Below are 112,790 nucleotides of genomic sequence, written 5' to 3'. Positions count from 1 at the left end.
CGCCACCGCGGTGGAGGCCGCTGCTTAGGTAGACCAGCCGATCGGGACGCTGGATGAGCGCCGTCAGCATATAGGGCGCCAGCGTGTTCACCGCGACCAGCGTCGCATGGCCTTCCGGCGTCGTGCCGCGCTCGGCCTCGGTATATAAGCCGGCGTTGTGGATCACGGCATCCATGCGGCCGATCGCATTCACCTGATCCGCGATGCCACGCACGTCGTCGGCGCGGGACAGGTCGCCGATGACGACGCCGCTCGCCTGCTCGCACACGGCACCCAGGTCGGCGGCCCGCCGCTCGGAACGAGCGTGCAGGACGACCGCGTGACCGTCGGCCAGCAGCGATCGTGCCGCCGCAAGGCCCAGGCCGTCGCTACTGCCGGTGATGAAAACCCGCGCCATGATCCATTCTCCTGCTAGGGCGACCGGCCGCCGTCGATGACCGTCGCCGCACCGGTGACGAAGCCGCCGATGCGCGACGCCCCCGAACAACCACCGCTATCGATGCCGGCCATCAACGACGATCCGACACGTTCGGTCCCATCGTCGCCCTCCTCACCCTTCGGTGCTCGTCGCGAGCGGCGCCTCGCGACCCACCATCGCCATCTGCTGCGGCGCATAGCGATCCCCTGCGGCTTCCAGCCCGCCGGCGCTCTCGTCGATCGCAGCGAGATCGGCCGGGGTCAGCGTGATCGCCGCCGCGCCGACGTTTTCCTCCAGCCGGTGCAGCTTGGTCGTGCCGGGGATCGGCACCACATAGGGCCGCTGCGTCAGCAACCAGGCGAGCGCCACCTGTGCGGGACTGGCGCCCTTGTCGGCGGCGACGCGGGTCAGCAGATCGACGAAGGCCTGGTTCTTCGCCATCGCTTGCGGAGCGAAGCGCGGCGTCGACGCGCGGAAGTCGCCCTGCGGCAAGGGCGCATCCTTACCGATCGCACCGGTCAGGAATCCCTTGCCGAGCGGACTGTACGGCACGAACCCGATGCCGAGTTCGTCACAGGCCGCCAGGGTGCCATTCGTCTCCGGCGCGCGCCACCACAGGGAATATTCGTTCTGGACCGCCGTCACCGGTTGCACCGCATGGGCACGCCGCAGCGTCTGAACGCCGGGCTCCGACAGGCCGAAATGCTTCACCTTTCCCTCGGCGATGAGGTCGCGGACGGTACCCGCGACGTCCTCGATCGGCACCTCGGGGTCGACACGGTGCTGATAGAGCAGGTCGATCGATTCGACCCCCAGCCGCTTCAGCGAACCCTCCACCGCACGCCGGATGCGGTCGGGATGGCTGGAGAGGCCGCCACGATTCTCGCCGGTGTCGGGATCGATGTCGAAGCCGAACTTGGTGGCGACGACCACCCGGTCGCGGATGCCCCGCAATGCTTCGCCGACCAGTTCCTCGTTGACGAACGGGCCATAGACTTCGGCGGTGTCAAGGAAGGTCACGCCCCGCTCGAGCGCGGCATGGATCAGCGCGACGCCCTCCTGTTTCGACACGGTGCTGGCATAGCCGAAGCCCATCCCCATGCAGCCGAGGCCGATGGCGGAGACGTGAAGGCCGCTGCGGCCGAGTTCGCGCGTCTGCATGATCGTATGTCCTTTATTGATCGTCGGTGGCATCGGCGTCGGCGAACACCTGCCGCAGGATGCCGATGGCGGTGCTGGCGGTCGGCCAGCCCGAATAGAAGGCGAGGTGGGTCACCGCTTCGACCAGTTCGTCGCGCGTGACGCCGTTCTCCAGCGCGGTCTTGCAATGGAACGGCAACTCGTTGACGCGGTACAACGCCACCAGGCTGGCGACGGTGACGAGGCTGCGATCGCGCGGCGAAAGGCCCGGCCGCCGCCATATGTCGTCGAACAGCACCTGATCGGTGATCTCGGTCAGGCGAGGCGGGATATCGCCCCATGGCGCACGCATAGTTCGATCGGACATGGCAGGCGGCTCCTTCGTGATCCGAACACGAAGATAGGTGTTCAGGGATTGCCGCATTAGGACCTGGAAAGCGCATGTGCTTGTGAGGCAGGCTCAACAAATATCGTGTAGCCGTTTCGCGCCCGCGCGGCCGCTATCCACGGCATCCCGTTCTTTTCAGGCTTTTAAATGATGTTCGTGCCGTAGCGACACGACAGGCCGACAAGCGACTGAGCGTCACTCCTCCGGCCGAACAAACAGACCGCGCCGAACCTCCGTATATATCCTGATGCGACATTTCTTGCGGAACTGGGTCGCTGATTTCAGGGTTATGTCGGAAAAGGTCAGGAGAGGTGTGTCGGATGTCGCAGAACGTCGCCGAATATGTCTGGGCGCGCCTTCACGAATGGGGATTGACGCGGGTCTTCGGTTATCCGGGCGACGGGGTCGGCGGCCTCGACGTGGCGCTCGAGAAAGCGCGCGATGTCATGCACTATACGCAGGTTCGCCATGAGGAGATGGCGGCGTTCATGGCGTCCGCGCATGCCAAGTTCACCGGCCAGCCGGGGCTGTGCTACGCCACCTCGGGTCCCGGTGCGATACACCTGCTGACCGGCTTGTACGATGCCAAGATGGATCACATGCCCGTCGTGGCGATCGTCGGCCAGCAAGCGCGCAGCGCGCTGGGTGCCAATTACCAGCAGGAGGTGGACCTCCAGCATCTGTTCGCCGACGTCAGCGAATATGTCGTGACCGCGGTGGTGCCGGAACAGGTGCGGACCTGCATCGACCGCGCCGTCCGCATCGCACAGGCCAAGCGCGCCGTTACGACCGTCATCATACCCAACGATTTGCAGGAGGCGACGTACCGCGAGCCGCCGATGGCCCATGGTGCGACGCATACCGGGGTCGGCTATCCGGGCACCGCAAAGATCCCGGACCAGGGCGACCTTGAGCGTGCCGCCGCCATCCTGAACGAGGGCAAGCGGGTCGCCATACTTGTCGGCGCCGGAGCGCTGCATGCGACCGACGAGGTGATCGCGGTGGCCGATCGGCTGGGCGCCGGCTGCGCCAAGGCGCTGCTCGGCAAGGCGGCGCTGCCCGATGACCTGCCGTGGGTGACGGGGCAGATCGGCCTGCTCGGCACCAAGCCGAGCTGGGACCTGATGAAGCAATGCGACACGTTGCTGATGGTCGGCTCCGCGTTTCCCTATAGCGAGTTCCTGCCGGAACCCGGCGCCGCACGGGGGGTGCAGATCGACATCGACGGGGCGAACCTGTCGCTGCGCTATCCCATGGAATATAATCTCGTCGGCGACAGTCGCGAGACGCTCAAGGCCCTGCTGCCGCTGCTGCACGAGAAGACGGATCGTTCATGGCGCGACGGCATCGAGCAGGGTGTCGCGGATTGGTGGAAGGTGGTCGAGGAGCGGGCGATGATGCCTGCCGAACCGCTCAATCCGCAGCGCATCTTCCACGAACTGTCGCCGCTGCTGCCTGACGGCGTGATCCTGACGGCGGACTCGGGCACCGTCGCCGACTGGTATGCGCGCGATATCCGGATGCGGCGCGGCATGATGGGGTCGCTGTCCGGCGGGCTCGCCTCGCTGGGTGCGGCGACGCCTTATGCGATCGGTGCCAAATTCGCCTTTCCGCACCGTCCGGTGATCGGCTTCATCGGCGATGGAGCGATGCAGATGAACGGGCTGAACGAGATGATTACCGTCGGGAAATATTGGCGGGAGTGGGAGGACCCACGCTTCATCCTGATGGTTCTCAACAATCAGGATCTGAACCAGGTGACGTGGGAAGAGCGCGTGCAGCTCGGCGAGGGCAAAACGCCGTCGACCCAGACCATCCCGGATTTTCCATACCACCGTTATGCCGAGCTGATCGGCCTCAAGGGCATCTATTGCGACGATCCGGACCGTGTCGCGGATGCGTGGCGTGAGGCGCTGACCGCTGATCGGCCTGTCATCATCGAGTTCCGCGCCGATCCCAACGTGCCGCCATTGCCGCCGCATATCGGCATCAAGGACGCGAAGAACTTCATGACGATGATGCGGGACGAACCGGAATTGGGTTCGGTGCTGAAGGAAAGTGCGCGACAGCTGTTCGCGCGGCTCCTGCCCGGCGACAAGTGACATGGCACGCAGCAAGAGGGCGTCGGGCGATCGGCACGTCGCGGTCCCCCGCGCCGCCGCGCGATCCGAGGTCGCGCAGCGCAAGGTCGTGATCGGCGCGGCGCGGCAACTCAACCGGGCGGCCGGCATGATCGCCACATCGGTACTGATCGACAGCGCGATGGAGCATTATCGCGGCAACTTCCACGATCGCGCGATGTGGACGCCGATCGTGGTGGCCACGATGTCGCTCGGCGTCAGCGTGCATGGCGTGGCCGATCAGCGCAACGAGGCCCATGACGTTCGCGATGGCAGCTATGCGGCGGCGGCACTCACCGGCGTGATCGGCACCGGCTTCCACATCTACAACGTCACGCGCGAGGTCGGCGGCTTCAGCTGGCAGAACCTGTTCTATCGCGCGCCGTTGGGGGCACCGGCGGCACTGACGCTCTCAGGCATCGTCGGTGTCCTTGCAGAGCGCGTGCGCGATAATCCGCCCGGCCAGCCGGAGATGGTGTTCGGCCGGCCGGCCGGGCAGGTGATCGCCCTCGGCACCGCTGCCTCGCTGCTCGCGACGACGGCAGAGGTAGGCCTGCTCCACTTCCGCGGCGCGTTCCACAATCCGGCGATGCTGCTGCCGGTGACGATGCCGCCGATCGGCGCGGTATTGCTCGCCGCTGCCGTGGCGACCGAGGCACCCGCGGTACGGCGCGTCGCGGGTGCCTGGATGGTGGCGACGGCGGTGATGGGCGTCGCGGGCGTCGGCTTCCATGCCTATGGCGTGTCGCGCAACATGGGCGGGTTCCGCAATTGGCGGCAGACGATGTTCGCAGGGCCGCCGCTGCCGGCACCGCCGTCGTTTACCGGGCTGGCGCTCGCCGGGCTGGCCGCGCTCGCCCTGATGGGGAGGCGCCGCGATGCATGAGCCGCCGCGCTTCCCCGGATACAGCACGCTGGCGAAAGCGGATACGCCCTCATGGAACGCGCGCACCCGCGCGGTTATCGAGGAGCGGCTGGCCACCCCGGCGCAGCCGCGCTTCTTCACGGCAGACGAGTGGGGAATCGCCGATGCGCTGTGCCAGTCGGTCATCCCCGGCGAGATCACACCACCCCTGGTCGCGCTGCTCGACGCGCATCTGCTCGCCGCGGGAGACGAGGGCACCCGTGACGAGGATATGCCCTGGCCCGGCGAGGCATGGCGGCAGGGACTGTGCGCGCTGGATGCACAGGCGAAGGCCAGCGCGGGGTGCGGTTTCGTCGCCCTGTCGGCCGCGGATCGCGATGCGATGGTCGCCGCCATGGCCACCGGCCGATTGAACTGGCATGAGGTCGACGCCCGCCGCTTCTTCGAACGGCGCGTGCTCGCCGATGTGCCGCCGCTATTCTACGGCCTGCCGCAGGCCTGGGACGAGACCGGCTTCGGCGGCCCTGCCAGCCCGCGTGGCTATGTCCGCCTGGATGGCGATCGGCGCGATCCATGGGAGGCGGCGGAATGGCGCCGCGACGACGATGGCGCGGCGGAGCGGGAGAATCGTCATGTGGTCTGATCCGCGTAAGGGACCACGGGCGACCGGCGGCCGCGCGCCCGATATCTTCACCCCTGGCGGCTGGACGCCGATGCGCGAATATCGCGAGGACGAGGCGGTCGATTTCGTCATCGTTGGCACCGGGGCAGGCGGCGGCACGCTGGCGGCCTTGCTGGCGGAACAGGGCTTCTCCGTCGTCGCCTTCGACGCCGGCGGCTATTTCCGCCCGCTCGACGATTTCGCCTCGGACGAAACGGCGCAGGAACAGCTCTATTGGAACGACCGCCGCGTCGTCGCCGGTGCCGATCCGGTGAAGATGGGCGGCAACAATTCGGGCAAGGCCGTGGGGGGATCGACCGTCGACTACGCCATGGTCGCACTGCGGTTTCGGCCCGAATGGTTCAAATCGCGCAGCCTGCTCGGTTATGGCGCCGATTGGCCGATCGGCTGGGAAGAGATGTGGCATTGGTATGCCGAGGCCGAACGCCAATTGAGCATCGCCGGCCCGATCTCCTATCCATGGGGCCCGAAGCGGCCCCGGTATCCCTATCGCGCGCACGAGCTCAACGGCGCCGGCAAGCTCTTGGCCCGTGGAGCGAAGGCGACCGGGATCGAATGGACCGAAACGCCGCTCGCGACGCTATCGGCGCCACACTCTTTTGGGCCGGGGATGAGCCCGCCCTGCGTCTATCGCGGCTTCTGCCGGTTCGGGTGTTCCACCAATGCCAAACGATCGGCGCTGACGGTGTTCCTGCCGCGTGCGCTGGCCGCCGGCGCGGAGATCCGCGATCTCGCCATGGTCGGACGGATCGAGACGGGACCCGACGGCAAGGCGACGGGCGTCCACTATCACCGCGACGGGGCGTGGCGTTTCCAGAAGGCTTGCAACGTCATCGTCGCAGGCTATGCGGTGGAAACGCCGCGGCTGCTGCTGAACTCGGCGGACGACGGGCTGGGCAATTCGTCGGGGCTGGTCGGCAAGAACTTCATGACCCAGTCCAACGCCGCAGTGTGGGGGCGGATGGACGAGCCGGTGCGCTGGTACAAGGGGCCGCCCAGCCTCGCGATCACCGAACATTGGAATTACAACGACGACAAGGATTTCCACGGCGGCTATCTGTGGCTGGGGCAGGGACCGCTGCCGATCGAATGGACCTCGGTGCTCACCGGCGCGCGCGGCCTCTGGGGCCAGCCGCTGCGTGACGCGATGCGCGACTATAACCACATGATCGGCGTGAAGATGGTCGGCGAATGCCTGCCGGACGAGCGCAACACGGTGACGCTCGCCGACGATGTCGACCAATATGGCCTGCGCGTCGCCAAGGTGACGTTCGGCTGGGGCGACAACGACAAGGCGATGATCGACCATGCGCTGGGCCGGATGCGCGCATCGATCGACGCGATCGGGGCCCACGACATCTTCGAGCAGCCCGAGGATACCAACCACCTCGGCGGCACGGTGCGGATGGGGGACGATCCGGCGAAAAGCGTGGTCGACGCCGATGGCCGCAGCTGGGACGTCCCGAACCTGTGGGTGTGCGACGGTTCGGTGTTCCCGACGGTCGGCGGCGTCAATCCGTCGCTGACGATCTACGCGCTGGCCATCCGCATGGCGCATCGCATCGGCGTGCTGAACGCGCGCGGCGATCTGTAGGCCGACCCCCGGATGACGTGACCAGTAACCGCGCGTGCCGAGCCTGTGGCAGCACAGGTGATACTCATGCCTTGTACGGTGTCGCTCAGGGGCAGGCTTCGACAGGCTCCGGGCGGACGGGGTTCGCGGGAGCAATGCCACGTCATCCGCACCCTTGGTCAGCGCACGATGTACGGCCGCGCGATCCCCCGTTCGCCCGGCACCAGCCGCAGCAGCGCGCCGGCATGCGGCTCGGCCTGTTTCTCGGCGGCGGTCATGCCGTCCGAAGCGCTGGTGACGTAGAGCGTCGCCATCTCGTCCCCCGCGAAGCAGGGCATTGTTGGTTGGCGCGCCGGCATGGCGATATCGCGATCCATGGTGCCGTTGGCGTGGAATCGGCGTAATTTGCCGCCGCCGTGCAGGGCGGTCCAATAGCCGCCGTCGCGATCGATCGCCGCGCCGTCGGGGATGCCGTCGGCCGCATCCACCGTCGCGAAGACGCGGCGGTTGGACAGGCGGCCGCCGTCCGCGTCATAGTCGAAGGCGATGATCTCTCCCCGATAGCTGTGCGAGAGGAAGAAGGTGCCGCCGTCCGCGCTCCACGCCATACCGTTGTGCAGCGTCGCCGCGTCGGGTTCCTCGCGAAGGCCGCCTGCCAGCGTGAAGCTGTAGAGCGAATCGGGCCGGCATGCCGCGTCGCCGGCGATGGGATCGAACATCACGCCGATCCAGAAGCGGCCGGTAGCGTCGCACGCCCCTTCGTTGAAGCGGAACAGCGCCGGGTCGAAGGGTGGCGGAGCAAGCAGCGCGAGATCGCCGCTGGCGAGGTCGAGCCGATGCACGCCATGCCGCAGCGCCACGACCGCGCCGCCGTCTTCGGTCAATGCGAAGCCACCGACATCGCTGGTCAGGGGCCATGTCCGCTGCGCCCCGTCGCCGAGCGCGAAGCGATGGAGCGCGGGTGCCTTCACATCGATCCAGTAGACCGCGTTTTCCGCCGCGACCCAGGTCGCCGATTCACCGATCGTCGCGCCGGCTTCCAAAGCGATCTCGATGGACATGACGAGCCTCTCCCTGCTGTACCCGTCTCAACCCGGACCGTCGATGGCGCGTTCCCCGATAAACATCGCGGCGCGATATTTCCAGTCAGCCCCGCCCGGCCGGCCGCGGGTCACCCCTCCGCCGCGGCCCAGCGGATTTCGCGCACGGTGCGGACATTGTTCGTCCGATCGAGTTGCACGAACACATCCACCACCTTGCGGACATAGGCGGCGACATCGGCACGGGAGAGGCGAATGCCCGCCTCCAGCACCAGCAATGCGAGCTGTTCGATCGCCAGGTCCGGGCTGTCGGCATGGATGGTGGTGATCGAGCCGGGATGACCGGTGTTGACCGCGCGCAGGAAGGTGAAGGCTTCCGCCCCGCGCAATTCGCCAAGCAGGATGCGGCTCGGTCGCATGCGCAGCGAGGCTTGCAGCAACTGTTCGGCGGACACGTCGCTTTCGCCCTGCGTGCCGCGCACCGCCACCAGGCCGAGGACGTTGGGCGCATCGAGGATCAGCTCCGGCGTGTCCTCGATCGCGATCAGCCGTTCGTCGGCCGGGATCTCGCGGATCAGCGCGTTGGCGAAGGTCGTCTTGCCGCTGGCAGTGCCGCCGGCGATCAGGATCGTCTTGCGCGCGCGCACCGCGGCGCCGAGGAAGCTTGCGTAATCGCCCGCGGCGTAGAGGGCGCGCAATGCTGCATCTGCGGGCGGCGCATGACAGCGCGTGGCGGCAAAGGCATCGGAGCGGCGATAGTCGGCAAGGGTCAGCGGCGCGACGGCGGGTTTGCGGATGGCGATGGCGATGCCGCCGCGGGTTGCCGGCGCTGCGATCACCTGCACCCGCTCGCCGCCGGGCAGGCTCGCTGCCATCAGCGGGTGTGCACGGCTGATCCCCTGATGCGTGGTGCGGGCGATCTGCCGCACGAGGCTCCACAGCGCATCCTCGGTCAGTTCGGGAACGGCGTGGCGGCGGCTCGCATTGCCGAGCCGGTCGATCCACACCTCGCCCGGCCGGTTGACGTACAGGTCGGTAACGTCGGGCGCATCGAGCAGCGGCCTCAGCCGCGCGAGGAAGGCGTCGAGATAATCGGGCGGCGGCGGCACGACGGCGGTCGGTGCGAGGGCGGTCATCGCCACCCCGGCACGCCGGAGAAGTCGAGATCGCGGGCGACGAACACCGACACCGGCTGCCCGGCCTTCACCAGGATGCTGCGGCGGGGTTCGGGGGCGGGCAGCACCTGCGTCATCGCACCGCCGGCGGGGCCGATGATGACCGTGCTGCCGTTGCTGCGCGAGGCGAGATTGACGCCGACGTTCAGCGCCGACTGGAGCACGGCGGTGGCGAAGCGTTGCAGGAAGTTGGTTTCGACCCGGCCGGGAATGCCGCTGCCGCCGAGCCGGTCGGCCGCCGGCGAGTCGATGCGCACCGCCACGCCATCCGGCCGCACCAGCCGGGACCAGGTGGCGAGCACCCGCCGCTGGCCGCTCTGCACGTCGGCACGATATTCGCCGGTCAGGCGCGATCCGCGCGGGATGAGAACGCGCTTGCCGTCGAAGCCACGCACATCCTCGCCCACCACGGCGCGGATCAGGCCGGGGCGGGTCGAATCGATCGGCGTTTCCAGCGTTGCGGCGACCATCGTGCCCTCCGGCACCAGGCTGGCGCGGTTGGCGATCAGCGTCGCGCGGATCGGGCGGGACGTGTCGGCCGTCGGACCCGTCGCCGCCCCATCGCGCGGCGCGGCGCCGTCGCGATCGATATCGATAACCAGCGGCGTATCCGCGGGGCGGTCGCCACCCGCCTGCGCCGCGACGCTGCGGAACGGCTGGCCCGGCACATAGGGCGGCGGCATGGTCGCAGGAGCGGACGCACCCGTCATCGGATAGCGCGTCGGCGCTGCCAACGGCGGGAGTCCCGCGGAGGCCGGCGGTTGCGCGGCATAGTGCGGGCGTACTGCCATCGGGTTCGTCGCCCGCCATGCGCCGCCCGGCCGCGAACGATCGTCCGTCACCGCCGGGGCAGGTCCGGACGACGGCAAAGACGCCAGCCGCAGCGGCGGCGCGGAGGCGAAGGTGGCGGTGCCGCTGGTGGCGAGCAGCGACCGTTCGCCCGCGCCCCGCCGCAGATCGAGCGTCAGGAACAGCAACGCCGCTCCGATCGCGGCCAGCCCGACGATCGCACCGGTCGGCAGGCCGCGCGCCGGCATGGCGACCACCGGCGTTCCGTCATCGGGCCGATCGATCGCCGCCGGTTCGGTGAGCGGGCGCGTCATCGACCTTTGCCCGCGACGATACGGCGGGCGGTCGCCGCGGCGGAACCGGCGACGAAGCGATAGCCGGGCCAGATCGCGTCGATCACCGAACACTCGCTTTCCGTCCGGCTGTTGACCAACCGCTCCTTGTCCGAGGCGTCGCGGGCGAAGATCGCAGGGATGGCATCGCGCACGGGCCAGCAGATGCGCGTCACCCGGCCATCGTCGGACATCGCGGTCGGCCGCAGCCGCCGCGCACCCGACAGGCGATAAAGGCCGGGCGCCTCCGCCACCGCCACGACGGGCGAGGGGCGAGACGCCGCCGGGCCACCCGGCCCGTAATCGAAGCGTAGCGAGAACACCGTATCGGGATCGCCCGCTCCGCCCGCGGTCAGCAGGAAGCCGTAGTGGCGCTGATCGGTCACCACCTCCAGATTGGTGGTGCCGCCGTCCTGCAGGGCGCGGATGAACAGATGGTCGCCGCGCTTGTTGGCGGTGACCTGCCAGCCGGCGGGATTGCCGACCGCGACATTCTCGATCCGCTCGTCGGGCGCGAACGCCACCGTCGCGACGAAGCCGGGGGCGATGCGCAGCGGCACGATCCGGCCCGCGTCATAGGGTGCCGACTGGATGTGCGGGTCGGGCGCGGCGACCTGCGCGCTCGCCATGCCTGCCACGGCGGCGAGCAGGGATGCGGCCAGCATGCGGGTCACATCACGTCTCCCTGATCACGCGGAGCCAGCGTCTCGGCATCGCGGCGGTAGGAGGTGACCTGGAAGCCGAGCGGATTGACCAGCTGATCCGCAGCCGTCATCCGCCCGTCGGCGAAGCGGAAGCCGATCACCGCGGCCCAGGATCGTGCGCCGATCGCGCCCCCGTCGCGCGCTTCGGTCACCGTTTCGAAGCGCACCATCGCGGTGCGCGGCGACAGCAGCGATACGCTCTTGATGTGCACCGCCACCGTCTGCCCCTGCGGCAGCCGCAGCGCCGGGCTGTCGGGATTGCGCGGGTCGATCGCGGCGATGTAGCTCGCCCGCGCCTGTCCCGATGACCACAGGGTCACCTTGCGATAGTTCTGGGCCAGGGTGGCACGGTCATATGCCTCGCGCCCCTCGACATATTGGGCGAGCAGCGAATCGAGCAGCGCGCGATCGGCGCGGATGCGGCGCGGGGCGGCGGGATCGACCACCTGCGTGTAGCCGGTGGTGCGGTCGACCAGCATCGCGACCGTCGCCGTCGTCTTGAGCGGCATCAGCAGGACGAGCGCGATCCCCTCCAGCAAGGCGATGGCGGCGATGCCGCCGACCGCATACCAGGCGAGGCGCCGCGACCGCCGCAGCGCGTCCTCGCGATCGTGCGCCCATGCCCCGGCGCTTCGATAATAGTCTGCGGCATCGGTCATCGTGTGATCCTGTCGGAAGGCCGAAGGTTCGGCAGCCCGCGGCGCGCAGCGTCGGGCGCGATCGGCGCGGCATGCGCCATGGTGGTCGGATGGCGGGAGAGGACGGCGGAGCGCGGCGCCCCGCGGTCATGCTCGATCGTCGTCACGCGTGCCGGGTCGCTGCGCCGGGCCGCCTGGCTGAGCGCGTCCGCGACCGAGGCGGCGTGCGAACGCTGGGGCGGTGGCGGCGCAGCCGGAAGCGTGACGGCGCCGGCGAACGCCTCAGCGCCACCGGGCGGGGACCATGACGGCGCGTGCTCGCCGGCGAACGGCGGGGCGGAGAGGTGCTGGCGGACCCAGTGGCGCGCCGGCAGCATCACGAGCGCGGTAACGCGATGCGCGGCGCACAGGATGGCGATCGACACCAGCGCGAAGACACCGATGACCGCGATCATCGCGGTATAATCGGGCGTGCCCGTGCCGGCACTGGCGGCGATCGGCTCCAGCGCCTCCAGTTGCAGCGGCAGGACGATGGCAATACCGGCGAGGCCCAGACCCAGACCGGCAACGGCACGCAGCCAATTGACGAACGCCCCGGTCGTCGCCTGGAACAGCAGCGTCAGCGCCGCGAACGGCCCGATCGCCAGCAGCAGCGCCAACGCCATCCGCAGCGCGATCCAGGGGCCGACCGTCGCCACCACGAACAGGGTGGCGGCGCTGCGCTGGCCTGAATCGCTGGTCGCCTGCGCAGGCATGGCGGCGCGGGGCGGTCCGCCCCTTGCCAGCCGCCCGCGCGTTTCGGGATCGAGCCGGATGACCGTGTAGAGCCGATCGAGCCGCGCCGGCAGATCGCCGCCGGCGATCCCCGCAGCCTCGGTGAGGCGGCCGGACAGTTCGAACGGCCCTTCGGTCGCGACGCGGTAGACGAGCGTGCCATAGGCGCCGACGCTGCCCGTCAGGGTGATGGCGAGGGCGAGCCGCACGACTTGCCCCAGAACGTGGCCGAGGTCCGGCGTCCGCCCCGCCAGCAGGCGATAGCCCTGGATCGCGACGGCGATCGTCAGCGTCGCGGTCAGGATGGTGGCGAACCAGTCGCCCTGCCCGATCGCCTGATACCCCGCCCAGCCGAGCGCATCCGCGCGGCAGTCGGCCCAGCCGAGCAGGTCGGCGATCGGCCGCTCGCCGCCCGACGGGGGCGTGCAGGCGCCCGGCGTCATGGCTGCATCGCCAGCAACCGCGGCATCCAGGCGGTGGGATCGTCGCCGACCTCGGCCCGCAGCGTGTCGAGCTGCCGCACCGAGCGTTCGCGGCCCGACAGGATGGTCAGCATCTCGGCCTCGCCCGACAGGTCGAGGCGGGCGACGACGCTGTGCTTGCCGTGGCGGATCAGGAAGGCGTGCGCGCCGGGCGGCATCGCGCGCACCAGCTCATGTTCATGCGCGGTGAGGCCGAAGCCGCCGCAATAATCCTCCGCCCGCGCCTTGGGATTGGGCATGAAGATCTGGGTCGCCGCCTGCTCGACGATCGCCGCGGCGATGCGGCTTTCCAGCGCGTCCTCGGCGCTCTGCGTCGCGAAGCCGACGATGCCGTTGCGCTTGCGGATCGTCTTTTCCCAGTCGCGGATCCGGGCGACGAAGGCGTCGTCGTCCAGCGCCTTCCATCCTTCGTCGACGACGATGATCGTCGGCGTGCCGTCCAGCCGCTCCTCGACCCGGTGGAACAGGTACATCATCGCCGGCGTCCGGGTGATCGGATCGTCGAGGATATGCGTCATGTCGAAGCCGATGACCGGCGCGTCGATCGACACGTGATCCTCGACATTGTCGAACAGCCAGGCGTGCTGCCCCGCGCCCCACCAGGGCTGCAACCGGCTGAACAGGTCGTCGGCATGCGGCCGCCGCGCGCCGCGCAGCAGCTGCGCGAACGAGCCGAGGCGGCGGTATTCGCGCGGCGCGGCCATGTTGATCGCGATCCCCTCGCGCAGCGTCGCCACCTCGTCAGCCGACAGCGCGCGGTCGGCGGCGAGCAGGCGCGACAGCCAGTCGAGCAGGAACAGGCGGTTGGCGGGAGTATCGGGCAGCAGCAGCGGGTTGAGCCCGGCGGGGCTTCCCGGCCGCAGCACGTCGTAATGGCCGCCGATCGCGCGCAGGAACAGTTCGGAGCCGCGATCCTTGTCGAAATAGGCGATGCGCGGGCGGTGGCGGCGCGCCTGGGCGAGCAGGAAGTTGAGCACCACCGTCTTGCCCGATCCGCTGGGGCCGATGATGGTGAAATTGCCGAGGTCGCCTTCGTGGAAGTTGAAATGGTACGGCCCGGCGGCGGTCGTCTCCAGGATCGCCACCGCCGGCCCCCAATGATTGTGCGCGGCGCGTCCGACCGGGAAGTTGTGCCAGCTCGCAAGACTGGCGAAATTGCGGGTGGAGATGAGGGCGCGGCGGGCGATGAAGGCGAAATTGCCGGGGAACTGACCCCAGAATGTCGCCTCCAGGCCGATATCCTCGCGCACCGCGATGATGCCGAGGTCGGCGAGCGCGGCCTGCACCTCGGCGGTGCCGGCGTCGACCTCCTGCTGCGTCGCGCCGTGGACTGCGACGGTCAGGTGATGCTCGCCGAAGCCTGCGCGGCCGGAGGCGACCGCATCGCGCGCCTGCTCCAGCTCGCCGCGCAGCCCCAGCGCTTCGTCGTCGGCGGCGCGCATCCGCCGCACCGACAGGTTGATCCGGCCGAGCGCGGCGCCGCGCTCGACGAAGGCGAAGCTCTGCGTCACCGTCATCTCGAACGGCAGCCGCATCAGGCCGTCGAACATGCCGGGCGCGGTGCGCGCGGGGTAATCCTTGATCGAGACGATGCCGACGAAGCGCCGGTCGAAACCGGCGGCGGGCGCGAGTTCGGCGGTGCGCGCGCCGAAGCTGACCCGGCGATAGGGCAGATATTCGCCCACGTCGCCGGCCGGCAGCCGCACCGGCTGCTCCTCGCCATTGTAGAGCGCGGCGAGATATTCGAGCGGCTCCGAAAACAGCGCGCCGTCGCGACCGTAGGTGGACAGCAGGCGCGGGCCATAGGCGGAGAGTGCGGCGACCAGCGCCTCGCGCGCGGCGTTCAGCGCCTGCAGTTCGGCCGCGCGGGTCGCCGCCTGCCGCTCGCGGCGCTGGCCGAGCAGCGGCGCGCCGGACCGCGGCCGCCACGCGCTCGCCGGTGGCCGGCGGAGGATCGCGACATACAAAGCGTTGCCGTACAATCGCCGCGTCGCCAGCCGTTCGCTCCAGCGTTCGTCGACGAATTCGCTGAACACGTCGTCGAACCGGCCGGGCAGCGTGGAGGGCAGGCGGCGGCGCAGGATGTGGTGATAGAGCGCGAACCGCGACGAGCCGACGGCTTGCAGCATCGCGTCGCGCAAGCCCTTGCGATAGTCGATTTCGCTGCTGTCGGCGGTTTCGAACAGGAAGCCGTCCAGCCGCAGCACCTGCATCAGCCGCCCGTCGCGCAGCAGCACGGTATGATCGTCGATCTGCGCGCGATAGGGCAGGCGGCTGCCCGCCGAGGTTTCGCGCGCCGCAGCACCGGGCGGCAGCATCGACGCCGCGGCAGGCGATGATCGGGAGGCGAGCGCGCTCACGGCCGGTACGAATTGCAGCGCCACAGCGCGAAATTGCGGTTGCGCGGCGTGCGGCGGATGCGGACCAGCCAGATGTCGATCAGCCGCGGCTCACGCAGGCAGGCGAGCCAGCCCGCCGCATGCACGCCAACGCCGACCAGCAGCGCCCAGAACGATCCCGTCACCAGAAACAGCTCGGCGACGAAGATGCCGTTGCCGATCAGGAAACCATAAGGGACGCCGAGCAGCATCTGCGGCCGCGTCAGGCCCTTGAACACGACATCGCTGCCGACCCCGTCCATCGCCGTCTCCCCCGCGCCGCGCGCTCAGAGGCCGCTCTGGGCAGCGGACTGGATGCCGCCGACGATGCTCGCCGCGCCGAACAGGATGAAGCAGCCGACGACGACGGTGACGCCATAACGCCAGTTCAGCCGGCCGGTCAGCATCAGCAGCCCGACCGTCGCCACCGCGATCACCGCGACGGTGGTGGCCACCGTGCCGAGCAACGTCCCCTGCAACCAGTTCACCGCACCGACGATCGCACCCGACCCTTGCGGATCGGCGCCGTAATCCTGCGCGCCGACGGGGCTGGCGATGCCCAGCAGGGCGGCGATGGTGGCGGCGGCGAGGGTGACTGGGCGGCGGATGATCGGCTGCATGACGCTCAAGGCTCTTTTCCTGACGATGGTGCCGGACCCGAGCTAATCGACGATGGTAGCCATATCGTTAAGCGCGTCCAAAATGGTCATATGTCCGGTTCATCCGCGCAGCAGCGCCGGATATTGTGCCAGCATCTCCAGATCTTGGCCGAGGCGCGCCCGATCGAGCGGCAAGGCCCGATAGCGGCGCACCACCCGGCCGCCGACGCCGAGCAGCATGACGTCCGTGCTGTGCATGGCCGTATCGAATCGGCCGTTCACCGCGCCGGCGCCCTGATAGGCACGCACCAGCCGCAGCATCGCGTCCCGATTGCCGGTCAGGAACGCCCAGTTCGCGGCGGGCGCACCAAAGGTCGTCGCATAGCCGGCGAGCGCCGCGGGGGTATCGTTCTGCGGATCGACGGTGACCGAAACGATGCGCAGGTCGCGCCGCAGCCGCGGCGGCAGGCCCTTAAGCACCGTGGCGAGTTCGGCGGTCTGCCGCGGGCAGGTGGTGCCGCATCCGGCAAAGATGAAGTTCAGCAGCACCGGCCGGCCCGCCAGCCGGGCGGGGTCGAACCGCCGCCCGGACTGGTCGAGGAAGCCGGCGAACGGCGTCGCTTCGCGGGGTGGCGCACCTGCCGCCAGCAAGCCGGCCGCCAGCACCAGGGCGAGGAGCGGCCGGGCGAGGCGGCGTGCGCCGGTCACTTGCGCACCACCACGGTGCGCGCCGTGTCCGGCCGGATGCCCCAGATCGACCCGTTCGGCCCGAGTGCGATGGCATTGAGCGTGGTCGACGCGGCCTGCCAGTCTGCAGCGTCGCTGTCGCTCTGCTTGATCCAGACCGAGTTGTCCCAGCTGTTGGCAATGGCGACCTTGCCGTTGGCGGCGGAGATCGATTTCGCCGCCAGCCCGACCGGGACCCAGCGATTATCGCGCAAGCGATAGATGCTGAGGTTGGGCGAGACGCCGTAGATGCTGTTCGCGTTCAGCACCGTCACCTCGTCGAGCACCATGTCGCCGGGCAGCGGCGCCCATTTGTAGTCGCTGAGATAGATCCAGCCGCGCCCTTCCTTGGAGATGACGACGGCGGTGCCGTCTGCCCCGACGGCGATCCGCTTGGCGTAGGAGCCGGCATAGTTCCAGGTCTTGCCGTCCCAGCGCCGGACGTCGCCGGCAGCGTCGATCGCGAACATCCGGTTGGCGTTCTGCACCGCCATGTCGGTGAAACCGGTGGCGATCCGCGTCCAGTTATAGGGCGTGTTGTAGCGCCACAATTCCCGGGCTGGATTGACCACGACCGCGGTGCCGTCCTGCCCCACGGAGATGCGCGAGGCGTTGTCGGCAAGCGCGGACCACGTGCCGCCCGTGGTCGGCGGAGTCGGCGTCGGCGTCGGCGGGGGCATGGGCGTCGGCGTCGGCGGGGGCGTGGGCGTCGGAGGCGGCGTCGGGGCCGGAACGCGGGTCACGACGGGGTTGAGCGAGGCGAGAACCTGGCAGCTCTTGGGCCGGCCACGCGCCGGATCGCCGAAGTTCGCGATCGTGCAGGGCAACGACCCCTGCATCGTGCGGATCGACCAGCGATCACCGGTGCCGTAGCGGATCGCCGTTCCCGTGGGATCGTTGCAGGTGTCGCCATCCCTGGCGCAGGGACGCCATTCGTAGCTCGGCCCCGACATGCTGGTGCCGGCCCCGGTCTGCGCGGCATTGGCAGCGGTGGAGACCGCCCCGACCGGCGTCGACGGTGCGACCGGCGGGGCGGCGATGGCCGCGCCCAGCGCGACGATGACCGACGGGGACGGCACGCCGTCGGCATCGACCGCGGTCAGCAGGTAATAGCCCGGCGGCGCCGCGGCGGCGGAGGCCGGCGTGCGCACCGTCAGGATGGTCCCGGCCTGGCTGTGGGTGAGCGGGATGTAGCGCTGGCCGGCGTCGAAACTGTGGGTGCTGCCGCCGACGCGGACCAGCGCGACCGAGCGGATCGCGTTGGCGTTCGCCATCTCGACGCGCAGGGTCTGACCATGGTTTAGCTTGGTCGTATCGAGGCTGAGCACCTGCGGCCGCGGCGCGAGCTGCATCCTGCCGCCGACGCGCTGGAACAGATACGGGGGGTAATAGACCTCGGCGTTCAGGTTGACGACCGGCCCCGGCACGCCGCCGCCAGCGGTCAGCACGGTGCCGTTGGGCATCAGCAGCGCCGACGAGTGATAGCCGCGATAGACACCGGCCGATGCGCCGAGCGTCCAGGTGTTGCTGGTCTTGTCCCACAGTTCGGCGGGACGCACGTCGCTCCAGCCGGCCTCGTCGGCATAGAGCGATCCGCCCTCCACCAGGACGGTGCCGGTCGGCAGTGCGACCGCATTGGCCCATTGCCGGCCGAAGATCATCGGTGCCGCCTCGCGCAGCACCGGCGTCGCGCCGTTGATGTCGACGATGGTCGCGGCCGAGCTCGAATAGGTGGCATCGGCGTTCTGCTGGCCGTTGCCGCCCATCTGGATGATCCGGCCGACGTCGTACATCACCGCCGTGGACGTGGGGCCGACATTGGGCAGCAGCTGGTTGGCCAGCCGGTCGTAGCTTTCCTTCGACTTGAGGATGCCGGCGCTCTGGAACGCGCCGTTGCCCGCGGTGTCCATCCACCACATCTGTTCGGCGGAGATGCCGAAGACGCGGCCGGTCGGCCCCTGCCAGGCGCGCGGATACCAGAAGCGGCCCAGTTCGCGCGAAAAGGCGGTGGCATCGGCGGCGCCGAACAGGCTGCGCCAGCCGGTCGCCTCGTCATACACCTCGGGCACGAAATTGTTGACGTCGCCATAGGGATAGGAGCCGCCGAGGATCAGCGGTCGCCCGTCGCTCTGCGTCAGCATGGTCGCATAATAGCGATCGTAGGCGAGATTGCGGCCGAGGCCGCGCACCGCGGAGCCGGTGGGATTGACGACGACGCTGCCCTTGTCGTTGCCGCCGGCGAAGATGCCGCCCGCGATCAGCGTCGAGCCATCGTTGAGGAATACGGCGGCGGAGCAGAAGCTGTCGACATCGGCGACGCCGTTGAGGGTGATGTGGCTGGCGCCGCCGAAGCCCTTTGCCGGATCCCAGATGTCGTAGACGCGGCCGGCCTGCACGCCCTGGCCGTTGGGCGAGCCATAGGTCACGACCTTGCCGTTGGGCAGCAGCGTCGAATGGATGCCGATCAGCGGCCAGTTCTGCACGCCGGACCACATGCCGTGGACGTCGGCGCCGTCGGGAATCTGGAGGTTCTGCATCGCCGGATCGGCCGTCTGGGTGACGCGGGTGGCGAGCTGCTGCGCGGTCGCTACGCCGGGCAGGGCGGCGGCGAGCAGGATGGCGGAGGCGAGGATGGTGCTGCCGCGCGCGCGGCGGCGGATGGAGGACTTGGCATTGAGCATGGCGAGGACCTTCAGGGTTGGGCGGAAAGGGTGGCGGGCGCGGCGCAGCCCGCCGCCGACGGCTGGCGGGGCAGCGTGTCGATGACGGCGATCTCCCGCGCCAGGCGATCGCGGTCGAGCGGCGCGCCTGCGTAGCGCTGGCGCAGGCGCCCATCGGCGTCGAACACCGCGACGACGGCGGAGGGCTCGGCGTCGCTCATCGGTGCGACGTCGAAGCTGCGGCGGGCGGCGGCGACGCTCGCGGCGGGCCCGCGCAGCATCGTCCAGCGCCGGCTATCGAGCCGCCACGTGCGATCGAGGCGCCGCAGGTCGGCGGCGGAACGTCCGCCGGTGTCGATGGCGATCATCGCAACGCGTCCGGCCAGCGCCGGCGGCATCGCGCGCGCGATCCGGTCGAGGTCGATCATCCGCATCGCGCAGGTCGCGTCGCAATTGCGCTGGAGCAGGGTCACCACGGTCATGCGGCCGGCGACGCGGTCCGCGCTCATCGCCCGTCCTGCGCGGTCGCGAAGGTCGCCGACGGCGGACAGCGCAGCCGGCAGGCATTGGGCGGCGCGATAGCTTTCTGCGGTAGTTGCTGAGGCAAGCGCCAGCGTGAGTCCCGCAGCCGTCAGGCGCACGACGGCTAACGGATGAAGCGGTCTGCTCCTCCCCATGATGTAGAATGTCCCTGAACGTTTATGTCTATAATGGACGTCTTATGACGGTTGCTGAACGGCCGCAGCAGCAAACTTGGCCGGTCCGGTCCCAATAATGGACAATGGAATGTTAACGGCCCGGGGAGCAGCGGGGGAGCGCGGGTCTGCGCCCGCTCGGCCAACCCGGTGGAGGTCGGCTGCCTCAGCGTTCGCCGGTGCCGTCGGTCGGCCGACCGCGGCGGGTGGAAAGCACGATATCCTGCTTGTCGCCGCCGACCGTGACGCCGAGCGCGACCGCCGCCGCGCGGGCGAAGCCTTCGGGATCGTCGAGGCGGAAGATCCCGTGCAGCCGGCGCGCGCCGATCGACGCGTCGCCCAGCGTGACCTTGCGCGTGTTGTAGCGGTTCATCTCCGCCACGGCGCTGGCGAGCGTGTCGCCGGCAAGGTCGAGCTCGCCGGTCCGCCACGCCAGACGCCGTTCCACCCCGGTGGGGGCGGTGGCGATGATGCCGACGCGCGCGTTGTTGCCCACGAACACCCCGGCGCCGGCGTGGATCAGGCGCGCGCGATCCGCGGCTCCGTCGGTCCACACCCGCACCGTGCCTTCGGTGACGAGCACGTCCGCGCCCGTGCTGCGCCGCCTGACCGAGAAGGAGGTGCCGACCGCCTCGACATGGACCGCCCCGGCGGTGACGACGAAGGGGCGCGCCCGGTCGTGCGCGACGCGGAACCAGGCCTCGCCCTCGTCCATCGTCACCGCGCGCCGGTGGGCGGACAGCGCGACCTCTACCCGGCTGTCGGAATTGATCGCGACGCTGCTGTCGTCGGCCAGCCGCACCTGGCGGATCTCGCCCGTGCGCGTCCGGAAATCCTTGGTGTCCGGATGGTGGAGGAACAGCACGGCCAGCGATGCCGCGATCGCCGCTCCCGCGCCGCCGATCGCCCAGCGCCGCACGGGCACGCGGCGTGCCGGCGCTTCGTGCATCGCCGCATCGTCCAGCATGTCGAGTGTCGCCCAGGATGCCTCGAGCGGCAGCAGCACGCCTTCACGCCGCGGATCCTCGGCGAGCCACGCGTCGAGCGCGGCGCGGAACGCCGGCGTATCGCCCTCGCGGTCGCGCCGCAGCACCCAGCGGGCGGCCTCCTCCTCGATCGCCTTCCGGTTCATCGCCGCAGCCTCCGCGGTAGCAATTGGTCGGCGCCCTTCACGCGGCGCAGCGCCTTGGCGATCAGCAGCAGCCCCTTCACGCCATCATTCTCGACGATATTCTCACTGATGCCCAATCGGTCGGCGATCTCGCGCTGCGACAGCCCCTCGATCTTGCGCAGGCGAAAGATCGCCTGGCAGCGCGCCGGCAGCGACGCGACGATGCCCATCACCCGGTCCAGCTCGCGCCGATCGCCGGCGATCCGCTCGGGATCGAGGTCGTCGCGGTCGCCCGGCAGGTCGGCGGCATCGCCGATCGCATCAATCGGCACGACGCGACGGTGCCGGATGCGATCGAACAACAGGTTGCGCACGATCGTCGCGAAATAGCGGTCCGGATGCTCGATTGCCTCGAATGCGTCGATCGCGGCGATGCGGACATAGGCATCCTGGATCAGGTCGTCGGCCTCGTCGGGGGTGGTGCCGCGGCGCCTCAGCCAGCCGCGGACCTGCGGCTCGTGGGGCAGGATATGCTGCGCGACCCACAGCGCGCGCCGCGTCCGGATATCTCCACCGCCGCCACTCAACAGTTGATCCGTCGCTCCGCCTGCACCGGCGCCGAACACGGCCCCGGCGCGAGCATAGCGGCGCCCGGCCCCGCTGCAAGCGTGGCGCACCGTCGATTTGCGCTCAGTCCGCGGCATCGGGCGTCGCCGCGACAACCGTGAGCGGCAGCCCCGCGTCCGCCAGCTGCGGCCGGATCGCGCCCGCATCGCCGACGATGACTACCAGTTCGTGCTGCGGCCGCAGCGTGCGCCGCATGGCGTCGCGCGCATCGTCGAGCGTCACGGCGGCGAACCGCCGCGCCAGCCCGACATAATAATCCTTCGGCCGCCCCAGCCGCACCAGCCGCTGCATGCCGCCGAACACCCCGTCAGCACTGGCGAAGCGGCTCGGCAGTGCGTCGAGGCTTGCCTGCCGAGCGCCGGTGAACTCCGCCTCGGTCATCGGCCGCGCGCCGACATATCCGGCCATCAGGCGGCGAAGCTCGGCGAGGGCAGGGCCGGTCTTGTCGGTCTGCACCGCGGTTTCGGCGACATAGGGGCCGGCATCGCGCCCCAGCAGGAAACCGCCGTTCGCGCCATAGGTCCAGTGCTTGTCCTCCCGCAGCACCATGTTCATCCGTGCGGTGAAGCCATCGCCCAGTCCCCGGTTGCCGACCTCCGCCGCCTCGATCGGGTCGGCGCCGGTCAGGTCGTTGGGCATGCCGATCAAGATCTCCGCCTGCGGCGCGTTCGGCCGGTCGACCAGCACGATGCGCGGGGTGGACGGGGCGAGCGGCGGCAGCGGCGCCTTGCCCGGTGCGCCCTCGCCATGCCAGCCGGCGAAGGCGCCGTCGATCGCGGCGCGTACCTCGTCCAGCGGCCGGTCGCTGAGCACGACGAACACCGCCTTGTCCGGGCGGATCCACTGCCGCCAGTAGCGCGCCAGATCGCCGCGATCGATCGCCGCGATCTCCGCCGGCGTGCCCAGCCCCTCGACGCGGGCATAGGGGTGGTCGGCGCCGTAGAGCAGCGGTGCCAGCGTCCGCATCGCGATCGCATCGGCACTGGCGGCCTGCTGCGCGATCACCGACTGCACGCGGTCACGCGCGGTGGCGATGGCGTCGGCACTGTCCAGCGCGGGATCGCGAACCGTTTCCGCCAGAAGCCCGAGCGAGGGCGCGAGGTTCGCGCTCGGCGTGTCGAGCTGGACGTTGGCGCGATCCTCGTTGCTGTTGATGTCGATGCTGGCGCCCAGCTGCTCCATGGCGATCGCGAACGCGGCGGCATCGCGACGCGCGGTGCGCAGCGTCATCATCGTCAGCGCCATCGCGCCGGTGCCGACGCGGCCGGCGGGATCGGCGCCATAGCCGGCATCGAACGAGATCGCGACGCGCGTAACCGGCGAGGCGGTGCGTCGCGCGTAGAGCAGGGTGGCGCCGCTGGCCAGCGTCGCGCGCTCGATCTTCGGGAATGCCAGGGTCGGCGAGGGGAGGACAGGCGGTGGCGTGCGCGTCGGCCGACTGCGTTCGGCGGCATCGGTGGCGGGCTGCGGCGCGGCGGCAGGCGCTGCGGCCGCCGCCTCGGCGGGGCGGGCGCCCGGCGTCACCACCAGCGTGAACGACGGACGTGTCAGCCAGCGCCGGCTCGCCGCCAGTACCGCCTCGGGGGTCAGCGCCGCATAGCGACCGACTTCGGCGAGGTGGAAGCCCGGCTCATCGTGCTGCACCGCGCCCTCGGCCAGCATCATGCCGCGCAGCTTCAGGTCGTCCAGCGTCTGCAGCATATCCGTGCTGGCACCGATCTGCTTGCGCCGCAGCGCTGCGGCGTCCGGTGGCGCCTGAAGGAACGTCGCGATCAGCGTGTCGAGCCGTGCCGACACCTGGGCGGGCGTGACGCCTTCGCGCGGGACGACGGTGATCGAAAAGATGCCGCCTTCCGCGTTGGCGGTATAGGCCGCGGACGCGCTGACCGCGAGCCGATCGCGATCGACGAGAGCACGGGAGAGCAGGCTGTTGTCGCCACCGCCGAGCAGCGCGGCGGCGGCGGTGAGGGCGGTGGCATCGGGTGCGCCGTTGCCCGGCACCGGCCAGCTGCGGGTCAGCTGCGCCTCCGACACGGCATCGGTGATCGTCTCGGTACGCGACGCGGGCAGGCGCGGCACCGCGGGGGTCGCCCGCTGCAACGCCGGGCCGCGCGGGATCGCACCGAAGGTGCGCGTCACCAGTCGCTTCGCGGTCGCGACGTCCACATCGCCGGCCAGCACCAGCACGGCGTTATCGGGGCCGTAATGGTCGCGGAACCATTGCCGGACTTGCGCCAGCGTCGCCGCGTCTAGATCGGCCATCGAGCCGATCGGCGCATGTCCCAGCGGATGGTCGCGCGGATAGAGGCCGGCGATCGTGATGTCGTCGGCAAGGCCATAAGGCTTGTTGTCGCCCTCGCGCTTTTCGTTCTGCACCACGCCGCGCTGCGCATCGAGGCGGTTCTGTCCGACGGCGCCGAGCAGATGGCCCATCCGGTCGGATTCGATGAACAAGGCGCGCTCCAGCGCGCCCACCGGCACCGTCTCGAAATAGGCGGTATAGTCGAAGGTCGTCTGGGCGTTGGCCCCGGTCGCGCCGATCGCCTCCATCGCCTGCGTCACGTCGCCGGTCACATTCTCGCTGCCCGAGAACATCAGGTGTTCGAACAGATGGGCAAGGCCGGTTTGTCCGGCCGGTTCGTCGACCGACCCGACGTCATAGGCAAGGGTGATCGCCACCAGCGGCGCGCTGCGATCGGTATGGACGATCACCCGCAAGCCATTGGGCAGTGTGAAGCTGTCGTAGGGCAGGCGCAGCGAGCCGGCGAGCTTCGCCGGCGAGGCCGCCACGGGCCGCGGCGTTCCTGCCGTTTGCGCGCCCGCTGCCGCAGAGGCAAGGAGAGCAGAAGTGGCGAGGCCCGCCGCCAGGCGGGCGAGCAGGGGCTTGGGGCGCAGCGGCATCATCGGGCACTCGGGAAAGGATGGACGGGCAGATCGATCGCCTTCAGCTGCGGCCGGATGGCGGCGATGTCGCCGGACAGCGTCCAGAAAAAGGCGTCGGGCCGCAGCAGCGCGCGCAAGGCCGCCTCCACCTGCGGCTGCGTCACCGCACGATACCGTGCGGCGCGCGACGCGACGTCCGGCTTCGCCTCGCCGTTACCGGCGCGGGACGCCAGCGCATCGAGCACGCCGTCCGGCAAGGTGACTCCGGCCGCCGCCTCGCGCGACAGCTGGTCCGCTGCGGCGCGTACTTCGGCTTCGGTCACCGGCCGCTTGCCGACGATGTCGGCCAGTTCGCGCCGGATTTCCACGAGCGCGTCGCCGGCATGGGCGGTCTCTGCCGCGGTTTCGATCGTCAGGGTATTATGACCAAGGCGATGGGTGAGTATCGCTCCAGCATCATACACCCATTGATGGCGGATGCGCAGATTGGTGCTGATCCGGCCGTAGGTACCGCCGAGGATCATCATGCCGACGCTGGTCGCCGCGTCCTCCGTATCGACGTCCGCCGGCACGTTCTGCATGCCTTGGATGCCCACCATCGACGGGTTGGACCGATCGTCGTGCAGGTAGATACCGGGCGTTGCCGCGGCCCCCGCGATCGGGACCGGCCGGCGACCGGCAGGACCTGCGTTCGTCCAATGGCCCAGCCCGTTCTCCAGCGCGGTGCGGACGGCGTCGAACGGCAGGCTGCTGACGACGAAGACGGCCGCCCTGTCCGGCCGGATCCAGCGCGCCGCCGCCGCCGCCAGCGCGGCGGGATCGAGCGCAGCGATGCCATCGCTCTGCGCCGCCGCGACCGAACGGCCATAGGGGGACGCCGGATCCGCCATGGCGGTCCGGATCAGCGTCGTCGCATCCGGCGCCGACGAACTGCCCGCCTGGACGGTGCGAGCGGCCTCCGCGTCGGCGGCAGTCCAGCGCGTATTGCGCACGATGTCGGCCAGCAATGTCGCGCCGGTGCCGAGTTCAACGCTCGGCACGGCGAGGGTGAAGCCGGAGCGGTCGTCGCTCACCTGGGTGGTCAGCGTCGCCCCGATCTCCCCCATTTGCGCATCGACGGCGGGTGTCTGGTAGAGCGCCATGAGCACCTGCTGGAGCCCGATCGCACCGTCCGGATCGCTGGTCGTCCCCGCATCGAACGACAGCCGCACCGTGGTGAACACGCCGGCCGGGTCATGGACATAGGCGACGGGTATGCCGTTCGACAGCGTCGCACGCCGGACCGCCGGGAAGACGGCATCGACGGTGGCACCGACCGCCGGCATCGCCAGCGGCCGGCTTCGCATCGGTGCGGCGGGTTCAGCGGTAGCCGCGGGTTCAGCGGTAATCGCCGGCTCGGCCATCATCGCCGGCTCGGCCACGGCCTGTTCGGCGAGGGCATCTGCCGGTGGCGCCGCCTTCGCCTCACCCGGCAGGATGGTCAGCGCATAGACCGGTCGCTGCGTCCAGCGTGCCAGCGTCGCACGGACCGATGCGGGGGTCTGTGCAAGGATCGCGCGCACACGCTTGAGGTCATCGTCGGGATCGTCAGCCATGGACATGCCCTGCGCGAGCATGGCCGCCCGTCCGTCCGGCTGGCGCAGCAACTGGAGGTTGGCGGCGAGTTCACCCGTCTTCACAGCATCGATAGCCGCCGGGGAGGGGCCTTGCGCGAAGGCCTGCGCCAGCACGGCATCGAGGCGGCGGCTCGCCAGCGCCGGGGCGACGCCCTCGCGCGGCGTTGCGATCACGCCCAGTTCGGATCCGAACCGGTGACGGTCGAGGGTCACCGCAACGTCTGTGAACAGTTTTTCATCGTCGACCAGCACACGCTGCAACAGGCCATCGGGCAGCGACAGCGCGCGTGTGCCGACGATCAGCGCGGCGATGTCCGGACTGTCTCCACCCGGCACCGCCCAATAGCGGCGCAGTTCGGGATGGCCGATCGGCTGTGTCACCGTGTCGTCGATACGCGCAGGCAGCGTCGGGATGGTGTGCGGAATGGGCGCGGGTGCCGGGTGATTGGGGATGTCGCCAAAATAGCGCGTCACCAGCCGCTTGGCGGTGGGCACGTCGATATCGCCGACGAGGACGATCGTCGCGTCGCGGGGATTGTAATGGTCCCGATACCAGGCGCGCGCGGTGGCGACGGTCGCCGCGTCCAGGTCGGCGGTCGATCCGAGCCCGGAATGGCCATAGCCGTGATCGTCGCCCCAGATCGCCGCATTCGCCCGGTCCACGATCTCGACCGCCGGGCCGGTGCCCTTCAGGCGCTTCTCGTTCTGGACGATGCGGCGTTCCTGATCGAGCTTGGCCGGGGTGATCGCGCGTTCCAGCCACCCCATGCGGTCGCTTTCCAGGAACATCGCCCGTTCCAGCCCCGCGACCGGCGTCTGCACGAAATAGCGTGTCAGGTCGCTGTCGGTCACCGCGCCCGTATCCGCGCCCATCGGCCCGGTATAGGTCATGAACGCCGCGGGCGCATTCTCGCTGCCGTTGAACATCAGATGTTCGAACAGGTGCGCGAACCCGGTCTTGCCGGGCGGTTCGTCGACATAACCGACGCGGTAGATCGTCTGCATGCGCACCACCGGCTGGCTGCGATCGGTATGCACCACGACGCGCAGTCCGTTGGGCAGGGTGAAGCGCTGCCAGTCGATCCGCAGCGCCGATTGCAGCCGCTCGCGATGCTTGGAGCGCTCGCCGGCCGGTTCCGCGGCGGTCGCAGCCTTGCGCGGCTCCTGCGCCGATGCCCCCATTGCCGGCGAGGCCGTCGCCAGCAGGATCGCGATCGTCGCAGCGCGGGGGCGGTACGCCATGGCTCAGAACGCCTTGACCAGCGTGAACGCGTAGATCGCGCCGCGGGGATCGCCATATTGGCTGTACGGCGCGCTCGGCGACGTGGTGTCGATCGCCGGCCACGTGTCGAACACGTTGGTCACCGACAGGCGCAGCGTCGCGCCATGGCCCAGCACGTAGCTGCCGGTCAGGTCGTGGAACACCTGCCGGCGGACGCGTGCGCTGCCCTGCGACGCGATCACCTCATGGTCGACGTTGAGGTAATAGCCGCTGAAGAAGCGGGTCTGCCAGCCGAGGCTCAACCGGTCGTCGGACCAGCGGACATGCCCGACCCCGCGCCAGCGCGGGGCGCCGAGCGGCTGTCCCCCGGTGATGAAGCCGCGGCTGACCACGCCGGCATATTCGGTCGGCCGATCGGTCGGCAGTTCCTGCGCCGCCAGCTTGGCGACATAGGTCGCGCGCCCGCCGATCGAGAGCGTGCCCGACCCGATGTCGCGGGTATAGTCGCCGACGAAGTCGATCGCCTCGCTGGTCAACCCGGCAAGGTTGGTCAGCGACAGGTCGAGCGACCGGATCGGCCCGACGGAAAAGCCGTCCGAGGCCGGTCCGCGTGGAAACCGCTCCGGATTGCGCGCCAGGAAATCAAGGAACGCCTGACGCAGCGTGGGGCTGCCATCCGAATAGGCGAGCAGTTCGATATTGGTGTAGTTGTTGCGCTGCACCGTCCGGGTCCAGTCCGCCGACAGGCGCAGTCCGCGCAGGAAGCCGGGCTCCAGCACCACGCCCGCGCTCCACGACCGCGACGTCTGGGGCTTGATGTCCGGATTGCCGCCGACGAAGCCCGGCAGCACGTTGATGCCTTGCGAACCCGGCTGGCCGATCGGCTCGCCGCCGCGCTGCGGATCGAGCGCGTCGGTGAAGACGAAGGGGACGGCGATACGGGTCAGTTGGTCCAGCCGCGGCGGTACGTAGCCGGTGGCATAGGACCCGCGCAGCATGACGCCCGGCACGGTGACCCAGCGCGCGCTGATCGACGGATTGGTGCTGGTGTTGCGGGTCGTGCCCACCGGATTGCGGCCGCCGGCCGGCGGGCATTGCCCGACCAGATCGTCCGAGGGCAGGGGGCCGGCATCGAAAAAGCATTCCAGCTGCTTCGAGCCGCGACCGACGTAGCGTTCGGCGCGCGCGGCGAGCGTCAGCGACAGTTCCTGCACCAGCGGCAGCGTCTTGCCGTTCCCCAGGATCGGGATCGCGAGCTCGCCGTAGAGCGCATCGATCCGCTGCGAGCGCGGCCCGATGTAGGTGATGGCGGAATCGGAGGCGGTGTTGACCACCGACAGCGTGCCGTCGAGCTTGTCGACGTTGCGCTCCGCGCTGACCGTCGCCTTGATCGCGCCGCCGGGCAGCCTGAGCGGTAGCGGTCCCGCCAGCCGGAACGTCAGCGTCCGCTGCCGGGTGATGCCGGCGGAATTGAAGGTGCCGTAGCGGCTGTCGATGAACTGGTAGGCGGGCGGTGCCTGCACGAAGTCGCGCAGCACGTCGATGCCGCCGTCACCCAGCGCGGAGAGGAACGCGCCGCTCAGCCCCGGGCCGCTCGGCTGTCCGCTGTTCTCGCTGCGCCCGAACGTCAGGTCCAGCACGGCCTGCCAGTCGTGGGGCAGCTTCGCGATGGCACCGACCAGCCCGCGATACTGGGCATTGAGGGTGCGGAACGACCGGTCCGCGCCGGGAAACGGGGTGGTGACCACCACGTCCTCGGTGAAGGGATTGTTGGGCGCATCGGCAGACAGGGTGACGACCTCTGGCCCCCGCGCCTCCATGCCGGTCGTTGTGGTGCGATTGCCGTTCAACTCGACATAGGCCTGCAGCCACGACGTCATGTCGCGCCGTACCGCGACCATCCCGGACCATTGCCGCGCACCCGCGGTCATCTGGCTCAATCCTCCGGCGGCGGTTGGCGCCAAGCCCAGGTCGTAGGTGCCGGCGTTGGCGATCAGCGGCGCGATGCCGTCGATCGCCAGCCCGCGATAGCCGATCGGCGCATGGGTATAGGAACTCGCCAGCGTAGTACCGCCATAGTCCGGCTTCAGCATCAGCAGGTCGCCCGACGCCGAGCGCAGGTTGGCGACGCGACCGAGCGGCGGGAACGTGACGAAATAATCGGGATCGTTGGTGATCGCGCGGTCGCGCGCGTGGATCAGCAACGCGTCGCGGTCGCGTGCCAGCACCGGATCGAGCACCCGGAAGGTGCCGGATGCGGACAGCTTGGTCCGCCCTCCCTCCAGCGCGATGGAGCCGCTCGCATCGATCCGGCGCTCCAGCCCGCCGCCGTCGTAGGTCCCGCCGATCGTCGCGGACACTTCGCCGCCGCGATAGTCGCGGCGCAGCACGATGTTGACGACGCCGCCGGTCGCGCCGGCGCCGTAGATCCCGGATGCGGACGACGCCAGCACCTCGACGCGTTCGATCGCGGCAAGCGGGATGCCGATGATCGACGGCTGCTCGATCGCGCCCGATCCGTCGTTGGCGCCGGGCAGGCGGCGGCCGTCGACCAGGATCAGCGTCTGTCCGTCGCCCAGCCCGCGCAGGTTGACCGATCCGCGCCCGACTTTCGCCGTGCCGGTCTGGATGCTCGATCCTGCCGCCGTGTTGACGTTCAACTGGTCGCGCAGCAGCGCCTCCAGCGTCTGTGCGCCCGACTTCACGATCGCATCGCGGTCCAGCACGATGAAGGGCTGGCTGTCGTTCTGGCTGCGCTGGATGCCGGTGTTGAGCGACCATTCGCGCTGGCCGCGGACCAGGATCTCGGGAATGTTGGTGTCTTCGCGCGCGATGCTCGTCTGCGCGACCACGACATAGGTGCCGGTATCGGTCCGCGTCCAGGCAAGGCCGCTATTCGCCAGCAACTGGCCGAGCGCGTCGACCACGGTGTAGTTGCCGTTGACCGCATTCGTCCGGTGTCCGCGGGCAACGTCCTCGGCAATCAGGATTTGCACGCCCGCCTGCCGGCCCAGCTCGACCACGCCCGCGGCCGCGTCGGCCGCCGCCACCGCGAACGATCGCTTCGGCATCGCCCGTTCGGTCTGCGCCGCGGCGGGCGTCATGCCCACGCCCGCCGCCGTTGCCATCAACACCGCGCCCGCGGCAGCCAGTCGACGCCCCCTCATGATACATCCTCCCCGGCAACGTGTCGTCGTTCCCTGTCCGTCAAGACGGACCGGATCGGCACTTCCTTCGAAAAAATTTTTCCGTCGTTCGATTTTCGCCGCGGCCTACCGCTCGCCGCGATCGCAGCGGCGGGTCAGGTCAGCGCCGTCGGGAACGGCGATGGCCGAATCGCCCGGCCGCAGGGGTCGGGTGCCGGCTTCGCAATACCGCAGGCGCCCGAACGCACGCTGCCGGCGACCGTGAACGGCTCACGCCGGTCGGCGCATCGTCACGTCCACCGCCACGCCGGCCGGCATCGTCACCTCGATCGCGCCGGAGCCGGTCCGCGCCGGGATTGGGCGCCCGTGTCGTGACACGGCCGCGATCACATGGCCGGCGGGCGCACGGACGGTCAGGGTGCGGCGTCCGGCCGAGGTCAGGCGGGCGCGCACCGTATCGTCCCAGGCGATGTCCGCCGTCACGCCGCCGCGGGCGCGCAGGCCGGTCACGCTGCCCCGTGCCCAGTCGGTCGGCAGCGCGGGCAGGATGGCGAGGGTGCCGTCATGGCTTTGCAGCAGCATCTCCGCGATGGCCGCGGTGATGCCGAAATTGCCGTCGATCTGGAACACCGCATGGCCGGGCGCCGGATGCGTGTCGAGCAGGTTGCCGATCGTGCTCGCCTTCAGGAACAGCGCCACCGACCGGCCGGCATGCGCTCCATCGCCCAGCCGTGCCCAGATCGCACTCGCCCAGGCGCGGCTCCACCCGGTAGCAGCGCCGCCGTGATCCTCGCGCCGCTGCATCGACACCCGCACCGCCTCCGCCCAGCGCGGCGTCTGCCGCGGGGTGAACGCCGTGCCGGGATAGAGCGGGTAGAGGTGCGAGATGTGGCGGTGCCCCGGATCCTGCTCGGCGAAATCCTGCGGCCATTCCAGCAACTGGCCGTAGCGGCCGATGCGATAGGGCTCGAGCGGCGGCAGCAGCGCGGCGAGCCGGCGGGCGAAGGCGGCGTCCACCCCCAGCAGCCGGGTGGCGGCGATGCAATTGGCGAACAATTCACGGATCAGCGCGAGGTCCATGGTACAGCCCGCGGCGACCGCGGCCGGCTTGCCGTCCGGCGCGATGAACAGGTTCTCGGGCGAGATCGAGGGCGCCGTGGTCAGCCGCCCGTCGTTGGGGTTGCGCACCAGCCAGGCGGCGCAGAACTCCGCCGCACCGCGCATCAACGGCCAGGCGCGCGTGCGCAGATAGGCAAGGTCGCCGCCGAACGCGTAATGATCCCACAGATGCTGCGCCAGCCACGGCGCGCCCATCGGCCAATTGGCCCAATTGGGGCCGCCCGTGCCGTCACCGACCGGATTGGTCATCGCCCAGATGTCGGTATTGTGGTGCAGGCACCAGCCCGGCATCCCGTAATAGGCGCGCGCGGTGATTGCGCCGGTCGTCGCCAGCTTCTCGATCAGGTCGATCAGCGGCAGGTGGCATTCGGCGAGGTTGCACGTCTCCGCCGGCCAATAGTTCATCTCGACGTTGATGTTGGTGGTGTAGTTGCAGCTCCACGGCGGGCGCAGCTCGTGGCTCCAGATGCCTTGCAGATTGGCAGGCTGCGTGCCGGGCCGCGAACTGGCGATCAGCAGGTAGCGGCCGAAGTGGAACAGCAGCGCCGCCAGCGCCGGATCGGGCGCCGCGAAGTCCGCCGCCCGCCGCTGGTCGGTCGGTGCAGCGCTGCGCGCCGACCCCAGGTCCAGCCGGGTGCGGCGATACAGCGCCCGGTGATCGGCGACATGGGCGTCGCGCAGCGTGGCGAACGAGACGCTGCGCGCCGCGTCGAGCGCCGCTGCCGCCTTGGCCTCGACCGCCGGGGCCGACAGGTCGGGCGCCGTGGCGAAGCCGCGAAACCCGGTCGCCGCGGCGATGCGCAGTTCGATGCTGCCGGCGCCGGCGATCCGCAGCGCCTCGCCGTCGGGCGTGACGGTGCCGTCGGTGCGCACCTCCAGCACCGTCGCGAAGCGCATGCCCCGGCCAGGCTGGTCCGAATAGACGATCGGATCGGGCACCTTGTGGTAATTGGGGGAGGAATAGGTCGGTGCCTTGCCCGCCAGCACCAGCCGCCCCCCGGCCACCACCCGCACGCTCGATCGCAGCAGGCTGGCGAGTGCCACCCGGCAGGCGAGCGCGCCCGGCCGGTCGGCGGTCAGCCGCAGCACGATCAGCTGCCCGGAGTGCGACACGAACGCTTCGCGCGCGAAGCGGATGCCGTCGACCTGATAGGATACCGACGCGATCGCGCTGTCGAGGTCGAGCGTGCGCCGATACCCGCTGGCCGGCGCGCCATGCACCATGTCGAGCGTCAGGTCGGCGAGCGGCTGATAGGCCTGGCTGTACGGTCCCTGCATCGCATGCGCGAGCGTGTCGGCGGCATGGTAATCGCCCGCGAATATCAGCTCGCGCATCCGGCCGAGCAGCGTCGCCGCCTTCGTATCGGGCGGCGGCGCGGGTTGCCCGGACCACAAAGTGTCCTCGTTCAGCGACAGCCGCTCTTGCTCCACGCCGCCGCGCACCATCGCGCCGAGCCGGCCGTTGCCGATCGGCAGCGCATCGATCCATTCCGCGGCCGGCGCATCGAAGCGCAGCCCATGCGCATCCCCCGGCGCTTCCCCGATCCCGGCCGCCGCACCGCCCCGCGTTGCCTGCGAGGCGAGCAGAAGCCCGGTCCACCCCAGCATCGCACGCCGGTCCATCGGCCAAAGGGTCATGCCGTCATCCATGTATCGCAGCCTTTTTTCGATCGAGGACCGGCAGAACAGGCGGTTTCGGGTCACGATGCACCGATGCGGCCATCGAAGCTGATGCCGCCCGACACTCATGTTGAGACACGAAGGGTAACGTCCTTTCGCGTCCATGCACAAGCTTCGATCGGGTGTACTTCCTCAGTTGCAGGTAAAGTCCAGCATCATCAGAAGGATAGTCGTTCGTAAGGATTTGTGTCGGGCTACGATAGCAGCGCAAGCGTGTTGCCTGATGCTTTGATCGCGTTTGCAGAGCGATCGTCAGCAGGCCTGATCTTGCATGGCGTCGGGGGGCGGCGAGGCGCCGCGGGCTGCGCGCGCGATGGGCCGCCGCCCCATGCGGGTCGCCACCAGCGAGTTGGCTGTGAAAAGCGTGTGGGGCAGGGCAGATGGTGCTGGCGGAGGGACTCGAACCCCCGATGTCTTTCGAGACGGCTTACAAAACCGTTGGAATCGCCACTATCCGACGCCAGCGCGGCGGGGCTTTTAGGGCAACATCACCCCCGGTGTCGAGCGCTGCTGCATCGGCGGGTCAGCCCTGCCGCTCGCGGCGCAGCCGGTCCCAATGCGCCAGCCGCTCCTGCAGCCGCGCTTCGAAGCCGCGGCCGCTCGGTTCGTAGAAGCTTTGCGGCGGAAGCTCGTCGGGCCAGTAATTGGCCCCGGAAAAGGCGTCTTCGGCGTCGTGATCGTAGGCGTAATCCTTGCCGTAGCCGATCTGCTTCATCAACTTGGTCGGCGCATTCAGGATGTTGGCGGGCGGCATCAGCGATCCCGTCTCGCGCGCGCTGCGCCACGCCTTCTTCTGCGCCATATAGGCCGCGTTCGATTTGGGCGCGCTGGCGAGATACAGGCACGCCTGCGCGATCGCCAATTCGCCCTCGGGCGAGCCCAGAAAGTCGTACGTGTCCTTGGCGGCGATACATTGCACCAGCGCCTGCGGATCGGCGAGGCCGATATCCTCCACCGCCGCGCGGGTCAGGCGGCGGAGCAGGTACAGCGGCTCCTCGCCCGCGGTCAGCATCCGCGCGAGGTAATAGAGCGCCGCCTGCGGGTCCGATCCGCGGATCGATTTGTGCAGCGCGCTGATCAGGTTGTAATGCCCCTCGCGATCCTTGTCGTAGACGGCGACGCGGCGCTGGAGGAAGGCGGACAGGCCGGCCGGATCGAGCGGCGCGTCGAGCTTGACCGAAAACAGCGTCTCGGCCTGGTTGAGCAGGAAGCGCCCGTCGCCGTCGGCGCTGGCGATCAGCGCATCGCGAGCGGGCGGGGTCAGCGGCAGCGGCCGGTCCTCCAGCGCTTCCGCGCGATCGATCAGCCGCTCCAGCGCGGCACGGCCGAGCCGTTCGAGGATCAGCACCTGCGCGCGGCTGAGCACCGCGGCGTTGAGTTCGAACGACGGATTTTCGGTGGTCGCGCCGACGAGCGTCACCGTGCCGTCCTCGACATACGGCAGGAAGCCGTCCTGCTGCGCGCGGTTGAAGCGGTGGATCTCGTCCACGAACAGCAGCGTGCGGCGGCCGAGCCGGGCATGATCACGCGCCTCGGCGAACGCCTTCTTGAGGTCGGCGACGCCCGAAAACACCGCCGAGATCGCGACGAAGCGCAGGCCGACCGCGCCGGCGAGCAGCCGCGCGATCGTCGTCTTGCCGGTGCCCGGCGGCCCCCACAGGATCATCGACGACAGCCGCCCCGCCGCGACCATCCGGCCGATCGCGCCGTCCGGGCCGGTCAGATGCTCTTGTCCCACGACTTCGCCGAGGTCGCGCGGGCGCAGGCGGTCGGCGAGCGGCGCGGTGTCGCTCGGCACGTCGGGAAGGGGATCGGGCTCGAGGCCGGTGAGCAGGTCTGCCATCCCGCAGGAGATAGGACGCGCGGGGGAAGCCGTCACCCTGCCTTCGCCGCATCCTGTGTCACGCTTGCAAAAATATATCTTGAGCACTCTTGCGCACCGCGACCAAAGATATATCTTGTGCGCATCATGATAGAAGGAACGATGATGTTTGGACATCCACATGGGCGCGGCTGCGGGCCGCGCGGCGGCAGGGCGCCGTGGGACCGGTTCGCCGCCGAATTCGCCTCGCGCCTAGACGAGGCGCAGCGTGGCGGCGGCGGCCGTCGGCGCATGTTCGACGGCGGCGAGCTGCGGCTGGTGCTGCTGCGGATGATCGCCGACGAGCCGCGCCACGGCTATGAGCTCATCAAGGCGATCGAGGACCTGACCGGCGGCGCCTATGCGCCGAGCCCTGGCATGGTCTATCCGGCGCTGACGATGCTCGCCGAGATGGAGCTGATCGCCGAGCAGCAGTCGGACAGCACGCGCAAGCGCTTTGCGATCACCGACGGCGGCCGGCAGCATCTCGCCGAGCATGCCGACCAGGTCGCCGGCCTGATGGCACGGCTGGCGGAGGTCGGCGCGCATCGCGCCCGCAGCGACCGCGCGCCGATCCGGCGGGCGATGCGCAACCTGCGCACCGTGCTGCAGAACCGGCTGGAGGCCGACGACCTGTCGGAAGCGGCGGCGCACGATGTCGCCGAACTGATCGATGAGGTCGTCCGCAAGATCGAGAGGCTGAAATGAGCCAGTCCGTCGCCCGCGTGCCGACCGCCTCGGCCAGCCGCTACCTCCAGCAGCTCGCCAAGCACTGGAGCCACAAGATGGAGGTGAGCTTCACCGCAGAGGAGGGGCGCATCGTCTTCCCCAACGGATCGGTGCTGGAGATGCGCGCCGACAGCGACACGCTGGACGTGGTGCTGACCGTGCCGGATGGCGAGGACGCCGAACGGATGCGCGGTGTGGTGGCGAGCCACCTCGACCGCTTCGCCTTCCGCGAGGCGCCGCTGACCTTCGACTGGCGCGAGCAAGAGTGACATGACTGTATTCCTCTCCTGCTTTCGCAGGGGAGGAATTTAGCGGTGTAGTTCCAGATACGTATCCAGCACCGCCTGGTTCGCGGTATCCCAGCGATACGCGCCCGCGCGCGCATGGCCCGCTTCGCCCATCGCCCGCTTCAGCATGGGGTCGGCGACGATCCGCGCGATCGCGTCGGCATAGCCGGCGATGTCGGCCGGATCGACCAGGAAGCCGGTGACGCCATCCCCGACCAGATCAACCGCACCGGTCGCGCGCGCCGCGACGACGGGAACGCCGGCCGCCATCGCCTCGGTGGTGACGTTGCCGAAGGTTTCGGTGATCGAGGGGTTGAAGAACACGTCCATCGACGCGACCGCGCGGCCGAGGTCGTCGCCCGACTGGAAGCCGGCAAAGATCGCGCCCGGCGCCTGCGCCGCGAACCAGTCCTGCGCCGGCCCCTTGCCGACCACCAGCACCTTGTGCGGCACGCCGCGGCGGGTCAGCGCCTTCACCACCTTGGCGAAGACGTCGAGCCCCTTTTCCTTCACCAGCCGCCCGAGGAAGCCGACCGCGATCTCGTCGTCGCCGATGCCGAGGCTGCGCCGCCAGTCGAGGTCGCGCCGCTCGGGCCGGAAGCGATCATGGTCGATGCCGCGCGACCAGATGGTGATCGGCGTCGTCACCCCCCATTCGCGCAAGGCCGCGCCCATGCTGGGGCTGGGTGGCATGACCCGATCGACCCGGTTGTAAAAACGGGTCATGATCGCCTTGATCGCCGGTTCGACGAAGCCGATCCGGTAATAGCGGAAATAGGTTTCGAACCGCGTGTGGAACGAGGCGACGGAGGGCACGCCATGGCGCCGCGCCCAGGTGACCGCGCCGTGGTTGAGGAAATCGGGCGCCGAGACGTGGACGATGTTGGGCGCGAACGCCTCCAGGTCGGCGCGCGTCGCGCGCGGCAGGTAGCGGCCCAGCCGGTATTCCGCGCGGCCGCCCGGCATCGCGATGGCGGGAACGGACACCAGGTCGCCGGTCGGCGCAAAGGCGGGCGGATCGATCGTCGGCGAATAGACGCGCACGGCGACGCCGGCATCGAGCAGGTGGCGGACGAGAAGGTTCAGCGCCTGGTTGGCGCCATCGCGCGTGTAATTGTAATTGCCGCTGAACAGCGCGACACGAAGGTCCGACGGTTGCATGATGCGGGCGGCCATAGCGCCCGGATTGCGGCGTGACTATGTCGGCGCGGTCGATGGCAAGAAGGACAGATAGCGTGACCGACCTTTCCGCTTTTCCGATCCACCAGCGCTGGCCCGCGCAGCATCCCGATCGGCTCCAGCTCTATTCGCTGCCGACGCCCAACGGCGTCAAGGTGTCGATCATGCTGGAGGAGACCGGCCTGCCGTACGAGGTCCACAAGATCGATTTCGCGAAAGACGACCAGAAGTCGCCCGCCTTCCTGTCGCTCAACCCCAATGGCAAGATCCCGGCGATCGTCGATCCCGACGGGCCCGGCGGCCAGCCCTTCGGCCTGTTCGAAAGCGGCGCGATCCTGCTCTACCTCGCCGACAAGACCGGCCAATTCGTGCCGGTCGATCCCGCCGGGCGGTGGCAGGCGATCCAGTGGCTGATGTTCCAGATGGGCGGGGTCGGCCCGATGTTCGGGCAGGTCGGCTTCTTCCACAAGTTTGCCGGCAAGGACTATGAGGACAAGCGCCCGCGCGACCGCTACGTCGCCGAGGCGACGCGCCTGCTCGGCGTGATGGACACCGCGCTGGCCGGCAAGACGTGGTTCCTCGGCGACGATTATTCGATCGCCGACATATCCATGCTCGGCTGGGTCAACGGCCTCGTCGGCTTCTACGGCGCCGGCGACCTCGTCGGCTTCGACCGCTTCGCCAACGTGAAAGCATGGCTCGACCGCGGCCTTGCCCGACCCGCGGTGCAACGCGGCCTCAAGATCCCGGCGTAGAAGATCCTCCCCGCCACGGGGAGGTGGCGCCGCGCAGCGGCGACGGAGGGGGGCTTCCCCACGCGACACACTCGCGGAAAGTCCCCTCCACCAGCTTCGCTGGTCATCCTCCCCGTACCGGGGTGGATTTTTGTTCCCTAATCGTTCCAATTGTGCTACGGCGTGGCGCATGGCGAAGCCCCAGAAGCGTTACGTGTGTCAGGCCTGCGGATCGGTGTCGCACCGCTGGGCGGGGCAATGCGGCGACTGCGCCGAATGGAACACGCTGGTCGAGGAAGCAGGCGCCGTCGTCACGCCGTTCCAGGCGAAGCACAATCTGCAAAGCGGCGGCCGGTCGGTGCAGCTGGTCGGCCTCGACGCCGATATCGCGCTGCCCGAACGGATGGCGACGGGGATCGCCGAGCTCGACCGGGCGTTGGGCGGCGGTTTCGTGGAAGGATCGGCGACGCTGATCGGCGGCGATCCGGGCATCGGCAAATCGACGCTGCTGCTCCAGGCGGCGGCAAAGCTGGCGCTGGCGGGCAGGGGCGTCGCCTATGTTTCGGGCGAAGAGGCGGCCGATCAGGTGCGGCTGCGCGCCCGCCGCCTGGGGCTGGGCAATGCGCCGGTGCAGCTTGCCGCGGCGACCTCCACCCGCGACATCCTCACCACCTTGTCGATGGGGCCGCCGCCGGCGCTGCTGGTGATCGATTCGATCCAGACCATGCATTCCGACCTGATCGAGGGCGCGCCCGGTACCGTCAGCCAGGTGCGTGCCTCGGCGCAGGAGCTGATCCGCTTCGCCAAGGAACGCGGCACCGCGCTGGTGCTGGTCGGCCATGTCACCAAGGATGGCTCGATCGCCGGCCCGCGCGTGCTCGAACATATGGTCGACACCGTGCTGGCGTTCGAGGGCGAGCGCAGCCATCAGTATCGTATCCTGCGCAGCATCAAGAACCGGTTCGGCGGCACCGACGAGATCGGCGTCTTCGCGATGCAGAGCGAAGGGCTGGCGGAGGTGTCCAACCCTTCCGCGCTGTTCCTCACCCAGCGCGACGAGGGCGTCACCGGCACAACCGTGTTCCCGGCGCTGGAGGGCACGCGGCCGGTGCTGGTCGAAATCCAGGCACTGGTCGTCCGCCTCGCCAGCGGCGCGACGCCGCGGCGGGCGGTGGTGGGCTGGGACAGCGGCCGGCTGGCGATGATCCTGGCGGTGCTGGAGGCGCGCTGCGGGTTGAGCTTCTCCAGCGCCGAAGTCTATCTCAACATCGCCGGCGGCTACCGGGTGCAGGATCCGGCGGCGGATCTGGCGGTGGCGGCGGCGCTCGTCTCCGCGCTGTCGGAGCGGCCGGTGCCGGTCGACGCGGTGGCGTTCGGCGAGGTCGCGCTGTCGGGAGAGCTGCGCCCCGTCGCGCACGGCGCGCTGCGCCTCAAGGAGGCGGGCAAGCTCGGCTTCGAACGCGCGCTGGTGCCGACCGCGGTGACGAAGGACGACAGCCCGCTGCGGCTGACCGGGTTCCGCACGTTGGGCCAGTTCGTCGACCACCTGCTGGGGCGGGGGTGATGTCCGCCACCCCGTCGCGACACCCGCGGGGGTGAGACTTTTGTGACTTTCCGTCGATGACCGCACGGCCGGTCGAGCGGAGCGGCGGGGGCTAGCCCAATCCCCTTCGCCGCCTTATTCCGCACCCCATGGCGCTGACCGCACTCGATATCATCGTCCTCGTCGCCGTGCTGGGCGCGGCCCTGCTCGGATTGAAGCGGGGCTTCGTCACCGAAGTGCTGTCGCTGTTCGCCTGGGTGGCGATCGTCGCGATGCTGAAGCTGTTCCACGTCGCGCTCGCCGCCAAGCTGTCGAGCGTCGTCGGCACGCCCTCGGGCGCAGCGGTGGCGGCCTTCGTGGTGATCGCCGGCGCGACCTATGCGGGCGGCAAGCTCGTCGCCAGCGCGATCGGCAAGCGGACGCGCCAGTCGATCCTGGGGCCGGTCGACCGCGCCCTCGGATTCGGCTTCGGCGCGTTGAAGGGGCTCATCATCGCCAGCCTCGGCTTCCTCGTCGCGGCGCTGCTGGTCGATACCGCGCGCGGCGGCGCGGCGCACCGGCCCGAATGGATGACCACATCGCGCACCTATCCGCTGCTCAACGCCACCAGCGCCGGCATCGCCGATTTCGTCGATCGCCGCCGCCGCGGCCTGCCCGTCTTCGGATCGCGCCAGAGCCTGGAGACCGCCGACAATATGAGTGACGCGCGATGACCGTCTTCGCCCCCCCGCCGGAGATCATCCGGCTGGCGACGCAAAACCCCTGGCCCGCCCGCCTCGAAGGGGCACGCGGCACCGCCGAACGCCGCTCGCCGCTGTGCGGCAGCAAGGTGATCGTCGACGTCGATCTGGATGACGCGGGCCGCATCGCGGCGATCGGCACAAGGGTCAGCGCCTGCGCCTTCGGGCAGGCGGCATCGACGCTGATGGCCCGCCACGCGCTCGGCCGCAGCGTCGCCGACGTGGTCGCGATGCGCGACCAGCTCGCCGCCTGGATCGCCGGGCAGGGCGATGCGCCCGCCTGGCCCGAGATCGACCACCTGCGGCCCGACCGGCTGAACCTCACCCGGCAGGGATCGGTGCAGCTCGCCTTCCAGGCCCTCGCCGAGGCAGCGCTCGCCGCGCAGGAGGCCCATAGCCATGCATGAGGCGGCCGAAGGCGTATCGATGCTGCGCGACGGCATGATCCTGCTCGGCTTCGGCCTTGCCTTCGTGCTGCTGTTCCGCAAGCTCGGGCTCGGTGCGACGCTGGGCTTCCTCGTCGCCGGCGCCGTGGTCGGGCCGCACCTGCTCGGCCTCGTCGGCGATGCCGAATCGAAGATGGGCATCGCCGAGCTCGGCATCACCCTGCTGCTGTTCGTCGTCGGGCTGGAGCTCAATCCGACGCGGCTGTGGCGGATGAAGCAGGAGATCTTCGGCGTCGGCCTGATCCAGGTCGTCGCCTGCGGGCTGGCGATCACCGCCGTCGTCTGGGCGTTCGCGCATTTCTCGCTGCCCGCCGCCTTCGCGCTCGGCCTGCCGCTGGCGCTGTCGTCGACGGCGCAGGTGCTGCCGATGCTGCAATCCTCCGGCCGGCTGCGCACGCCGTTCGGCGAGCGTGCCTTTTCGATCCTGCTGTTCCAGGATCTGTCGATCGTGCCGCTCATCACGATCGTCGCGGCGATGAGCCGCAACCCCGCCGATGCCAACGGCCCGCCGGGCTGGCTGCTCGCGCTCTACACCGTGGCCGCGGTGGTCGGGCTGGTGCTCGCCGGCCGCTTCCTGCTGCGGCCGCTGTTCCGCCTGATCGGCAACTTGGGCGAGCGCGAGATGTTCGTCTTCGCCGCGCTCTTCACCGTCATCGCCAGTGCAGCCGTGATGGAGGCACTCGGCCTGTCCACCGCATTGGGCGCGTTCATCGCCGGCGTGATGCTGGCCGACAGCCCGTACCGTCACGAACTGGAGGCGGACGTCGAGCCGTTCCGCTCGATCCTGCTCGGCCTGTTCTTCCTCGCGGTCGGCATGCTGCTCAACCTGCAGGCGATCGCCGAACGGCCGCTGTTCGTCGCGCTGATGGCGCTGGCGCTGATCGCCACCAAGACGGGGGTCATCACGCTGATCGGCCTCGCCTTCCGGATGACGTGGCGCAACGCGCTGGCGCTGGGGCTGCTGCTCAGCCAGGGCGGCGAATTCGGCTTCGTGCTGTTCGCGCAGGCGCAGGCGGGCTATCTGATCGCGCCGGAGGCGGCGAGCCTGTTCGGCGCGATCATCACCGTGTCGATGGCGACGACGCCGTTCCTGATGGGCGCCACCCGCCGCTTCCGCGAGGAACCCGTCGCCGCCGGGCAGACGCGTGACGGTCCCAAGGCCGACGGCGCCAATGCGATCATCGTCGGCTATGGCCGCTTCGGGCAGACGGTCGGGCAGATGCTGCTCGCGCAGAACATCCCCGTCACGCTGATCGACACGGATATCGAGATGATCGACATCGCCGGCGAGTTCGGCGCCAAGGTCTATTACGGCGACGGCACCCGGCTCGACCTGTTGCGCCAGGCCGGGGCCGCCGAGGCGGAGCTGATCCTGTTCTGCATGGACGGCGACCAGATCCAGCCCGACACGCTGGAGGGCGTGCACGAGGCCTTCCCCGATGCCGCCATCTATGTCCGCGCGTTCGACCGGCGCGCGCTGGTCAAGCTGAAACAGGCGTCCAGCGTGTTCGTGGTGCGCGAGGTGCTCGAATCGGCGGTGAAGATGGCGCGCGTCGCGATGCGCGACCTCGGCATCGCCGGCGCCGACATCGACCGGGCGGAGGAGAACTACCGCGCGCGCGACAAGGAACGGCTGCGCATCCAGATCGAGGCCGGCGACCTGCGCGCCGCCCGCGCCCTGGTGGCGGAGCAGCAACCCTGGGGGAACGATCGATGATCCTCGCCATCCTTGCGGCACTGTCCGGCGCGATCGCGGTCGGCGCCGGGGCGTTTGGCGCCCATGGCGCGCAGGGCGACGCGGTGGAATGGCTCAAGACCGGCGGCCATTACCAGCTGATCCACGCGGTGGCGGCGCTGGTGGCGCTGCGCTGCGAGGCGCGCGGCCCGGCATGGCTGTTCGTCATCGGCGGCGCGATCTTCGCCGGCACGCTCTACCTGATGGCGCTGGGCACCCCCCGCTGGCTCGGCGCGGTGACGCCGATCGGCGGCATCCTGCTGATCGCAGGCTGGCTGTGGCTGGCCTGGTCGCTGCGGGGGGCGTAGGCCGTATCGGCGATGCGTTCCGGCTTTCGTCGCCCCCGGCGCATCGAGCGGTAAGCCCGCCTCACCCCGTCCCCGTTCGCCCTGAGCCTGTCGAAGGGCAGGCTGCCACGGGGAGCATATGCGTGTGGCACGGTGCCCTTCGACACGCTCAGGGCAAACGGATGAGCTCCGAGGCTCGGAGCCCGCGAACGGGCGAGTGAGGCGACCTTACCGCTTCTTCCGGCAGGCATCCGAGCAATAAACCACATTCTCCCAATCCCGCGCCCATTTCTTGCGCCACGCGAACGGCCGCTCGCACGCCGGGCACACCTTGGTCGGGAGGTCGCGCTTGGCGATGCCGTTGGGCATCAGCGCGGCTGGGCGTCGAGGAACGCCTCGACGTCGGCAAGGTCGACCGTCTTGTCGAGATAGGTCCGGCCGACCCCGCGGGCGAGGAGGAAGGGCAGGGTACCGGCCGCCATCTTCTTGTCGTGCCGCATATGGTCGACCAGCCGCGCGCCACTCGCCGCGATCCCTGCGGCGGCAAGGCCGTCGGGCAGGCCGACGCTGCGCCAATGCGCCGCGACCCGTGCCGCATCGTCCGGATCGCACAAGCCCTGCGTCGCGGAAAAGCCGAAGGCGAGCGCACACCCGGCGGCGACGCCCTCGCCATGGATCAGCGCCTGCGAGAAACCCGCTTCCGCCTCCAGCGCATGGCCGAAGGTATGGCCGAGGTTGAGCAGCGCGCGCGTGCCGTTGGTCTCATGCTCGTCCGCCGCGACGATCCGCGCCTTGGCGGCGACGGCATGGCCGATGGCGTACAGGCGCGCATCCGCATCGCCCGCCAGCAGCGCCGCACCATGCGCCTCGCACCAGGCGAAGAAGGCGGGATCGTCGATCAGCCCGTATTTCACCACCTCGGCATAGCCCGCACGCACCTCGCGGGCCGGCAGCGTGTCGAGCACCGACGGGTCGATCAGCACCAGCGCCGGCTGGTGAAAGGCGCCGATCAGGTTCTTGCCGGCGCGGGTGTTGATCGCCGTCTTGCCGCCGACCGAACTGTCGACCTGGGCGAGCAGCGTCGTCGGCACCTGTACGAAGCCGCAGCCGCGCTTCAGGATCGCACAGGCGAAGCCGACGAGGTCGCCGATCACCCCGCCGCCCAGCGCCACGACATGGTCACCACGCTCGATGCCGAGGTCGAGCAACCGGTCGCACAGTTCGGCAAGGTGCTTCCAGCTCTTCGTGCCCTCGCCCGGCGGCAGCACGATCGCCTCGCTGCGCACGCCCGCCGCGGACAGCGCGGCCTGCAGCGTCGCGAGGTGCGGCGACAGGTTCGTGTCGGTGACGATCGCCATCGTCCGCCCGCGGGCGAGCGGCGCCAGATGCTCGGCCGCCCCGCCGAGCAGCCCCGCCTCGATCAGGATCGGATAGCTGCGCGCGCCGAGCGATACGGTGACGGTGGTGCTCATGCCCGCCCGATCGCCTTCAGGATGGCGTTGACGGTGGTTTCGTGCGGCGACTTGTTGCTGGTGATATGGATATGCGCCTCGGCGTAGATCGGGTTGCGGACGGTGGCGAGTTCGGCGAGCACGTGCCGGGGGTTGCGGCCGCGCAGCAGTGGCCGTGTGTCGCGCCGGCCGACGCGCTCGGCCAGCACCTCGGGATGCGCGTTGAGCCAGATGGCGGTCGATTCGGCGAGGATCAGCGCGCGGGTGTCGGCGTTGATGAAGGCGCCGCCCCCGGTTGCGATCACCTTGGGCGTGCCGTCCATCAGCCGGGCGATGACGCGGCGTTCGCCGTCGCGGAAATAGGGCTCGCCGAAGCGTTCGAAGATCTCGGCGATGGTCATGCCGGCGGCCTCCTCGATCGCGTGGTCGGCATCGACGAAGGGCAGGCGCAGCCGGGCGGCGAGGCGGCGACCGACGGTGGACTTGCCGACGCCCATCAGCCCGACCAGCACGATCGGCCGTGGCGAGCCGGGGGCGGGGGACGCGGCGTCCGGGGGATGAGCGCTTTGCAACATGGGCGGGAGCGCTATACAGCGGGTCCCGACGGGGCAAAAGCTCCTCTCCGGTTTACGTGTCCTAAGGTACGGTATGTCGCGCTTGCTCCTCTCCGTCATCGTCCTCCTCGTGGTGGTGGTCGGCGGCCTGTTCCTGCTCGCCGGCCGGGCGTCCGAGCGGCCGCAGACCCATGTCGAGAAGGCCGTGACGCTTGCCAACCTCAGCTAGGGCGCGTGCCTTGCGCGGGGTGAGCCGCACGCGCGCCTTGTTGCGCGGCGCCGGCGCGATCGGCATCGCCGCCGCGGCGGTCGCCGCCTATGCGCAGGAACGCCCCGAATCGATCCTGCCGCCGGGGTTCGGCCAGCCGGCGGCGCAGCCGACCGCCCAGGCATCGCCGCGTGCGGGCGCGACCGGCACCGCCGCGCGTCCCATCACGCCGGCGGCGACGCCGACGCCCGGCGCGATCGGTTTCGTTCAGCCGCTGCCCGTCGCCACGCCGACACCGCTCGCCAGTGCGACGCCGACGGCGACCCCGACGATCGACGCGACAACGCTGGCGGAATATGAACTGCCCGCCTTCGCCCGCCGTTCGCTCGACCGGGTCGGGCCTGCCGGCCCGCGCGAAGGCGGTCTGCCGGCGGATGCGTTCCGCGGCGCCGACGGCCATTATGTCGAGGCGCTGATGCGCCGCGTCGCTGCGCCGCTGCCGTCGCGCTGGCTGTCCATCCTGTTGCGCCGGACGCTGGCGGCACAGCTCGATACGCCGACGGACGTGAACGGCGCCGATTTCGCCGCCGAGCGCGCCTGGCTGCTGCTGCGCATGGGTGAGGCGGTGGCGGCGCGCGCCGTGGTCCAGAGCGTCGACAACGCGCACTACACGCCGAAGCTCTACCAGGTCGCGATGAACACCGCGCTCGCCACCGGCGATCCAGCGGAGCTATGCCCGATCGCCGACGCCGGCTTTGCCGCGACGCGCGAGCGCGGCTGGACGCTGGCGCAGGCGATGTGCGCAGGCCTCGCCGCCGAGCCGGCGCGGGCCAAGGCGCTCATCACCGCCGCGCGCCGCCGCAACATCGCCACCGGCATCGACCTGCAACTGGCGCAGAAGGTGGTCGGCGCCGGTCCCGGCGGCGGGCAGGCGGTGACGATCGAATGGGCGGGCGTCGATGCGCTGACCGCCTGGCGGTTCGGCCTCGCCACCGCGACGGGCGTCACCATTCCCGATCCCCTGTTCGCATCGACCGGCGCGCAGGCGCGCTATTGGTACGCCCTGTCGCCCGGCATCCCGCTCGCCGACCGGCTCGCGTCGGCGGAAGCCGCGGCGGGGCAGGGCGTGCTGTCGTCCGCGGCGCTGGTCGATCTCTACGGCGCGGTGGACGCCGCCAACGACATGCCCGGCGCGGCGAGCGCGACCGCCAACGATCTGCGCGCCGCCTATGTCGGCAACGACCTCGGCACGCGGCTGTCCGCGATCAAGCAGCTGTGGGGCATCGCCGATGCGAAGCCGGGTACGGAGCCGGCGTATGCGCGGCTGGTGCTGACCGCGCGGGCGGCGGCGCGCGTGCCGGTGCGGCTCGGCGTCGGCGATACGCGCCTGCTCGTCGCCTCGATGCTGACCGCCGGCCTCGATCGCAGCGCCGCTTTGTGGCGCAACGCGGTGGAGGAGGGCAGCGACACCTGGGCGATGATCGCGCTCGCCGATCCCGATGCCGGCGGCCGCCTCAGCTATCGGCAATTGTCGTCCTACTCGGGCAGCGGCGATGCCGCGCTGAAGCAGCGGCTGCTGTTCGCCGGCCTTGCCGGCTTGGGCCGTCTCGCCCCCGACGATATCGAACGTGCCGCCGAGGCGCTCGACGTGCGCATCGGCGCCGAGAACAGCTGGACCCGCGCGATCGACCGTGCCGCCGCCGATGGCCAGCAGGGCACGGTGGTGGTGCTCGCCGCCATCGGCATGCAGACGCCCGCGTGGCGCGGCGTGCCGCCGGCCATGCTCTACCGCATCGTCGGCGCGTTGCGCTCGGTAGGTCTGGAAGGCGAGGCGCGGATGATCGCGGCAGAGGCGATCGCCCGCGCGTGACCGGCGACACCGCGCTGATCGAGCGGTTCCTCGAGATGCTGAGCGCCGAAGCGGGCGCAGCGGCGAACACCCTCACCGCCTACCGCAGCGACCTGACGCTGGCCTCCGCCGCCGTGGAGGGCGGCATCGTCGCCGCGGGTGAGCCGCAGTTGCAGGCGCTGGCCGAATCGTGGCGCAGCCTCGCCAGCAGCACGGTGGCACGGAAGGCGGCGGCGCTGCGGCGCTTCTACGCCTTTCTCGCCGACGAGGGGCATCGCGCGGATGACCCCTCCCGCGCCCTGCCGCGTCCGGGCGCTGGGCGGGCGCTGCCCAAGGTGCTGAGCCATGCCGATGTCGACCGGCTGTTCGCCGTCATCGGGACACGCTGCGCGACGGAGCGGCCGCTGCCCGGCGACCTGCGCCTCGCCGCGCTGGTCGAACTGCTCTACGGATCGGGGCTGCGCGCGAGCGAACTGGTCGGCCTGCCGCGCAACGCGGTGCATCCCGACCGCCCGTTCCTGATCCTGAAGGGCAAGGGCGGGCGCGAGCGGCTGGTGCCGATCTCCGATCGCGCCCGTGCCGCGGTTGCGGCGTGGCGGGCGCATGTGGCGGCGGATCGCGCCTGGCTGTTCCCGTCGGGCAAGGGCCATCTCACCCGCATCCGGCTCTACCAGCTGGTGAAGGCGCTGGCGGCGGACGCGGGTATCCCGCCCGATCGGGTCAGTCCCCACGTCCTGCGCCATGCCTTCGCCACGCATCTGCTGGCCGGCGGCGCCGACCTGCGCGCGCTGCAATCCATGCTCGGCCACGCCGATATCGCGACCACGGAGATCTATACGCATGTCGATGCGGCGCGGCTGGTCGAGCTGGTCAACACCCGCCACCCCCTTGCCGATGCGCGCTTGCGTTGACGCAACGCCCTGTCGCCCGTAACCGCGGGCGAATGGCGAGCTTTCTCGAATTTGAAAAACCGATTGCCGAGTTGCAGGGGCGCATCGACGAACTGCGCGCGACCGCATCCGACGGCACGATCGACATCGCGGCCGACCTCGCGCGGCTGCAGGCCAAGTCGGACAAGCTGCTGCGCGACACCTTCGCCAAGCTGACCCCGTGGCAGAAGACGCAGGTGGCGCGGCATCCCGAACGCCCGCACTTCAAGGATTACGTCGCCGGCCTGTTCGAGGAATTCGTGCCGCTGGCGGGCGATCGCGCCTATGCCGACGATCAGGCGATCATGGGCGGCTTCGCGACCTTCCGCGGTCGGCGCGTGATGGTGCTGGGCCACGAAAAGGGGGCGGACACCGCGACGCGGCTGCGCCACAATTTCGGCATGGGCAAGCCCGAGGGCTATCGCAAGGCGATCCGCCTGGTCGAACTGGCCGACCGCTTCGGCCTGCCGGTCGTGACGCTGGTCGACACGATGGGCGCCTTTCCCGGCATCGAGGCGGAGGAGCGCGGCCAGGCCGAGGCGATCGCCCGCTCGACCGAAGCCTGCCTGGCGGCCGGCGTGCCCGTCGTCGCGGCGATCGTCGGCGAAGGCGGGTCGGGCGGCGCGGTGGCGCTGGCGGCCGGCAATCGCGTGCTGATGTTCGAACACGCCATCTATTCGGTCATCAGCCCGGAAGGCTGCGCCTCGATCCTGTGGCGGACGGCCGACAAGGCGGCGGATGCGGCCGAGGCGATGCGCGTCACCGCGCAGGACCTCAAGACCTTCGGCGTGATCGACACGATCGTCGCGGAGCCGGTCGGCGGCGCCCATCGCGATGCGGCGGGTGCGATCCTGGCGCTCGGCGATGCCATCGCGGCGGCCCTCGATTCGCTCGACGGGCGCGATGCGGCGACGCTGCGGCGCGAACGGCGCGACAAGTTCCTCGCCATGGGCCGGCTGTAGGTCATGCGAAAAGGGCGGCGGAACCGTGGTCCCGCCGCCCTTCGGCAATTTCGAACGTAGGACGGTCTTACGTGGCCGACATGTTCGACGAAACGTTGGTGAAGGTGGTCTTGAGCTTGTTGCCCAGACCCTGCATGGCAGCGATAGCGGCAACGGCGATCAGCGCGGCGATCAGGCCGTACTCGATGGCGGTCGCGCCCTTGCTGTTCTTGATGAACTTGCGGATATTCTGCATTCCGGTCTCCATGTTCGATACTTCAGTCACCCGGCTGAACCGGAAAACCGGAGCAGCATGGGGAGAATTAGCGGGGCAAGGTTGCTAAAGATTTAAGGTCGCGGCGGAATTCCGGGGACCCGGTCAGCCCGCCCGCGTGACCTTGTCGCTGACGTTGCGCCACATGTCGGTATTGACGTTGGCGACTTGCTTCAGTGCCGCGACCATGGCGATCACGATCAGCGCGACGATCAGGCCATATTCGACGGCGGTGGCGCCGCGCGAATCGCGGATCGCGGGCGTCAGTCGGCCGATCAGGCGACGAAGGGTCGAGCGCAGCGTCATGGGTTTGGGGCGTAACAAGAAAGGCTTAACGAATGGCTGACGCTGATCGGGCAGGGGGATTGCTGCCGGTGGTCGCCGCCGCGCTGATCGACGAGAAAGGCCGCGTGCTGCTCCAGCGCCGGCCGCCGGGCAAGCAGATGGCGAACCTGTGGGAATTTCCCGGCGGCAAGATCGAGCCGGGCGAAGCGCCCGAGGCGGCACTGGCGCGCGAGCTGACGGAGGAGCTGGGGATCACCGTCGATCCCGCGGCGATGGAGCCGTTGACCTTCGCCAGCGCGGCGCTCGGCACCCGCCACCTCTTGCTGCTGCTCTACGCGGTGCGGACATGGCAGGGCGAACCGCAGGCGCTGGAGGCCAGCGCGCTCGCCTGGTGCCGCCCGGCCGCCATGCACCGCCTGCCGATGCCGCCTGCCGACGTGCCGCTGGTCGCGATGCTGGAACGGCTATTGTAGCCGCTGCGGTGCGGGCGAGGCGATAATGCGGTTGACGGGTTCGCCAAAACCGATCATCTGCCGCCCTCCCGCTTCGAGGCCCGATGGCGGAGTGGTTACGCAGAGGACTGCAAATCCTTGCACGCCGGTTCGATTCCGGCTCGGGCCTCCACTTATTCCTTGCTGCCGGTATCGTCCTTCACCCGCGCCGCGTCGCGGGACAGCAGCATCGGGCGCAGGCGAATGCCCAGGCAGATCACCGTCGGCCAGAACAGCGTGTTGAGGATGTCGGACGTGGTATCCTCCCAGCGCCACGACCCGAAGTTCAGCCGGTCCATGATCTCGTTGAAGGCTTCGGCGACGACGACCACCGACAGCGGCACGAAGCTGCCGAGCGAACGCCCGGTCAGCAGCCGCGCGATCATCAGCACGGCGAGCCCGGCGTGGATGTGCAGGATGGTGTCGGGCAGGCCGGTGCCGTCGCCGATCCAGTCGATGAACCTGTGATAGAGGCTGGGGATCATCGGCCGGCCATAGGGGTTCGGCGCAAGCCTGGCCACCTGTCGCTTGGCGCGGACGCACGCGCGCGATACAAGCCGGACTGTCACGAAGTGTATTGCGCAGCTAATACGGTTGTGCGAGAGGGGTTATCATGAACATCACCTTGGATAACAACGGTCTGCACGGCGGCGCATCGGCGGCGATGCGGCACGCCATGGTGGCGAGCCAGCTGCGCACCAACGCTGTGAGCGACCAGCGCGTGCTGGTGGCGATGAATACGCTGCCACGCGAGGCGTTCGTCCCCGCGGAATCGCGCGACATCGCCTATCGCGATACCGCGCTGCCGGTCGCCGGCGGTCGCGCGATCAACCTGCCGATGGTGACCGGCCGTCTATTGACCGAGGCCTATCTGGAACGGGGCGACCGTGTGCTGCTGATCGGCGCTGCGGGCGGCTATGCCGCCGCGATCCTGGCGCAGATCGTGACGCATGTCGTCGCGGTCGAGGAGGATGCGGCGCTGGCCGCCCTTGCGCGCGAGGCACTGGCGGGCGTCGCCAACGTCGAACTGGTCGAGGCGCCGCTGGCCGGCGGTCATGCCGAGGGCGGGCCGTACGACGTGCTGATCGTCGATGGCGCGATCGAGCATGTTCCCGACGCGCTGGTCGGACAGGTGAAGGCCGGCGGCCGTGTCGTCACCGGCCTGGTCGAAAAGGGCGTCATCCGGCTGGCCAGCGGCCGCAAGAGCGACGGCGGCTTCGGCCTGTCGCCGTTCATGGACAGCGACTGCGTCGTGCTGCCCGGCTTTGCGGTGCCGCAGGGCTTTCGATTCTAGACGATGCTGAGCGGGGGGACGATGCGGGGATTGTCGCGGGGGCGGGGATTGTTGCTGGGGGGCGCGGCGCTGATCGGGCTGGCGATGCCGGCCGGGGCGGAGACGCTGCGCGAGGCGCTGGCCAAGGCCTATGCGTCCAACCCCACGCTGACGGGGCAGCGCGCCGCCCAGCGCGCGATCGACGAGAATGTGCCGATCGCGCGGGCCAGCGGCCTGCCGGGGGTCAACGCGACCGGCGCGGTGACCGACAACTTCCTGCAAGCCAATAACAACTTCCTCAATCCCGAACGCGTCGCCCAAGGTGCGGTGAACCTGTCGGTGCCGCTGTTCCAGGGCGGCGCGGTGAAGAATGCGGTGCGGGCTGCGGAAACCCGCGTCGATGCCGGTCGCGCCACCCTGCGCGGGACGGAGGCGAACACCTTCACCAACGTCGTCGCCGCTTACATGAACGTGATTCGCGACGAGGCGATCACCTCGCTGAACCAGCAGAACGTGCGCGTGCTGGAGGTGAACCTGCGCGCCAGCCGCGATCGCTTTCAGGTCGGCGATCTGACCCGTACCGACGTGGCCCAATCCGAGGCTCGGCTGGCATTGGCGCGTGCGCAATTGCAGCAGGCGGAAGCGCAGCTGATCTCCAGCCGCGAAAACTATATTCAGGTCGTCGGCGCGCCGCCGGTCGCGCTGGAGCAGCCGCCCGTCCTTCCCAACCTGCCCAACTCGCCCGCAACGGCGGTCAGCGTGGCGCTGGAGAACAATCCCAATCTGGTCGCGGCGCGGCGCCAGGCGGACGCGACCCGCTACGACATCAACGTCGCGCGTGCGAACCGTCTGCCGCGCGTGTCCGCGGTCGCGGGGCCGAACTACTTCAACTACCTCGGTTCGCTGCCCAATCAGAGCGTCGCGCCCAATTCCGGCACCGCCGCCTCCGCCGGCCTGCAACTCACGCTGCCGCTGTTCCAGGGCGGGCGACCCGCCGCGCAGGTGCGCCAGGCGGAGGCGCAACGCGGACAGGCGCTGGAGACGGTGACCGCCACGGAGCGCGCGGTGATCGCGCAGGCGCGTTCCGCCTATGCGGTCTGGCAATCCTCTTTGCAGGTGATCGCGTCGTCGGAAACCGCGGTCAACGCCAACAAGCTGAGCCTGGAGGGCGTGAGGGCCGAGAACAGCGTCGGCACGCGCACCATCCTCGACATCCTCAACGCCGAACAGGAACTGCTCAACAGCCAGGTGACGCTGGTGACGGCGCGGCGCGATGCGTATGTCGCCGGCTTCGCGCTGCTCGCCGCGATGGGCAATGCCGAGGCGCGCGACCTGGGGCTCGACGGCGGCGCACTGTACGATCCGACGATCAACTACCGGCGCGTGCGCAATCGCATCAACGACTTCGGTGGCGATGGCGAACCCGTGCCGGTTGCGGTCAGCACGGCGCAAACGCCGGCCCAGACGGCCGCGGTCAGCAAGCCGCTCGACCCGATGCTCGATACGCCGGTTGACAGAAGCCCCGCCTTAACCACAGGTGCGTCTTCGCCGAACCGTCAGTGATGGCGGCGAACAGGCACGGCGACGAAAAGGGCAGGGACGTCATCACAATGGGGGATATGAGCGTCGAACCGTCGATGGAGGAGATCCTCTCGTCGATCAAACGGATCATCGCGGAGGAAGGCGACGGCACGCAGGCACGCGGGCGCCGCGGTCGCACGCCGCCGCCGCCGATCGAGCCGGAGCCCGAGGAGGTGCTGGAGCTGAGCGATCCCATGCCCGCACCTTTGCCCGCGCCCGACCCCGAGCCGGCCCCGCCCGTGCAGCAGGCCAAGCCCGCGCCGCAGCCGGCGCCGTTGCCGCAGGCCGCCCCGGCTCCCCAACCTCAACCGGCTCAGGCCGCGCCGCAACCCGCGCGCGCCGCGCCCGTTCAACCCGCCATGGCCGAAGAACCCATCCTGTCGCATCGCGCCGCCGCCGCGAGTCTCGGTTCGCTCGAAACGCTGAGCAAGCTGCTGGTCAAACCCGAACCCGACAGCGACGGTACGCTGGAGGGGTTGGTGCGCGAGATGCTGCGCCCGATGCTGCGCGAATGGCTCGACGCGCATCTGCCCGAGATGGTCGAGACGATGGTCGCCAAGGAAATCGCCAAGATCACCGCGCAGATGCGCTGAAGCGCCGGCGGGACGTGACCGGAGCGACGGCGGCCACGGCGTGACGCCGGCCGTTGCTCCGGCACCGCGATCCGCTTACGCTTCGGCCATGAAGACCATCTTTGCCGCGAGCCTGCTCGCCACCGCTGCGGCCGTTGCCGCTCCCGCCGCTGCCCGCCAGCTCACCATCGACGATGTGACCACGCTCAGCCGGATCGGTGCGCCGACCGTCTCGGCGGACGGCCGCTGGCTCGTCTGGGCGCAGCGCGAAACCGATCTGGCCGCGAATCGGGGGCGCTACGACCTGTGGCGGCTCGATCTGACGCGCAAGGGCGCGAAGCCCGAGCCGCTGCTCGCCGAACCCGACGTCAACGAGAACGATCCGCAGATTGTCGGCTCCACCGTCTACTTCACCTCCGACAAGGGTGGCGACGATGCGATCTGGTCAATGCCCGTGGCAGGCGGCGCGGCGCGCAAGCTGACCGGTTTCCAGGGCGGTTTCGGCGGCTTCAAGGTCGCGCCGACCGCCGATCGGATCCTCGTCTGGGCCGACCGCAAGCCCAATGCTCCGACCCTGGCGCCCGCGTTGGACAAGAAGGACCCGAACGCCGGCGAGGGCCGAGTCTACGACAAGTTGTTCGTGCGCCACTGGGATCGCTGGGTCGACGGCACCCATTCGCAGCTGTTCGTGCTGCCGCTGACCGCGGCGGGTGCGCCGGGCGACGGCGTCGCGATCGAACACGGCCTGGACGGCGACGCGCCTTCGCGCCCGTTCGGCGGCGGGGAAGAGGTGTCGTGGAGCGCCGATGGCAAGACCGTCTATTTCGCGTTGCGCGTCGTCGGCACCACCGAGCCGCTGTCGACCAACCTCGACATCTGGTCCGCGCCCGCCGACGGATCGGCCGCGCCGGTCAACCTGACGCCTGCCAACAAGGCGACGGACAATCTGCCGACTGTGTCGCCCGATGGCCGCAGCCTCGCCTGGTTCGCGATGAAGCGGCCGGGCTTCGAGGCCGACCGGCAGGTGCTGATGCTGCGCGATCTCGCCACCGGGCAGGTGCGGGCATTGACCGAAGGCTGGGATCGGTCGGTCGGCTCGATCGCTTGGTCGCCCGATTCGAAGCGCATCTACGTCACCGCGCAGGATACCCAGGAAAACCCGCTGTTCGGCGTCGATCCGGCGACCGGCAAGGTCACCCGCCTGACGCAGGCCGGGCACGTCTCCGCCGTGGCGCCGACGCCGAAGGGCGCGGTGGTCGCGATCAACAGCCTCACCGCGCCCGACGATTATTACGCGGTGGCCGCGACCGGCAAGGGCAAGCCCGTGCGCCTGACCGCGGTCAACGCGACCAAGCTCGCCGGCATCGACATGCCGACCGTCACGCGGTTCAACTTCACCGGCGCCAACAACGACACCGTCTGGGGCTATGCGGTGAAACCCTATGGCAGCACGGGCAAGGTGCCGATCGCCTTCATGGTCCACGGCGGCCCGCAGGGGTCGAGCGACAACAGCTGGTCCTATCGCTGGAACCCGGCCGTATTTGCAGGCGCGGGCTATGGCCTCGTCGCGGTCGATTTCCACGGCTCCACCGGCTACGGCCAGGCCTTTACCGACGCGATCAGCAACAATTGGGGCGGCTGGCCGCTCGACGACCTGAAGGCGGGGCTCAAGGCCGCGACCGACAAATTCGGCTGGCTCGACGCCGGCAACGCCTGCGCACTCGGCGCCTCGTACGGCGGCTATATGATGAACTGGATCGAGGGGCAGTGGCCGGACCGGTTCAAGTGCATCGTCCAGCACGACGGCGTCTTCGACGCCCGCGCCATGGCCTATGAGACCGAGGAGCTGTGGTTCGACGAATGGGAACACGGCGGCAAGACCTATTACGAAGATCCCGCCGCGTTCGAGAAGTGGAACCCGGTCAATTACGTCCAGAACTGGAAGACGCCGATGCTGGTCATCACCGGCGAAAAGGATTTCCGCATTCCCTACACGCAAGGGATCGCCGCGTTCACCGCGCTGCAACGCCGCGGCATCCCGTCGCGCCTGCTGGTCAACCCCAACGAAAACCATTGGGTGCTGAAGCCCAAGAACTCGCGCCAATGGTATGGCGAGGTGCTCGGGTGGATGGATCGCTGGACGGGTAAGCGGTAAAATCCTATATGTCTGGCCGGAGGACGTGATGACAGTTTTCGTCGATCGGCCGGTCACGGGCGGCAAACGGGCAAAGCCCCGCTATCGCAATGCGTTCGATGGTGAGCGCCATGTCAGGGTCCGGGTCGTCGATGCCGACAGCCCGACCTTCGGGTCGGATTTCGAATCGGCATTCCGTGCCAACGTCCGCCGCGTGCGTGAAGATAACAGGCGTATCGAGCAGGCCGCCGAGTGAACATCTCCGTTCGGGCCACGCCACGTCCGCGCTTGTGGATCGTGGCCGGGCCGAACGGATGCGGCAAGAGTTCGGCTTATGATCGCAGCGATGTCGATGAATTCGGCGGTTCGGTCTGGATTATCAATCCGGACCTGCTGACCGTCCGTATCCGCGCCGCCGAACGGCTCGACCTGATCGACGCCAATCTCGCTGCCGTCCAACGGATCGAACAATGGCTGGATGCCTCCATCAAGGCGCACCAGACCATCGGAGTCGAGACGGTACTCTCGACCGACAAATACAAGCGGCTGGTCCGCAAGGCGAAGGGCTATGGCTTCGAGGTCCGCCTGATCTACGTCTATGTCGATAGCGCCGAGCGGCAACTGGAGCGCATTGCCTATCGCGTTGCCAAGGGCGGCCATCCGGTGCCGGAAGATCGCGTACGGGCAAGACGGCAGCGGTCGTTCGATCAACTCCCCTGGTTCTTCCATCAGGCAGACGCTGCGTGGATTTTCGACAATTCCGGCGCAGAGCCGCATCTGGTCGCGGATCGTCGCGGAGAGGCCGCATGGGTCGGTGACGACCTTCTGCCTGAACTGCGCGGGCGTCTTCTCCAGCAAATCGATCGCGAGGACTTTCCACGGCCCGTCGTGCCCCGCTAAAGCCCTCCGCCATGACCGAGCTTGCCAAGACCTTCGACCCCGCCGCCATCGAACAGCGCTGGTATCAGCATTGGGAGGCGAACGGCCTGTTCCGCCCCGATCGCCCGGGTGCGGAACCGTGGACGATCGTCAATCCGCCGCCCAACGTCACCGGCAGCCTGCATATCGGTCATGCGCTCGACAATACGCTGCAGGATATCCTGACGCGGCATGCCCGGCTGAAGGGCAAGGATGCCCTGTGGGTGGTCGGCACCGACCATGCTGGCATCGCTACCCAGATGGTCGTCGAGCGCCAGCTGAATGCCGCCGGCCAGAAGCGCACCGATTTCGACCGCGACGGCTTCATCGCCAAGGTGTGGGAATGGAAGGGGACCAGCGGCGGCCAGATCACCGGCCAGCTGCGCCGCCTCGGTTGCTCGATGGATTGGGCCAACGAACGGTTCACGATGGACGAGGGCTTCTCGAAGGCCGTCCTCAAGGTCTTCGTCGAGCTGCACCGTCAGGGCCTGCTCTATCGCGACAAGCGCCTGGTGAACTGGGACCCCGGCCTCGGCACCGCGATCAGCGATCTCGAGGTCGAGACGCGCGAGGTGCAGGGGAAATTCTGGCACCTGACCTATCCGCTGGCCGACGGAAGCGGCACCATTTCGGTCGCGACGACGCGCCCCGAAACCATGCTCGCCGACATGGCGGTGGCGGTGAACCCGGCCGACGAACGCTACACGGCACTCATCGGCCGCCAGGTGCGGCTGCCGATCACCGGCCGGCTGATCCCGATCGTCGCCGACGAGCATGCCGATCCGGAACTCGGCTCGGGCGCGGTGAAGATCACGCCCGGCCACGACTTCAACGACTTCGAGGTCGGTCGCCGCGCCGGCATCGAAGCGCGCGACATGCTCAACATGCTCGATAAGGAGGCGCGCATCGTCCAGTGCGGCGGCGTGCCGGACGCATTGATCGGGCTCGACCGGTTCGAGGCGCGGACGCGCATCGTCGCGATGCTCGAAGAGAGCGGCGCGCTGGAGCGTGTCGAGGACCGGGTCATCCAGACGCCATACGGCGATCGCTCGGGCGTGGTGATCGAGCCATGGCTGACCGATCAATGGTATGTCGATGCCGCGACGCTGGCCAAACCGGCGATCGAGGCGGTGCGTTCGGACGCGATCAAGATCGTGCCGAAGAGCTGGGAGAAGACCTTCTTCAACTGGATGGAGAACATCCAGCCCTGGTGCGTCAGCCGGCAATTGTGGTGGGGGCACCAGATCCCGGCCTGGTTCGCCGAGGACGGCCGCATCTTCGTCGCCGAAACCGAGGCAGAGGCGCAGGCCGAGGCCGGCGAGGGCGTGGCGCTGACGCGCGATCCCGACGTTCTCGACACCTGGTTCTCCAGCGCCCTGTGGCCGTTCGCGACGCTTGGCTGGCCCGACGGCGACGACTGGACCCTTGGCGGCCGCTATCCCAACGACGTGCTCATCTCCGGCTTCGACATCCTGTTCTTCTGGGATGCGCGCATGATGATGCAGGGGTTGCACTTCATGGGGGACGTGCCGTTCCGCACGCTCTACCTCCACGGCCTCGTCCGCGCGGCCGATGGCGCCAAGATGTCGAAATCGAAGGGCAATACGGTCGATCCGCTCGGCCTGATCGACCGCTACGGCGCCGATGCGCTGCGCTTCTTCATGGCGGCGATGGAGAGCCAGGGCCGCGACATCAAGATGGATGAAAAGCGGGTCGAGGGCTATCGCAACTTCGCGACCAAGCTGTGGAATGCGGCACGCTTCGCCCAGGCGAACGGCATCGGCGGGTCGACGACGCTTGAGCCGCCCGCGGCGACGCTGGCGGTCAACAAGTGGATCCTGGCCGAGACGATCCGTACCGTGCAGACGGTCGACCTCGCGCTTGCCGACTATCGGTTCGACGGCGCGGCGAATGCCATCTATCAGTTCGTCTGGAGCCGCTTTTGCGACTGGTATCTCGAACTCATCAAGGGCGCGATCGACGCCGAGACCAAGGCTGTGGCCGGCTGGGTGCTCGACCAGATCCTGGTCCTGCTCCACCCGTTCATGCCGTTCATCACCGAAGAACTGTGGCACGCCATGGCGGCGCGCGATCACGACCTGATCGTCGCGCACTGGCCGATGGCGGACGCCCGCAGCCTCGATCCGGCGGCTGAGGCGGAGGTCGACTGGCTGATCCGCCTCGTCGGCGAAATCCGCGCCGCACGAACCGAACTCAACGTGCCGCCCGGCGCGCGGCTGCCGCTCCACGTCCGTGACGCCGGCGCCCTCACCGCCGAACGGCTGGCGCGGCAGGCGGCGGTGCTCGCCCGTCTCGCCCGCGTCGAGATGACCGATGGCGATGCCGCCGGCGGTGCCGCGCAGGTGGTGGTCGACGAGGCGACCTTCGTCCTGCCGCTGGAAGGCGTGATCGACCTCGCTGCCGAGCGCACCCGCCTCGCCAAGGCCATCGCCGCGGCGGAAAAGGAGCGCGACGGGCTGGCCGGCCGCCTCGGCAACCCCAGCTTCGTCGAGCGCGCCAAGCCCGAAGCGGTCGAGAAGGCAAAGGCCGATCACGCCGAAAAGGCGGCGGAGGCGGAGCGGCTGTCGGCGGCGCTGGCGCGGCTGGGTTGACCGTTCTTATCCCGTCATCCCGGCGTTCGCCGGGATGACGGGGATGGGGACGTTGAGCGTCACCAATCCGCTGTCCTACACGCTGCGAATCTGTCAGCGTCGCCGGATGCCCGTCTCGCCTACCCTCGCCGCCTTCCTGCTCGGCAGGCTCGCGCGGGAGGCGTTTTCAGCGCCGACGTAGCGTCAACTTCGTAAACTTCCGCGGGAGAAAGCCTCCCGCGGCTGAACCCGAATCGGCGACCGGCGTTGGACGCCACGCCGCATCGAAGGGACCGGACTTGCCGACACCGCAACGCGACCTGACCTCCGGTGCGATCGGCGGCACGCTGCTCGCCTTCGCATTGCCGACGCTCGGCTCGAACATCCTTCAGTCGCTCAACGGATCGATCAACGCGATCTGGGTCGGCCGCTTCCTCGGCGAAGGCGCGCTGGCGGCGACGTCGAACGCCAACATCATCATGTTCCTGATGTTCGGCGCCGTCTTCGGCTTCGGCATGGCGGCGACGATCCTCGTCGGCCAGAGTTTCGGGCGGCGGGACATCGAGGGCGGACGGCGCGCGTTCGGTGCCGCCGTCGGCCTCGTGCTGGCGGGATCGGCCGTGATCGCGGTGCTCGGCTGGCTGTTCTCGTCCGAGATCCTGCACCTGCTCGCGACGCCGGGCGACGCCATGGCGCTGGCGCATGCCTATCTACAGGTGATCTTCCTCGGCCTGCCGGCATCCATGCTGCTGGTGCTGGTGATGATGGGGCTGCGCGGGACGGGCGATTCGCTGACGCCCTTATGGTTCATGGGGCTCAGCGTGCTGCTCGACAGCGGGCTCAATCCGCTGCTCATCGCCGGCCTCGGCCCGTTCCCGCGGCTCGGCATCGCAGGCTCGGCCTGGGCGACGCTGATCGCCAACCATCTCGCCGTCGCCGCCCTCGTCGCCTATGTCTACCTGCGCGATCTGCCGATCCGGCTGCGCGGCGCGGAACTGCGCTGGATCCTGCCCGGTCGCGTGCTCGCCGGCACCATCATCCGCAAGGGGCTGCCGATGGGCGCGCAGATGCTGGTGATGTCGTCCGCCGGCCTCACCATGGTCGGGCTCGTCAACCGGCAGGGGGTCGATACCGCCGCCGCTTATGCGGTATCGCAGCAGCTGTGGACCTATATCCAGATGCCGGCGCTCGCGATCGGCGCGGCGGTAAGCGCGATGGCGGCGCAGAATATCGGCGCCGGCCGCTGGGATCGGGTGGCGAGCGTCACCCGCTTCGGCCTGCTCTACAATGTCGTGCTGACCGGCGTGATGGTCGCCGCGGTCATCCTGTTCGATCGGCAGGTGATGACGCTGTTCGTTCCCGGCGACAGCCCGGCGCTGCCGATCGCGCGCCATATCCAGCTGATCGCGAGCTGGAACTTCGTGATCTTCGGCATGACCATGGTCTTGTTCTCGACCGTGCGGGCGAACGGCGCGGTGCTGGCGCCGCTGCTGTTCCTGTTCGTGTCCATGTACCCGGTGCGCATCGGCTTCGCACTTGGTGCGCGCGGCTGGCTGGGCGCCGATGCACTGTGGTGGAGTTTTCCGATGGGATCGGCGATCAACCTGGTGATGGCCGCGCTCTACTATCGATACGGCGACTGGCGGCGGGGCAGCCTCGCCGTGCCGGCCGATGCGGACGAGGCGCACGAACACAGCCACACCGTCGCCGAACCGGGCGGGCGGCTGCAACCCAGCGGGTGAGGGGTGTCAGGCCGGGACCATCACCTCGATCACGCCGGCGGCGACCTTGGCCGTCACCGGCGTGTGCGCCAGCACCTCCCCGTCGATCGAGATCGGCAGCGACGGCTTAGTGCCGATCTTGAGCGCCTTGCCCGAAAAGCTCACCGTGTCCTGATGCCGCGCCTCGTGCCGGAAGAAGCTCGCCGCCCAGTTCTTCACCAGCGTCCGCTTGTAGCGACCGGTGACCGCCTGCACCACGATCTCGCCCGACGCGACCGACGCCTCGTCGACCAGCCAGGTGCCGCCGTGGTACGGTCCGTTGGAGATACGCACCTCCACCACCCGCATCACCTTCGTCTCCGTTCCGTCGTTGACGGTCAGCATGAACGGCTTGAACCGCGCGAACTGCCACGATGCCCAGCCGAGATAGCCGATCCGGCCCAGCACCTTCTTGAGGCCGTGCGGCACCGTTTCGGCGATCTGCGGGCTGATCCCCATCGCCGCGCAATTGGCGAAATAATCGCCGTCGATCATGCCAAGGTCGATCCGCCGCGGCCGTCCGGTGCGGATCACCTCCACGGCTCCTTCCACATCGAGCGGCAGGCCGAGCGTCCGCGCGAAGCTGTTGGCGGTGCCGAGCGGCAGCACGCCGAGCACCACGTCGCGCCCGACGAGCAGGTCGACGAGGCCGCTGATCGTGCCGTCGCCCCCGCCCAGGATCACCAGATCGGGCTTCTTCGCCAGCGCCTTTTGCACGGTCGCCTCCAGATCCTCCGGATCCTCGATGGCATGCGCGTCGACCGGGAAGGGCAGGCCGCTCATGGCCTTGCACGCCCGCTTGAACAGCTTCTGGCCCTTGCGCGACTTGGCGTTGACGATGAGTGCAGCGGAAGAGAATTGGGTCATGGGTGTCCCATCGGTTACGCCTGCGCAACGCTTGGCAAGCGCGCCGCGATCCATCAAAGCCCTCTCGTCATGACCGCTGCCTATCCCGCCCTCCGCCTCCGCCGCACCCGCGCCTCCTCCTGGAGCCGGCGGATGCACGCCGAAACCGTGCTGACCCCCGCCGATCTCATCTGGCCGTTGTTCATCGTGGAGGGGGAGGGCGTCGAGCAGCCGATCGCCAGCCTGCCCGGCGTATCGCGCTGGTCCGTCGACGGCATCGTTGCGCGGGCGCGGGAGGCACGCGATCTCGGCATCCCGTGCGTCGCGCTGTTCCCCTACACGCCGGCGCACCTCAAGACCGAGGATGGCCGCGAGGCGCTGAACCCCGACAATCTGATGTGCCGGGCGACCCGCGCGATCAAGGATGCGGTGCCGGAGGTCGGCGTGCTGACCGACGTCGCGCTCGATCCCTACACCAGCCACGGCCATGACGGGCTCGTCGATGCCGCCGGGTACGTGGTCAACGACAGCACGGCCGCGCTGCTGATCGAACAGGCGCTCAACCAGGCTCGCGCCGGCGCCGATATCATCGCGCCTTCCGACATGATGGACGGGCGGATCGGCATGATCCGCGGCGCGCTGGAAGGTGAGGGCGCCCACAACGTCCAGATCATGAGCTATGCCGCCAAATATGCCAGCGGCTTTTACGGCCCTTTCCGCGACGCGGTCGGCAGCCGCGGCCTGTTGAAGGGCGACAAGACGACCTATCAGATGGACGCCGCCAACGCCGAAGAGGCACTGCGCGAGGTCGCGCTCGATCTCGCAGAGGGGGCGGACAGCGTAATGGTGAAGCCCGGTCTGCCCTATCTCGACATCATCGTCCGGGTGAAGACCCGGTTCCAGGTGCCGGTGTTCGCCTATCAGGTGTCCGGCGAATATGCGATGCTGGAGGCTTCGGTCGCCGCCGGTGCCGGGGATCGCGACGCGCTGGTGCTTGAAACGCTGATGGCGTTCAAACGCGCCGGTTGCTCCGGCGTCCTCTCCTATCACGCTGCGCATGCGGCGCGGTTGCTGAATGGCTGATCCCGCCCGGCGTGCGCCGGCGTCCACCCGCGCCTGTCGCTTCACCTTCGTCGCGACGATCCTGACCGGATCGTTCCTGCTGTTCCTCGTCCAGCCGATGGTGGCGCGCATGGCGTTGCCGCGACTGGGCGGTGCGCCGGCGGTGTGGAATTCGGCGATGCTGGTGTACCAGACGCTGTTGCTCGGCGGTTATGCCTATGCCCATGCGCTGACGCGCGTGCGGCCGTGGGTGCAGGCGGCGGTGCATCTGTTGGTGCTCGGCATCGGTGCATTGTGGTTGCCGATCGGACTGGCGCTCGGCGCCGGGCCATCGGGGGTTACGCCGGCCTTGTGGGTGCCCTGGCTGCTCGGTGCATCGATCGGGCCGCTGTTTTTCGCCGTGTCGGCACAGGCGCCGTTGGTGCAACGCTGGTTCAGCATCGCGAGCGACGGCAAGGACCCCTATGCCCTCTACGCCGCCTCCAACCTCGGCAGCTTCGGCGGCCTGATCGCCTATCCGCTGCTGGTCGAGCCGGTGCTGCCGCTGCGCGCGCAAAGCCTGACGTGGAGCGCAGGCTATCTGCTGCTCATCGCGCTGGTCGTCGCCTGCGCGCTGCGCCTGCCGCGCGCCGCCACCGGCGAGGTCGCGCGGCCGACGAGCACGCCCGCTCGGCCCCGCCGGATCGCGCACTGGATCGCGCTGGCGCTGGTGCCGTCGGGGCTGATGCTGGCGACCTCCACCTATATCACCACCGACATCGTCGCGATGCCGTTGCTGTGGGTGTTGCCGCTCGGCCTCTACCTGCTCAGTTTCACCATCGCCTTCGCCGCCAATCGCGGCATCGCCGACCTGCTGACGCGGATCGCACCGATCACCATCCTGCTGTTCGGCGGCGTGATGATCGGCGGCTTCAACGAACTGCCGCTGGTCAACCTGTCGATCGCGCTGACGCTGCTGTTCATGGTGTCGGTGGCGCTGCACACGCAGATGTACCGGCTGCGGCCGGAGCCCGACCGGCTGACCGGCTTCTACCTGGCGATGGCGGTCGGCGGGGCGCTGGGCGGCGTGTTCGCCGGCCTGGTCGCGCCCGTGGTGTTCGACTGGACCTATGAATATCCGATCCTGATCTTCGCGGCGGGGCTACTGGTGCCGCAGGTGTTCCTGACGCATGGCATCCGCGCCCTGTGGCGAACACCGGCCAAGCGGCGGCTTGCCTATGCGGGCGTGCTGGTGATGCTGGCGGTGCTGACCGGACTCACCTTCTGGGGGCCGGCGGACCTGTTCGGCGCCGGGCACCAGGGGCTGACCTTTATCGCCATGGCGGGGACGGGCGTGATCGCGGTCGGCGCCCGGCCGGCCTATGCGGCGATCCTGGCGGTGGCGCTGGTCATCTTCGGCGGCGCGCGGGCGGTCGAGCTGTCGCTGGAGCAGGGCGCACGGACACGCAGCTATTTCGGCGTCTATACGGTGCGCGATGCCGGCCAGGTGCGCGAACTCGACCATGGCACCACCGTCCACGGCATCCAGTTCACCGGCAACCCGGTGCTCGAACGATTGCCGACGACGTATTATGCGCCGCCATCCGGCATCGGCCTTGCGATGGGCGCGCTCGATCGTCTCTACGGAGCGCAGGCACGGGTCGGCGTCGTCGGGCTGGGGACGGGAACGCTCGCCTGCTATGCCCAGCCAAGGCAGCAATGGCGCTTCTACGAGATCGACCCCGCCGTCATCCGCATCGCGCGGGATACGGGGCAGTTCACCTACCTCAAGACCTGCCTGCCCGATCCGATCATCCGGGTCGGCGATGCGCGGATCAGCCTGGAGCATGACGCACCCGCCAGCCTCGACCTGCTGGCGCTCGACGCCTTTTCATCGGACGCCATTCCGATGCACCTGATGACGCGCGAGGCCTTTTCGGCCTATGCGCGCGTGCTGCAGCCCAGGGGCTTGCTGCTCGTCCACATCTCCAACCGGTTCCTCGACCTCGAACCCGTCGTGGCAGCCGTCGCGCGGGAAGGGGGATGGCATGCCGCCAAGCTCTATTACGAGCCGCCCCGCCACACCGCGGTCGCATCGGCGAGCCAATGGATTGCCCTCTCACGCGATCCGGCGGCCCTGCGGATGCTGGCGGCGGGCGGCGGCAATTGGGCACCGCTGACGCCGCGCCCGGGCTTCACGGCCTGGACGGACGATTATTCGACCATCCTGCCGTTGCTGAAATGGTGAGGTCAGGCGGCGGGTAACGTCGCCTGGATGCGATCGATCGTCATCCCCTGCCGCTCCGCCTCAGCCGCCACCCGCTCGCGCAAGGCGGCGAGCGCCGGATAGGCGGGGGCAAGGGCAGCCGCACGGTCGGTGGCGATCTGATCGATGTCGGTCAGCAGCGAGGATGTCTGCGCCCGCCAGTCGTCCAGCGCGGCAAGCGCGGTCTGCGCATCGAGCCAGGCATCGCTGCCCACCGCCTTGCCACGCGCCCGCGCCGCAGCCGTTTCGGCCTTGGCGGCGTCCGCGGTGGCGCCCTTGGTCACGGTGTCGAGCGAGCGGGTGAGGTCGGCGATGCGCGCATCCAGCGCCGGGTCGGGTTTTGCTTCCTCGACGGCCACCTCGGGCTCGGCGAAGCCCAGCTTCTCCACCGCACGTGGCGCCAGCGAAGGATAGACGGTGGTGTCGCGCGTGCAGGCGCCGAGCGGCAGCGCGAGCAGGACGAGGCAGGAAGGGGCGAACCGGGCGGCGATTGTCATGCCCCCGGTCTATGCGCGGCAAGAAAACCGCGCAACGCACTTGCGCGGATCGAAACAGCTGCTATTTGCGCCCCTCCAATGCGCGCCCGTAGCTCAGCTGGATAGAGCATCAGACTACGAATCTGAGGGTCGGACGTTCGAATCGTTCCGGGCGCGCCAGGAATTCTCCCCCGCTTCAGGTCCCTCGATCTGGCGGGGGTTTTCGTATCCGGCCGGTTTTAGGGCAAAGACGGGGTGGCACGGCGCCGCGCCGCGGCTAGAGCGGGCGGCATGATCCGCCGTTTCCTCTCGCTGTTCGAACCCTTTATCCTGATGCTGCTCGGCACGGTGCTGCTCGCGAGCGTGTTGCCGGCGCGCGGAGCATGGGCCGCCATCGCGGCCGATGCTGCCGATGTCGGGATCGTGCTGCTGTTCTTCCTGCACGGCGCCAAGCTGTCGCGCGAGGCGATCTGGCAGGGCGCGCGCAACTGGCGCCTGCATGCAGCCGTGCTGGCGACGACGTTCGTGCTGTTTCCGCTGCTCGGCCTCGCCTGCGCGCGGATGCCGGGCCTGTCGGGGCCGGTGGCGTCGGGCCTCTTGTTCCTGACGCTGCTGCCGTCCACCGTCCAGTCTTCGATCGCCTTTACCGCCATCGCGCGCGGCAACGTTGCGGCGGCAGTGTGCAGCGCGTCCTTCTCCAACCTGCTCGGCATCCTCGTCACGCCGTTGCTGGTCGCACTATTGATGCGAGAGGTCGGCGGGCAGGGCGGCGGCATCTCGCTTGCCGCGGTCGAATCGATCGTGCTGCAACTGCTGGTGCCCTTCGTCGCAGGGCATTTGCTGCGCCCATGGATCGGCGGCTTCGTCGCGCGGCAGAAGCGCCTGCTGACGATCGTCGACCGGGGGTCGATCCTGCTCGTCGTCTACTCCGCCTTCGGTGCGGCGGTGGTTGAGGGGCTGTGGCATCGCGTCTCGCTCGGCGATCTTGCGCTGATCGCGGCGATCTGCACCGGACTGCTGGTGATCGTGCTGCTGGCGACATGGTTCGCCGGGCGGCTGCTCGGCTTCCCGCGCGAGGATGCGATCGTGCTGCTGTTCTGCGGTTCCAAGAAGAGCCTCGCGTCCGGCGTACCGATGGCGGGCGTGCTGTTCCCGGCGGCGCAGGTCGGCGCCGTCCTGCTGCCGGTGATGCTGTTCCACCAGATCCAGCTGATCGCCTGCGCCTTCATCGCCCGCCGCTACGCCGATGCGGCGAGCATCGCGGACGGCGAGGCTATCGCGTAGCGGCGACCGCGGCGAGCACCGAGGCGGCCAGTTCCGGCCGGCAGATCAGCAGGTCCGGCAACAGCGGGTTCGCGCAATTGTAGACGAGCGGGCTGCCATCGATGCGCGAGGCATGCAGGCCCGCGGCGATCGCGATCGCGGCCGGCGCGCAATTGTCCCACTCATACTGGCCGCCATCGTGCAGGTAGATATCGGCCCGGCCGTCGACCACTGCCATCGCCTTCACCCCTGCCGAACCCATGCCGACCCGCGTCGTCGCCAGTGCCTCGCCGACGCGATCGACCATTGCGGTCGCGCGGGTGCGACTCACTACCATCCGCGGCGGCACGGCGCAGGCGGCGCCCGAACAGCGGGTGAGGTCGGTCGCATAGATCCGCCCGGTGGTCGGGATCGCCACCGCGCCCACCGCCGGCCTGCCGCCGATTGCGAGGCCGATATGCACCGCCCAATCGTCGAGGCCGTCGGCATAGTCGCGCGTCCCGTCGAGCGGATCGACGATCCACACGCGGTCCGCGGCACAGCGGGCGCGATCGTCCAGCGATTCTTCGGACAGGATGAAATCGTCCGGACGCGCCGCCCGCAGCCGATCGAGGATCAGGGCATTGGCGTCGCGGTCGCCCTGATCGCCCAACGCCTTGCCCTGCGCGTCGCCACGCGCGCGGATGGCGAGCAGCAGCGCGCCCGCCTCCTCGGCGACGCTGCGGGCGAGGGCGACGTCGGTCAGGGTCACAATTCGAAGCTCCATACGCCGAGCACATGCTCGACGATCCGTTCCGCGGCAGCTTCGGCGGTCTCGCGCGCGGTGTCGATGCGGATATCCGGGTGCTCGGGCGCTTCATAGGGGCTGGAGATGCCGGTGAAATGGGCGATCTCCCCGGCGCGCGCCTTGGCATACAACCCCTTCACGTCGCGCGCCTCGGCGGCCTCCAGCGTCGTATCGACGTAGATCTCGACGAACTCGCCTTCGGGCATCAGCCCCCGCACCATGTCGCGTTCGGCGCGGAACGGCGAGATGAAGGCGGTGAGCACGATCAGCCCGGCGTCGGTCATCAGCCTGGCGACCTCGCCGACGCGGCGGATGTTCTCGATCCGGTCGGCGTCGCTGAAGCCCAGGTCCTTGTTGAGGCCGTGGCGCACATTGTCGCCGTCGAGTAGGAAGCTGTGGCGCCCCAGCGCGTGCAGCTTGCGCTCGACCAGATTGGCGATCGTCGACTTGCCCGATCCCGACAGGCCGGTGAACCACAGGAGGCGCGGCGTCTGCCCCTTCTGCCGGGCATGCGCCTCGCGCGTGATGGCGACCGATTGCCAATGGACGTTCTGGGCACGGCGCAACGCGTGGTGGATCATCCCGGCGGCGACCGTCGCGTTGGTCTCGCGATCGATCAGGATGAAGCCGCCGAGCGCGTGGCTGTCGGGGTAGGGCGCGAAGACGATCGGTGCGTCGGTGAACACCTCTGCCACGCCGATGTCGTTCAGTTCCAGCGTCCGGGCGGAGAGATGCGCCTGCGTATTGACGTCGACGACATGCTGCGGCGGCTGCACGGTCGCGCCGACGGTGCGCGGCCCCAGCTTCAGCCAATAGCCTCGGCCGGGGACCAGCGCGGCGTCGGACAGCCAGACGATCGTCGCCTCGAACTGGCTCGCCGCTTCCGGCGGGGCAGCGGCGGCGGCGATCACGTCACCGCGCGAGCAATCCACCTCGTCGGCAAGCACCAGCGTCACCGCCTCGCCGGCGACCGCTACCTCGCGATCGCCGTCATAGGTGACGATGCGCGCGACGTGCGTCGTCCGGCCCGACGGCACGATGCGGACCGCGTCACCCACCCGTACGCTGCCGCCGGCCACTGTGCCCGCAAAACCGCGGAAATCAAGGTCGGGGCGATTGACCCATTGCACCGGCAGCCGGAACGGCGCCGTCGCGGCGCGATCGGCATCGACGGGGATGCTTTCCAGATGCGGCAGCAGCGCCGGCCCGGTGTACCAGGACATGGCGTCGGACGGCTCGGTGATGTTCGCGCCCGTGAGGCCGGACAGGGGGATGGCGGTGAAGCCCTCGATCCCGATCCCCGCGGCAAAGGCGGCGTAATCGGCGACGATCGCATCGAACGTCGCCTGGTCGTGCCCGACGAGGTCCATCTTGTTCACCGCCAGCACCAGCTGGCGGATGCCGATCAGATGGGCGAGGAAGGAATGGCGCCGCGTCTGCGTCAGCACGCCCTTGCGGGCATCGATCAGGATCACCGCGCAATCCGCCGTGGAGGCGCCGGTCACCATGTTGCGGGTATATTGTTCGTGGCCCGGCGTATCGGCGACGATGAACTTGCGCTTGTCGGTCGCGAAGAAGCGATAGGCGACGTCGATGGTGATGCCCTGCTCGCGCTCGGCCGCAAGGCCGTCGACCAGCAGGGCGAAATCGATATTCTGGCCCTGCGTGCCGAGGCGGCGGCTGTCCGCCTCCAGCTGGCTCAGCTGATCCTCGAAGATCGTCTTGGAATCGTACAGCAGCCGGCCGATCAGCGTCGACTTGCCATCGTCCACCGAGCCGCAGGTGATGAAGCGCAGCATCGATTTGTGCTGATGCGTGTCGAGGTAGGCATGAATGTCCGCCGCGATCAGCGCGTCGGGGGTATAGGCGGTCATTAGAAATAGCCCTCGCGCTTCTTCTTCTCCATGCTCGCGGCCTGGTCGTGGTCGATCACGCGGCCCTGGCGTTCGCTGGTGGTGGTCAGCAGCATTTCCTGGATCACCTGCGGCAATGTCGCGGCTTCGCTTTCAACGGCGCCGGTCAACGGATAGCAGCCGAGCGTGCGGAAGCGGATCGAGCGTTCCACCGGCACCTCACCGGGTGCGAGGCGGAACCGGTCGTCGTCCACCATCAGCAGCATGCCGTCGCGTTCCACCGTCGGACGCGGTGCGGCGAAGTAGAGCGGAACGATCTCGATCCCCTCCGCCAGGATGTATTGCCAGATATCCAGCTCGGTCCAGTTGGAGAGCGGGAAGACGCGGATGCTCTCGCCCCGATGGATGCGCGCGTTGTAGAGGTTCCACAGCTCCGGCCGCTGTGCCTTGGGGTCCCAGCCTTGCGACGCCGACCGGAAGGAGAAGATGCGCTCCTTGGCGCGGCTCTTCTCCTCGTCGCGCCGGGCACCGCCGAACGCCGCATCGAAGCCGCCGGCCTTCAGCGCCTGCTTCAGCCCCTCGGTCTTCCACAGGTCGGTATGGCGGCCGCCATGGTCGAACGGATTGATGCCCGCCGCCACCGCATCGGGATTGGTATGGACGATCAGCTCCATGCCGGCGTCCCGAGCCGCCTTGTCGCGCAGCGCATACATCGCCCGGAATTTCCACGTCGTGTCGACGTGCAGCAGCGGGAAGGGCGGCTGCGCCGGAAAGAACGCCTTCTTGGCGAGATGCAGCATCACCGCCGAATCCTTGCCGACCGAATAGAGCATCACCGGCCGCTCGGCCTCGGCGACGACTTCGCGCAGGATGTGGATACTTTCGGCTTCCAGCCGCTGGAGATGGGTGAGCCCGCTCATGCCTGTCCAGATAAGGCGCGCGGCGCGGTAAGCGACGAACTTATCCTATCGCCCGGTCCTAATCCTCTTGCCGCCGCTCGACCGCGTCGAGCAGCATGCCGCCGGTCATGAACACCGCGATCGGGCAGCAGGCGAACAGCAGCCACCCGCCCCAGCCGGGATATTGCTGCAGATAATGGACGCCGCGTTCCACCGCGCCGAGGCCGAGGCCGTAGATGACGAGGAACGCCTCGAACTTGGTCTTGATCGTGAAGAGGCGCTTGATCCGGGTCCACATGCCCAAACGTTAAGCAAGCAGCGGGCCAGTCGCGGATTTGCGCCGTTTCCACGTCAATAAGGCTGGTTAACCGTCAATTTACCCGACAGGTCGAGCGCGGTCAGCAGCCGCTCGCGCGCTGTCGCGATATCCGCCAGCAGCGAAGGGCTGGCGAGCTCCACGGCATCGATCGCCTCCGGCCACCAGCGCGCCACCACCTCGGCGATCCGGTCGAGCCGCGCGGCATCGACCAGGAAGCGCGGATCGATCGTCGCCGGATCGGCGACCACCCGCAGCCTCAGGCAGGCCGGGCCGCCGCCGTTCGCCATCGACTGGGTGACGTCCACCGTCTCCACCCGCCGGATCGGCCCGTTGCCGGCGCGATGCCGTTCCAGCCAGCCCCACACCGCGGCATTGGCCCGCGATTCGCTCGGCACGACCAGCGTCGGCCCCGCCGCGGTGGTCACCAGCTGCGCGTTGAAGAGGTAGGAGGCGATGGCATCGGCCAGGCTCACCTCCGCTGCGGGCACTTCGACGATCTCCACCTCCGGCAGCAGGCGTTGCAGGTCGGCGTAGAAGCGCGCCTTGTCGGCGAAGGCCTGTTGGTGCGCGAACAGCACGCGCTCGTTGGCCACCGCCACCACGTCGTTGTGGAAGGCGCCGGCGGCGACCGCCTCCGGCGATTGCTGGACGAGCAACGTACGTTCCGGGTCGAGCCCGTGCCGCCGCGCGATCGCCGCACTCGCCTCGCGATGCTGGCGCGCGGGGAACGGGCCGCCGGGCAGCGCGTAGACGAACACCTCGACGCCCGCCGCACCATGCGTCGTGCACAGCCGCATGTGGTTGGCCGCGCCCTCGTCCCCGAACGGCGCCGGCACCGGACCGTGCACGGCAAAGGCGTCGTGCGCGAAGGCGAGGCGCAATTGGGCGAGCGTCTCCGGCCATTCGTGGCTGCGGTGCGGCATCGTCATCAGATTGGCGACCGACAGGTGGCAGCGGCCATCGCCGGTGTCCGGCGCTGGCGACACGGTGGCGGCATTGGCTGCCCACATCGGCGAGGCGGACATCGCCTGCGCCTGGAGCAGCGGCGGCGCCGTCTCATGCTCCGTGCCCAGCGCCGCCAGCCAGCCGCGGTCCGGCCGCGCATGGGGCAGCAGCACCCCCTGGGTCAGCCCCAGCGCCAAATTGGCGCGCATCTTCGCGATGCCCTGCAACGCCGCGGCGCGCGGGTGCGATACCTGCCCGGCATGCGCGGTCGCCGCCAGATTTCCCGCGGAGAGGCCGGCGTAATTATGGCTCGGCCCGACGATGCCGTCGAAGTTGATCTCGGTCAGCATGCCCCTCACCACCGCGGTACATGGAGGACGCGATCGTCCTCGCCGACCTGCAACGCCTCGGCGCAGGCGCGTGACAGGACGATGCCGTCCCCGGCCTCGCGCACCATGCCGAAGGCGCAGCGGAAATCGGACAGCTGCCCGACCGCGACCAGCGCCTCGCTGCCGCCATCGCCGTCGATCGCGACGATCCGCTGTTCGCGCGCGTCGGCGATGGTGCGCACCCGGTCGGTCCGCGCGGTCATCGTCGGTCCGCCGTCGAAGATGTCGACATAGCTCTCATAATGGAAATTCTCGTTCTCCAGCATCCGCATCGCCGCCCGCCCGCTCGGATGCGGCAGGCCGATGGCGGATCGCGCCGCTTCGGAGAGCATGGCGGTATAGATCGGATGCTTGGGCATCAGGTCGGCGATGAACTGGTGGCCGTTGATCGCATTGAACTGGTCGGCATCCTGGAAATTCATGCCGAAGAAACGCCCGGCGAGCCCGTCCCAAAAGGGCGAGCCCCCCGCCTCGTCGATGATCCCGCGCAGCTCGGCGAGAATGCGATCGGCGAAGCGGGCGCGATGCGCACGGATGAACAGGTAGCGGCTACTGGCGAGCAACAGCCCCAGGCCGCCCGCGCGCTCGCCCGGATGCAGGAACAGGCCGCCGACCTCGCACGATCCTTCGAGGTCGGTGGTCAGCGCCAGCATCTCGGCCCGAAAGGTGCGGCCGAGTTCCTTGCTGTGCTGGGTCAGGGTGCCGAGCCGATAGCTGTAGAAGGGGTGCTGCTGGCCGACCTGGGTGAACAGCTGGCAGGTGCCGCGCACCTCGCCGGTCGCGCCATTCTCCAGCATCAGCACGAACAGTTCGTCGGTCACCGGCCCTTCCGCCCGCGCGAACGCCGCATCGCTGCGGTCGAGCTTGGTGCGCAGCGCCTTGCGGTCGGGCGGCAGGTTGGTGAAACCGCCGCCGGTCAGCTTCGCCATCTCGTACAGATGCTGCAGGTCGTCGGCGCGCGCGGCCCTGATGCGGAAGGTCATGGGCGCCCCCGGCTGGCGATACGGGCGATGACCAGCGCCGATAGCGCGGCGCGCTCGGCGAGGCTGTCGACGATCATATATTCCTCCGGCGAATGGATGGCACCGCCGCGCACCCCCATCGTATCGACCACCGGCACGCCGGCAGCGGCGATGTTGTTGCCGTCGCACACGCCGCCGGTGGCACGCCAGCCGATGGCGAGGTCGAGAGCTTCGCCCGCCTCCGCGACGCAGGCGAACAGCCGTTCGGCGCCGGGATCGACCGGCTTGGGCGGGCGATTGAAGCTGCCATGACGGTGGATGGCGACGTCATGCTCCGCAGCGACGGCGGCGATCGCCTCGTCCAGCGCGGCCTCGGCGCGGGCGATGTCGGCTGCAGCCGCGGGGCGGAAGTTGACGCGCAGGATCGCCAGCTCGGGAACCACGTTGTTGGGGCCACCGCCATCGATCCGCGCCGGGTTGACCGACAGGCCGGGCGCGCGCGCATCGGCCAGCCGCACGGCGAGCGCCGCGGCAGCGACCAGCGCGTTGCGGCCTTCCTCGGGATTGCGGCCGGCATGCGCGCTGCGGCCGCGGACGATCAGCGAAAAGTTGCCCGTGCCGCCGCGCGCGCCGGCCAGCGTGCCGTCGGGTAGCGCGGGTTCGTAGGTCAGCGCGGCGACCTTGCCCGCGGCACTGCGTGCGAGCAGGCCGGCCGAGGCGGCGGAACCCGTCTCCTCGTCAGAATTGATGACGACCTCATAGCCTAGGTCCGGCGCGATGCCGCTTGCCTCGACGGCGGTCAGTGCGGCCAGCATCACCGCAAGGCCCCCCTTCATATCGGCGGTGCCGGGGCCGTTGATCGTACCGTCGTCGCGCAGGGTCAGCGTCTGGAACGGGTGATCGGCCGGATACACGGTATCCATGTGGCCGGTCAGCAGCATCTGCACCGGCGCCTGCGGCCGGACGCGCAGGTGCAGGTGGCGGCCATGCGCCAGTTCGGCGACGCTGCCGTCGATCGCGACCGCATCGACCCGCTCGGGTTCGACGAGCGCGATCTCTCCCGGCAGCGCGGCGAACGCATCGCCGAGCAGGCCGGCCATCGTCGCCAGCCCCGGCAGGTTGCGCGTGCCGCTGTTCACCGCCGCCCAGCGTTCGACCTGATCCAGCATCGCCGCCTGATCGATCCGGTCGACCAGTGCGCGTTCCTCGCCCGACATTCCTCTCATATTGGACATGCTAGCCGATGGCGCGCGCCGGGGAAACCAGGGCTAGAACGTATAGACGAGCGAGGCGCGACTGGTCGTGTCAGTCGACAACGATCCCGTCGGCGGCATGCTTTCATACTGGACGTTGTAGGACAGCGAGGCGGACAGCGGCCCGATCAGCTTGGCGTTGACCGCGGTGGTGCTGCTCAGCGTCGAATTGAAGCTCTGCACATAGGCAGAGCCGTTCTCCGTCACCGACAGGCCGGGCAGCAGCCGCCAGCTGAACGCCAGCGTGCCGCGCGCTGCAAGATTGCTCTGGTCGAGGTCGTTGGTGAACGCCGTCTGACGGAAGGCCGGCCCGAGTTCGAGGTCGAGCCGGATCCGTGAGGTCTTGACCGCGCTGTAGCCGAAGCCGGCCGACGCCGAATAGCGATGGTAATAGCCGAAGAAGCGATCCGCCTCATATTGCGCGGCGCCATACAGGTACAGCCGATCGTCGATCTTGTAGTTCGGTTCGTAGCTGGCGAGATAGTGTTCGCGCGTCGTGACGCCGGCGTTTTCCTGGTAATCCGCCTGTGCACGGAACTTGTGGCGCCACTGCAAGCCTTCGCGGGTCAGGTCGAGTACTGCCGAGCCGCCCTTGCTGTCGGTGTTGCCGGTGGTGACATATCCGCCCAGTTCGGCGCGGCCGCTCCACAGGTCGAACAGGCTCGCCTGGCGGATCGTCGTCTGGCGGGCCTGTGCGCGGTCGTTGCGCCATTTCTGGGCGATGGCGAGCACGGCATCGGCGCTCGCCGGATCGGCGAGCCGGGCGTATTTGACGACCACCGATACATCACCGTCGTTGCCGCTCTCGATCGCGGCGTCCAGCATCGATCGGATCGCGGCGGGGATCGGCACCTTGACGTCGTCGTTGCCGCCGTCCGCCGCCGCATTGGCGAGCAGGAAGGGCGTGAGGCCGAGGAGCAGGATGGTAGCGCGCACGGGACGGTGCTCTACCCACTCCGCGACCGCAGGAAACCCCCTAAACGCTCAGCGTGTTTCGTCTGCGGCGAGGTGAGGGCGGAATGCGGCGAGCACGGCCTCGTACAATGCGCGCTTGAACGGCACGATCATGTGCGGCAGGTCGGCTGGATCGCTCCACCGCCAGGCGCGAAATTCCTGATGTGCCGTCGCGATATCGACGTCGCGATCCTCGCCCAGGAAGCGGAACAGGAACCAGCGTTGCCGCTGGCCGCGCCACTTCCCCTTCCAGATCTTGCCGATCATATCCTCCGGCAGGTCGTAGAACAGCTCGTCCGGCGCCTCGGCGACCAGCGTCACCTTGTCGGGCGCTATGCCGGTTTCCTCGCCCAGTTCGCGGATCGCGGCGGTATAGGCATCCTCGCCGGGGTCGATCCCGCCCTGCGGCATCTGCCATGCCTCCAGCGTCGAATCCATCCGCTGGCCGACGAAGACCTTGCCGTCGCGGTTGACGAGCATCACGCCGGCGCAGGGCCGGTACGGCAGCGCGCTCATCGACCCGCCGCCTGTGCCATGACGCGCGCCGCCTCGGCCTCGACGATCGCGGTCTTCAAAGCCGCCAGATATCCTGCCGCATCGCCTTGCGCCGAGGGGATGGCCTTGCGCAGCGTTACGAAGCCATGAACGGTGCCCATCGCCTCGCGAAACACCACCGGCACGCCCGCCTGCACCAACGCCGCGGCATAGGCCCGGCCTTGATCGCGGATCGGATCGAGGCTGGCGGTGACGATCACCGCCGGCGGCAATCCCTCCAGCCGCCCGATCAGCGGCGAGCCGCGGCTGTTGGCGACATCGGCGGCATAGGCATCGGCGAACCACAGCATCGTATCGCGCGTGAGCAGGTAGCCGTCGGCGAAGGCCTCGAACGACGGATAGGATTTCGCCGTGTCGGCCGCCGGATAGATCGGCGCCTGCACGATCACCGGCACGGCCGCCGGCCGGTCGCGCAGGTCCATCGCAGCGACGATGGTGAGCGTGCCGCCGGCGCTGTCGCCTGCCAGCACCAGCCCGGTGACGCTGCGGCCGAGTTCTGCCGGGCTCCCGGCGACCCAACGCGCCGCCGCCTCGCAATCGTCGGGTGCCGCCGGCCAGCGGTGTTCGGGGGCGAGGCGGTAGTCGACCGATACCACCGGCAGGTCGAGCACCCGCGCCATCTCCGCGCAGAAGCTTGCATGCGTGTCGATGTTGCCGATGACAAAGCCGCCACCGTGGAAGAAGACCACCGCCGGGCCGGGCTCGCGGGCCTCGCGCGCGTCGAACAGGCGGGCAGGGATGGTGCCGGCCGGACCGGGGATGGCGAGATCGCGGATCAGCGCCAGTTCACCGAGCGGCAGGTCCGCGACATCCTTCATCGCATGGAAGACCTGCCGCGCCGCCTCCGGCGTCATCTGGTGCGTGCGCGGCCCCGGCATGGCGTTGAGGTAATCGAGGAAGCCGCGCACGTCGGGGCGGACGAAGGGGGCGGGATCGGGCAAGGCTTTCTCTCCACACGACAGCGGCTTGGGGCTCGCGGTACGGCGCCCTACCTAGGGAGGGTGATCGCGATCGTCCATCATCCCGCTTATGTCGCACCGGCCCCGGCGCGCTCGACCTATCGCTGGAACAAGAACGGCTTGATCCGCGACCTGCTGCGCGCCGAGGGCGACAGGATCGCGTGGCACGTGCCCGAACCGATGCCGCGGCGCTTGCTGGAGGCGGTGCACGACCCCGACTATGTCGCCGAGGTGCTGGAGGCGCGGGTGCCGCCTCACAAGACGCGGCGCATCGGCTTCCCGGTGACGCCGGAGGTTGCCGCGCGGGCGCAGACGGTGCCCGGCGGCACCTGGCTGGCGGCGCGGCTGGCGCTGGAGCATGGCTTTGCCGCCAACACCGCCGGTGGCAGCCACCATGCCCTGGCCGACACGGGTGCGGGCTATTGCGTGTTCAACGACCTCGCGATCGCCGCGGTTCGCCTGATCGAGGAGGGCACGGTGGATCGGCTGGCGATCGTCGACTGCGACGTTCATCAGGGCGATGGCACCGCGGCGCTGCTCGCCGGGCGGCCGGAGATCGCGACCTATTCGATCCACGCCGAAAAGAACTTCCCCGTCCGCAAGGCGCGCTCGACGCTGGACGTGCCGCTCGCCGACGGCATCGGCGATGCCGCCTATCTGGCGACGCTGGCGGACACGCTGACGCCGTTCCTTGCCGAGCACCGCCCGCAACTGATCCTCTATCAGGCAGGCGTCGATCCCTTCGCCGAAGATCGGCTCGGGCGCCTCGCGCTGACGCTCGACGGCCTGCGGCAGCGCGAGCGGCTGATCGCGCGGCTGGCAGGCGGGGTGCCGCTCGCGAGCACCGTCGGCGGCGGCTATGGCGACGATGCGCTGGAGATCGCCCGGCGCCACGTCGCGGCCATCCTGACGCTCGGCGAGGCGTTCGGCGCCGGCTGACCCTTTCCCAATCGGGCAAGCTGCGGCATGAGCGCGCCCGACATGGCTGCGGACACATTACAGCAACGCGCGCTCGCCCCGCTCTTCCACCGTTTCCTCGACCGGATCGATGCCGGGCTGGAGAGCGGCGGCATCGAGGCGCGACTACCCGACGGAACGCACCGGCTGCTCGGCGGGCGCCGTGCGGGACCGGTGCCGATCGTCACCCTGCATCGCTGGCGCTCGCTGGTGCGGCTGGCAAGCGGCGGCTCGGTCGGCTGGTATCGCGCCTGGGCGGATGGCGACTGGTCCAGCCCCGACCCGGTGCCGCTGTTCGACCTGTTCATGCGCAACCGCGTTCCGCTCGCCGGCATCGCGCGGGCAGGGGGCGCCGCCAGGCTGCTGCTGCGCGGCTGGCACGCCTTCCGTCGCAATCACCGATCGGGCTCAAGGCGCAATATCGCCGAGCACTACGACCTGGGTAACGATTTCTACCGCGAATGGCTCGACCCCAGCCTCACCTATTCCAGCGGTGTGTTCGAGAGTGGCGACACGCTGGAATCGGCGCAGCAGCGCAAACTTGCTGCGATTCTTGACCGCACCGGCACCGCGCCCGGCGATACCATCCTGGAGATCGGCTGCGGCTGGGGCTCCTTCGCCACCACCGCCGCGAAAGGCGGCCGCCGCGTGCATGCGCTGACCCTGTCGACCGAGCAGAAGGCGGCGGTGGATGCGCGGCACCTGCCGGGCGTCACGGTGTCGCTGACCGATTATCGCGACGTGACCGGGACCTATGACGCGGTCGCCAGCATCGAGATGGTCGAAGCGGTCGGCCAGGCCTATTGGCCCGCCTATTGCGACACGCTCGCGCGCGTCCTGAAACCGGGCGGTCGGGCGGCGATCCAGTATATCAGCATCGCCGACGATGTGTTCGAACGCTATGCGGCGAGTGTCGACTTCATCCAGCGCCACGTCTTCCCCGGCGGCATGCTGTTGTCGGAAAGCCGCTTCCGCCGGCTATGCGAGGCGAGGGGGCTCGCCTGGACCGACCATCACGCCTTCGGCCTCGACTATGCCCAGACGCTACGCCACTGGCGCGAACGGTTCGACAACGCCGACAAGGCGGGGCGTCTGCCGGCGCGCCTCGATGCCGAGTTCCGCGAATTGTGGCGCTATTACCTGATGTATTGCGAAGGCGGCTTCCGCGGGCGCGGGATCGACGTCGCGCAGGTGACGCTGGTCAAGCAAGACTAGCGTCCCTGCCGTTTCGCCATGAAGGCCAGGCGTTCGAACAGCATGATATCCTGTTCGTTCTTGAGCAGCGCGCCGTGGAGGGGCGGGATCGCCTTGGTCGGGTCGCGGTTCTGGAGGACCTCCAGCGGCATGTCCTCGTGCAGCAGCAGCTTCAGCCAGTCGAGCAGTTCGCTCGTCGATGGCTTCTTCTTGAGGCCCGGCACCTCGCGCACGTCGTAGAAGACGTCCATCGCCTTGCTGACCAGCAGCCGCTGGATGCCCGGGAAGTGGACGTCGACGATCCGCTGCATCGTTTCGCGATCCGGGAACTTGATGTAGTGGAAAAAGCAGCGGCGCAGGAAGGCGTCCGGCAATTCCTTCTCGTTGTTGCTGGTAATGACGACGATCGGACGTTCCACCGCGCGCACCGTTTCCTTCGTCTCGTAGACGTGGAACTCCATGCGATCGAGTTCCTGGAGCAAGTCGTTCGGAAACTCGATATCGGCCTTGTCGATCTCGTCGATCAGCAGAACGGGCGGGGCGGGGTGGGTGAAGGCCTCCCACAATTTGCCCTTGCGGATGTAATTGGCGATGTCGTGGACGCGGGCATCGCCGAGCTGGCCATCGCGAAGCCGGGCGACCGCGTCATATTCATAAAGGCCCTGCTGCGCCTTGGTGGTCGATTTGACGTTCCATTCGATCAGCGGCGCGCCGGTCGCCTTGGCGATCTCGTAGGCGAGCACCGTCTTGCCGGTGCCGGGTTCGCCCTTCACCAGCAGCGGCCGCCTCAGCGTCACCGCGGCATTGACGGCGACCTTCAGGTCGTCGGTCGCGACATAGCTTTGCGTGCCCTCGAAGCGTGTCATCGCGTGTCCCGATCCATTCGAATATCGGGTATTGCGATGGCGGATCGGCGCCGCCGACGCAAGTCAGCCTTCTCGGGCGCTGGCCCGTGCCTCCAGCAGGTCCCAGATCGCGCGGTGCTGGGCGAGCAGCTGTTGCGCGCCGAAGCTGACCGCACGTTCGGTCGCGGGTGTCGCGCCGAGCATGGCGACGCTGCCCGCGGTGTCAGACAGCGGCGGAAAGGCGGCGGGCACCGCCTCCACCCCGAAGCGCTCCGCCGCACGGTCAAGCAGCAGGCGGATCGTCGTCCAATCCTGGACCAGAGCAGCCACCGCCCCCGTCGCGCAGCCGCGCCGTTCCGACTTTGCGAGCATTTCCAAAGCGTGCCGGCTGGCGAGCAGCGCGGTTTCGGTTTCGGCCTGGCCCGGGGTCGAGGGCAGCGGACCGGCCGCGGCGGCAAGGTGCGCGATATAGGTGCGTTCGCCGACGAACGCGTCGCCGATCGCGTCGAGCCATGTGCAGGCGTCGGGCTGTACGCAATGGGTGCGCGCTTCGGCGGGAAGGCCGGGATGGTCGCCGTGCACCGCGCACCATGCATGAATGGCGTCGGAGATGTCGCGGGGCGGGGCGTTCGGCGCGAGCAGTGCGGCGAGATGCGGATGCACCGCGCTGCCGTCCGCCGCGCCGAGCTGGGCGACCAGGTCCCAAGCGCTCGTGTGCCAGCCAGTCTGTGCCGTGTCCAACATGCTACCCCGGAATCGTGAAGCCCACCGCCAAGCCGGTGCGACCCGGCCCCTTCTCAGCGCCCTACCTATACCGAACCGCGTAAAGACAGGGTTGATGACCCGGTAACCATGCCGCAATCCACCTTTACGTCGGCGGAACGTGCCGTAAGAACGGCGGCACGACGGATTTGGAGAAGGTGATGCGGGGATGGATCGTGGCATGCGCGCTGGCATCGGCGGGAAGCATGGCGATGAGCGCTGATGCGCAGACGCGGCAGGCGGCCGCACCGCTGGCCGCCGACGCGAAGGCGGCCGACCTGACGCTCGCACGGGTGTTCGGCAGCCCGGACCTGTCGGGATCGCAGCCGCGCGGCGTCAGGCTGTCGCCGGACGGGACGTTGCTCACCTTCCTGCGGCCGCGAGCCGACGAGAAGGAGCGCACCGACCTGTGGGCGCGCGATACCCGCACCGGGGCTGAGCGCATGCTGGTGGACAGCAAGAAGGTCGGCAGCGGCGCCGAGCTGACCGAGGCGGAAAAGATGCAGCGCGAGCGCGCCCGCATCGGCGGCTCCAAGGGCATCGTCGCCTATGACTTCGCGCCGGACGGCCGATCGATCCTGGTGCCGCTCGATGGCGACCTGTACCTCGCGAGCCTGGACGGCAAGGTCCGGCGGCTGACGGCGACGCCGGGCGGTGAGCTCAATCCGGTCGTGTCGCCCAAGGGCGGCTACGTCAGCTTCGTGCGCGACCAGAACCTGTTCGCCCAGCCGCTTGCCGGCGGCGAAGCCCGTGCCGTCACTCAGGGCGGCGGCGGCACGATCCATTTCGGCGAGGCGGAGTTCGTCGCGCAGGAGGAAATGGACCGGCGTACCGGCTATTGGTGGTCGCCCGACGAGCGCCATATCGCGGTCGAGCGGTTCGACGAGGCGCCCGTCCACGTCTTCACCCGCGCCTCGATCGGAGCGGCGGGCACCAAGACCTACGAACAGCGCTATCCCGCCGCCGGCACGCCCAACGTTCTGGTCGAGCTGTACGTGATGCGGCCCGATGGCTCTGGCCAGGTCAAGGTCGACCTGGGATCCAACCCGGACATCTATCTGGCCCGGGTCGACTGGACCCCCGACGGCAAGACATTGCTGGTGCAGCGGGAAAGCCGCGACCAGAAGACGCTCGACATGCTGAGCGTCGATCCGGAGACGGGCAAGTCCCGCGTGCTGTTCACCGAGAAATCGGGCACGCGCAGCTGGCTCAATCTCAGCGACGCCTACAAGCCGATGAAGGACGGCAGCCTGATCTGGCGGTCCGAGCGCGATGGTTACGGCCACCTCTATCGCTGGACGCCAAATGGCAAGTGGACGCAGCTGACCAAGGGCCCGTGGGTGGTCACCGATCTGGTCGGCGTCGACGAAGCCAAGGGGCGGCTATATTTCACCGGCCTCAAGGACGACGTGCTGGAACAGCATCTCTACGCCGTCGACATCGCCCGCCCGAACGTGCTGCGCCGGCTGACCGAACTCGGCTGGACCAACAGCGCCAGCATGGACGGTGCCGCCAGCCGCTTCATCGTGTCGCGCTCCAATTCGACCCAGCCGACGCAGGTCTACATGGCTGACACGAGCGGCAAGCGGCTCGAATGGATCAACGAAAACGCGATCCGGCCCGGTCACCCTTATTATCCCTTCATCCAGAGCCATCAGCCGACCAAGTTCGGCACGATCAAGGCCAAGGACGGCACCACGCTGTATTGGGAGATGATCACGCCGCCGCTGGTGGCGGGCAAGACCTACCCCGTGTTCTTCGAACATTACGGCGGGCCCGGCACCGGCCAGCAGGTGACGCATGGCTGGCAGGGCGCGCTGCCGCAGTTCCTGGTCGATCAAGGATGGATCTACTTCAAGATCGACAATCGCGGCTCATATAATCGCGGCAAGGCCTTCGAAGACCAGATCTATCACGCGATGGGCACTGTTGAGGTCGAGGACCAGCTTGCCGGCGCCCAGTACCTGAAGTCGCTTCCCTTCGTGGATGGCAACCGCATCGCCACCTATGGCTGGTCATATGGCGGCTATATGTCGCTGAAGATGCTAGAGAAGACGCCGGGTGTCTATGCAGCGGCGGTGTCCGGCGCGCCGGTGACCGACTGGCAGTTGTACGATACCCACTATACCGAGCGTTACCTGGGCGATCCGGCCAAGGATCCCAAAAGCTACGCATCCTCCGCGGCGGTGGAGGATGCTGCCAAGATCCGCGATCCGCTGCTGCTGATCCACGGCATGGCGGACGACAACGTCTTCCTCGACAATTCGACCAAGGTCGCCGCGCGCATGCAGGCGACGGCCACGCCGTTCGAGATGATGTTCTATCCCGGCTATACCCATCGCGTGGCGGGGCCGGGGATCAGCGAGCATCTCTGGGGCACGATCCTGGAATTCCTCGATCGCAACGTGAAGAACAAGCCGGCGAAATGAGGGCGCTGTGGCGGGCCAAGCGCCCGCCAAGCGATGCTATCGACGCAATAAAGCGAAAGCTATTGGACCTCGCGGCGCAACGCGGTTAGGGCGCGCGCCGTACGAGTGGAGGGTTTCATGGGTTATCGGGTGGTGGTCGCGGGCGCGACGGGCAATGTCGGGCGCGAGATGGTCAACATCCTCGCCGAGCGTGAATTCCCGGCGGACGAGATCGCCGTGCTGGCCTCCAGCCGCAGCCAGGGCGACCTGATCGAATATGGCGAGACGGGACGGCAGCTCAAGGTCCAGAACATCGAGCATTTCGATCCCAGCGGCTGGGACATGGCGCTGTTCGCGATCGGCAGCGAGGCGACGCGCGTCTATGCGCCCAAATTCGCCGCGGCGGGATGCACGGTGATCGACAATTCGTCGCTCTATCGCATGGACCCCGACGTGCCGCTGATCGTGCCGGAGGTGAACGCCGATGCGATCGACGGCTACAAGGCCAAGAACATCATCGCCAACCCGAACTGTTCGACCGCGCAGATGGTCGTGGCGCTGAAGCCGCTGCACGATGCGGCGACGATCAAGCGCGTCGTCGTCGCGACCTACCAGTCGGTGTCGGGCGCCGGCAAGGTCGGTATGGACGAGCTGTTCGAGCAGAGCCGCAACATCTTCATCGGCGATGCGGCCGAGCCCAAGAAGTTCACCAAGCAGATCGCCTTCAACGTCATTCCGCACATCGACAGCTTCCTGGACGATGGATCGACCAAGGAGGAATGGAAGATGGTGGTCGAAACCAAGAAGATCCTCGATCCCAAGATTAAGGTGACGGCGACCTGCGTGCGCGTTCCCGTATTCGTCGGCCATTCCGAAGCCCTGAACATCGAGTTCGAGGACGAGATCTCCGCTGAGGACGCCAAGCGTATCCTGCGCGAAGCCCCCGGCATCCTGTTGATCGACAAGCATGAGGACGGCGGCTACGCGACCCCGATCGAGGCGGCGGGCGATGATGCCACCTATGTCAGCCGCGTGCGCGAGGACCCCACCGTGGAAAACGGGCTGGCGTTGTGGTGCGTCAGCGACAACCTGCGCAAGGGCGCGGCGCTGAACGCGGTGCAGATCGCCGAATTGCTGGGCCGGCGGCATCTCCAGAAGGCGGGGTGAGGTGATCGCCGGCGGGTGTCGCTGCGGCGCGGTGCGCTATACGGTCGATCGTGTGGCGCTATCGGCGGCTTATGCCTGCCATTGCACCGATTGCCAGACATGGTCGGGCAGCGCGTTCACGACGCAGTTCTATGTGGCGGAAGCGCAGTTGGACGTCGTCGGCGCGTTCGTCGAATACAGCTTCGTCAATCCGATGGGTCGGGTGTCCAATCAGCGCTTCTGCCCGACCTGCCATACGCGCCTCTACAACACCAACGCGGCGCGGCCGGGGATCGTCAATATCCGCGCAGGAACGCTGGACGACAGCGCGCGGCTGGACGTGCCGCTTCACATCTGGGCGCGCAGCAAGCAGCCGTGGGTGATCTTGCCGAAAACGGCGAAGATATGGCCGGAGGCTGCACCCACGGAGTCCCTCGTGCGGCTTGCCGCGCGGAACACCGACTGACCGGGGATCAGAGCCGCCGGTGCTTGCCGCCGTAATGCTGACCGACGTAGCTGCCGATTCGCGCCATCTCACGGGCCGCAGCCTGGGTTGCCTCGGCGCAGCAGGGCAGCGGATCGCGTTCGGCCTGGGCCGCGCGCATCGCGACACGATCCGTCAGCTCCTCGATATCCGCCCGGCTGAGCACGTTCTTCTCGCGCAACAGGCAGAGCAGGCTCTGGAGGATCACCAGGCTTTCATCGCCCTGGCGGGATTGCAGAGTGCCGTCCATCATCGCTCTCCTTCTTGTATTTTGAAGGCAGAGTATGCCTTTCCGAGGTGGTTGTGAAGGATGGAATGACGTACATCGGGGTACGGTCACGGGGGGCGACGGATGGACGGCGAACGCGAGGCGACGGGTGGCTGCCAGTGCGGGCGAGTGCGCTACCGGGTTCGCTTGGTGAACGACGATGCCTATCTGTGTCACTGCCGAATGTGCCAGCGGGCGACCGGCGGCGTGTCGATCGCGCTGACGCTGGTCGACAAAGCCGCTGTGACGTGGACGAGCGTAGAGCCGGACCGCTACCGATCCTCACCGTTCGCGATCCGGGGGTTTTGCGCCGCCTGCGGCACGTCGCTGACCTATGAACAGGACGATCACCCGCGCATGGACCTGACCGTCGGCAGCTTCGACGAACCCGGTCGGTTCCGGCCGACCTCGCATTCCGGCGTCGAGAGCTGGCACCCGCAATGGCTGGACACGCGCGCGCTTCCGACCCAACGGACCGATCAGAATACGCGCATCGTCAACAGATGGATGGATACTCTTGGCCGACTCCCCGACTGATACCCGCTTCTTCCACAGCTTCGACGGGACACGGATCGCCTGGCGCGAAATGGGGGAGGGCCGGCCCGCGATCCTGATCCACGGGTATTTCTCCACCGCGGACATCAACTGGATCAAATACGGCCATGCGGCCAAGCTTGCCGCACGCGGTTTCCGTGTCATCATGCCCGACCTGCGCGGCCACGGCGCCAGCGACCGTCCGCACGATCTTGCCGCCTATCCGCCCGATGCGCTGATGCGCGATGGGCTGGCGCTGGTGGAGCATCTGGGCCTCACCGATTACGACCTGGGCGGCTATTCGCTCGGCGGCCGCACGACGATGCGAATGCTGGCCAATGGCGCCCGCCCGCGCCGCGCCGTCCTGTCGGGCATGGGGCTGACCGGGATCGTCCGCACCGCGGGGCGGGGCGACTATTTCCGCCGGGTGCTGACCAACCTCGGCAACTTCGAGCGCGGCACGTCGGAATGGATGACGGAGGCGTTCCTGAAGACCAGTGGCGGCGATCCGGTGGCATTGCTCAACGTGCTCGAAACCTTCGTCGACACGCCGCTCGACGCGATCGAGGCGATCGACGTGCCGATCGCGGTCGTTACCGGCGTCGATGATGACGACAATGGGTCGGGTGCCGAACTGGCCGATGCTTTGCCGCATGCCGTCTATCGGGAAATCCCGGGCAATCACATGAGTGCGGTGACCAAGCCGGAACTGGGACAGGCGATCGCCGACTTCCTTGCGGCTTGACCGGCGCGGGCCGGCGGGGCCATCCTGCGGCGATACCATGATCGTCAGGGGTTGTTCCACCATGCGTCTCGTTTCCACCGCCGCGCTCGTCGCGGCATTCCTTGCCATGCCTGTGGCCGCACAGACCGCGCGGCCGACCGCGGCGGAGGCCGACGCTTATGTTGCAGGCGTCGAGACGGAGGCGGCGGCACTGTCGGTGCCGGCGCAGCAGATCGCCTGGGTCAATGCGACCTACATCACCGACGACACCGATGCGCTCGCCGCCAAATCGGGCGCGGAACTTACCGAAAAGGCGGTGCAATGGGCGAAGGGCGCGGCGCGCTTCAACGGCGTCGCGGGCCTGTCCTACGACACACGGCGCAAGCTTGACCTGCTGAAGAACGGCGTTGGACTGCCTGCACCGACCACCACCGGCGCGGCGACCGAACTGGCCACGCTGACGACGCGCATGTCGTCGAGCTACGGCAAGGGCAAGGGCACGCTGGACGGCAAGCCAATCAACGGATCGGATATCGAGGCGGCGATGGGGACGACCCGCGATCCCACCAAGCTGAAGGAGATGTGGACCAGCTGGAACGACAATGTCGGCGCGCCGATGCGCAAGGACTATACGCGGATGACCGCGATATCCAATGCGGGCGCCAAGGAACTGGGCTTCGCCGATGTCGGCGCGATGTGGCGGTCTGGCTATGACATGACCCCCGACCAGTTCGCCGCGCTGACCGACCGGATCTGGAAGGAGGTCGAGCCGCTCTACACCTCTCTGCACACCTATGTGCGGTGGAAGCTCAACGAGAAGTACGGCGATGCCGTGCAGCCCAGGACGGGTCCGATCCGCAGCGACCTGCTGGGTAATATGTGGGCGCAGGAATGGGGCAACATCTACGATATCGTCGCGCCGAAGGGCGCCGGCGACGTCGGTTACGACGTCGGCGACCTGTTGAAGGCCAAAGGTTATGACCCAGTGAAGATGGTGCGGCAGGGCGAAGGCTTCTATTCCTCGCTCGGTTTCGCGCCGCTGCCCGAAACGTTCTGGCAGCGCTCCCAGATCGTGAAGCCCGCCGATCGCGAGGTGATCTGCCATGCGTCCGCCTGGGATATCGACAATCTCGACGATATCCGCATCAAGATGTGCACCAAGGTGAACGGTGACGATTTCGTCACCATCCATCACGAACTCGGCCACAACTACTACCAGCGCGCCTACAAGAACCAGCCGTACCTCTACAAGAACGGCGCGAACGACGGGTTCCACGAAGCGATCGGCGATACGATCGCCTTGTCGATCACGCCGGACTATTTGGTGAAGATCGGGCTGCTGGCGCCGGCGCAGGTGCCGGCTCCCGACAAGGACATCGGGCTGCTGCTGCGACAGGCGATGGACAAGGTGGCGTTCCTGCCGTTCGGGCTGCTGGTCGACAAGTGGCGCTGGGGCGTGTTCTCCGGCCGCATCGCGTCGACCGACTATCAGAAGAGTTGGGACGCACTGCGCCTGCAATATCAGGGTATCACGCCGCCTGTCGCCCGCGATGAAAGCAAGTTCGACGCGGGCGCGAAATATCACATTCCGGCGACGGTGCCGTACATGCGCTACTTCCTGGCGCGCGTGTTGCAGTTCCAGTTCTACAAGGCGGCGTGCGAACAGGCCGGCTGGAAGGGGCCGCTGCACCGCTGCTCGTTCTTCGGCGACAAGGCCGTCGGCAAGCGCCTCGACGCCATGTTGAGCATGGGGCAGTCGAAGCCATGGCCGGATGCCCTGCAGGTGATGGCCGGAAGCCGAGAAATGTCGGGCAAGGCGATGGCCGAATATTTCGCGCCGCTGAAGGTCTGGCTGGACCAGCAGAACAAGGGCAAGCCCAGCGGGTGGTGAGCCGCCGCAAGCGGCGGTAAAGGGTTTCAGGCATGCGCTGACACGCCGTGCATATGCTCTCCCCCGGGCTGCGCCGGGGGAGGCGGTGTCTCAAACCTTGTCGGGGATCGTGTTCTCGTCCGCGATGCCGGCCTGGAACGACTTGGAAGCATCCTCGCCGGCGGGCGTGTGTGCCTTCTTGCCACCGGCCTTCGGCGTGCTGCTGCGCAGGGTGAGCAGCGCAGCCGCGGCTGCGGCGCCGACTGCGGCGACACCGGCGCCGACGGCGGCTACACCCCATTTGCCGGAGGACTTGCCGGCATCGGCCTTCTTGCCGGCCGGCTTTTTTGCCGACGCGGCGCGGGGCGTCGCGCGTTTGCTCGAACGGGGCTTCACGGCCTTGGCGGCGGACACCACGGCGCCCTCGGCCTTGGCTGCGGCATTCTTGGCGCGACGCGTCGTCTTCGTCGCGGCGTCGGTCACCGCCTCTTCTACCTTCTCGACCGTGGAGGCATCCGCCGCCTTCGTACGGCTGGCGCGCGACTTGGTCGCGGCGGGCTTCGACGCGGCGGCGCGCGTCGTGCTGGTCTTGCGCGGCGCGCGACGACGCGGGGTGGCGGCGGGGGCGTCGGTCTTCGGGGTGTCGGTATCGTCGGCCACGGCGGAACTCCCTGATTGATTCGGGAGCGTAACGCATTAGCCACCGTTGGTTTCCGCCGCCGCCCGGCCGACGCGCCGATTGCTCAGCGGAAGGGCGGCTCGTCGAAGGCGCGTAGCTTGCGGCTATGCAGCTTTTCGCCTTCGAGCCGCAGCTGTTCGCAAGTCTCAATGCCGATCCGCATATGCTCGCTGATCGCGCGTTCGTAGAAGCGGTTGGCCTGGCCCGGCAGCTTCAGTTCGCCGTGCAGCGGCTTGTCCGACACGCAGAGCAGCGTGCCGTAGGGCACGCGGAAGCGATAGCCCTGGGCGGCGATCGTCGCCGACTCCATGTCGATGCCGACGGCGCGGGAGAGCGAGAAGCGCAGCGCCGACGCCGAATAGCGCAACTCCCAATTCCGGTCGTCGGTCGTGACGATGGTGCCGGTGCGCAGGCGGCGCTTCAGCTCCTCGCCCGACTGGCCGCTGACGATTTCGGACGCGCGGGCGAGCGCCTGCTGTACCTCGGCGATCGCGGGTACGGGAATTTCGGGGGGGAGCACGTCGTCCAGGACGTGGTCGTCGCGCAGATAGGCATGGGCGAGCACATAGTCGCCGATCCGCTGCGAGGGCCGCAGACCGCCGCAATGGCCGATCATCAGCCATGCCTCGGGGCGCATCACCGCGAGATGGTCGCAGATCGTCTTGGCATTGGACGGGCCGACGCCGATGTTGACCAGCGTGATGCCGGTGCGGTCGTCCGCCATCAGGTGATAGGCGGGCATCTGGTGCCGGCGCCAGGCGCTGTCGTTGACCAGCTTGTCGACGTCGCCGGGATGATCGATGACGATGTTGCCGGCGCCGGACAAGGCCGTGAAGCGCGACGGATTGCCGTCCGCGTCGGGGCCGAGCTGCGACGCGCCCCAGCGCACGAATTCATCGACATAGCGGTGGTAGTTGGTGAACAGCACGAAACGCTGCGTGTGTTCGGATGGCGTGCCCATGTAGTGGCGCAGGCGCGCGAGGCTGAAGTCGGTGCGCAGCGCGTCGAACAGCGCGAGCGGGCGGCTGCCGCCCTCGGCGATCCACAGGCCGTCGGCGATCTCGTCGCCGATATGGGCAAGTTCGGTCGCCGGGAAATGCCGGGCGAGTTCGGTGGCCGACACCGTGTCGAGGCTGAGCGCATGGCCCGGATCGAGGACGTAGGGGAAGGGTATCTCCTGCCGTCCCGGTACCGCCTCCACCTCGACGTCGTAATCCTCGATGAGGAGCGTCAGCTGTTCGGCCAGATAGTCGGCGAACAACGCGGGCTTGGTGACGCTGATCGTATAGTCGCCGGGCGAGACCAGTCGGCCGAACGAGCGGAGCGGCGTTGGCCGATCGCCGACGCTGGCGTAGCGCAGGTGGATGACGGGATAGGCGAATGAGCCGTCGAGGCGACTCTGCGGCGACGGCGGCGTGCCGTCGGTGAGATAGGCGTTGAGCGCGGCCTGCAGGCGGTCGACCGAGGCACGATACAGGCGGTCGAGGTCCGCGACGATCTGGGATGCGGTTGTCATCCCGGATGGTTACGCAAAGCGTGTGACGGAGGCAAGACGGGTGACGCCGCGGAGCCGCCACCCGAGGGTAGCCAGGCGCGTGATCGCCATTGGCTACCCCTCCACCAGATCTGCGGCGGTCCCCGTACGGGGGCGGCGCCAGGTGTTACAGCTGACCCAGCAGATGCTCGGCGCTGCTGACCTTGAACTCGCCCGGCGCCTCGACGTTCAGCTGCTTCACCACGCCGTCCTCGACGAGCATCGTGTAGCGCTGGCTGCGCGTGCCCATGCCGAACTTCGATCCATCCATCGTCAGGCCGATGGCTTTCGCGAAATCGGCATTGCCGTCGGCGAGCATCGTCACGCCGTCTGCGTCCGAAGACTTGGCCCAGGCGCCCATGACGAAGGCGTCGTTGACCGAGGTGCAGGCGATTTCGTCGACGCCCTTGGCCTTCAGTTCCTCGCGCTTCTCGACGAAGCCGGGAAGGTGCTTGGCGGAGCAGGTCGGCGTGAAGGCGCCGGGCACCGCGAACAGCGCGACGGTGCGGCCGGCGAAGAAATCGTCGCTCGCCACCTGGTCGGGGCCGTCGGCCGTGACCTTGGTCAGGGTGGTGCTGGGCAGGGTATCGCCGACGGAGATCGTCATCGTGAAAAAGCCTTTCGCAAAGGAGCGCGCCAGACGTCGGCCGGATCGGCGTTGATTTCAAGCATGGCGCTCGGCGTTGGTGCGCTTATGTTCATAAGTGATGCAAGCGCCTGCTTTTCTCACCGGTCAGTTCCTGCTCGCCATGCCGGGGATGTACGATCCGAGCTTCGACCATGCCGTCATCGCCGTCTGTGCGCACGACACCGACGGGGCGATCGGCATCGGGATCGGTGCGACGATCGATGGCCTGGGGCTCCACGACCTGCTTGACCAGTTCGAGATCCCCCATGGGGCCGCGCCCGATGCCCCCGTCCATTTCGGCGGTCCGGTGGAGCCGCGGCGCGGTTTCGTGGTCCATTCGAGCGACTGGGCCGGACAGGACACGATTGACGTCGCCGGCCGCTGGTCGTTGTCGAGCACCGTCGATGTGCTGCGCGCGATCGCGGAGGGGACCGGGCCGGCGCGCTGGCTGGTCGCGCTCGGCTATGCCGGCTGGGGCGAGGGGCAGCTCGATGGGGAACTCGCCGGGCCGGGGTGGTTCCACGTCCCCGGCGACACGCAGCTGCTGTTCGAGACCGCGGCCGAGGGGCGCTGGACCAGCGCCTTCGCCAAGGCGGGGATCGACCCCCGGTTGCTGGCTCCGGGCACCGGCACCGCCTGAGGGGGGCATAGGCCCGACGAGATATAAAGATATCTTTATATTTGATCCGCGTCGACGGGAGGGGTAAGGGCGCTGTCATCCATAGCCTTTACGGAGCATGACACGTGGCTACTGCGCTCGCGGTCGATACGAACGATTACGTCATCAAGGACATCGGCCTCGCCGATTTCGGCCGCGCCGAGATCAAGATCGCCGAAACCGAAATGCCGGGCCTGATGGCGCTGCGCGACGAGTTCGGCGCAAGCCAGCCGCTCAAGGGCGCGCGCATCACCGGTTCGCTGCACATGACGATCCAGACCGCGGTGCTGATCGAGACGCTGACCGCGCTCGGCGCCGACGTGCGCTGGGCGACCTGCAACATCTTCTCGACGCAGGACCATGCCGCTGCGGCGATCGCTGCGACGGGTGTGCCGGTGTTCGCGGTGAAGGGCGAGAGCCTGGGCGAATATTGGGACTATGTCGGCGACATCTTCTCGTGGGACGGCGACGTCGAAGGGCAGACCGCCAACATCATCCTCGACGACGGCGGCGATGCCACCATGTTCGCGCTGTGGGGCGCCAAGATCGAGGCGGGCGCGACGCTGCCGGAGCCGGAGAATGAGGAAGAGGTCGAGTTCCAGCGCGCGCTGAAGGCGTTCATCGCCAAGAAGCCTGGCTACCTGACCCAGACGGTCAAGAACCTGAAGGGCGTCAGCGAAGAGACGACGACCGGCGTGCACCGCCTGTACGAGATCGCCAAGAAGGGCGAGCTGCCGTTCCCGGCGATCAACGTCAACGACAGCGTCACCAAGTCGAAGTTCGACAATCTGTACGGCTGCAAGGAATCGCTGGTCGATGCGATCCGCCGCGCCACCGACGTGATGCTGGCGGGCAAGGTCGCCTGCGTCGCCGGCTTCGGCGACGTCGGCAAGGGCTCCGCCCAGTCGCTGCGCAACGGCGGCGCGCGTGTGATGGTGACCGAAGTCGATCCGATCTGCGCGTTGCAGGCGGCGATGGAAGGCTTTGAGGTCGTAACGATGGACGAGGCCGTGAAGCGCGCCGACATCTTCGTCACCGCGACCGGCAACGCCGACGTCATCACCGCCGATCACATGAAGGCGATGCGCCCGATGTCGATCGTCTGCAACATCGGCCATTTCGACAGCGAGATCCAGATCGCGGCACTGTCGAACTACAAGTGGTCCGAGGTGAAGCCCGGCACCGACCTGGTCGAATTCCCGGACGGCAAGCAGATCATCATCCTCGCCAAGGGCCGCCTGGTGAACCTCGGCTGCGCTACCGGCCACCCGTCGTTCGTGATGAGCGCCTCGTTCACCAACCAGACGTTGGCGCAGATCGAACTGTGGACCGCGGGCGAGAAGTACAAGAACGAGGTCTACGTCCTGCCCAAGCACCTCGATGAGAAGGTCGCGGCGCTGCACCTCGAGAAGCTGGGCGTCCAGCTGTCCAAGCTGTCGGAAAAGCAGGCGAGCTACATCGGCGTGCCGGTGGAAGGACCCTTCAAGCCGGACCACTACCGCTATTGATCGCACCGCGATCGGTGGAATGAAGGGGGCGGTGCTGCGAGGTGCCGCCCCTTTTACTTTTGCCCCCGGTCATGGGCCACGATAACGCAAGCCGGCCCCGTACCTTCGCCTTGCCGGGAAGGATTGGAAGATAGGGCGTTCCGTTCTACACTCCGGCCGAGCGCGCCGTTCGCAGGCGTGACAAGGGGTAAGCGTTGATCCAGCTTTCGGTGATGGCGGCGGTCGTGTGCGGCGCAGTGCTCGCGCTGCTCGTCGGCGGTGCCGGCTATGCGCTGTTCGTCGGCTGGCGCGTGCGTGGCGAGGCGCAGGCGGCGATCGCCCGCACCCGCGAGGCGGAGGTGCTGCGGGGCGTCTCGCCGGCTCTGGCGATGCTGGTGCGGGCCGACGGGCGGATCGAGATGCCGCCGAAGCTGGTCGATTGGCTGGGCCTGACGGTGGCGCCGCGTTTTCTGCAGGACCTGGCAAGCGACGACGCCGGGCTTCCTCCCGACGAGGCGCAGGCGCTGGCGAGCGACGTGGCCGCGGCGCAGCGCGCCGGACGGGGCTTCGTGCGCGCCCTCCATCCGCGCGGATCGGGCCGCGCGATCACCGTGCGCGGCAGCCGCGCGCCGGGCGAATTGGGCGCGACCGGCGCGGTGGTGATGTGGACGCTCGATGCCACCGACAGCGAGGCGGAGGTCACCCGCCTGCGCAGCGAGGTCGACCAGCTCACCCACGCCTTCGACGCGCTGACCGGGCTGATCGAGGCGGCACCGCTGCCGATGTGGTATCGCGACGGCGACATGCGGCTGGCGATGGTCAACACCGCCTATGTCCGCTCTGTCGACGGGATCAACGCCGCCGACGTGATCGCGCGCGAGCTGGAACTGGTAGAGGGATCGGGGCGTGGCGGCCCGCGCGCAGGCGCCAAGGCGGCCAAGGCGAGCGGCCGCCCGCAACGTGAGATCCTGCCGGCGACGATCGGCGGCGAACGCCGTTCGCTGCACGTCCACGACGTGCCGCTGCCCGGTGGCGGTGTCGCGGGCTATGCCGTCGATATCGAGGATCTGGAGCAATCGCGCATCGGTGCGAAGCGCTTCGCCGATGCCCAGCGCGCGCTGCTCGACCGCCTCTCCGCCGGCGTCGCGCAGTTCGGCGCGGATCGCGGCCTCGTCTTCTGCAACCAGCCGTTCCGCCGCATGTTCGCGATGCGCGCCGAATGGCTGGCCGATCGGCCGGAATTCGACCGGGTGCTGGAGCGGATGCGCGAGGCCAGCCGTCTGCCCGAAGTGCGCGATTTTCCAAGCTGGAAGGCGGAGCGGCGCAGCTGGTTCGTACCGGGCGATGCCGCGATCGAAGAAAATTGGCATCTGCCCGGCGGCACCCATTTGCGCGTCGTCGCGCAGCCGCTGCCCGATGGCGGCCTGCTCGCGATCTTCGAGGATCGGACGGAGGAGGTGCAACTCGCCAGCGCGCGCGACACGCTGCTCCGCGTGCGCACGGCGACGTTCGACAATCTGTTCGAGGCGCTGGCGGTGTTCGCCGCCGACGGGCGGTTGCAGCTGTGGAACAACCGGATGCGCGCGGTATGGGGGTTCGAGGAGGAGTTCCTGGCCGGCCATCCCCGCGTCGACAGCTTCGCCGAGGCGGCCGCGCCCAAGCTCGCGACGCCCAACCGTGCCGCGCTGATCCCCGAGCTGGTACGCTCCGCCACCGCCGAGCGTCAGCAACGCGGCGGCCGCGTCGCCTTCGCCGACGGCCGGCATTTCGAATTCGCCGCGGTGCCGCTGCCCGACGGCAATGCGCTGCTCACCATGCTCGACATTACCGACAGCCGCCGGGCGGAGCAGGCGCTGCGCGACCGTGCCAATGCGTTGGAGGCCGCCGATCGGGTGAAGACCCAGTTCGTCGCCAACATGAGCTACGAACTGCGTACGCCGCTGACCTCGATCAGCGGTTTCGCCGAAATGCTGCACGGCGGCTATGCCGGTGCGCTGACGCCCGACGGCGCGCAATATGTCGAGGCGATCCTGCAATCGGTGGAGCGGCTGGGGCTGCTGATCGACGACGTGCTCGACCTGACGCAGGGCGGCGACGATGCCGAGATCGAGCGGGTGGACGTCGACCTCGCGGCGACCGCGCGGGCCGCGGCGCAGACGATCATGCCGGCGGCCAAGCGCCGCAAGCTCGACTTCGCGGTGGAACTGGCGCGATCGACCGGCCGCGTCACCGGTGATCCCCGCCGCCTGCGCGAAGTGATCGAGCATCTGCTGCGCCACGCGGTCGCCGCCACTCCCGAGGGAGGGCGCATCCTGCTGCACAGCGACGGAAGCGCGACCGGCGCGCGGATCATCGTGTCCGACGACGGCTTCGGCATGGATGCGGACAGCGTCGCGCATGCCTTCGACCGGTTCGGCGAGCCCGGCATGCAGCCGACCGGCGAGCGGGCGCTGGGCTTGGGCCTGCCGCTCGCCAAGCAGTTCGTCGAGGCGCATGGCGGGCAGATCGAACTGGTGTCGCATCCGGGAGAGGGCACGCTGGTGACGGTGGAGCTGCCGCGACGGTGAGACGGGACGGGGACTTGGCGTGACATCCATCCACCTGCCCGATGCCGCTGCCACCGAGGCATTCGGCGCCTCGCTTGCGGAGCTTATCCGTCCAGGCGACGTCATCGCGTTGCGCGGCGATCTCGGCATGGGCAAGACCAGTCTGGCGCGCGGGCTGCTCGCCGCACTGGGGCTGGCGGGCGAGGCACCGAGCCCCAGCTTCGCCATCGTCCAGCCCTATGATCCACCGGAGGTGCGGCTGCCGGTGCTGCACGTCGATCTCTACCGGATCGACGATCCGGACGAGCTGGACGAGCTGGGGCTGGACGAGGCGTTCGACGCCGTGTTGCTGGTCGAATGGCCGGAGCGGGCGGAGGGGCGCTGGCCGCACGCCCTGGCGTTGCACCTGTCCCCCGCATCGGACGGTGGACGAATCTTGACAGCCGACGTGCCGCCGTCTTGGAAGCCGCGATGGCCGACATGACCCCGCCCGCCGGCGCGCCCGCGTTTCTTGCAGCCCATGGCTGGTCGGGGGCGATCACCCCGGTGGCGGGCGATGCCTCGTTCCGTCGCTATTTCCGGGTGGCCGGCGACGGGCGTAGCGCGATCCTGATGGATGCGCCGCCATCGCACGAGGATCCGCGGCCGTTCATTGCCGTCGCTGAATGGCTGCGCGGGCGGGGCTTCGCGGCGCCGGCGATCCATGCCGTCGACCTCGCCCAGGGACTGGTGTTGCTGGAGGATTTCGGCGACGCCCGTCTGCGCGAGGCGGCGGATGCGGATGAACCCGCCGCGGTGCCGCTCTATGCCGCAGCGATCGACCTGCTGGTCGAGCTCGCCGCGCATCCGGCGGAGGCGCTCGCACCCTACGATCGTGCCGTCCTGCAGCGCGAGGCGGCGCTGTTCGTGGAATGGTTCTGCCCGGCGGTGGGGCTCGACGTCGATGTCGAGGGGTATCGGGCGGCGTGGGACGCGGTGCTGGGGCATGCGCTGGCCGACGCGCCGGTGACCGTGCTGCGCGATTACCATGCCGAGAACCTGATGCTGGTCGGTGCCGACAGGACGCTGGGCCTGCTCGATTTCCAGGATGCGTTGGCCGGCCACCCGGCCTACGATCTCGTGTCGCTGTTGCAGGATGCACGGCGCGACGTGGACCCGAACCTGGAGGAGGCGATGCTGGCGCGCTATCGTGCCGCGACCGGGGTCGGCGATGCGTTCCTCGACGCCTATCACGTGCTGGGCGCCCAGCGGAACGCCAAGATCATCGGCATCTTCACCCGGCTGTGGAAGCGGGACGGCAAGCCGCGCTACGCGGCGCTCTGCCCGCGGGTATGGGCCTATCTGGAACGGGACCTGTCGCAGCCGGTGCTGGCGCCGGTCGCGCGCTGGTTTGACGACAATGTGCCGCCCGAGATGCGCGGCGATCCGGCGATGATCGCCGCATGACCCGCCATCGCGCCTATCGCCCCGACCCCGGCGGTGCCGTGCCGGAAACGGCGATGGTGATGGCGGCCGGCCTCGGCAAACGGATGCGGCCGCTGACCGCGACACGCCCCAAGCCGCTCGTCGAGGTCGCGGGCAAGCCGTTGATCGACCATGTCTTCGACCGGCTGCGCGCCGCCGGCGTGGCGCGCGCGGTGGTCAACGTCCACTATCTTGCCGACACGCTGGAGGCGCATGTCGCCAACGCGTTCGCGGGGATCGAGGTGGTGGTCAGCGACGAGCGCGCGCAGTTGATGGAGACGGGCGGCGGGCTGGTGCAGGCGCGGGCGCTGCTGGGCGACGCGCCGGTGCTGGTGGTCAACAGCGACAATCTGTGGATCGACGGCCCGGTCGATGCGATCAAGCTGCTCGCGTCGCGCTGGGACGATGCGGCGATGGACGCGCTGTTGCTGGTCGTGCCCTATGCCCGCGCCAACAACCATAACGGGCAGGGCGACTTCCGCGTCGCGGCCGACGGACGCATCATCGGCCGGCGCAAGGCGGGGGCGACCGCCCCCTTCGTCTATACCGGTATCCAGATCCTGCACCCGCGCATCATCCGGGACTGGCCGGAAGGGCCGTTCTCCACCAACCTGTTCTGGGATCGCGCGATCGCCGAGGGGCGGGCCTATGCGCAGGTTCATCAGGGCCTGTGGTTCGATGTCGGCACGCCGGCGGCGATCCCGAAGACCGAGGCGCTGATCGCCAATGGCTGAGGGGCGCAAGCCGCAGCTGTTCTCGATCCCCTCGCACAAGGCGTTCGCCGATACGCTGGTCGCGGGGCTGATGCGGCGGTGCGAGGGCGACCCGATGGCGCTCGCGCGCGGGCTGGTGCTGCTGCCCAACAATCGCGCGGTGCGCGCGGTGACCAACGCGTTCGTGCGGGCAAGCGGCGGCGGGTTGCTGCTGCCGCGGCTGGTGACGTTGGGCAGTCCGGACCTCGGCGAGGCGGTGGGCGCGGCGCTCGATCCGGTCGACGATGCCGACCCGCCGCCGCCGGCGGTCCCGCCGATGCAGCGGCGGATGATCCTTGCCCGGCTGGTGTTCGAGGAGCGGGCGCGGGCTGGGGTGCCGGTGGATGCGGCCGAGGCGACGCGGCTGGCCGGCGAACTCTGCCACACGCTCGACCAGCTGCTGGTCGAAGAGGTGCCGCCGGCCGCGCTGCGCGAGATCGACCTGGCGCCGGAACTGACCGAGCATTGGCAGCGCGCGCTATCGACCTTCACCATCGTGCTGGAGCGCTGGCCGCAGGAACTGGCGCGACTGGGCTTGATCGATGCGGCGACGCGGCGGCGGATGCTGCTCGACCGGCTGGAGCGGCGCTGGCGCGTGACGCCGCCGGCGGGCTTCGTCTGCGCGGCGGGCGTCACCGACCCGGCACCGGCGGTCACCCGGCTGCTGCGCTGCGTCGCCGAGGCGCCGCAGGGCATGACCGTGTTCGCCGGGCTCGACCTGCAGATGCCGCAGGACGAATGGGATGCGCTGGGGCCGCATCGCGCCGATCCGGTCACTGGCTTCACCCGCCGGTCGATCGAGACGCATCCGCAATTCCACCTGAAGCTGATGCTCGACCGGATGAGCGTCGGCCGTGGCGAGGTGCGCAGCTGGCCGGGAACGGCGGGACCGGATGCGGGCGCGGTGCGCGGGCGGGCGATCGCCAACGCGCTGGCACCGGCGGCCTATACGGGCAAGTGGACCGAGCTGAAGGCGGAGGATCGCCGGCTGACCGGCGTCGCCGCGGCGGAACTCGCCACCCCGGCCGAGGAGGCGCAGACGATCGCGCTGGCGCTGCGTGGGGCGCTGGAGGAGGAAGGGCGCACCGCGGCGCTGGTCACGCCGGATCGCGCGCTGGCGCGGCGGGTGGCGGTGCACCTGCGGCGCTGGGGGATCGAGGCGAACGATACCGCGGGGCGGCCGCTGTCGATCCTTCCGCCGGGCACGCTACTGCTGGCGCTGGCCGAAGCCGCGGCGCAGCGGTTCGCACCGATGGCGTTGCTGGCGCTGCTGAAGCACCCGCTGGTGCGCAACGATCCGGCCCATCACGGTGTGCGTGGCGCCTGGCTCGACGGGGTGCGCACCGTCGACCGCGGATTGCGCGGGCCGCGGCCGGCGGCGGGGCTGGACGGTGTCACCGGGCATCTGCTGGCCAACCGGCGCGATCGGGCGGCGGCGTGGTTCGGCGAAGCCGTCGGCCTGCTCAAGCCGATCGAATTGCTGTGCGAGCGCGGTGTGCAGCCGTTGCCGGCGCTGCTCGCCGTGCTGCGCGAGACGGCGCAGGCACTGTGCGGCGACGAATTATGGGCTGGCCCGGCCGGCCGGGCGGCGGCGGAGTTTCTGGCGGCGCTGGAGGCCGAAGCGGCGCTGGGGCCGCCGGAGATCGCGCCGGACGGGCTGACGCCGCTGCTACGCGGGCTGCTCGACGAGGTGGCGGTGCGGCCGGGATCGGGCGTCGGGCATCCGCGTATCGCCATCTATGGCCTGATCGAGGCGCGCTTGCAGACCGCCGACCTGATGGTGCTGGGCGGCCTCAACGAGGGGGTGTGGCCGGGACGTCCGGCGCCGGACCCGTGGCTGGCGCCGCGCATCCGGGCCGCTCTGGGGCTGCCGGGGCTGGAGCGGGCGGTCGGGATCGCCGCGCATGAGTTCGGGCAGGCGCTGGGGGCGCCGCGGGCGCTGGTCACGCGGGCGCGGCGGGATGCCGCCTCGCCCGCGCTCGCCTCGCGATTGTGGCTGCGGTTGCAGGCGATGGCGGGGGAACGCTTCGTGCGGGCGCACGACCTCGAACGCTGGGCGCTGGCGCTGGACGATCCGGGCGAACATCGCCCTGCCGACCGCCCCGCGCCGATGCCGGCCAGGCGGCCGACGGCGATCTCGGTCACCGAGATCGACCGGTTGAAGGCGGATCCCTACGCCTTCTACGCACGACGCGTGCTGGGGCTGATGCCGCTCGATCCGGTCGATGCCGATCCCAGCGCGGCGTGGCGCGGCACGGCGGTGCACGACATCCTCGAACAATGGTGGAAGCAGGATGCCTGCGCGGCGAACGCGCTGATGAAGCGCGCGACGGCGATGCTGGAGGACGAGCGCACGCACCCGATGATGCGGGCGCTGTGGCGGCCGCGCCTGGTCGAGGCGATCGACTGGATCGCCAGGAGCGTGGCGGCGCAGGATGCGGAAGGGCGCAAGGTCGCCTCGGCCGAAGGGCAGGGCCAGATCGATGTCGCAGGCGTCACATTGTCCGGCCGCTACGACCGCGTCGACCGGCTGGCCGACGGCACGCTCGGCATTGTCGACTACAAGACCGGCAAGCCGCCCTCGTCCGCGGCGGTGCGGGCGGGCTACAGCCTGCAATTGGGGCTGCTCGGCGCGATCGCGGAACGGGGCGGGTTCAAGGACGTGGCGGGGCGCGCCGGCGGTTTCGAATATTGGTCGCTCGGCAAGAAACGCGATCAGTTCGGCTATGTCGAAAGCCCGGTCGATGCCGAGGGGCGGCGCGACAAGATCGTCACCACGGAATTCACCGGCATCGCCATGGCCAATTTCGTCGAGGCGGCGGCCCAGTGGCTGACCGGCGACGCGCCGTTCACCGCCAAGCTGGTGCCGGAATATGCGCCTTATGCCGAATACGACCAGCTGATGCGACGGGACGAATGGTATGGCCGGGACTGATCTCGCCACCCTGCCCAGGCTGAAGGGCGCACAGGCCGCGGCCAGCGATCCGCAGGCGCATGTCTGGCTGTCGGCGTCGGCCGGCACCGGCAAGACGCAGGTGCTCGCCGCGCGCGTGTTTCGCCTGCTGCTGCGCGGGGTCGATCCCGCGGCGATCCTGTGCCTCACCTTTACCAAGGCGGGTGCGGCGGAGATGGCGCAGCGGATCAGCAACCGCCTGGCCGCCTGGGTGCGGATGCCGGGGCCGCAGCTCGCCGCGGACCTGGAGGCGCTTGGCGAGCGGGCAACCCCAGAACTGCAGGCGCGGGCGCGGACGCTGTTCGCCGGTGTGCTCGACGCACCGGGGGGTGGACTGCGCATCCAGACCATCCACGGTTTCTGCCAGAGCCTGCTTGCCGCTTTCCCCGTCGAGGCGGGGCTGACGCCCGGCTTCCGCCCGCTGGAGGCGCGCGAGGAGGCGGTGCTGGCGCGCGAGACGCTGGCCGGGCTGCTGGTCGATGCCGAACGCGACGGCCGGCTGCGCCCGATCGAGACGATCGGCGCGCTGTCGCTGCGGCTGGGCGAGGGCGGGGCCGAAAGCTTCCTGCTCGCCTGCGCGCGCTCGCTGCATGCGCTGGAGGCATTGCCGTCCGGCATCCAGCCGTGGCTGCGGCGGACGCTCGACCTGCCGCAGGGCGACGTGGGTGAGGCGCTCGCGTCGGGCTGCGACTGTATCGACGAATCACTGCTCGAACGGCTTGCCGCGGCCAATCGCGCCTGGGGGGCGGCGACGGGGCTCGGCCATGCCGAAACGCTCGACCGCTGGCTCGCCGCGGCGCCGGAGGAGCGCTCGGCGACGCTCGCCGATCTGGCCGGCGTTGTGCTGACCGGCAAGAACGAGCCGCGCAAGGCATCCAAGAAGCTGATCGATGCCGAACCCGAGTATCAGGACCTCGCCGCGGCGCTGGGCGATCACTGCCTCGACCTGCTGTCGCTGACCCAGCGCGCCGCCTATTGCGACCTGCTGGCCGATGCGCTGGAGGTGGGTCGCGACTATGCGCGCGCCTATGCGGCGGCGAAGCGGCGGACGGGAGCGGTCGATTTCGACGACCTGATCGGCGTCACCGTGCGCCTGCTGGAACAGCCGGGCATCGGCGAGTGGGTGCGCTACAAGCTCGACCAAGCGACCGAGCATGTGTTGATCGACGAGGCGCAGGATACCAACCTCAACCAGTGGCGGATCGTCACCGCGCTGGCGGGCGAATTCTTCGTTGGGCGGGGCGTGCATGCGCCATCGACGCGCACGTTGTTCACGGTCGGCGATTTCAAGCAGGCGATCTTCGGCTTCCAGGGCACCGACCCGATCAACTTCCGCTGGGCAGAGGGCCATTTCGCCGCGCAGGCGGCCGAGGTGGCGGGAACGGAGGATTGGCCGGAGGAGGAGCGTGGCCTGCCCTTCCAGCGACTGTCGCTGACCCATTCGTTCCGCTCGACGCGGCCGATCCTGGAATTCGTCGATGCCGCGGTGGCGGCGGCCGGCGAGCCGGGGCTGGGCGCGATCGGCGAGCTGGAGGCGCATGCCAGCGAGGTGCCCGGCCCCGGCACCGTCGAACTGTGGCCGCCGGTGATCGCCGGGGGCAGCGACGAGGACGAGGAAGGCTGGATCGACGACGCCGTGCGCGAACAGGCGGTACGGATCGCGCGTGCCGTCCGCGACTGGTGGCGCGGCGGGCTGATGCTGGAGAGCAAGGGCCGCGCGCTCCGGCCCGAGGACGTGATGATCCTGGTCAAGCGGCGCGGCGACCTTGCCTCGCTGATCGTCGCGCGCCTGTATGCCGAGGGCGTGCCGGTGGCGGGGGTCGACCGCCTGCGGCTGAACGCGCCGCTGGCCGTGCAGGATCTGCTGGCGGCGGTACGCTTCACCTTGCAGCCGGAGGACGACCTGTCGCTCGCCTCGCTGCTGGTGTCGCCGCTGATCGGCTGGACGCAGGATGAGCTGATGCACGCCGCGCCGCGCGAGCATGGCAGCCTGTGGCGGCACCTGACGCTGACGCAAAACGAGGAACGGCTGGCGCCCCTGCGCGCGATGCTGCTGCGCGCGGATATCGCCACGCCGTACCAGTTCCTCGAGGAATTGCTGTCCGGGCCGCTCGACGGGCGGCGCAAGCTGTTGCGGCGGCTGGGGGCGGAGGCGCGCGATCCGATCGAGGAACTGCTCAATGCCGCGCTCGCGTTCGAGACGACATCGACGCCCTCGATGCAGCGCTTCCTCGACTGGTTCGATCGCGGCGACGTGGAGATCGTGCGCGATCCCTCGGCCCCGCTGGATGCGGTGCGGGTGATGACCGCGCATGGCGCCAAGGGCTTGCAGGCGCCGCTGGTGATCCTGGCCGATGCGACGGTCGATCCGACCGCCGCGCCGCGCACGCTGGTGCGCTGGTCGCCGGAACCGGGCGCGCAGCCGATCCCGATCTTCCGGCCCCGCTCGGCCGAACGAGGCGGGCCGCTCGATCCGGCGATCGCCGAGGTGGAGCGGCGCGAACTGGAGGAGCATTGGCGGCTGTTCTACGTCGCGGCGACGCGAGCGGAAGAGCGGCTGGTGATCGGCGGTGCGCTCGGCCCGCGCGCCAAGGGCGAACCGCCGCTGGCGAGCTGGTATGCGGCGTCGGCACGGGCGCTCGATGCGCTGGGAATCGGGGTGGAGGGCGACGTACGACGGTTCACCGGCAGCGTCGCGCAGCCCCCCGCCAAGCCGCGAATCGCGGCCAAAGCGGCACCGGTGGAGGCAGTTGCCCTCCCGGATTGGGCGCATCGGCCTGCGCCGGTGGAGAGCCGTCCGTCGCGGCCGCTGGCGCCATCGGCGATCGGCGAGGACGAGGTGAGCGATCCGCCGCCCGACCCGGCGATGCGTGCCGCGGCGGAGCGCGGGCGGCTGCTGCACGCGCTGTTCGAACGGCTGCCACCGGTGCCGGCGGCGGAACGCGCCGCGCGGGCCGATCACTGGCTGGCCAGTGCGGGCGGGGTCGGTGACGCTGGTGTGCGGGCCGACCTCGTCACGCGGGCGCTGGCGATTTTAGACGATCCGCGCTTTGCCGAATTGTTCGGCACCGACAGCCTCGCCGAGGCGCCGATCGCGGCGACGCTGGCGAACGGACTGGTGGTGTCGGGCACGGTCGACCGGCTGCTGATCGCGCCGGACCGCATCCGGGTGGCCGATTTCAAGACGGGCCGCCGCGTGCCGGACGCGGTGAGCGATATCCCGCCCTACCATCTCGACCAGATGGCGGCCTATGCCGCGGCGCTGGCGACGATCTTTCCGGATCGTCCGGTGGACGCCGCGCTGCTCTACACCGCCGGGCCGCGCCTGTTCGTGCTGGAGCCTGCGACGATCGAGGCGCACAAGCCGCGCTTTCGCGAGCGGGAGCAAAGCTAGGCCGCCGACGGTTGAGCAGGGGACCGCGCCATCCTAGATGGACAGCAAAGGAGATTACCCATGGCGACCAAGGCGATTACCGATGCGAGCTTCGATGCCGACGTGCTGAAGGCGGACGGCCCCGTGCTCGTCGATTTCTGGGCGGAATGGTGCGGCCCGTGCAAGATGATCGGGCCGAGCCTGGAGGAACTGTCCGAGGAACTGGGCGAGAAGGTGACGATCGCCAAGCTCAACATCGACGACAATCCCGATGCGCCGGGGCGCTATGGCGTGCGCGGCATCCCGACGATGATCCTGTTCAAGGCCGGCGCTCCCGCCGCCACCAAGGTCGGTGCCGAGCCCAAGGGCCGGATCAAGGCCTGGCTGGAGGGCGCGCTCTCCTAAAGCTCGCGGGCTTCATAGACCCGTTCGTGCTGAGCCTGTCAAAGCATCTGAGAAACAGGCCCTTCGACAGGCTCAGGGCGAACGGTGAGGATGGATCGCCCTTGCGTCTTGATGCATGGGCGATCTCCGCCCTTTTGTCAGGTCGAGGGGCGGGGCGGCGTCAACCGAACAGCACCTCCGCCGACCGATCCCACAGCGCCGGTGAGGCAGCCGCGATCATCCCGCGGCGCTGATCGCCGACGCGATAGTCGGTACCATCCGGACGGCGCACGACGCCGCCCGCTTCGCGCAGGAACAGCGATCCTGCCGCATGGTCCCAGGGCAACGTCTTCTGGAACAAGGCGATCTGGTTGGTGCCCAGCACCAGCCGCGGATATTGCTCGGCCGCGCAGCGCGGCATCGGCGCGACGGTGAAGGCAGTCTCCGCCCGGCGGATCACCTCCGCCTTCTCCGCCTCGGTCAGGTGATAGGTCGCGATCACCGACGATGGCCGGGCCGCATCGCCCGGTCGTGCGACCACGCGGGTATCGTCGATCCACGCGCCGCCCCCCGCAACGGCGTGGCAGAGCCGCCCGGTAACCGGATCGAGGATCCAGCCCGCCTGCGTCTCGCCATCTTCGACCAGTGCGATCATAATGCCGAAGGTGGCGATGCCGTTCGCATAATTGTTCGTGCCGTCGATCGGGTCGATGATCCACACCGCGCCGCGATCGATGCCGTCGACCAGCGAAGGGTCCGCGGCCACCGCTTCTTCGCCGATGACGCGGACCGTTGGGTCGAGCGCGGCGAGCCCGGCGGTCAGCGCCGCCTCGCTCATCCGGTCGGCGACCGTCACCAGATCGTCCGTCGCCTTTTCCTCCACCTCGTCCGTGGCGAGGTTGCGGAATCGTGGCATGACGATCTCCGCCGCCACCGTGTGCATCAGGGCGACGACGGCATCGTGGTGGCGGTGGTGCATGGCGGCTCCGTCCCTTCAGCTACGATAGTCGGCGTTGATCGAGATGTAGCCATGCGTCAGGTCGCAGGTCCACACGGTGGCGCTGCCGTCGCCCAGCCCTAGATCGACGCCGACCTCCACCTCCTGCCCCTTGAGATGCGCGGCGACGGGGGCTTCGTCGTACCCCGCCACCGCCAGCCCGTCGCGTGCGACCTGGGTTTCGCCGAAGCGGATCGACAGGCGGTCGCGCTCGGCGGGTTCGCCCGCCTTGCCGACCGCCATGACGACGCGGCCCCAATTGGCGTCCTCTCCCGCGATCGCCGTCTTGACCAGCGGCGAATTGGCGATCGACATGGCGATTCGATGGGCCGACCGGTCGCTCTCCGCACCGGTGACCGCGACCTCGATCAGCTTGGTCGCGCCTTCGCCATCGCGCACGACGAGCAACGCCAGCTGCGCGCACAGATCGGCGAGCGCCGCGGCAAAGGCGTCGGCGCCGTCACTGTCCGCATCGGCTAGCGGCGTATTGCCCGCCGCACCGGTGGCGAAGGCGAGCACGGTGTCGCTGGTCGACGTGTCGCCATCGACGGTGATGCACGAAAAGGTGTTGCGATTGGCGGCATTCAGCGCCGCCTGGAGGAAACCCGCTTCCACCGCCGCATCGGTGAAGACGAAGCCGAGCATCGTCGCCATGTCCGGCGCGATCATGCCTGACCCCTTGATGATGCCGACCAGGGTCACGGTGCGGCCGTCGACGATCGCGCTGGTCGTCGCGCCCTTCGGATAGGTGTCGGTGGTGCCGATCGTCTCGGCCGCGGCGCGCCAGTCGCAAGGCGCGGCGGTGAAGGCGGCGTCGAGGCCCGCCTCCGCCTTGTCGATCGGCAGCGGCACGCCGATGACCCCGGTGGAGGCGACGAACACATCCGACGGCTGGCAGCCGATGTGCTTTGCCGTCCGCGCCGCGATCGCTTCCACCGCGGCGCGGCCACGATGGCCGGTGAAGGCATTGGAGTTGCCGGCATTCACCACCAGCGCACGAGCGGTGCCGAGGGTGAGCGCCTTGCGGCACCACTCCACCTCCGGCGAGGGGCATTTGCTCTGCGTGACGACGCCGGCGACGCTGGTGCCCTCGGCCAAGGTGACGAAGGTGAGATCGCAGCGGTCCCAAGTCTTGTAGCGTGCACGGGCGACATGGGCGGTGACGCCCCCGATGGCGGGCAGCGCGGGAAAGGGCGTGGCGAGCGGGGAGATGGACGACGACATGGCGCTGCCATAGGCTGGTTCGAAGACAGGGCAAAGACGGATGATCAAGCAAGACAGAGCCATGCGCCACACCGTGCTGCCAGCGAACAAACCCCCTGCGCCAGATGCCTCGCGTTTGGCCGGCAATGGCAAGGGGTTGGTGGCTGGCGTGCTGACCATCCTCACCATCGTGCTGGTCGCCACCGCAGTGCTGCTGGCAGTGCTGGCCCGGCGCGGTTACGAGGCCGTGATCCACACGCGCGAGGCGCACCGCGCCGCTGAACAGCGGATGGCGAAGCAAATCGCGGCAGGAGAACAAGCGGAAGCCGTACGGCAAAGTCGAATACGGCGAATCGATTCGACATCGCCTTCCGCACGCGTGCCACTCGGCGACCCGGCAGACTGGATCGGACCAGACGACTATCCGGCGGAGGCGCTGCGTAACGGCGACCAAGGCACCGTATCGATCAGCTGGGTGGTCGGCGCCGATGGCCGGGTCAGCGATTGTTTTGCGACCAGCAGCAGCGGGCATGTTACCCTGGATCGCGCGGCCTGCGCCGCCATCACCCGGCGCGGCCGCTACCCCGCGATTGAGGAAGGTGCGGCGCCCCGCATCTTCACGCGGCGGGTGAGCTGGAAAATCCCCGGTTGATCGCGGGGCGGAGGCGCTTTGTCGCGACGCATGGAGTGGACGCCCGCGATCGTGCGCCCTATGCCGGTACCGTGAACCTGCTGCTGCTCCTGTCCGCGCTGTTGTCCGCGCTAACCGGCGTCGGCACTGCGGCGCGTGCGCCCGCCGCGGCGCAGGCGATCAGCGCACGAGCGACTGCGGCGGCCGCTGCGGCCCAGATCCGTGCCGTTCGGGTCGCCCAACGCCCGGCGCAAGCCACGCTCGCCGTCGCAAACGTCCTCGGCGCGGTGCCGCTGCGCGCGATGGTGATGGCCGTAACGCCTCTCTACGCGAGCCGCCGACGCGAATAGCGCGCTCCCGCCGCTTGCATCGGCTTCGGTCGGCTCCACTTTCATCGTCATTGTCCCGCGCAGCGCGGTTGCGCGCGCGTCTGTTTCAGGAAACCTGCTTATGTTCGGCGGCCTCGCCAAGTCCCTGTTCGGTTCGTCCAACGACCGGTACGTCAAGTCCCTCAACGCGATAATCGCCAAGATCGCGGCGTTCGAGCCGACGCTTCAGGCGCTGTCCGACGAGCAGCTGTCCGCCCAGACGGTCAAGTTCCGCGAAGCGCTGGCCGGCGGTGCCAAGCTCGACGACCTGCTACCCGAGGCGTTTGCGACCGTGCGCGAGGCGGCGGTGCGCGTGCTCGGCATGCGGCATTTCGACGTGCAGATGATCGGCGGCATCGTGCTCCACCGCGGCGAGATCGCGGAGATGCGCACCGGCGAGGGCAAGACGCTGGTGGCGACGCTCGCCACCTACCTCAATGCGCTGCCGGGAGACGGCGTCCACGTCATCACCGTCAACGACTATCTCGCCGCACGCGACGCGGAATGGATGGGCCAGGTCTATCGCTTCCTGGGCCTGACCGTGGGCGTCATCATCCCGAACCTGACCGACGAACAGCGCCGCGCCGCGTATAACAGCGACATCACCTACGGCACGAACAACGAGTTCGGCTTCGATTACCTGCGCGACAACATGAAGTACGAGCGGACCAGCATGGTCCAGCGCGCCTTCGCGATGGCGATCGTCGACGAGGTCGATTCGGTGCTGATCGACGAGGCGCGGACGCCGCTCATCATCTCCGGCCCGACCGACGACAAGTCGGAACTGTACATGAGCGTCGATGCGATCGTGAAACAGCTGACCGCGGATGATTACGAGAAGGACGAGAAGCAGAAGTCGATCATCCTGACCGAATCCGGCACCGAGCGGATCGAGCGGATGCTGGAGGCGGCAGGCCTGCTGGAGGGCGCCAACCTCTACGATTTCGAGAACACGCAGGTCGTCCACCACGTCAACCAGTCGCTGCGCGCGAACATGATGTTCAAGGCGGACACCGATTATATCGTGAAGGACGGCAAGGTCGTCATCATCGACGAATTCACCGGCCGCATGATGGACGGGCGCCGCTGGTCCGACGGCCTGCACCAGGCCGTGGAGGCGAAGGAGGGCGTCAACATCGAGCCCGAGAACCAGACGATGGCTTCGATCACCTTCCAGAACTATTTTCGCATGTACCCCAAGCTCGCCGGGATGACCGGCACCGCGGCGACTGAGGCGGCAGAATTCTACGACATCTACAAGATGAACGTCGTCACCATCCCGACCAACGTCGGCGTCCGCCGCGTCGATGAGGAGGATGAGTTCTACAAGGATACCAACGACAAGTTTCGCGCGATCGCCAGGAAGATCCGCGAGCATGCGAGCCAGGGCCAGCCGGTGCTGGTCGGCACGGTATCGATCGAAAAGTCCGAACTGCTGAGCGAATTCCTTCAGCAGGAGGGCGTCGAGCACAAGGTGCTGAACGCGCGCTATCACGAGATGGAGGCGCACATCGTCGCGCAGGCGGGCCGCAAGGCGGCGGTCACGATCGCCACCAACATGGCTGGCCGCGGGACCGACATCAAACTGGGCGGCAACCTCGAATTCCGCATGCTCGACGAGCATCCCGACCTGGTCGAAGGGACGCCGGAATATGAGGCGGAGGCTGCGCGCATCCGTGACGAGATAGAGGTCGAGAAGCAGGAGGTGCTTGCCGCGGGCGGGCTGTTCGTGCTCGGCACCGAGCGCCACGAATCGCGCCGGATCGACAACCAGCTGCGTGGCCGTTCGGGCCGGCAGGGCGATCCCGGCCTGTCGCGCTTCTATCTCAGCCTCGACGACGACCTGCTGCGCATCTTCGGCCCCGACACGTTGTTCGCCAAGATGATGCGGTCGAACATCGAGGATGGCGAGGCGATCGGCAGCAAGTGGCTGTCGAAGGCGATCGAGACCGCGCAGAAGAAGGTCGAGGCACGCAATTACGACATCCGCAAGCAGGTCGTCGAATATGATGACGTGATGAATGACCAGCGCAAGGTCATCTACGAACAGCGCGCGGACATCATGGATGCCGATGCGGTCGGCGACGTCGTCGCCGACATGCGCACCGAGACGGTCAACGTCATCGTCGGCAGTGCCTGCCCGCCCAACAGCTATCCTGAGCAATGGGATATCGACGGCATGAAGACGGGCCTGGTCGAGGTGCTCAACCTCGACGTGCCGGTCGATGAGTGGCTGAAGGAGGAGGCGATCGATCCCGAGGTCGTCGAGGAGCGCGTACGCGAGGCCGCCGACGCGGCGATCGCCGCCAAGGCGACCGAGCTGGACCCGGAGACGTGGACGCAGGTCGAAAAGTCGATCCTGCTCCAGAACCTGGACCATCACTGGAAGGAGCATCTGGCGACGCTTGATGCGCTGCGCCAGGTCGTCCACCTGCGCGCCTATGCGCAGAAGACGCCGATCAACGAATATAAGCAGGAAGCATTCTCGCTGTTCCAGCGCATGCTCGATTCGATCCGCGAGGACGTGACCAAGACGATCGCGCACGCCCAGTTCCAATTCCAGGCGCCGCCCGAACTGCCCGAACTGCCCGACTTCATCACCACGCACTTCGATCCGTTCACGGGCGAGGACAATTCAGCCGATATCGACGCGGGCACGATGGGCCGCATCACCACGCAAATGCCGCCGATGCAGATGGTGCAGCCGGATGCGCCGCTGGGCGAGAATCCGGAGCATTGGGAGGGACGCGTCAACCGCAACGCGCCGTGCCCGTGCGGTTCCGGACGCAAGTACAAGCATTGCCACGGCGCAGTGACGGCGTAGTTTTCCGCCTCGCGAGGCGGGCAACCTAGCGGCGGAAAGGCCGGTGTGACGGGACGTGCTGCAAAGGGCACGCCGTCACATCGAAACCTGATGGCGTCAGGCCGGTGCCGTCGCCGTCCGATGCAAAAAGGCCGGGCCACCCTGCGGTGACCCGGCCCATACCGTTCGATCGATGGCGAATGCTTACTTCGGCAACACCACGGTCGGGCCGATGCTGTCGACGACCGCGCGGGCGTTGAACGCGCGCAGGTTATCGCGGGGGATCGGACCCTTGCGCATGACGATCTCGGCATTCGCTTCGTAGCGGTCGATCGTCCGGATATCGAAATCATTGCCCCAGGGGCCGAAGCCGCCACCGAACCACGGGTCCCAGCTGCGCCAGCCGAATCCGCGGCCGTAATAGCGCCACGACGGTCCCCAATAGCCGCCGAAGCCGCCATAGCCCCAGCCGCCGCCGACGCCCGGGGTGGAATAGGTGCGCGATTGCAGATCGGTATCGCGATTGGCCATCAGGAAATAGTCATAGCCGTTCTGCAGGGTCAGCTCTGCGGCGCGGAACAGAAGGTAACGCTCCACGGTGTCGCGCGAGGTCACGCTGTTGCCGGCGAAGCTGACGAGGAAACGGCCGGGTTCGACCTGGCGGTCGCTATAACCGGTACGGTTGAACCCCTGTCCGGTAGCAGGGCGATAGGTTGTCTCGGTCGCGCAGCCCGCGACCATGAGCGTGGAGGCGGCGAGGGCCGCGACCACAGCCTTGCGGCCTAAATGCATCATGACGTCTTCTCTCCATTCGCACGCGGATGCGGCGAACCTTGCCGCTTGTACCCATCCACAGTGGAACGAGCGATGAACGACTTGGCTCCACAGGGCAACGGTTCACCGCGTCACACGCCGATGAGGTGCAGCGCGATGCTGCGCCGATGCGGACGGGTGCGATGCTCGAACAGGTAGATGCCCTGCCATGTGCCGAGCGCCGGCGCGCCGGACAGGACGGGGATCGACAGATGCACGCCGGTCAGCGCCGCCTTCAGATGCGCCGGCATGTCGTCGGGGCCTTCGTCGTCATGCTCGTAGGCATCGCTTTCGGGGGCCAGCCGACTGAAATAGGCCTCCATGTCGCGGCGCACCGCAGGTGCGGCATTCTCCTGGATCACCAGCGAGGCCGAGGTGTGGCGGCAGAACAGCGTCAGCAGTCCCTCGGTCATGCCCTGGCCGGCAACCCAGCGGTTCACCGTGTCGGTGATCTCGACCAGCCCCTGTCGGCGCGTCTCGATCTGTAGCTGTCCTGTCGCCTGTCGCATCGCCGCACCCTTTTTCCTGATCTCGGGGCGTCAACTATCTGGGCGATCCCGCGTTCAGTCCGGGCATGCAGATACGAAGGATACGAGCACATGGCCGACGACGACGCATTCCACCGTGGACCCCAGCGGCAGGCGATACCGCGCATGCTGCTGTTCATCGGTGCGATCGTGCTGATCGCGCTGGCGATCATGGCATGGTTCGCACTCGGCAATTGAGCGATCAGCGACCGTGCGCCAGCGCCTCGATCGCGGCGGCGTTCAGCGTCCGGCGCAGGCGCGGTTCGGGACCCTCCAGCACCAGATAGGCCGAAGCCCGCGCCGGCGGATCGAGCCTGCGCCATCGATCCAGGCACTCGCGCAACGATGCGCGCAGCGGCTGGTGGATCGAGGCGACGAGCTGAGCGGTGACGGTTTGGGCGGTGATGGTCTGGGACGCGGTGTCCACGAGCGGGGTCCTGTAAGATGTACGGTGCGATACCGCCTCTTACGCCACAATTCCCATCCTTGCGTTAACACCGATCGGCCGGCCGTGTGCCGGCAGGGTTCAGCCGGAACGTTCTTCGCCAGCCTGCGGCTTGCGGCCGGTGACCGCCATCAACACGGGGACCGCCAGTAACGCCGCTGCCATCGCGCCGATCGCCACTTCCAGGAAAATCATAGCCAACCTCTCCAGCGGGAGCGTGCTCGCTCCTCGTCAGGTTCGGATGATGTCGGCTTGTTCCGCAGGCCGCAAGCATATTCGCGCAGGCCTGACGCAAGTCTTTCACAATGGTGAAGAATGGCTCCCTGAGTAGGATTCGAACCTACGGCCGCTCGATTAACAGTCGAGAGCTCTACCGCTGAGCTATCAGGGAACGTCTGCGTCGTGGAGGGGGTCTATACCTGCCAAAAATCGGGACGCAAGCCTGTTTCCGCTCTTTTTCGCCCCGGGATCGTTCAACCGAGGAATTGCTCCATGGTGATACGGTCGTCGAGCGCATGTTCGGGGTCGAACAGCAGGGTAAGCTCTCGCGCGCGATCGATGCCGACCGACACCTCGGCGACATCGCGGAATTCACGCTGATCGGCGACGGCGGACACCGGCCGCTTGTTGGCGTCGAGCGCCCGGACAGAGA

General features: G+C 68.8%; 102 protein-coding genes and 4 tRNA genes (2 of these 106 only partly in view). 51 read left to right on the top strand and 55 right to left on the bottom strand.

What is annotated here, in order from left to right:
- The 3 genes from AC4GY7_RS02070 to AC4GY7_RS02060 form a co-directional block, all read right to left on the bottom strand.
- Window positions 1-397, bottom strand: partial view of an SDR family NAD(P)-dependent oxidoreductase gene (locus AC4GY7_RS02070; RefSeq protein WP_491111740.1) — the 5' portion only. It extends 371 nt beyond the left edge of the window; the window shows 397 of its 768 coding nt (coding positions 1-397); its start codon is at window positions 395-397; the stop codon falls past the left edge of the window.
- Window positions 398-550: 153 nt separating this feature from the next.
- The gene (locus AC4GY7_RS02065; protein WP_491111739.1) at window positions 551-1,579 is read right to left on the bottom strand and encodes an aldo/keto reductase; all 1,029 of its coding nucleotides are present in this window, start codon (window positions 1,577-1,579) and stop codon (window positions 551-553) included.
- Between the two features lie 13 nt (window positions 1,580-1,592).
- A complete protein-coding gene (locus tag AC4GY7_RS02060; RefSeq protein WP_491111738.1) occupies window positions 1,593-1,925 on the bottom strand; it encodes a carboxymuconolactone decarboxylase family protein in 333 nt (110 codons plus the stop codon).
- A 341-nt stretch (window positions 1,926-2,266) separates the two neighbouring features.
- On the opposite strand from AC4GY7_RS02060, the gene AC4GY7_RS02055 reads away from it, so the two are divergent.
- From AC4GY7_RS02055 to AC4GY7_RS02040, 4 genes are read left to right on the top strand one after another with little or no spacing between them, the layout of a single operon-like run.
- Window positions 2,267-4,048 carry a thiamine pyrophosphate-requiring protein gene (locus tag AC4GY7_RS02055; protein WP_491111737.1) on the top strand — a complete coding sequence of 594 codons (1,782 nt, stop codon included), beginning with the start codon at window positions 2,267-2,269 and terminating at the stop codon, window positions 4,046-4,048.
- Between the two features lies 1 nt (window position 4,049).
- Entirely contained in the window at window positions 4,050-4,952 is a 903-nt protein-coding gene (locus AC4GY7_RS02050) for a hypothetical protein (RefSeq protein WP_491111736.1), read from the top strand.
- Window positions 4,945-5,574: a gluconate 2-dehydrogenase subunit 3 family protein gene (locus tag AC4GY7_RS02045; protein WP_491111735.1), complete on the top strand. Its 630-nt coding sequence runs from the start codon at window positions 4,945-4,947 to the stop codon at window positions 5,572-5,574. Before AC4GY7_RS02050 ends, AC4GY7_RS02045 begins: the two co-directional genes overlap by 8 nt.
- Window positions 5,564-7,207, top strand: a complete 1,644-nt coding sequence (locus AC4GY7_RS02040) for a GMC family oxidoreductase (protein WP_491111734.1) — start codon at window positions 5,564-5,566, stop codon at window positions 7,205-7,207. The genes AC4GY7_RS02045 and AC4GY7_RS02040 overlap by 11 nt, the downstream gene beginning before the upstream one ends.
- 158 nt (window positions 7,208-7,365) lie before the next feature.
- Here the strand turns inward: AC4GY7_RS02040 and AC4GY7_RS02035 are convergent, their stop codons facing one another.
- The 20 genes from AC4GY7_RS02035 to AC4GY7_RS01940 all read right to left on the bottom strand — a co-directional run bounded on the left by AC4GY7_RS02035 (window position 7,366) and on the right by AC4GY7_RS01940 (window position 35,425).
- Complete coding sequence (locus AC4GY7_RS02035) at window positions 7,366-8,247, bottom strand: SMP-30/gluconolactonase/LRE family protein (RefSeq protein ID WP_491111733.1); 882 nt, start codon at window positions 8,245-8,247, stop codon at window positions 7,366-7,368.
- Between the two features lie 110 nt (window positions 8,248-8,357).
- Window positions 8,358-9,362 (bottom strand): P-type DNA transfer ATPase VirB11, encoded by a 1,005-nt coding sequence (gene virB11, locus AC4GY7_RS02030; RefSeq protein WP_491111732.1) that lies wholly within the window; start codon window positions 9,360-9,362, stop codon window positions 8,358-8,360.
- Window positions 9,359-10,504 (bottom strand): TrbI/VirB10 family protein, encoded by a 1,146-nt coding sequence (locus AC4GY7_RS02025; RefSeq protein WP_491111731.1) that lies wholly within the window; start codon window positions 10,502-10,504, stop codon window positions 9,359-9,361. The genes virB11 and AC4GY7_RS02025 overlap by 4 nt, the downstream gene beginning before the upstream one ends.
- On the bottom strand, window positions 10,501-11,187 hold the full coding sequence (locus AC4GY7_RS02020; protein ID WP_491111730.1) for a TrbG/VirB9 family P-type conjugative transfer protein: 687 nt from the start codon (window positions 11,185-11,187) through the stop codon (window positions 10,501-10,503). Before AC4GY7_RS02020 ends, AC4GY7_RS02025 begins: the two co-directional genes overlap by 4 nt.
- Before the next feature lie 5 nt (window positions 11,188-11,192).
- On the bottom strand, window positions 11,193-11,885 hold the full coding sequence (locus tag AC4GY7_RS02015; protein WP_491111729.1) for a VirB8 family type IV secretion system protein: 693 nt from the start codon (window positions 11,883-11,885) through the stop codon (window positions 11,193-11,195).
- Window positions 11,882-13,081: a type IV secretion system protein gene (locus tag AC4GY7_RS02010; RefSeq protein ID WP_491111728.1), complete on the bottom strand. Its 1,200-nt coding sequence runs from the start codon at window positions 13,079-13,081 to the stop codon at window positions 11,882-11,884. Before AC4GY7_RS02010 ends, AC4GY7_RS02015 begins: the two co-directional genes overlap by 4 nt.
- Window positions 13,078-15,438: a VirB4 family type IV secretion/conjugal transfer ATPase gene (locus tag AC4GY7_RS02005; RefSeq protein WP_491112077.1), complete on the bottom strand. Its 2,361-nt coding sequence runs from the start codon at window positions 15,436-15,438 to the stop codon at window positions 13,078-13,080. Before AC4GY7_RS02005 ends, AC4GY7_RS02010 begins: the two co-directional genes overlap by 4 nt.
- Window positions 15,439-15,476: 38 nt before the next feature.
- The gene (locus tag AC4GY7_RS02000; protein WP_491111727.1) at window positions 15,477-15,761 is read right to left on the bottom strand and encodes a VirB3 family type IV secretion system protein; all 285 of its coding nucleotides are present in this window, start codon (window positions 15,759-15,761) and stop codon (window positions 15,477-15,479) included.
- A 24-nt stretch (window positions 15,762-15,785) separates the two neighbouring features.
- Entirely contained in the window at window positions 15,786-16,118 is a 333-nt protein-coding gene (locus AC4GY7_RS01995; protein ID WP_491112076.1) for a TrbC/VirB2 family type IV secretion system protein, read from the bottom strand.
- A 99-nt stretch (window positions 16,119-16,217) separates the two neighbouring features.
- Entirely contained in the window at window positions 16,218-16,805 is a 588-nt protein-coding gene (locus tag AC4GY7_RS01990; protein ID WP_491111726.1) for an SCO family protein, read from the bottom strand.
- Entirely contained in the window at window positions 16,802-19,504 is a 2,703-nt protein-coding gene (locus AC4GY7_RS01985) for a galactose oxidase-like domain-containing protein (RefSeq protein ID WP_491111725.1), read from the bottom strand. Before AC4GY7_RS01985 ends, AC4GY7_RS01990 begins: the two co-directional genes overlap by 4 nt.
- An 11-nt stretch (window positions 19,505-19,515) precedes the next feature.
- Entirely contained in the window at window positions 19,516-20,160 is a 645-nt protein-coding gene (locus AC4GY7_RS01980; protein WP_491111724.1) for an SCO family protein, read from the bottom strand.
- A 184-nt stretch (window positions 20,161-20,344) separates the two neighbouring features.
- Window positions 20,345-21,310 carry a FecR family protein gene (locus tag AC4GY7_RS01975; RefSeq protein ID WP_491111723.1) on the bottom strand — a complete coding sequence of 322 codons (966 nt, stop codon included), beginning with the start codon at window positions 21,308-21,310 and terminating at the stop codon, window positions 20,345-20,347.
- Window positions 21,307-21,876, bottom strand: a complete 570-nt coding sequence (locus tag AC4GY7_RS01970) for an RNA polymerase sigma factor (protein WP_491111722.1) — start codon at window positions 21,874-21,876, stop codon at window positions 21,307-21,309. The genes AC4GY7_RS01975 and AC4GY7_RS01970 overlap by 4 nt, the downstream gene beginning before the upstream one ends.
- Before the next feature lie 103 nt (window positions 21,877-21,979).
- Entirely contained in the window at window positions 21,980-24,820 is a 2,841-nt protein-coding gene (locus AC4GY7_RS01965; protein ID WP_491111721.1) for a M16 family metallopeptidase, read from the bottom strand.
- On the bottom strand, window positions 24,817-27,657 hold the full coding sequence (locus tag AC4GY7_RS01960) for a M16 family metallopeptidase (protein ID WP_491111720.1): 2,841 nt from the start codon (window positions 27,655-27,657) through the stop codon (window positions 24,817-24,819). The genes AC4GY7_RS01965 and AC4GY7_RS01960 overlap by 4 nt, the downstream gene beginning before the upstream one ends.
- 3 nt (window positions 27,658-27,660) lie before the next feature.
- On the bottom strand, window positions 27,661-30,804 hold the full coding sequence (locus AC4GY7_RS01955) for a TonB-dependent receptor (RefSeq protein WP_491111719.1): 3,144 nt from the start codon (window positions 30,802-30,804) through the stop codon (window positions 27,661-27,663).
- 249 nt (window positions 30,805-31,053) lie between these two features.
- Window positions 31,054-33,540: a glycoside hydrolase family 95 protein gene (locus tag AC4GY7_RS01950; RefSeq protein ID WP_491111718.1), complete on the bottom strand. Its 2,487-nt coding sequence runs from the start codon at window positions 33,538-33,540 to the stop codon at window positions 31,054-31,056.
- Window positions 33,541-33,963: 423 nt separating this feature from the next.
- Window positions 33,964-34,047, bottom strand: a tRNA-Thr gene (locus AC4GY7_RS01945).
- A gap of 58 nt (window positions 34,048-34,105) precedes the next feature.
- Complete coding sequence (locus AC4GY7_RS01940; protein WP_491111717.1) at window positions 34,106-35,425, bottom strand: replication-associated recombination protein A; 1,320 nt, start codon at window positions 35,423-35,425, stop codon at window positions 34,106-34,108.
- A 141-nt stretch (window positions 35,426-35,566) separates the two neighbouring features.
- On the opposite strand from AC4GY7_RS01940, the gene AC4GY7_RS01935 reads away from it, so the two are divergent.
- Window positions 35,567-36,151 (top strand): PadR family transcriptional regulator, encoded by a 585-nt coding sequence (locus AC4GY7_RS01935; protein ID WP_491111716.1) that lies wholly within the window; start codon window positions 35,567-35,569, stop codon window positions 36,149-36,151.
- Window positions 36,148-36,441 (top strand): DUF2218 domain-containing protein, encoded by a 294-nt coding sequence (locus tag AC4GY7_RS01930; protein ID WP_491111715.1) that lies wholly within the window; start codon window positions 36,148-36,150, stop codon window positions 36,439-36,441. Before AC4GY7_RS01935 ends, AC4GY7_RS01930 begins: the two co-directional genes overlap by 4 nt.
- Before the next feature lie 39 nt (window positions 36,442-36,480).
- Here the strand turns inward: AC4GY7_RS01930 and AC4GY7_RS01925 are convergent, their stop codons facing one another.
- Complete coding sequence (locus AC4GY7_RS01925) at window positions 36,481-37,620, bottom strand: glycosyltransferase family 4 protein (protein ID WP_491112075.1); 1,140 nt, start codon at window positions 37,618-37,620, stop codon at window positions 36,481-36,483.
- A gap of 74 nt (window positions 37,621-37,694) precedes the next feature.
- Between AC4GY7_RS01925 and AC4GY7_RS01920 the strand changes: the two genes are divergently transcribed.
- From AC4GY7_RS01920 to AC4GY7_RS01895, 6 genes are all read left to right on the top strand, one after another.
- On the top strand, window positions 37,695-38,393 hold the full coding sequence (locus AC4GY7_RS01920) for a glutathione S-transferase family protein (protein WP_491111714.1): 699 nt from the start codon (window positions 37,695-37,697) through the stop codon (window positions 38,391-38,393).
- A 169-nt stretch (window positions 38,394-38,562) separates the two neighbouring features.
- The gene (gene radA / locus AC4GY7_RS01915) at window positions 38,563-39,936 is read left to right on the top strand and encodes a DNA repair protein RadA (protein ID WP_491111713.1); all 1,374 of its coding nucleotides are present in this window, start codon (window positions 38,563-38,565) and stop codon (window positions 39,934-39,936) included.
- Window positions 39,937-40,064: 128 nt separating this feature from the next.
- A complete protein-coding gene (locus AC4GY7_RS01910; RefSeq protein WP_491111712.1) occupies window positions 40,065-40,628 on the top strand; it encodes a CvpA family protein in 564 nt (187 codons plus the stop codon).
- Window positions 40,625-41,062: an iron-sulfur cluster assembly scaffold protein gene (locus AC4GY7_RS01905; RefSeq protein ID WP_491111711.1), complete on the top strand. Its 438-nt coding sequence runs from the start codon at window positions 40,625-40,627 to the stop codon at window positions 41,060-41,062. The genes AC4GY7_RS01910 and AC4GY7_RS01905 overlap by 4 nt, the downstream gene beginning before the upstream one ends.
- Window positions 41,055-42,818 carry a cation:proton antiporter domain-containing protein gene (locus AC4GY7_RS01900; protein ID WP_491111710.1) on the top strand — a complete coding sequence of 588 codons (1,764 nt, stop codon included), beginning with the start codon at window positions 41,055-41,057 and terminating at the stop codon, window positions 42,816-42,818. The genes AC4GY7_RS01905 and AC4GY7_RS01900 overlap by 8 nt, the downstream gene beginning before the upstream one ends.
- Window positions 42,815-43,144 carry a DUF423 domain-containing protein gene (locus tag AC4GY7_RS01895; protein ID WP_491111709.1) on the top strand — a complete coding sequence of 110 codons (330 nt, stop codon included), beginning with the start codon at window positions 42,815-42,817 and terminating at the stop codon, window positions 43,142-43,144. The genes AC4GY7_RS01900 and AC4GY7_RS01895 overlap by 4 nt, the downstream gene beginning before the upstream one ends.
- 207 nt (window positions 43,145-43,351) lie before the next feature.
- Here AC4GY7_RS01895 and AC4GY7_RS01890 read toward each other — a convergent pair whose 3' ends face one another.
- Genes AC4GY7_RS01890 through AC4GY7_RS01880 form a run of 3 tightly spaced genes read right to left on the bottom strand, consistent with a single transcriptional unit; the run spans window position 43,352 to window position 45,149 of the window.
- Entirely contained in the window at window positions 43,352-43,492 is a 141-nt protein-coding gene (locus AC4GY7_RS01890; RefSeq protein WP_491111708.1) for a DUF2256 domain-containing protein, read from the bottom strand.
- The gene (aroB, locus tag AC4GY7_RS01885) at window positions 43,492-44,595 is read right to left on the bottom strand and encodes a 3-dehydroquinate synthase (protein ID WP_491111707.1); all 1,104 of its coding nucleotides are present in this window, start codon (window positions 44,593-44,595) and stop codon (window positions 43,492-43,494) included. The genes AC4GY7_RS01890 and aroB overlap by 1 nt, the downstream gene beginning before the upstream one ends.
- Window positions 44,592-45,149, bottom strand: coding sequence for a shikimate kinase (locus AC4GY7_RS01880; protein ID WP_491111706.1), 558 nt, complete (start codon window positions 45,147-45,149; stop codon window positions 44,592-44,594). The genes aroB and AC4GY7_RS01880 overlap by 4 nt, the downstream gene beginning before the upstream one ends.
- Before the next feature lie 73 nt (window positions 45,150-45,222).
- Between AC4GY7_RS01880 and AC4GY7_RS01875 the strand changes: the two genes are divergently transcribed.
- Genes AC4GY7_RS01875 through AC4GY7_RS01860 form a run of 4 tightly spaced genes read left to right on the top strand, consistent with a single transcriptional unit; the run spans window position 45,223 to window position 49,076 of the window.
- A complete protein-coding gene (locus AC4GY7_RS01875) occupies window positions 45,223-45,357 on the top strand; it encodes a hypothetical protein (protein WP_262826702.1) in 135 nt (44 codons plus the stop codon).
- A 19-nt stretch (window positions 45,358-45,376) separates the two neighbouring features.
- The gene (locus AC4GY7_RS01870) at window positions 45,377-47,206 is read left to right on the top strand and encodes a hypothetical protein (protein ID WP_491112074.1); all 1,830 of its coding nucleotides are present in this window, start codon (window positions 45,377-45,379) and stop codon (window positions 47,204-47,206) included.
- A 35-nt stretch (window positions 47,207-47,241) separates the two neighbouring features.
- The gene (locus AC4GY7_RS01865; protein WP_491112073.1) at window positions 47,242-48,096 is read left to right on the top strand and encodes a tyrosine-type recombinase/integrase; all 855 of its coding nucleotides are present in this window, start codon (window positions 47,242-47,244) and stop codon (window positions 48,094-48,096) included.
- Between the two features lie 32 nt (window positions 48,097-48,128).
- Complete coding sequence (locus AC4GY7_RS01860) at window positions 48,129-49,076, top strand: acetyl-CoA carboxylase carboxyltransferase subunit alpha (RefSeq protein ID WP_491111705.1); 948 nt, start codon at window positions 48,129-48,131, stop codon at window positions 49,074-49,076.
- A 67-nt stretch (window positions 49,077-49,143) separates the two neighbouring features.
- Here the strand turns inward: AC4GY7_RS01860 and AC4GY7_RS01855 are convergent, their stop codons facing one another.
- Both AC4GY7_RS01855 and AC4GY7_RS01850 read right to left on the bottom strand, forming a co-directional pair.
- Window positions 49,144-49,311, bottom strand: coding sequence for a Flp family type IVb pilin (locus tag AC4GY7_RS01855; RefSeq protein WP_491111704.1), 168 nt, complete (start codon window positions 49,309-49,311; stop codon window positions 49,144-49,146).
- A gap of 123 nt (window positions 49,312-49,434) precedes the next feature.
- Window positions 49,435-49,635 (bottom strand): Flp family type IVb pilin, encoded by a 201-nt coding sequence (locus tag AC4GY7_RS01850; RefSeq protein WP_491111703.1) that lies wholly within the window; start codon window positions 49,633-49,635, stop codon window positions 49,435-49,437.
- Between the two features lie 32 nt (window positions 49,636-49,667).
- Between AC4GY7_RS01850 and AC4GY7_RS01845 the strand changes: the two genes are divergently transcribed.
- Window positions 49,668-50,087 (top strand): (deoxy)nucleoside triphosphate pyrophosphohydrolase, encoded by a 420-nt coding sequence (locus AC4GY7_RS01845; RefSeq protein ID WP_491111702.1) that lies wholly within the window; start codon window positions 49,668-49,670, stop codon window positions 50,085-50,087.
- Window positions 50,088-50,164: 77 nt separating this feature from the next.
- Window positions 50,165-50,238 (top strand) — tRNA-Cys (locus AC4GY7_RS01840).
- A 1-nt stretch (window position 50,239) separates the two neighbouring features.
- On the opposite strand, the gene AC4GY7_RS01835 is transcribed toward AC4GY7_RS01840, so the two are convergent.
- The gene (locus AC4GY7_RS01835; RefSeq protein ID WP_491111701.1) at window positions 50,240-50,590 is read right to left on the bottom strand and encodes a hypothetical protein; all 351 of its coding nucleotides are present in this window, start codon (window positions 50,588-50,590) and stop codon (window positions 50,240-50,242) included.
- Between the two features lie 128 nt (window positions 50,591-50,718).
- On the opposite strand from AC4GY7_RS01835, the gene AC4GY7_RS01830 reads away from it, so the two are divergent.
- The 8 genes from AC4GY7_RS01830 to AC4GY7_RS01795 all read left to right on the top strand — a co-directional run bounded on the left by AC4GY7_RS01830 (window position 50,719) and on the right by AC4GY7_RS01795 (window position 60,916).
- Entirely contained in the window at window positions 50,719-51,399 is a 681-nt protein-coding gene (locus AC4GY7_RS01830; RefSeq protein ID WP_491111700.1) for a protein-L-isoaspartate O-methyltransferase family protein, read from the top strand.
- A gap of 21 nt (window positions 51,400-51,420) precedes the next feature.
- A complete protein-coding gene (locus AC4GY7_RS01825) occupies window positions 51,421-52,941 on the top strand; it encodes a TolC family outer membrane protein (RefSeq protein ID WP_491111699.1) in 1,521 nt (506 codons plus the stop codon).
- A 47-nt stretch (window positions 52,942-52,988) separates the two neighbouring features.
- On the top strand, window positions 52,989-53,552 hold the full coding sequence (locus tag AC4GY7_RS01820; protein ID WP_491111698.1) for a DUF2497 domain-containing protein: 564 nt from the start codon (window positions 52,989-52,991) through the stop codon (window positions 53,550-53,552).
- 88 nt (window positions 53,553-53,640) lie between these two features.
- Entirely contained in the window at window positions 53,641-55,686 is a 2,046-nt protein-coding gene (locus AC4GY7_RS01815; RefSeq protein WP_491111697.1) for a S9 family peptidase, read from the top strand.
- A 28-nt stretch (window positions 55,687-55,714) separates the two neighbouring features.
- Window positions 55,715-55,921, top strand: coding sequence for a hypothetical protein (locus tag AC4GY7_RS01810; RefSeq protein WP_491111696.1), 207 nt, complete (start codon window positions 55,715-55,717; stop codon window positions 55,919-55,921).
- On the top strand, window positions 55,918-56,565 hold the full coding sequence (locus AC4GY7_RS01805; protein WP_491111695.1) for an ATPase: 648 nt from the start codon (window positions 55,918-55,920) through the stop codon (window positions 56,563-56,565). The genes AC4GY7_RS01810 and AC4GY7_RS01805 overlap by 4 nt, the downstream gene beginning before the upstream one ends.
- A gap of 11 nt (window positions 56,566-56,576) precedes the next feature.
- On the top strand, window positions 56,577-59,195 hold the full coding sequence (locus AC4GY7_RS01800; RefSeq protein WP_491111694.1) for a valine--tRNA ligase: 2,619 nt from the start codon (window positions 56,577-56,579) through the stop codon (window positions 59,193-59,195).
- Window positions 59,196-59,473: 278 nt separating this feature from the next.
- Complete coding sequence (locus AC4GY7_RS01795) at window positions 59,474-60,916, top strand: MATE family efflux transporter (protein ID WP_491111693.1); 1,443 nt, start codon at window positions 59,474-59,476, stop codon at window positions 60,914-60,916.
- A 6-nt stretch (window positions 60,917-60,922) separates the two neighbouring features.
- Here the strand turns inward: AC4GY7_RS01795 and AC4GY7_RS01790 are convergent, their stop codons facing one another.
- Window positions 60,923-61,801 carry a diacylglycerol/lipid kinase family protein gene (locus tag AC4GY7_RS01790; protein ID WP_491111692.1) on the bottom strand — a complete coding sequence of 293 codons (879 nt, stop codon included), beginning with the start codon at window positions 61,799-61,801 and terminating at the stop codon, window positions 60,923-60,925.
- 69 nt (window positions 61,802-61,870) lie between these two features.
- On the opposite strand from AC4GY7_RS01790, the gene hemB reads away from it, so the two are divergent.
- Together hemB and AC4GY7_RS01780 are read left to right on the top strand one after the other, a co-directional pair.
- The gene (gene hemB / locus AC4GY7_RS01785; RefSeq protein WP_491111691.1) at window positions 61,871-62,863 is read left to right on the top strand and encodes a porphobilinogen synthase; all 993 of its coding nucleotides are present in this window, start codon (window positions 61,871-61,873) and stop codon (window positions 62,861-62,863) included.
- Entirely contained in the window at window positions 62,856-65,069 is a 2,214-nt protein-coding gene (locus tag AC4GY7_RS01780) for a spermidine synthase (protein WP_491111690.1), read from the top strand. Before hemB ends, AC4GY7_RS01780 begins: the two co-directional genes overlap by 8 nt.
- Window positions 65,070-65,071: 2 nt before the next feature.
- On the opposite strand, the gene AC4GY7_RS01775 is transcribed toward AC4GY7_RS01780, so the two are convergent.
- Window positions 65,072-65,584, bottom strand: a complete 513-nt coding sequence (locus tag AC4GY7_RS01775) for a hypothetical protein (RefSeq protein ID WP_491111689.1) — start codon at window positions 65,582-65,584, stop codon at window positions 65,072-65,074.
- An 82-nt stretch (window positions 65,585-65,666) separates the two neighbouring features.
- Between AC4GY7_RS01775 and AC4GY7_RS01770 the strand changes: the two genes are divergently transcribed.
- Both AC4GY7_RS01770 and AC4GY7_RS01765 read left to right on the top strand, forming a co-directional pair.
- A tRNA-Arg gene (locus tag AC4GY7_RS01770) sits at window positions 65,667-65,743 on the top strand.
- Window positions 65,744-65,854: 111 nt separating this feature from the next.
- Entirely contained in the window at window positions 65,855-66,847 is a 993-nt protein-coding gene (locus tag AC4GY7_RS01765; RefSeq protein ID WP_491111688.1) for a bile acid:sodium symporter family protein, read from the top strand.
- Here AC4GY7_RS01765 and AC4GY7_RS01760 read toward each other — a convergent pair.
- Genes AC4GY7_RS01760 through AC4GY7_RS01715 form a run of 10 tightly spaced genes read right to left on the bottom strand, consistent with a single transcriptional unit; the run spans window position 66,837 to window position 76,620 of the window.
- Window positions 66,837-67,592, bottom strand: coding sequence for a 3'(2'),5'-bisphosphate nucleotidase CysQ (locus AC4GY7_RS01760; protein WP_491111687.1), 756 nt, complete (start codon window positions 67,590-67,592; stop codon window positions 66,837-66,839). The genes AC4GY7_RS01765 and AC4GY7_RS01760 overlap by 11 nt on opposite strands.
- The gene (gene cysN / locus AC4GY7_RS01755; RefSeq protein WP_491111686.1) at window positions 67,574-69,487 is read right to left on the bottom strand and encodes a sulfate adenylyltransferase subunit CysN; all 1,914 of its coding nucleotides are present in this window, start codon (window positions 69,485-69,487) and stop codon (window positions 67,574-67,576) included. The genes AC4GY7_RS01760 and cysN overlap by 19 nt, the downstream gene beginning before the upstream one ends.
- The gene (gene cysD / locus AC4GY7_RS01750; RefSeq protein ID WP_491111685.1) at window positions 69,487-70,386 is read right to left on the bottom strand and encodes a sulfate adenylyltransferase subunit CysD; all 900 of its coding nucleotides are present in this window, start codon (window positions 70,384-70,386) and stop codon (window positions 69,487-69,489) included. The genes cysN and cysD overlap by 1 nt, the downstream gene beginning before the upstream one ends.
- Window positions 70,387-70,444: 58 nt before the next feature.
- Window positions 70,445-70,663, bottom strand: coding sequence for a hypothetical protein (locus AC4GY7_RS01745; protein ID WP_491111684.1), 219 nt, complete (start codon window positions 70,661-70,663; stop codon window positions 70,445-70,447).
- A 53-nt stretch (window positions 70,664-70,716) separates the two neighbouring features.
- Window positions 70,717-71,979 (bottom strand): N-succinylarginine dihydrolase, encoded by a 1,263-nt coding sequence (locus AC4GY7_RS01740; RefSeq protein WP_491111683.1) that lies wholly within the window; start codon window positions 71,977-71,979, stop codon window positions 70,717-70,719.
- A 5-nt stretch (window positions 71,980-71,984) separates the two neighbouring features.
- The gene (locus AC4GY7_RS01735; protein ID WP_491111682.1) at window positions 71,985-73,001 is read right to left on the bottom strand and encodes an arginine N-succinyltransferase; all 1,017 of its coding nucleotides are present in this window, start codon (window positions 72,999-73,001) and stop codon (window positions 71,985-71,987) included.
- Window positions 72,998-74,206 carry a hydrolase gene (locus tag AC4GY7_RS01730; RefSeq protein WP_491111681.1) on the bottom strand — a complete coding sequence of 403 codons (1,209 nt, stop codon included), beginning with the start codon at window positions 74,204-74,206 and terminating at the stop codon, window positions 72,998-73,000. Before AC4GY7_RS01730 ends, AC4GY7_RS01735 begins: the two co-directional genes overlap by 4 nt.
- Window positions 74,207-74,248: 42 nt before the next feature.
- Window positions 74,249-75,169: a DUF481 domain-containing protein gene (locus tag AC4GY7_RS01725; protein ID WP_491111680.1), complete on the bottom strand. Its 921-nt coding sequence runs from the start codon at window positions 75,167-75,169 to the stop codon at window positions 74,249-74,251.
- Window positions 75,170-75,217: 48 nt separating this feature from the next.
- The gene (locus tag AC4GY7_RS01720; protein WP_491111679.1) at window positions 75,218-75,703 is read right to left on the bottom strand and encodes an RNA pyrophosphohydrolase; all 486 of its coding nucleotides are present in this window, start codon (window positions 75,701-75,703) and stop codon (window positions 75,218-75,220) included.
- Window positions 75,700-76,620 (bottom strand): alpha/beta hydrolase, encoded by a 921-nt coding sequence (locus tag AC4GY7_RS01715; protein WP_491112072.1) that lies wholly within the window; start codon window positions 76,618-76,620, stop codon window positions 75,700-75,702. The genes AC4GY7_RS01720 and AC4GY7_RS01715 overlap by 4 nt, the downstream gene beginning before the upstream one ends.
- A gap of 123 nt (window positions 76,621-76,743) precedes the next feature.
- On the opposite strand from AC4GY7_RS01715, the gene AC4GY7_RS01710 reads away from it, so the two are divergent.
- Together AC4GY7_RS01710 and AC4GY7_RS01705 are read left to right on the top strand one after the other, a co-directional pair.
- Window positions 76,744-77,640 (top strand): histone deacetylase family protein, encoded by an 897-nt coding sequence (locus AC4GY7_RS01710; protein ID WP_491111678.1) that lies wholly within the window; start codon window positions 76,744-76,746, stop codon window positions 77,638-77,640.
- 27 nt (window positions 77,641-77,667) lie between these two features.
- Entirely contained in the window at window positions 77,668-78,873 is a 1,206-nt protein-coding gene (locus tag AC4GY7_RS01705; RefSeq protein ID WP_491111677.1) for a class I SAM-dependent methyltransferase, read from the top strand.
- Here AC4GY7_RS01705 and AC4GY7_RS01700 read toward each other — a convergent pair.
- Both AC4GY7_RS01700 and AC4GY7_RS01695 read right to left on the bottom strand, forming a co-directional pair.
- Window positions 78,870-79,718 carry an AAA family ATPase gene (locus AC4GY7_RS01700; RefSeq protein ID WP_491111676.1) on the bottom strand — a complete coding sequence of 283 codons (849 nt, stop codon included), beginning with the start codon at window positions 79,716-79,718 and terminating at the stop codon, window positions 78,870-78,872. The genes AC4GY7_RS01705 and AC4GY7_RS01700 overlap by 4 nt on opposite strands.
- Before the next feature lie 63 nt (window positions 79,719-79,781).
- A complete protein-coding gene (locus AC4GY7_RS01695; protein ID WP_491111675.1) occupies window positions 79,782-80,441 on the bottom strand; it encodes a DUF6975 family protein in 660 nt (219 codons plus the stop codon).
- A 230-nt stretch (window positions 80,442-80,671) separates the two neighbouring features.
- Between AC4GY7_RS01695 and AC4GY7_RS01690 the strand changes: the two genes are divergently transcribed.
- The 3 genes from AC4GY7_RS01690 (at window position 80,672) to AC4GY7_RS01680 (ending at window position 84,479) form a co-directional block, all read left to right on the top strand.
- Entirely contained in the window at window positions 80,672-82,888 is a 2,217-nt protein-coding gene (locus tag AC4GY7_RS01690) for a S9 family peptidase (protein ID WP_491111674.1), read from the top strand.
- A 117-nt stretch (window positions 82,889-83,005) separates the two neighbouring features.
- Window positions 83,006-84,034: an aspartate-semialdehyde dehydrogenase gene (locus AC4GY7_RS01685; protein ID WP_491111673.1), complete on the top strand. Its 1,029-nt coding sequence runs from the start codon at window positions 83,006-83,008 to the stop codon at window positions 84,032-84,034.
- Window position 84,035: 1 nt separating this feature from the next.
- Window positions 84,036-84,479, top strand: coding sequence for a GFA family protein (locus AC4GY7_RS01680; protein WP_491111672.1), 444 nt, complete (start codon window positions 84,036-84,038; stop codon window positions 84,477-84,479).
- A gap of 7 nt (window positions 84,480-84,486) precedes the next feature.
- Here the strand turns inward: AC4GY7_RS01680 and AC4GY7_RS01675 are convergent, their stop codons facing one another.
- Window positions 84,487-84,747, bottom strand: coding sequence for a hypothetical protein (locus tag AC4GY7_RS01675; RefSeq protein WP_491111671.1), 261 nt, complete (start codon window positions 84,745-84,747; stop codon window positions 84,487-84,489).
- Window positions 84,748-84,849: 102 nt separating this feature from the next.
- On the opposite strand from AC4GY7_RS01675, the gene AC4GY7_RS01670 reads away from it, so the two are divergent.
- The 3 genes from AC4GY7_RS01670 (at window position 84,850) to AC4GY7_RS01660 (ending at window position 87,914) form a co-directional block, all read left to right on the top strand.
- Entirely contained in the window at window positions 84,850-85,302 is a 453-nt protein-coding gene (locus tag AC4GY7_RS01670; RefSeq protein ID WP_491111670.1) for a GFA family protein, read from the top strand.
- The gene (locus AC4GY7_RS01665; RefSeq protein ID WP_491111669.1) at window positions 85,283-86,044 is read left to right on the top strand and encodes an alpha/beta fold hydrolase; all 762 of its coding nucleotides are present in this window, start codon (window positions 85,283-85,285) and stop codon (window positions 86,042-86,044) included. Before AC4GY7_RS01670 ends, AC4GY7_RS01665 begins: the two co-directional genes overlap by 20 nt.
- A gap of 61 nt (window positions 86,045-86,105) precedes the next feature.
- Window positions 86,106-87,914 carry a M2 family metallopeptidase gene (locus tag AC4GY7_RS01660; RefSeq protein ID WP_491111668.1) on the top strand — a complete coding sequence of 603 codons (1,809 nt, stop codon included), beginning with the start codon at window positions 86,106-86,108 and terminating at the stop codon, window positions 87,912-87,914.
- 90 nt (window positions 87,915-88,004) lie between these two features.
- Here AC4GY7_RS01660 and AC4GY7_RS01655 read toward each other — a convergent pair whose 3' ends face one another.
- From AC4GY7_RS01655 to AC4GY7_RS01645, 3 genes are all read right to left on the bottom strand, one after another.
- The gene (locus AC4GY7_RS01655; RefSeq protein ID WP_491111667.1) at window positions 88,005-88,553 is read right to left on the bottom strand and encodes a hypothetical protein; all 549 of its coding nucleotides are present in this window, start codon (window positions 88,551-88,553) and stop codon (window positions 88,005-88,007) included.
- A gap of 83 nt (window positions 88,554-88,636) precedes the next feature.
- Window positions 88,637-90,088: an AMP nucleosidase gene (locus tag AC4GY7_RS01650; RefSeq protein WP_491111666.1), complete on the bottom strand. Its 1,452-nt coding sequence runs from the start codon at window positions 90,086-90,088 to the stop codon at window positions 88,637-88,639.
- A 145-nt stretch (window positions 90,089-90,233) separates the two neighbouring features.
- On the bottom strand, window positions 90,234-90,713 hold the full coding sequence (locus tag AC4GY7_RS01645) for a peroxiredoxin (protein ID WP_491111665.1): 480 nt from the start codon (window positions 90,711-90,713) through the stop codon (window positions 90,234-90,236).
- Window positions 90,714-90,813: 100 nt separating this feature from the next.
- Here AC4GY7_RS01645 and AC4GY7_RS01640 point away from each other — a divergent pair, with 100 nt between their 5' ends.
- The 9 genes from AC4GY7_RS01640 to trxA all read left to right on the top strand — a co-directional run bounded on the left by AC4GY7_RS01640 (window position 90,814) and on the right by trxA (window position 104,372).
- Window positions 90,814-91,374 (top strand): YqgE/AlgH family protein, encoded by a 561-nt coding sequence (locus AC4GY7_RS01640; RefSeq protein WP_491111664.1) that lies wholly within the window; start codon window positions 90,814-90,816, stop codon window positions 91,372-91,374.
- Between the two features lie 104 nt (window positions 91,375-91,478).
- Window positions 91,479-92,900 carry an adenosylhomocysteinase gene (gene ahcY / locus AC4GY7_RS01635; RefSeq protein ID WP_491111663.1) on the top strand — a complete coding sequence of 474 codons (1,422 nt, stop codon included), beginning with the start codon at window positions 91,479-91,481 and terminating at the stop codon, window positions 92,898-92,900.
- A 194-nt stretch (window positions 92,901-93,094) separates the two neighbouring features.
- The gene (locus AC4GY7_RS01630) at window positions 93,095-95,446 is read left to right on the top strand and encodes a PAS domain-containing sensor histidine kinase (protein WP_491111662.1); all 2,352 of its coding nucleotides are present in this window, start codon (window positions 93,095-93,097) and stop codon (window positions 95,444-95,446) included.
- A 28-nt stretch (window positions 95,447-95,474) separates the two neighbouring features.
- A complete protein-coding gene (gene tsaE, locus AC4GY7_RS01625) occupies window positions 95,475-95,909 on the top strand; it encodes a tRNA (adenosine(37)-N6)-threonylcarbamoyltransferase complex ATPase subunit type 1 TsaE (protein ID WP_491112071.1) in 435 nt (144 codons plus the stop codon).
- The gene (locus AC4GY7_RS01620) at window positions 95,906-96,871 is read left to right on the top strand and encodes an aminoglycoside phosphotransferase family protein (RefSeq protein WP_491112070.1); all 966 of its coding nucleotides are present in this window, start codon (window positions 95,906-95,908) and stop codon (window positions 96,869-96,871) included. Before tsaE ends, AC4GY7_RS01620 begins: the two co-directional genes overlap by 4 nt.
- The gene (locus AC4GY7_RS01615) at window positions 96,868-97,623 is read left to right on the top strand and encodes a nucleotidyltransferase family protein (protein ID WP_491111661.1); all 756 of its coding nucleotides are present in this window, start codon (window positions 96,868-96,870) and stop codon (window positions 97,621-97,623) included. The genes AC4GY7_RS01620 and AC4GY7_RS01615 overlap by 4 nt, the downstream gene beginning before the upstream one ends.
- Window positions 97,616-100,576 carry a double-strand break repair protein AddB gene (gene addB, locus AC4GY7_RS01610; protein WP_491111660.1) on the top strand — a complete coding sequence of 987 codons (2,961 nt, stop codon included), beginning with the start codon at window positions 97,616-97,618 and terminating at the stop codon, window positions 100,574-100,576. The genes AC4GY7_RS01615 and addB overlap by 8 nt, the downstream gene beginning before the upstream one ends.
- A complete protein-coding gene (gene addA / locus AC4GY7_RS01605; protein ID WP_491111659.1) occupies window positions 100,563-103,988 on the top strand; it encodes a double-strand break repair helicase AddA in 3,426 nt (1,141 codons plus the stop codon). Before addB ends, addA begins: the two co-directional genes overlap by 14 nt.
- A 60-nt stretch (window positions 103,989-104,048) precedes the next feature.
- Complete coding sequence (gene trxA / locus AC4GY7_RS01600; protein WP_491111658.1) at window positions 104,049-104,372, top strand: thioredoxin TrxA; 324 nt, start codon at window positions 104,049-104,051, stop codon at window positions 104,370-104,372.
- Between the two features lie 160 nt (window positions 104,373-104,532).
- Here trxA and AC4GY7_RS01595 read toward each other — a convergent pair whose 3' ends face one another.
- Both AC4GY7_RS01595 and argJ read right to left on the bottom strand, forming a co-directional pair.
- A complete protein-coding gene (locus AC4GY7_RS01595) occupies window positions 104,533-105,330 on the bottom strand; it encodes an inositol monophosphatase family protein (protein ID WP_491111657.1) in 798 nt (265 codons plus the stop codon).
- Between the two features lie 15 nt (window positions 105,331-105,345).
- Window positions 105,346-106,572 (bottom strand): bifunctional glutamate N-acetyltransferase/amino-acid acetyltransferase ArgJ, encoded by a 1,227-nt coding sequence (gene argJ / locus AC4GY7_RS01590; RefSeq protein WP_491111656.1) that lies wholly within the window; start codon window positions 106,570-106,572, stop codon window positions 105,346-105,348.
- A 40-nt stretch (window positions 106,573-106,612) separates the two neighbouring features.
- Between argJ and AC4GY7_RS01585 the strand changes: the two genes are divergently transcribed.
- From AC4GY7_RS01585 to secA, 3 genes are all read left to right on the top strand, one after another.
- A complete protein-coding gene (locus tag AC4GY7_RS01585; RefSeq protein WP_491111655.1) occupies window positions 106,613-107,203 on the top strand; it encodes an energy transducer TonB in 591 nt (196 codons plus the stop codon).
- 71 nt (window positions 107,204-107,274) lie between these two features.
- On the top strand, window positions 107,275-107,532 hold the full coding sequence (locus AC4GY7_RS01580; protein ID WP_491111654.1) for a hypothetical protein: 258 nt from the start codon (window positions 107,275-107,277) through the stop codon (window positions 107,530-107,532).
- A gap of 100 nt (window positions 107,533-107,632) precedes the next feature.
- Window positions 107,633-110,374, top strand: a complete 2,742-nt coding sequence (secA, locus tag AC4GY7_RS01575; RefSeq protein WP_491111653.1) for a preprotein translocase subunit SecA — start codon at window positions 107,633-107,635, stop codon at window positions 110,372-110,374.
- Between the two features lie 183 nt (window positions 110,375-110,557).
- On the opposite strand, the gene AC4GY7_RS01570 is transcribed toward secA, so the two are convergent.
- Window positions 110,558-111,148 carry a CC0125/CC1285 family lipoprotein gene (locus AC4GY7_RS01570; RefSeq protein WP_491111652.1) on the bottom strand — a complete coding sequence of 197 codons (591 nt, stop codon included), beginning with the start codon at window positions 111,146-111,148 and terminating at the stop codon, window positions 110,558-110,560.
- 110 nt (window positions 111,149-111,258) lie between these two features.
- Window positions 111,259-111,675 carry a secondary thiamine-phosphate synthase enzyme YjbQ gene (locus AC4GY7_RS01565; protein WP_491111651.1) on the bottom strand — a complete coding sequence of 139 codons (417 nt, stop codon included), beginning with the start codon at window positions 111,673-111,675 and terminating at the stop codon, window positions 111,259-111,261.
- A 90-nt stretch (window positions 111,676-111,765) separates the two neighbouring features.
- On the opposite strand from AC4GY7_RS01565, the gene AC4GY7_RS01560 reads away from it, so the two are divergent.
- Entirely contained in the window at window positions 111,766-111,891 is a 126-nt protein-coding gene (locus AC4GY7_RS01560) for a hypothetical protein (RefSeq protein WP_491111650.1), read from the top strand.
- A 4-nt stretch (window positions 111,892-111,895) separates the two neighbouring features.
- Here the strand turns inward: AC4GY7_RS01560 and AC4GY7_RS01555 are convergent, their stop codons facing one another.
- From AC4GY7_RS01555 to AC4GY7_RS01545, 3 genes are all read right to left on the bottom strand, one after another.
- Complete coding sequence (locus tag AC4GY7_RS01555) at window positions 111,896-112,120, bottom strand: hypothetical protein (RefSeq protein WP_491111649.1); 225 nt, start codon at window positions 112,118-112,120, stop codon at window positions 111,896-111,898.
- Between the two features lie 334 nt (window positions 112,121-112,454).
- Window positions 112,455-112,529: transfer RNA gene (locus tag AC4GY7_RS01550), tRNA-Asn, on the bottom strand.
- Between the two features lie 82 nt (window positions 112,530-112,611).
- Window positions 112,612-112,790: the 3' end of an NAD kinase gene (locus AC4GY7_RS01545; protein ID WP_491111648.1), read on the bottom strand. 601 nt of this gene lie beyond the right edge of the window; 179 of the gene's 780 nt are visible here — the last part of the coding sequence; its start codon lies beyond the right edge, outside the window; it ends in the stop codon at window positions 112,612-112,614.

The sequence above is a fragment of the Sphingomonas sp. SP5 genome (assembly GCF_058313455.1).
The sequence above is the reverse complement of the archived record's forward strand: the minus strand, read 5'-3'. Positions and strand labels throughout refer to the sequence as shown.

Bases quoted from the DNA above. Each gene is read 5' to 3' on its own strand.
- AC4GY7_RS02065 (WP_491111739.1), bottom strand. From the start codon at position 1,579: ATGCAGACGCGCGAACTCGGCCGCAGCGGCCTTCACGTCTCCGCCATC.
- AC4GY7_RS02060 (WP_491111738.1), bottom strand. From the start codon at position 1,925: ATGTCCGATCGAACTATGCGTGCGCCATGGGGCGATATCCCGCCTCGC.
- AC4GY7_RS02055 (WP_491111737.1), top strand. From the start codon at position 2,267: ATGTCGCAGAACGTCGCCGAATATGTCTGGGCGCGCCTTCACGAATGG.
- AC4GY7_RS02050 (WP_491111736.1), top strand. From the start codon at position 4,050: ATGGCACGCAGCAAGAGGGCGTCGGGCGATCGGCACGTCGCGGTCCCC.
- AC4GY7_RS02045 (WP_491111735.1), top strand. From the start codon at position 4,945: ATGCATGAGCCGCCGCGCTTCCCCGGATACAGCACGCTGGCGAAAGCG.
- AC4GY7_RS02040 (WP_491111734.1), top strand. From the start codon at position 5,564: ATGTGGTCTGATCCGCGTAAGGGACCACGGGCGACCGGCGGCCGCGCG.
- AC4GY7_RS02035 (WP_491111733.1), bottom strand. From the start codon at position 8,247: ATGTCCATCGAGATCGCTTTGGAAGCCGGCGCGACGATCGGTGAATCG.
- virB11 (WP_491111732.1), bottom strand. From the start codon at position 9,362: ATGACCGCCCTCGCACCGACCGCCGTCGTGCCGCCGCCGCCCGATTAT.
- AC4GY7_RS02025 (WP_491111731.1), bottom strand. From the start codon at position 10,504: ATGACGCGCCCGCTCACCGAACCGGCGGCGATCGATCGGCCCGATGAC.
- AC4GY7_RS02020 (WP_491111730.1), bottom strand. From the start codon at position 11,187: ATGCTGGCCGCATCCCTGCTCGCCGCCGTGGCAGGCATGGCGAGCGCG.
- AC4GY7_RS02015 (WP_491111729.1), bottom strand. From the start codon at position 11,885: ATGACCGATGCCGCAGACTATTATCGAAGCGCCGGGGCATGGGCGCAC.
- AC4GY7_RS02010 (WP_491111728.1), bottom strand. From the start codon at position 13,081: ATGACGCCGGGCGCCTGCACGCCCCCGTCGGGCGGCGAGCGGCCGATC.
- AC4GY7_RS02005 (WP_491112077.1), bottom strand. From the start codon at position 15,438: ATGCTGCCGCCCGGTGCTGCGGCGCGCGAAACCTCGGCGGGCAGCCGC.
- AC4GY7_RS02000 (WP_491111727.1), bottom strand. From the start codon at position 15,761: ATGGACGGGGTCGGCAGCGATGTCGTGTTCAAGGGCCTGACGCGGCCG.
- AC4GY7_RS01995 (WP_491112076.1), bottom strand. From the start codon at position 16,118: ATGCAGCCGATCATCCGCCGCCCAGTCACCCTCGCCGCCGCCACCATC.
- AC4GY7_RS01985 (WP_491111725.1), bottom strand. From the start codon at position 19,504: ATGCTCAATGCCAAGTCCTCCATCCGCCGCCGCGCGCGCGGCAGCACC.
- AC4GY7_RS01980 (WP_491111724.1), bottom strand. From the start codon at position 20,160: ATGGGGAGGAGCAGACCGCTTCATCCGTTAGCCGTCGTGCGCCTGACG.
- AC4GY7_RS01975 (WP_491111723.1), bottom strand. From the start codon at position 21,310: ATGAACCGGAAGGCGATCGAGGAGGAGGCCGCCCGCTGGGTGCTGCGG.
- AC4GY7_RS01965 (WP_491111721.1), bottom strand. From the start codon at position 24,820: ATGATGCCGCTGCGCCCCAAGCCCCTGCTCGCCCGCCTGGCGGCGGGC.
- AC4GY7_RS01960 (WP_491111720.1), bottom strand. From the start codon at position 27,657: ATGGCGTACCGCCCCCGCGCTGCGACGATCGCGATCCTGCTGGCGACG.
- AC4GY7_RS01955 (WP_491111719.1), bottom strand. From the start codon at position 30,804: ATGAGGGGGCGTCGACTGGCTGCCGCGGGCGCGGTGTTGATGGCAACG.
- AC4GY7_RS01950 (WP_491111718.1), bottom strand. From the start codon at position 33,540: ATGACCCTTTGGCCGATGGACCGGCGTGCGATGCTGGGGTGGACCGGG.
- AC4GY7_RS01940 (WP_491111717.1), bottom strand. From the start codon at position 35,425: ATGGCAGACCTGCTCACCGGCCTCGAGCCCGATCCCCTTCCCGACGTG.
- AC4GY7_RS01935 (WP_491111716.1), top strand. From the start codon at position 35,567: ATGATGTTTGGACATCCACATGGGCGCGGCTGCGGGCCGCGCGGCGGC.
- AC4GY7_RS01930 (WP_491111715.1), top strand. From the start codon at position 36,148: ATGAGCCAGTCCGTCGCCCGCGTGCCGACCGCCTCGGCCAGCCGCTAC.
- AC4GY7_RS01925 (WP_491112075.1), bottom strand. From the start codon at position 37,620: ATGCAACCGTCGGACCTTCGTGTCGCGCTGTTCAGCGGCAATTACAAT.
- radA (WP_491111713.1), top strand. From the start codon at position 38,563: ATGGCGAAGCCCCAGAAGCGTTACGTGTGTCAGGCCTGCGGATCGGTG.
- AC4GY7_RS01910 (WP_491111712.1), top strand. From the start codon at position 40,065: ATGGCGCTGACCGCACTCGATATCATCGTCCTCGTCGCCGTGCTGGGC.
- AC4GY7_RS01905 (WP_491111711.1), top strand. From the start codon at position 40,625: ATGACCGTCTTCGCCCCCCCGCCGGAGATCATCCGGCTGGCGACGCAA.
- AC4GY7_RS01900 (WP_491111710.1), top strand. From the start codon at position 41,055: ATGCATGAGGCGGCCGAAGGCGTATCGATGCTGCGCGACGGCATGATC.
- AC4GY7_RS01895 (WP_491111709.1), top strand. From the start codon at position 42,815: ATGATCCTCGCCATCCTTGCGGCACTGTCCGGCGCGATCGCGGTCGGC.
- AC4GY7_RS01890 (WP_491111708.1), bottom strand. From the start codon at position 43,492: ATGCCCAACGGCATCGCCAAGCGCGACCTCCCGACCAAGGTGTGCCCG.
- aroB (WP_491111707.1), bottom strand. From the start codon at position 44,595: ATGAGCACCACCGTCACCGTATCGCTCGGCGCGCGCAGCTATCCGATC.
- AC4GY7_RS01880 (WP_491111706.1), bottom strand. From the start codon at position 45,149: ATGTTGCAAAGCGCTCATCCCCCGGACGCCGCGTCCCCCGCCCCCGGC.
- AC4GY7_RS01875 (WP_262826702.1), top strand. From the start codon at position 45,223: ATGTCGCGCTTGCTCCTCTCCGTCATCGTCCTCCTCGTGGTGGTGGTC.
- AC4GY7_RS01865 (WP_491112073.1), top strand. From the start codon at position 47,242: ATGCTGAGCGCCGAAGCGGGCGCAGCGGCGAACACCCTCACCGCCTAC.
- AC4GY7_RS01860 (WP_491111705.1), top strand. From the start codon at position 48,129: ATGGCGAGCTTTCTCGAATTTGAAAAACCGATTGCCGAGTTGCAGGGG.
- AC4GY7_RS01855 (WP_491111704.1), bottom strand. From the start codon at position 49,311: ATGCAGAATATCCGCAAGTTCATCAAGAACAGCAAGGGCGCGACCGCC.
- AC4GY7_RS01850 (WP_491111703.1), bottom strand. From the start codon at position 49,635: ATGACGCTGCGCTCGACCCTTCGTCGCCTGATCGGCCGACTGACGCCC.
- AC4GY7_RS01845 (WP_491111702.1), top strand. From the start codon at position 49,668: ATGGCTGACGCTGATCGGGCAGGGGGATTGCTGCCGGTGGTCGCCGCC.
- AC4GY7_RS01835 (WP_491111701.1), bottom strand. From the start codon at position 50,590: ATGATCCCCAGCCTCTATCACAGGTTCATCGACTGGATCGGCGACGGC.
- AC4GY7_RS01830 (WP_491111700.1), top strand. From the start codon at position 50,719: ATGAACATCACCTTGGATAACAACGGTCTGCACGGCGGCGCATCGGCG.
- AC4GY7_RS01825 (WP_491111699.1), top strand. From the start codon at position 51,421: ATGCGGGGATTGTCGCGGGGGCGGGGATTGTTGCTGGGGGGCGCGGCG.
- AC4GY7_RS01820 (WP_491111698.1), top strand. From the start codon at position 52,989: ATGGGGGATATGAGCGTCGAACCGTCGATGGAGGAGATCCTCTCGTCG.
- AC4GY7_RS01815 (WP_491111697.1), top strand. From the start codon at position 53,641: ATGAAGACCATCTTTGCCGCGAGCCTGCTCGCCACCGCTGCGGCCGTT.
- AC4GY7_RS01810 (WP_491111696.1), top strand. From the start codon at position 55,715: ATGACAGTTTTCGTCGATCGGCCGGTCACGGGCGGCAAACGGGCAAAG.
- AC4GY7_RS01800 (WP_491111694.1), top strand. From the start codon at position 56,577: ATGACCGAGCTTGCCAAGACCTTCGACCCCGCCGCCATCGAACAGCGC.
- AC4GY7_RS01790 (WP_491111692.1), bottom strand. From the start codon at position 61,801: ATGACCCAATTCTCTTCCGCTGCACTCATCGTCAACGCCAAGTCGCGC.
- hemB (WP_491111691.1), top strand. From the start codon at position 61,871: ATGACCGCTGCCTATCCCGCCCTCCGCCTCCGCCGCACCCGCGCCTCC.
- AC4GY7_RS01780 (WP_491111690.1), top strand. From the start codon at position 62,856: ATGGCTGATCCCGCCCGGCGTGCGCCGGCGTCCACCCGCGCCTGTCGC.
- AC4GY7_RS01775 (WP_491111689.1), bottom strand. From the start codon at position 65,584: ATGACAATCGCCGCCCGGTTCGCCCCTTCCTGCCTCGTCCTGCTCGCG.
- AC4GY7_RS01765 (WP_491111688.1), top strand. From the start codon at position 65,855: ATGATCCGCCGTTTCCTCTCGCTGTTCGAACCCTTTATCCTGATGCTG.
- AC4GY7_RS01760 (WP_491111687.1), bottom strand. From the start codon at position 67,592: ATGGAGCTTCGAATTGTGACCCTGACCGACGTCGCCCTCGCCCGCAGC.
- cysN (WP_491111686.1), bottom strand. From the start codon at position 69,487: ATGACCGCCTATACCCCCGACGCGCTGATCGCGGCGGACATTCATGCC.
- cysD (WP_491111685.1), bottom strand. From the start codon at position 70,386: ATGAGCGGGCTCACCCATCTCCAGCGGCTGGAAGCCGAAAGTATCCAC.
- AC4GY7_RS01745 (WP_491111684.1), bottom strand. From the start codon at position 70,663: ATGTGGACCCGGATCAAGCGCCTCTTCACGATCAAGACCAAGTTCGAG.
- AC4GY7_RS01740 (WP_491111683.1), bottom strand. From the start codon at position 71,979: ATGCTGACCGAGATCAACTTCGACGGCATCGTCGGGCCGAGCCATAAT.
- AC4GY7_RS01735 (WP_491111682.1), bottom strand. From the start codon at position 73,001: ATGACCTTCCGCATCAGGGCCGCGCGCGCCGACGACCTGCAGCATCTG.
- AC4GY7_RS01730 (WP_491111681.1), bottom strand. From the start codon at position 74,206: ATGAGAGGAATGTCGGGCGAGGAACGCGCACTGGTCGACCGGATCGAT.
- AC4GY7_RS01720 (WP_491111679.1), bottom strand. From the start codon at position 75,703: ATGAGCGCGCTGCCGTACCGGCCCTGCGCCGGCGTGATGCTCGTCAAC.
- AC4GY7_RS01715 (WP_491112072.1), bottom strand. From the start codon at position 76,620: ATGCCGGGGCCGCGCACGCACCAGATGACGCCGGAGGCGGCGCGGCAG.
- AC4GY7_RS01705 (WP_491111677.1), top strand. From the start codon at position 77,668: ATGAGCGCGCCCGACATGGCTGCGGACACATTACAGCAACGCGCGCTC.
- AC4GY7_RS01700 (WP_491111676.1), bottom strand. From the start codon at position 79,718: ATGACACGCTTCGAGGGCACGCAAAGCTATGTCGCGACCGACGACCTG.
- AC4GY7_RS01695 (WP_491111675.1), bottom strand. From the start codon at position 80,441: ATGTTGGACACGGCACAGACTGGCTGGCACACGAGCGCTTGGGACCTG.
- AC4GY7_RS01690 (WP_491111674.1), top strand. From the start codon at position 80,672: ATGAGCGCTGATGCGCAGACGCGGCAGGCGGCCGCACCGCTGGCCGCC.
- AC4GY7_RS01685 (WP_491111673.1), top strand. From the start codon at position 83,006: ATGGGTTATCGGGTGGTGGTCGCGGGCGCGACGGGCAATGTCGGGCGC.
- AC4GY7_RS01675 (WP_491111671.1), bottom strand. From the start codon at position 84,747: ATGGACGGCACTCTGCAATCCCGCCAGGGCGATGAAAGCCTGGTGATC.
- AC4GY7_RS01670 (WP_491111670.1), top strand. From the start codon at position 84,850: ATGGACGGCGAACGCGAGGCGACGGGTGGCTGCCAGTGCGGGCGAGTG.
- AC4GY7_RS01660 (WP_491111668.1), top strand. From the start codon at position 86,106: ATGCGTCTCGTTTCCACCGCCGCGCTCGTCGCGGCATTCCTTGCCATG.
- AC4GY7_RS01650 (WP_491111666.1), bottom strand. From the start codon at position 90,088: ATGACAACCGCATCCCAGATCGTCGCGGACCTCGACCGCCTGTATCGT.
- AC4GY7_RS01645 (WP_491111665.1), bottom strand. From the start codon at position 90,713: ATGACGATCTCCGTCGGCGATACCCTGCCCAGCACCACCCTGACCAAG.
- AC4GY7_RS01640 (WP_491111664.1), top strand. From the start codon at position 90,814: ATGCAAGCGCCTGCTTTTCTCACCGGTCAGTTCCTGCTCGCCATGCCG.
- AC4GY7_RS01620 (WP_491112070.1), top strand. From the start codon at position 95,906: ATGACCCCGCCCGCCGGCGCGCCCGCGTTTCTTGCAGCCCATGGCTGG.
- AC4GY7_RS01615 (WP_491111661.1), top strand. From the start codon at position 96,868: ATGACCCGCCATCGCGCCTATCGCCCCGACCCCGGCGGTGCCGTGCCG.
- addB (WP_491111660.1), top strand. From the start codon at position 97,616: ATGGCTGAGGGGCGCAAGCCGCAGCTGTTCTCGATCCCCTCGCACAAG.
- addA (WP_491111659.1), top strand. From the start codon at position 100,563: ATGGCCGGGACTGATCTCGCCACCCTGCCCAGGCTGAAGGGCGCACAG.
- trxA (WP_491111658.1), top strand. From the start codon at position 104,049: ATGGCGACCAAGGCGATTACCGATGCGAGCTTCGATGCCGACGTGCTG.
- AC4GY7_RS01595 (WP_491111657.1), bottom strand. From the start codon at position 105,330: ATGCACCACCGCCACCACGATGCCGTCGTCGCCCTGATGCACACGGTG.
- argJ (WP_491111656.1), bottom strand. From the start codon at position 106,572: ATGTCGTCGTCCATCTCCCCGCTCGCCACGCCCTTTCCCGCGCTGCCC.
- AC4GY7_RS01585 (WP_491111655.1), top strand. From the start codon at position 106,613: ATGATCAAGCAAGACAGAGCCATGCGCCACACCGTGCTGCCAGCGAAC.
- secA (WP_491111653.1), top strand. From the start codon at position 107,633: ATGTTCGGCGGCCTCGCCAAGTCCCTGTTCGGTTCGTCCAACGACCGG.
- AC4GY7_RS01570 (WP_491111652.1), bottom strand. From the start codon at position 111,148: ATGATGCATTTAGGCCGCAAGGCTGTGGTCGCGGCCCTCGCCGCCTCC.
- AC4GY7_RS01565 (WP_491111651.1), bottom strand. From the start codon at position 111,675: ATGCGACAGGCGACAGGACAGCTACAGATCGAGACGCGCCGACAGGGG.
- AC4GY7_RS01560 (WP_491111650.1), top strand. From the start codon at position 111,766: ATGGCCGACGACGACGCATTCCACCGTGGACCCCAGCGGCAGGCGATA.